Origin of the sequence: Bradyrhizobium denitrificans, assembly GCF_013179005.1 — a bacterium.
Lineage (GTDB): Bacteria > Pseudomonadota > Alphaproteobacteria > Rhizobiales > Xanthobacteraceae > Bradyrhizobium > Bradyrhizobium denitrificans.
The window spans coordinates 1-110,268 of record NZ_JABFDP010000030.1; the positions used below are offsets into that span (position 1 = coordinate 1).

The following is a 110,268-nucleotide window of genomic DNA, read 5'->3' on the forward strand; positions in this document are numbered from 1 at the left end:
CTCGCGCGCGCAGCGGGCGAGCGGGGTGGGGTGATCTCTCCACGGGCGCCGGTGCGAGTGGAGAGATCACCCCACCCCGCCTCACGGGTCGCTTCGCTCCTCGTGAGGCGACCCTCCCCCTCCAGGGGAGGGTCATCCCGGTGCTTGGCTGCGATCTCGGGCGCCAGACCGAAAAAAGCCGCGCAGGGCGCGGCTTTTGGACTTGTTGCGAGGACCGTCGGNCATCCCGGTGCTTGGCTGCGATCTCGGGCGCCAGACCGAAAAAAGCCGCGCAGGGCGCGGCTTTTGGACTTGTTGCGAGGACCGTCGGCGCCGCTTACGCCGCCGCAGGCCCGATGCTCACCTTCAGCGTGCCGACGCCGTCGACGCCGCATTCGATCTTGTCGCCGGCGACGAGCGCCGCGACGCCGGCGGGGGTGCCGGTCATGATGATGTCGCCGGCGGCGAGTTCGACCTGCTGGGAGAGCTTCCAGATGATCTCCGGCACGTTCCAGATCAACTCGGAGAGGTCGCCGGTCTGCTTCTCGGCGCCGTTGACCGACAGCCAGATCTTGCCCTTCGCCGGATGGCCGATCTTGGACGCCGGCTGGATCGCGGAGCAGGGCGCCGAATGGTCGAACGACTTTCCGACCTCCCAGGGGCGCTGCATCTTGCGGGAGGCGAGCTGCAGGTCGCGGCGGGTGAGGTCGATGCCGACGGCGTAGCCATAGACGTGGTCGAGCGCCTTGTCGGTCGGGATGTTCAGGCCGCCGCTCTTCAGCGCGACCACCAGCTCGACCTCGTGATGCAGGTCCTGAGTCAGCGGCGGGTAGGGGATCACGGCGCCCTCGGGCGCCAGCATGTCGGCGTGCTTGGCGAAGAAGAACGGCGGATCGCGCTCGTCATTGCCCATCTCGCGGATGTGTTCGAGATAGTTGCGGCCGACGCACCAGATGCGGCGGACCGGGAAGACACCGGCTTCGCCGACGACGGGAAGAGAAGGCTGCGGGAATGCCGGAATGACGGTGGAGGCGCTCATGAAATGGATCTCGGGTGCGGTGAAATAAGCGGGTCAGGAGGTCGCGGTCACGATGTCGCAGTCATGGGGATGACGTTCGGCCCCATGTCACGCTGTTGCAGGCGGAAGAACGAAGCATAGCGGCCGCCCCGGCGCAACAGATCGTCATGCCGGCCGCGCTCGACGATCTCGCCGGCCTCGACCACCAGGATGGCATCGGCGTTCATGATGGTGTGCAGGCGGTGCGCGATGACGAGGGTGGTGCGGTTCTGGCAGAGATGCTCGATCGCCTCCTGCACTTGGCGCTCGGATTCGGAGTCCAGTGCCGCGGTGGCTTCGTCGAGCAGGATGATCGGCGCGTTGCGGATCAGCGCGCGGGCGACCGCGATGCGCTGGCGCTGGCCGCCGGAGAGCTGGGTGCCGTGCTCGCCGACCGGCGTGTCATAGCCGAGCGGGAAGCTCATGATGAAATCATGCGCGCAGGCCGCCTTTGCGGCCTCGATGATCTCGGCCTCGGTCGCGCCCGGCTTGCCGAAGGCGATGTTGGCGCGGATCGAGTCGCGGAACAGATAGACGTCCTGGCCGACATAGGCCGTCTGCTCGCGCAAACTGCGGCGCGAGACCTGCGCGATCGACTGGCCGTCGATCAGAATGTCGCCCGCGGTCGCCTCGTAGAAGCGCAACAGCAGCGCCAGTACCGTCGACTTGCCGCCGCCGGACGGGCCGACCAGCGCGGTGACCTTGCCGGGCTCGGCGACAAAGCTCATGCGGTTGAGCACCGGCTCGTTGTCGCGATAGGCGAAGGAGACGTCGCGCAGCTCGATCTTCGCCTGCGTCAGCTTCAGCGCCGGCTTGTCGTCGTCGGGCTGCTCGCTCGCGGGGCTGTCGACCACTTCGAGGAGCATGCGGGCGCCGACCAGCTGGCTGTTGAGGTCGATGTTGAGGCGTGCGAGCCGCTTGGCCGGTTCGGTCGCCATCAGGAAGGCGGTCATGAAGGAGAAGAACTGGCCGGGCGTGGCGTTGAGCGCGACCACGGCATAGCCGCCATACATCAGGCAGCCCGCGACCGCGAAGCCGCCGAGCATCTCCATCAGCGGATTGGAGCGGTTGGAGACGCGGGCCATCTTGTTGGCGTTGCGCTCGACCACAGCGATGTTCTCGGCGATGCGCGCGCGCATCGCGTCCTCGAGCGTGAACGCCTTGACGGTGCGGATGCCCTGCAGCGATTCCTGCATCGTCTCGAGGATGTCGGCATTGCCGGTGAACTGGCTGTGCGCCAGGCCCTTGATGCGCTTGACCAGCTTGCGCAGCACCAGCATCGCCGGCGGCACGACGACGAGGCCGAGCAGCGACATCCAGGGGTCCTGCGCGACCATCACAGCGATCATGCTGATGAGCAGCAGGAGGTCGCGGCCGATCGCGTTGATCAGCATGGTCAGGACGTCGGTGATCGACTTGGCGCCGGCGGTGAGGCGGGCGAGGAACTCCGACGAATGGCGCTCGGAGAAGAAGCTGATGCTCTCGCTCATCAGCTTGGCGAACAGCTGGCGCTGATTATTGGCGAGGATCGCGTTCGAGATCTTCGACAGGATCACCGCATAGCCGTAGGTCGAGACGCCCTTGACGAACAGCAGCAGCACGGTGACGCCGGAGAGCATGGCGATGCCCGGAATGCTCTTGTCGACATAGGCCTTGTTGATGACCTGGCCGAGGATGTACGCCGCGCCGGCGCTGGCGCCGGCCGAGACCGCCATCAGCGCGAAGGCGGTGAGATAGCGGCGCCAGTAGACGATGCCCTGTTCCATCACCAGTCGGCGGATCAGGATCGCGGCGCCATAGGGATCGTCGGTGATCTTCTTCGGAAAGTCGGCCATTCTGGTCCCTGGCCGCCGGGACAAATCGCCGGGCGGCCAAGTGTGCTTGCCCGCTCGGGGCGGCTTTTTCAAGCCCCCCGGCGTCCGGCTAAGTCGTTGATTCTAAGCCGTGGCCCGCTGCAGCGCGCCGCTGTGGCGTTCCAGGAACAGTTTCTCCTCCCAGGCCAGCGCGTGGTCGGCGATTGTTTCCAGATTGTCATAGGCCGGGGTCCAGTCCAGCAGCGCCTTGAGACGCGTGGTATCGGCGACCATGGTCATGATGTCGCCCGGACGGCGCGGCGCGTATTGGGTGGGGATGGCGCGGCCGGAGACGCGGCGGACCGCCTCGATCGTTTCCAGCACGGAATAGCCGCGGCCATAGCCGCAATTCAGCGTGACCGAGGAGCCGCCGGTGCGCAAATAGGCAAGCGCCGCGCGATGCGCCTGGGCGAGGTCGCTGACATGGATGAAGTCGCGGATGCAGGTGCCGTCGGGGGTCGGATAGTCGGTGCCGTAGATGTCGATCTTGGCGCGCTGGCCGGTGGCGACCTCCATCGCGATCTTCATCAGATGGGTGGCGCCGACGGTGGCAAGCCCGACCCGGCCCTGCGGATCGGCGCCGGCGACGTTGAAATAGCGCAGCACGACGTAGTTGAGCTCATGCGCCGTGGCAACGTCATGCAGCATGATCTCGGCCATCAGCTTCGAGGTGCCGTAGGGCGAGGTCGGCCGCGTCGGTGCGGTTTCGGTGACCGGAACCTGCTCCGGATTGCCGTACACGGCCGCGGTCGAGGAGAAGATGAAGCGGCTGACGCCGCGCTTGACCGCGGCGTTGAGCAGGCTGCGGGTGGTCATGGTGTTGTTGCGGTAATACAGCAGCGGATCGCGCACCGATTCCGGCACCACGACCGAGCCCGCGAAATGGATGATGCTGTCGACGCCGTGCTGGCTGATGACGCCATCGACGAGATGTTCGTCGCCGGCATCGCCGATGAACAACGGCACATTCTCCGGCACGAAGGCGGAGAAGCCGGTCGAAAGATTGTCGATCACCACCACGTTTTCGCCAGCTTCCGCCAGCGCAAGCACCATGTGACTGCCGATATAGCCGGCGCCACCCGTCACGAGCACGGTCATTGTTTGACGCGATCCCTGGTTTGTTTTCCGGCACACTAGCGCCAGCGAGATGAAGGACGAGTTGAGCGGGATGCGAACTGGCGGGGGTGCCTAATCTTGCGTATAGGGAAACGTTACAATTGGAGTGAGTTGTGCCTGCCGAGCCGTTTTCCGCCGCCGATCTCGACGTGATCGTGCCGAACCTGCACCGGCGCTATTCCGGCGTGACGGCGACGAACCGCATGGTGGCGCCGAAGCTCGCGCGCCGGGTGCGTGCGGCATGGCTCGGCACCTACGCGCCGGACGGGATTGCGCGCATGCAGGCGAGCGATCTCGTCATGCTGTGGCGCCGCCGCCGTCCGCTGATCTGGCATGCGCGCCGCAACAACGAAATGATTGCCGGCGTGATCCTGCGCGCGCTCGGCTGGCCGCTGAAGCTGGTGTTCACCTCGGCGGCGCAGCGCCATCACAGCTGGATCACGCGCTGGCTGATCCGCCGCATGGACGCGATCATCGCCACCAGCGACATCTCGGCGTCCTATCTGAAGCGCGAGGCGACGGTGGTGACGCATGGCGTCGATACCGACATCTACGCGCCGCCTGCGGATCGCGCCGCCGCCTTCGCCGAGAGCGGCCTGCCGGGACGATACGCGATCGGCTGCTTCGGTCGCGTGCGTGCGCAGAAGGGCAGCGACGTGTTCGTTGCCGCGATGTGCCGGCTGTTGCCGCGCTATCCGGATTTTTCGGCCGTGCTGGTCGGCGCCGTCACGCCCGAGCAGCTGCCGTTCGCGGGCGAGTTGCGCAAGCAGATCGCCGCGGCGGGCCTGGAGCAGCGCATCGTCATCACCGGCGAGCTCGACATCGCCGAGGTGCAGCGCTGGTATCAGCGGCTGACGATCTACGCCTTCACCTCGCGCAATGAAGGCTTTGGCCTGACCTTGATCGAGGCGATGGCCGCCGGCGCGGCGCTGGTGGCGGCGCGCGCCGGTGCTGCAGAGATCGTGGTCGAGCAGGGCGTCACCGGCGTGCTGGTGCCGCCCGGCGATGTCGAGGCGCTGGTTGCGGCGCTCGAACCGCTGATGCGCGATCCAGCCGCGGCGCGCGCGATGGGAGAGCGGGCGCGGACACGCGTCATCGAGAGGTTCAGCCTCGAGGCCGAGGCCGACAAGATCGCCGCCGTCTACCGCCGGCTGGTCTGAGCGATGATGTCGGCGACGAACGCATCGAGGTCGCCGCCGGCGAACAGGAAACCGGGCAGGCCGGCGGCCTCGGCTGCGGCGATGTCGGAGCTGCGGTCGCCGATCACGAAGCTGCCCTCGCGCTGGACCGGCCAGTGCTGCATCAGATCGAGGATCATGCCCGGCGCCGGCTTGCGCCAGGGATGCTCGCGCAGATACCGTTCGACGGTGCCTTCGGTGTGATAGGGGCAGTAGCGGATGTCGTCGATCACGGCGCCCTGCGCCGTGAGCTCCGTGCGCATCCAGTCATGCAGGCTGAGGACATCGTCCTCCGTAAATAGCCCGCGGGCGACGCCGGACTGGTTGGTGAACAGGAAGACGTGATAGCCGGAGTCATTGAGCCGCCTGATCGCAGGGGCCACATTCGGCATCCAGCGGATCCGCTCAGGGCTGCCGATGTAGTTGTCGTCATGATTGATGACGCCATCGCGGTCCAGGAATGCCGCCGGCTTGAGCTGGGCTTTCGTCATGTCAGCTGAGATCCTGCATCAGCGCCGCCTCGATCGTCTCGCAGATGCCGTGCGCGGTCGCCAGGTGGATCTGCTGGATCAGCGGTGTGTCGTCGCTCGGCGCCACGAGCAATTCGTCGCACAGTTCGCCCATCGCGAGGCCGTTTGCGCCGGTGAATCCGATGGTGGTCAGGCCGCGCTCGCGCGCCTTGCGCAGCGCGTTGAGGATGCTCGGCGAGCGCCCGGAGGTCGAGATCGCCAGCAGCACGTCGCCGCTGGTGCCAAGTCCCTCGACCTGCCGGGCGAAGACGTGATCGAAGCCGTAATCATTGCCGATCGCGGTCAGCGCCGAGGTGTCGGTGGTGAGCGCGATCGCGGCAAAGGCCGGTCGCTCCTGCTTGTAGCGGCCGACGATTTCCGCGGCAATGTGCTGCGCATCCGCCGCGCTGCCGCCATTGCCGACGATCAGGAGCTTGCGGCCGCTGCGCAGGGCCGTAACGATTTTGGCGGCGATCCGCCCGGCGCTGGCCAGCAGCGCCGTATCCTGGGCGGCGCGCGCCATCGCCGCGTGAGAGCGGGCGAGATGGCTGGCAATGAGATCGTCGGCTGCGCGGTTCACGATGGCGGCTCGGGCTGCGGTGAGGCCGGTGTATTGGGCGGGCGGCCGCTTCGCAAGCTAATGCGCGACGCTCGCCGCCGCATCCGCCAGCACCTGCCGGGCAATGGCCGCGACATCGCCGGCGGGGATGTCGCGCATGCAGCGGTGGTCGTTCATCCGGCAGACCGGACGGTGGCACGGCTGGCAGGGGACCTGCGTCTTGGTCTGGACGGTCGCCGCTAGGCCGTTCAGCGGCGCCCAATGGTACGGGCTGGTGGGACCGAAGATGCCCATGGTTGGCGTGCCCAGCGCGGCGGCGATGTGCATCAGGCCCGAATCGTTGGAAATCGCTACACCGGCCGCGGCCATGGCGAGAATGCCGTTGCGCAGGTCGGTCCCGGTCAGATCACGGACGGCAGGTCCGCCGGAGGCGACGATCTCGGCGGCGAGCGGCTTCTCGCCGGGGCCGCCGACCACCCAGACGTCCAAGCCGGCGTCGCGCAGCAGCCGCGCAGCCTCGCCGTAGAACGGCCAGCGCTTGGCCGCGCCGACCGAACCGGGCGCCAGCGCCACCGCCGGCCGGCTGCCCAGCCCCTGGGCTTCGCGCCAGCGTGCGACCTGCTCCGGAGGTACCCGCAGCTGCGGGACCGGCCATTCGGGCGGCAGCCCCGCACCGTCAGGCAGGGCCAGCGCGGCGTTCTTGTCGATGAAGCGGGGCAGGGCCTTCTCGCCCCAGCGCCACTGGTTGAGCAGCCCGAACCGGGCCTCGCCGACGAAGCCCACCCGCTCAGGGATGCCGGCAAGCGCCGGCGCAAGTGCCGCCTTCCAGGTCCGCGGCATCACCAGGGCGGTCCGATAGTGGCGTTGGCGCAACAGGCTGGCGAGCTGCCACTGTTTAGCGAGCGCCAGCCGGCTGCGCGGCAGGTCCCAGACAATGCCGGAGCGGACGCCGGGCATGTAATCGACCAGCGGGGCGCAGAGCGAGGTCACCAGCAGGTCCACAGGACGGTTCGGCCAGCGCTCCTTGAGCACCCGCACCACGGTGTGGCCGCGCACGAAATCCCCGATCCACATATAGGGAATGATCAGGATCGGGCTGGTGTCCGTCTCGTCCACCTCGATTTTGGGCGAATTGGAATTCATTCTTTGATTGCCTAGCTTCGGGCCGCTGGTAGCCGCTCGGCCGCCGCAGGTAAAGTGGGCCCGGCGCGTCGTCACCAAAGCGCTTACACTTTGCCGCCGCATGCGCTACGCGAGGGCCGGGTTTTTCGGGATCAGGGACTGGTTACGGAATGTTGCTGGTGACCGGCGGCGCCGGCTTTATCGGATCGAATCTGGTTGCGGCGCTGAACGATGCCGGCCGCACCGACGTCGTCGTGTGCGACACGCTCGGCAGCGAAGGCAAGTGGCGCAATCTCGCCAAGCGTCAGCTGGCCGATGTGGTGCCGCCCACCGAGCTCGACGCCTGGCTGAAGGGCCGGCGGCTGGATGCGGTCCTGCACATGGGCGCGATCTCCGCCACCACGGTGACCGATGGGGACCTGGTGATGGAGCGCAATTTTCGGAGCTCGCTTCGCCTGCTCGACTGGTGCACCGCGAGTTCCACCCCGTTCATCTATGCGTCATCGGCCGCGACCTATGGCGACGGTCGCCAAGGCTTCCAGGACGATCCGTCGCTCGCTGCGCTCAAGGCGCTGCGGCCGATGAATCTCTACGGCTGGAGCAAGCAGCTGTTCGACACCGCGATCGCTGCGCGTGCCGAACGGGGCGAGGCGCTGCCGCCGCAATATGCCGGATTGAAATTCTTCAACGTGTTCGGTCCCAATGAGTACCACAAGGGATCGATGATGAGCGTGCTCACCCGTCGCTTCGACGACATCAAGGCCGGACACACGCTACAGCTGTTCAAGTCGCACCGCGAGGGCATCGCCGACGGCGACCAACGCCGCGACTTCATCTATGTCGACGACGTCGTGCGCGTCATGATGTGGCTGTTGGCCTCGCCGTCGGTGTCCGGCCTGTTCAACGTCGGCACGGGCCAAGCCCGCAGCTTCAAGGAGATGATGCTCGCGGCCTATGCCACGCTCGGAGCGACACCCCGGATCGAGTATATCGACATGCCCGAAGCGATTCGCGGCAGCTACCAATACTTCACCCAGGCCAAGATCGACCGTCTGCTGGCCGCCGGCTACAATGGCGGCTTCACGCCGCTCGAGGACGCGGTCGCCCACTATATCAGGGGCTATCTCGATTCCGCCGACCGCTTCCGATAGACGAGTCCCGATTGGTCCCACTTGCACCGAGACTGCCGCTGATGTTCGACTTTGACGATCTCTCGCAAGCGATCGCCCGCCAGACGGTGCTGTGCGTCGGAGACCTCATGCTGGATGAGTTCGTCTATGGCGAGGTGTCGCGGATCTCTCCCGAAGCGCCAGCGCCGGTGATTGCCGTTCAGCGCAGCGAGATCAATATCGGCGGTGCCGGCAACGTCGCACGCAACATCGCAGCGCTTGGCGCACGCTGCATCTTCGTCGGCCTCGTCGGCGATGACGCGGCGGCGGCCCAACTCGAGGCGGAACTGGCCAGGGAGCCGGGCATCGAGACCGTGCTGGTGCGCGATGCGTCGCGGCCGACGACGCGCAAGGTTCGCTTTGTGTCCGAGCATTTCTCCGCCCACATGCTGCGCGCCGATTGGGAGCGCGCCGCGCCGGCGTCCGGCGAGATCGAGCAGAGGCTGATCGATGCGATCGTGCCACGGCTGGCAAGGGCGGATATCGTGTTGTTGTCCGACTATGCCAAGGGCGTGCTGACGGCGCGCGTGCTGCGCAACGTGATCGATGCCGCGCGCCGGGCCGGCAAGCGTGTGATCGTCGATCCCAAGAGTGCGAATCTTGCGATCTACCGCGGAGCGAGTGTGTTGACGCCGAACCGCAAGGAGTTTTCCGAAGCAACCCGCAGCCGCGCCGAGACCGAGCAGGAGATCGCTGCGGCGGCGCAGGATGCGATCTATCTCGCCGATTGCGAGGCCATTCTGGTGACGCAGAGCGAGCGCGGCATGACCTTGGTGCCGCGCCAGGGCGATGCAATCCACGTCCCGGCCTATCCGGTGAAGGTGCGCGACGTCTCAGGGGCTGGCGACACTGTGGTTGCCGTCCTCGCCGCGACGCTCGCGGCCGGTGCGGGCTGGGAAGAGGCCTTACGCATGGCGAGCGCCGCAGCGGCCGTGGCGGTCAGCAAACAGGGAACTGCCAGCGTGACATCGGCCGAACTGCGCCGGAAGATTCTTCCTCACGCCTATCGCGCGGCCGAGGAAAAGATCATCGCGGGCGACGGCGAAATCCTGGCTCGGGTCGAGGGCTGGCGGAGCGAGGGACTGCGCGTCGGTTTCACCAATGGGTGCTTCGACATTCTGCATCCAGGCCATGTCAAGGTGCTCACGGCTGCCCGCGCCGCCTGCGACCGGCTGGTGGTCGGGCTGAACAGCGATGCGTCAGTCAAGCGGTTGAAGGGCGAGAGCCGTCCCGTTCAGGACGAGCGTGCCCGCGCCGAGGTGCTGGCTGCGCTCGAGGCGGTGGATCTCGTCGCCATCTTCACGGAGGATACGCCGCTTCGCCTGATCGAGCTGGTTCGCCCGAGCGTGTTGGTGAAGGGCGGTGATTACACGCGTGAGCAGGTGGTCGGACACGAGGTCGTGGAGGCGGGCGGCGGTGAGGTGATCCTGATTGACATCCTGAAGGGGCACAGCACGACGGCGCTGGTCGATCGGGCACGGAGCGACGGCCGATGAGCGCCTTGGCTGGTCATCCCGCTCCGACGCTGCTGGCGCGCCGTTGGCGCGATCCCGCGGCGTGGCGAACCACCGTCGATGTCGTTGCCATCCTGCTGGCGGCCTCTCTGCCATGGTCGACATCGCTGGTCTCGATCCTCGGCGTCGTGATGTTGATCACGATGCTGCCATTCCTCGACCTGGAACGTCTGCTGCAGATCCTGAAGCGTCCGATTTCGCTGGCACCGATCGCTCTGTTCCTGCTCGCCCTGGTCGGAACGCTGTGGTCGGATGCGGCGTGGGGAGCGAGGCTCTATGCCGTCGGGCCTGCAGCCAAACTTCTGGTGCTTCCCGGCTTGTTCTACCATTTCGAGCGGTCCGAACGCGGCCTCTGGGTGTTCACCGCATTTCTGGCCTCCTGCGTGCTGATGGTCGGGATGTCGACGGCCGTGGCGTTCAATCCGGCGCTGGCGCTCAAGGCCAACGCGGATCGCGGCATCTTCGTGAAGAACTATATCGACCAGGGCCAGGAATTCTCGCTCTGTGCGGTGGCGCTGGCCTATCCGATCGCGCAGCTGCTGCGCGCCCGCCGGTTCGCGCCGGCCGCCCTGCTGACCGCGATCATGATTGCCTTCCTGGCCAACATGATCTTCATCGTCGTCTCGCGCACCGCGTTGGTGACGATCCCGATCCTGCTTGCCGTGTTCGGCCTGATCCACCTGAAATGGCGGGCCAATCTGCTGATTGCGGTCAGCGCGCTCGCGCTTGGTCTGGCGGCGTGGTCGGTGTCGCCGCAACTGCAGGCCAAGGTCGCGACCTTCACGAGCCAATATCAGGACTACAGGAACGACCGCGGCGTCACCTCGATCGGCGAACGGCTGGAATTCTGGCGCAAATCTCTGCGCTTCTTCGCCGATGCCCCGCTGATCGGACACGGCTCAGGCTCGACCCGCCATCTGTTCGAGCTGGCGGCAAGCGAGCGCTCGGACCTCGCCGCCGGAACGGTGGTCGGCAATCCCCACAACCAGACGCTCAACGTCGCCGTCCAGTGGGGGACGCTTGGGGTCATCATCCTCTACGCCATGTGGGCGGTGCATCTGCTACAGTTCCGGGGCGATGGCCTCGTGCCCTGGATCGGGCTTCTCGTCGTCGTGCAGAACATCTTCACCTCGTTGTTTAACTCCCATATTTTCGATTTCCACGAGGGATGGATGTATGTGATCGGCGTCGGCGTCGCTGGCGGTATGCTGCTGCGATCGAAGCCAAAGCCCGATGAGACCCAGGGACCGGCCGTGACATGACGCGCCTGTCCCAACTAACCTCCCGCAACCTGCTGATCGCCGTCCACGACCTGCTCGTCAGCGTCGTCGCGCTGTTTGCCGCGTTCTATATCCGTTTCGAAGGCGCCAGCAGTTTCTGGGAGCGGGTCCCGCTGCTCCTGCAGCTCCTGCCTTATTTCATCGCCTTCAGCTTCGTGGTCTTCTATTTCTCCAACCTGCTGACCACGAAATGGCGCTTCATTTCGCTGCCGGACGCGCTCAACATCGTGCGCGTCGCGACGGTGCTGACGCTGGCCCTGCTGGTGCTGGACTACATCATCGTCGCTCCGAATGTCCGCGGCACCTTCTTCTTCGGCAAGCTCACGATCATCCTGTACTGGTTCCTGGAGATCTTCGCGCTGAGCACGCTAAGGTTTGCCTATCGGTATTTCCGCTACACGAGGGTGCGCCACCACGCGAGATCCGAGGATGCCGCGCCGGCGCTGCTGATCGGCCGCACGGCGGACGCCGAGGTGGTCTTGCGTGGCATCGAAAGCGGCGCGGTCAAGCGGATCTGGCCGATCGGAATCCTGTCGCCTTCGATGGCCGACCGTGGTCAGTTGATCCGCGGCGTGCCGGTGCTGGGCGGCATCGACGACATCGAGGACGTCGCCACGGACTTTGCCCGCAGGGGCAAGCCGATCGCGCGCGCGCTGATGATGCCGACCGCGTTCGAGCCGGACTGCCATCCGGAGACCTTCCTGATGCGCGCCCGACGGCTGCGCTTGATCATCAGCCGGCTGCCTTCGCTGGAGAGCGGCGATGCTCCGCGACTGGCGCCGGTGGCGGTCGAGGACTTGCTGCTGCGGCCGAGCGAGAAGATCGATTACGGACGGCTCGAGGCGCTGGTGAGAGGCAAGGCGGTCGTCGTGACCGGCGGCGGCGGCTCGATCGGCGCCGAGATCTGCCAGCGTGTGGTGGCGTTCGGCGCGGCGCGGCTGCTCATCCTGGAGAATTCCGAGCCGGCGCTCTATGCGATCACCGAGGTACTCGCGGCCGCCCCCGAGGCCAAGGTCGCCGTCGAGGGACGGATCGCCGACATTCGCGATCGCGACCGGGTGTTCGCGCTGATCGGCGAGTTCAAGCCGGATCTCGTGTTTCACGCGGCCGCCCTGAAACATGTGCCGATCCTCGAGCGTGATTGGAGCGAGGGCGTCAAGACCAACATCTTCGGCTCGATCAACGTCGCCGATGCCGCGGTGGCGTCGGGCGCGGAGGCGATGGTGATGATCTCGACGGACAAGGCAATCGAGCCGGTGTCGATGCTCGGACTCACCAAACGTTTCGCCGAGATGTATTGTCAGGCGCTCGACCGCCAGCTTGCGGAGCGCCCGATCGGCCGGCCGCCGATGCGGCTGATCTCCGTGCGCTTCGGCAATGTGCTGGCGTCGAACGGCTCGGTGGTGCCGAAGTTCAAGGCCCAGATCGAGGCGGGCGGCCCGGTCACGGTGACTCATCCGGACATGGTGCGCTACTTCATGACCATTCGCGAGGCCTGTGACCTCGTGATCACCGCGGCCTCGCATGCGCTGGCACCGGAGCGGCCGGGGGTCTCGGTGTACGTGCTGAACATGGGCCAGCCGGTCCGCATCGTCGAACTGGCGGAGCGCATGATCCGCCTCTCCGGACTGCAGCCGGGCTACGACATCGAGATCGTGTTCACCGGGATTCGTCCAGGCGAGCGCCTGAACGAGATCCTGTTCGCGAGCGAGGAGCCGCCGGTCGAGATCGGCGTCGCCGGCATCATGGCCGCCAAGCCGAACGAGCCGCCGATGCAGACTCTGAAGGGATGGATCGCGGCGCTGGACCAGGCCATTGCGCGGAACGATCCGGTGACGATCAAGGCGGTGCTGAAGGACGCGGTGCCTGAGTTCGGTTCAAGCGCCGCCTGACGGCCGGACGCGCGGCTGCGAGAACCGACGCAGCACGACGGCCACAGCGCCGAGGCCGAGGACGATCAGGATCACGTCAGCCGCAACCGAGCGCAGCACGACCGACGCGCCGGCCAGCACTGCGAGGCCGATGTTGAGCACGAACACGTCGCCGACGACACCGGCTACGGTGAAGCCGTTGTCGGTGGCTCGCTGATAGAAATGCGTGCGGTGCGCGGCCCAGAACGGCTCGCGCCGCGCCATCCGCCGCAGCAGGGTGAGAGTAGCATCGACCAGATAATACAGCGGCAGCAGCAGCGCCGCCGCGATGGATCCCTGCCAGGCCAGTTGCAGCAGCGACCAGCCGAGCAGCAGCCCGATCGGCAGGCTGCCGACATCACCGAGGAAGACCTTGGCCACGGGCCGGTTGAACGGGGCGAAGCCCAGCATGGCGCCGCCGAGCGCCGCAGCGATCGCCGTTACCGGCCATGGCAGCAGGCCGAAGATGCCGAACAGCACGAGCATCGCGGTGACCGGCACCGCTTCGGCCACGGTCATCAAATCGAGCCCGTCCATGAAGTTGACGAGGTTGACGAACCAGAGACCGGCGATCAGCAGCAATGTGCGCTCGATCGCCAACGGGATCGGCAGCAGCCTGAGATCATCCGGCGCGGTGAAGACGACCAGGCCGACGGCCAGCGCTTGCAGGACGAACCGCGGCAGCACCGGGATCGGCCGGATGTCGTCGACCAGGCCGACGAGTGCCAGCAGGGGCACCGCGACGAACAGGGATGTCAGCGGCGCAAACCCGTTGACCGACGCAAAAGCGCCGCCGACGACGAGGGTTGCGCCGATCACGGCAATCCCGGCGCCCTGGGGCGTTGGGATCTTGTGCGAGGAGCGGGCGTTCGGCCGCGCCAGCGCGTAGCGCTGCAGCACCGGCCGCAGCAGTACGATCAGCACCGCGCAGATTGCGGCCGCAAGCAGTGTGACGGCAACGGCGATGGCGGCGGGGTTGGCGATCATCGATGCGGACCCGATGCGGTCGCGAGGCCGTCATAGAGTGCGACCACGGAGCGCCCGATGATCGTCGCAGAGAGTTTGTCCTCGACGAGCTGCCGCGCGGCTTGGCCATAGCGGGCGCGCAAATCCGGCGAGGTCGCAAGCTGTCTCATCGCCTGCGCCAGCGCGGCCGCATCCTCGATCGGGACCGACAGGCCGGTCTGGCCGTCGATCGCGATCTCCCGGCAGCCGGGCGCGTCGGTTGAGATCAGAGGGCGGCCGCAGGCGGCCGCTTCCAGCAGGCTCACAGGAAGTCCTTCACGATGTGACGGCAGCACGGCGATATGGCTCCGTCGCCAGAGCTCGGCGATGTCCTTGACGTGGCCGAGCAGGGTGATGCCCGGCTCGTGCCGCCAAGCCTCGATCTCCTCGGGGGAAACCGAGGCCGGGTTGGCCGGGTCAGGGGAGCCTGCGATCAGCAGCTGATCGTCGCGGCCCTGCTGGCGCAGCATCCGGTGGGCGGCGACCAGGGCGCGGATGCCCTTGTCGGTCAGGAGCCGCCCGGCAAAGCCGAAGGTGATCGGTCCGCTCGGTTCGGGCAGTGGCCGGAAGCGGTCCGTGTCCACACCGGAGCCCGGGATCAGCGTGATCTTGTCGCCCCGGACGCCCATGGCCTTCAGGGCCTCGCGGTCATCCGGGTTCTGTACCAGCACACGGCTCGGTGCGCGGTTCATGAGCCAAGGCATCAGCCACAGCATGCCCTGCTTGAGAAGGCGCGAGCGCCAGCTGGCCGAGGTGAAGATATAGCCCAGGCCGGTCATGGCGTTGACGACCGGCGTGGCGCGCCCGAGCGCGGCCAGCGAGCCGAGCACGCTGGATTGCAGTCCGGAATGGTGCACCACGTCCGGACTGATGGCCGCCTCGACGGCGCGGATGGCGCGGATCGTGGGCAGCGCCGACGAGGGGGACAGGCCGCCGCGCTGGAATGGAATCGGGTGCAGGACGAAGCCCTCGGCCCTTATCGCAGCAGCGCCCGCATTCACATTGGTCGCCACATGCACCTCGTAGCCGGCGTCACGCGCGGCACGCGCCATCGGCAGGCGATGCATCAGGAAGGCGTAATCTTCGTTGGCCACGTAAAGCAGGCGTCGCGGCGAAGCGGAGCGGGGCGAGGGCATCAAACTCACGGTCTTGGACGGTCGGACCGCCGTATAGGCCAAGAGCGAGCGTTGCGCGAGCCGTTATCTGCCTGCCCCCGCGAAGCAGCAGCCGCGGCCCCTCGGGATGTTACCCTGCGGCTGCCGATCGTCTTCCTGAATGCCGCTTGCCCGGTCAGACCAGGTGGAAGCTCGACTGATGCGACAACAACTCGGCCGTGGACACATGCTGGACAGTGATGGTGTCCTGTGCCGCATCGGTGATGACGGCGTTGCCGGAGGCGTCGTCGTGGATCGCAGCCACGAGCGCAGACTGGTCGGCAAACAAGTTGTGGCTGATCATGATCGTGTCGGTTCCGGGAGTGAAGGCGGAGAGGCTCGCTTGTCCGAAATGGTCGGCGAAAACGAAGGCGTCATGCCCCTGCAGCACAACGGACTGCGGAGCCGTGCCGCTTCCCGAGGTCTGGATCCCTGCGCCGGAGATCAGGGTGCCCCCCTGTCTGTCTGCCGCGAAGTGGAAGCTATCCTGCGACAGCTGGCCGATGAAGTGCAGGGAGGTGCTGTGGGTGCCATCGGTCAAAGACAAGACCCCATCGGGGGCGCCGAACTGCGTCCGCAGGGAGGCAAAGGTCACGTCCTTCACGTCGATCTGGTCAGCCGTGCTCCCGAAGCCGATCAGCTCGCCGCTGAAGCCGGACGATATGACGAGCGTATTGCCGGAGGCCGCTGGCTGGGTGGCGGATTGCGCGGCAGCCGGGCTCGCCGAACTTGGCGATCCGATGACGCCGTCGCCGTTCAGATCTTGGTGAAAGATCGTCTCGAAGGATTTCACGCTCGCCGTCGACCCGTCGACGAGACCGGTCAAATTCCCGCTGTAGCTGCCGTTGGCATCGGTGGCCCAGAACGTGAACTGAGTGGTGCCTGGAATCTTCCAGGCAACGTCAAAACCGGTGGCTGTCTTGATTGCGCCGACCGGCGCGATCGATCCAAACTGCCCGACGGTCACCGCTGCTCCGCCATATTTGAGCTGCGGGCCGGTTCCGTTGACGTACATGTAGTAGTTGTCTGCAATATGGAGCAGATTCGTCGTATCGTTTGTCTGCACCAGCGACGCGGTTACGCCGATCGTGCCGTCGCCGTTGAAATCCTGACCGAAGGTCGTTTCCATCGATTCGGTCGCGAAGCTGCCGCCGGACACCAATCCCACGAGGTTGCCGGTGTAGTTGCCGTTCTTGTCGGTGGTCCAGAAGGTGAACTGGTTTGTCGCCGAGTCCTTCCAGGCGACGTCGAATGTGCTGCCGACCTGGATTGCTGCGATGGGCGAGATCGTCCCGAACTGGCCGACCGTGAACTGACCTCCGCCATACATCAATTGCGGGCCGGATCCGTTCACATACATGTAGTAGCCGTCAGCAATCTGCAGCAGACTGGTCGCGCCATTGGAATGCACGAGCGATGCGGTGACGCCCACCGTGCCGTCGTGATTGAAATCCTGGCCGAACGTGGTTTCCAGCAACTCCGAGGTCAGGCTGCTACCGGAGACGAGCCCGGAAATGTTGGATTTGAAGTTGCCGTTGCTGTCCGTCATCCAGAACGTGAACTGATTGGTGCCCGGGATCTGCCACGCGACGTCATATCCGGAGCCGGTCTTGATTGCTCCGATGGGTGCGATGCTGCCGAACTGCCCCGAGGCGACGGCCGTGCCGCCATACTTCAGCGTTGGTCCGGTGCCGCCGGAAACGCTGTTCAGATAATAGGAGCTTCCGACCAGCGTCAGGCTCGTATCACCATTCGTCTGGATCACCGTTCCCGTGGGGCCGGTCAGATGAAAGCCGAGCGCGACGAGTTGCTTGAGGTCGACGGATGTCAGCGTCTGGATCGTGCTGCCGGTGTAGAACTCGTTGAACGGGTCGTTGCCACCTTGAACGCCGCTGTTGAGGAAGTCGCTCGGGTCGGAGGATTGGCCGTAATCCCCGAGCTTGGTGTAGCCGCCATCGACCGAGAAATAGGCGGTCGATGCCGTCGCGCCGCCCGTCATCAGCCGGTTGCCTGCGCTCGAGAAGCGGAACAGATCGAAGATATCGGGCTGCGGCCCGTAGGGGACGCGGCCGAAGGCGTGGGTCAGCTCGTGCAGTGCGACGCCGACCAGCAGGTTCGGATTGATGTCTGTTGCAAAGGTTGCTGCGCCATCGTCGGTCGTCGCATCGTTGGCGCCGAGACCGCCCCACAGCTTCAGCTGCGAATTCCACACCGCAACGTAGGACTGGCCCTGGATGCTGGAGCCGGCCGGCAGCGCATTGAACGTCGTATCGCCAAGGGTGGCATTGTTGATCAGATTGCTCCGGACGGTGGAGTAGCTCATCCACTGTCCGCCGTCGGGACCGGCCGCGGCGCCGCCGCCCGTTCCGCTATAGTCGATCTTGAGGTTGACCGTGATCCGATCGGAGATCATCGAGGTGAGGATCGCGGCGGCCTGCTGGATGCCGGCCCGAAAGCTCGCGGGGGCATTCATCGCCGCCGTATCGAACAGCAGGTTGATCGTCAGTCCGCCGGAACTGACGGCGGTCACGGCGCCGATCCCGGCGAAATCGCCTTGCGCCAGCTGGGCTTCGACCGCTTCTTCGGGCAGCTCAACGGGGTCGGTCGGAGGCAGTTCTATTGGGGGCGAATACGCCACATCGGGCGGGGACACTTGCGAGTTGGTCGCCTGACTCATACCACAGCTCCAGCCATCCGCGCGAACGGTGCAGGGGGACCGGGTTCGACTGGCTGCCGAGCCGATTGCGACCGTACCGGCCTAGTTATGAGATCAGCTGTCTTGCCTGCCGGTTAATGAGTATCGCGGGTTCCAGAGGAACGACCGGCATTTGCCTGGTCCGGGCGCAGATCGAACCGGGACTCGGCGCTGCGTTCAGTGCAGCAGCTCGGGCAGCCGGTCGAGGAATGCCGGAACCGGTAGCGCGGCACCGAAATTGTAGGGATTGTCGGCGAGGGCGGTGCGGTAACGGTCGAGCAGGCTGCCGCCATTCCGCAACGGCTGGCAGGCCTCATCGAGGCAATCGAGCTTGTAGCGAACCGCTTCCGTGATGTCCTGCCGGGTGTTGGGATGAATCTCGAGCCCGTGACGGCCGAGCACCGCGGTGTCGATCAACAACGCCTGCAGCGGCTGGCGATAGGTTTCCCGCAGCGACAGATAGCGCCGGGCGCGGCGGTCATAGACCGGACGTACGGTGAAGTCGGTGCGCTCGTGCCAGAACTGGCAGTCGTTGGAGATGCAGTTGACCAGCAGCATCGGCGTTCCCAGCGCCTGCACCGCCGTTGTCAGCCCCGATGTCGTGCCGACGAAGAAGCGTGCGGCGGCACAAAGATAGAGGTCCATCTCCGCTGATTTGATGTCGCTGTGAGCGTAGTCGAATACGCCGGTGACGCCACCGAGCGGCGTCATGCTGCGATCGCCGAGGCGGACGACAACGCCGCCGCGCGCGGTAATGGCGGCGATCGCGTCCATGTAGTCGCCGACATTGGCTGAGCGGTGCTGGCGCGTCGTGCCTGGACCGTCACCATGATAGCCGCCCTCGCGGATGTGCATCGCGACAAACCAGTCAGCGGTGACGCCGGCCGCGCGCAGCCTTGCTGCGCCGGCCTCCATCAGGTTCGACGGAACCTTCACGATGGGGCCGCGCCTTTGTGCGGCCCAGGCGACTTGCGCGCGGGAGGCGGCGTGAGCCCACGGTTCGGCCAGGCCTTCCTTGCCCCGGACGGCGATGAACTGATCGCCGACCAGCCGCTGATAGGGCAGGAGATCGTCGACCAGAACGGGGTCCTCGACGATCGTCACATGCGGTGCGAACAGCCTGAGAAAAGGCTGGTTGACCACTTTGTCCGCCGGTGCGAGCAGGACGTAATTGGCGCGCGGCAGCATGCCCAGTGCGGCCATGCGCAGGTGGCAATCGATGAAGCCGATATGGCCGATCAGCGTGACCCATTCATAGCCGAGCAGCCGCACCGGCAGGTCAGCCTTGAAATGGCCGCTGACGGCGGCGATGCGCTGGATCAGCGCATCGGGGATCGACCATTTGTCCGCCAGCGCGTCCTGATGATCGAGCGCGGCTTGATAGCAGCGGAACGTATCCTCGTAGCGGCCCTGGTGATAGAAGTTCTCGCCGAGCTGGATCAGATTGTCGTAGATCAGGAGCTCGCCGGCATGCTCCAGCTCCCACGCACTCGGGCTGTACGTCGATGGATCGTAGCCGCCGGCATAGTTCTGGTGCGCCATCACCGAGCGCGGATCGCGGGCGACGGAAGCGTTGAAGCAGGCTGCGGCCTGCGCAAGCTCCCCCGCCAGGGCGTGGACCGCGCCGAGCTTGCGCAGCGCGTTGCTGTCGCCGGACGCCGATGCCACCTGCAGGAAATGCGCGGCAACGGGAAGGTTGCCGCGATACATGTGGGCAACACCGACCGCGAAATTGATCGCGAAGCTGCCGATCGACTCGGCCTGCGGAACGTCGCGGACGATGCGGTCATAGGCGCTGCAGAGAGCGAGGGTGGCGAAATAGGCCTGTGCACCCATCCCCGTCCGCGACTGCACGTCGCTGCGAAAGATCAGGTTCAGAATGCGGACTGCGCGCAACGCGCTCGGCTTGCGGCTGGCGGCGAGATGAAGCTGGGCTGACGCGGCAAGCGTCGTCAAGGTCAAACGCGCCAGCAGCCGGCCGAGCAGCGTTCCGCGCGCAAGCTGCCGGTCCATGAGACGGAGCAGTCTCGTGCCCGCAGGCGCGACGATGAGCGTGCGGTCGACCATGTTGGCGGCGCGCGTGGTGAGCGGCAGCAATTGGCGGCGCCGGGCGCTCAGAAAAGCATAGAGGCGGAACGCGGAGCCCGTCAGCCAGGCCTTCAGGGGCGACGTGCGGCGCGCGCCAGCCTGTGTCGGACCCGCGGTGGGGACGGCCGGACGGTCTGTGGCCGCAGTCTTCCGCGGCTTGCGCAGCCGATGCCGGAGAGAGCCGAAGGGAGCAGCGGGCGTCATGGTGCGCGGTAGCCCGGCGTTGCCGACACGATCGCGCGCCGCGCGCGCCGCTGCGCAACCAGGCGCGTCAGCGACATGGGCCGTGTCCGCAGGGTGACCCATGCCAGCGCGGCAAGCCGGCCGCCGGCGCCCAGACGCAGGAGCGACTGCAGCAGATGCCTGTCGAACGATGTGCCATCGAGCAGCGCTGCGGCGCGCTCGGCTTTGGCCGAGGGAGCTGTCTCGCTGCCTAGCACCATCCGCACCGCGCCGAAGCGGTTGCGCCGCGCGAACAAGGCGGCATAGTTGTCCGGGAATAGCCCGCTGTCGGTGATGAGCGCGCCGATCTCCTTGAGCTTGGCATCGAGCGATCTCGGGTCGGTCGCCGTGGCCGTCGAATAGTTCTGGCCGTGGATGCGCCAGTAGCCCAGGATTTCGGCGATGAAGTAGCAGCCAAAAGTCAGCGCGAGGCGTCGCGCGAGAAATGCGTCCGAGAACGAGCCGAGCTTGACGTCGAAGCCGCCGAGCGCCTGCAATGCGCCGCGCCGATAGAGCGACGTGGTGCCGGAGAAGTAGTTGTCGCCGACGCGCAGGATTCGTCCGACGTCCGCAGGCGTCAGCATGGTCGATAGGGCGGCGGGGAGCATCATCGGTCGCAACATCCGTCTTCCGGAAGCGCCGTTCGGTCCGATGATCTCGCAGCAGGCGACGATCAGCCCTGCATCGGGGTGATCCGCCGCGTGTGCCATGGCCCTTTCGAGATAGCGCGGGTGCAAGGCGTCGTCGGCACCGAGAAAGCCGATCCAATCGGTATCCGCGATCGCCAGCGCTTCGTTCTGGCCGCGCACGACGCCCTGGTTCTTCTCATGGCGGATCAGTTGCCAGCTCGGTCGGTCCGCGAGAAACCGGGAAATCACCTCGATGCTGTGATCGGTCGAGCAGTCATCGATGATGATGACGCGGTCCGGCGCCCGGGTCTGCCGGACGATGCTGCCGAGCGACTCTGGCAGGTAATGGGCATGATTGAAGTTCGGAACGACCAGGGTCGCGGTCGGCGAGGCGGCAGGGCTGGTCGTCATGGTCATGGCTCAGCGAACATCCTGCCGCAACATGGTCGGTTCGGCTGCTCAGGCCGGCGGCAGTTCCTTCAGAACATCGTCCAGCGCTCCGAACGCCCGCACGCGCCCGCCATCCAGATATAGGCCGAGATTGCAAGTTTCGCGGAGCAGCCCGAAATCGTGGGACGCCAGCACGACGATGCCCGAACGTTGCGTGATCTGCTGCAGCCGGTCGTGCGTCTTCTTGCGGAATTGTGCATCGCCGACCGCGATCCACTCGTCCATCAGGATGATGTCGCCGTGGATCGACGCTGCGATCGAGAACACCAGGCGCAGCAGCATGCCCGAGGAATAGGTTCGGATCGGCAGCTCCAGATAGTCACCGAGCTCGGCGAACTCGGCGATCTCCGGCACACGCTCCTCGATCTCTTCGGGACTGAGGCCGAGAATGAGGCCGCGGGTTCGGATGTTCTCGTAGCCCGACGCTTCCTCATCCATGCCGAGGCCGATGTCGAACATCGGGACGTTCCGGCCGACCACGCGCAATGAACCCCGTGTCGGCTCGTAGATGCCGGCCAGCACGCGGATCAGCGTGGTCTTTCCGGCGCCATTGTGGCCGACGAGGCCGAGCCGATCTCCCTGCTTCAGGCTGAAGCTGATCTCGTCGAGGGCCTGCACGAACTGGAACGAACCCTCGCCCTTCGAGACCCGGCCGCCGACGCGCGACGCGGCCTTGATCGCAAGATGCCGGAAGGAGCGCGCATTCGGTGGCGCGACAGGAAATTCGATGCCGATCTGCTTGGCTTCAATCAAAGGCATGAGAGGTGAATCCAGAGAACTTGGCCGCTCCGACGTGACGTCGTCCCGTTGCCGATCGGAAGTGCCGCAAAGCGTGCTGCGAAACAAAGACGGGGCAATGGATCAGGCCCAGTACACGACGCGCGAGCGATAGCGCGTGTAGATGTAGATCATCGCAGCCGTCAAGACGGCTACCGATCCGATGGCACCGGCCCAGGTCGCGAGGTTGGGGACGTCTCCCATCAGCGGGCCACGCGTGACCGCCAATAGATAGGCGATCGGATTGAGGGCGACAACCAACTCGCCTCCCTGGATCTTCGACGGCTCCCAGATGATCGGAGAGATGAAGAACAACAGCTGCAGCACGGCTGCCATCACCGGCGGCACGTCGCGATAGCGCACGCAGATCATCGATACGATCACCGACGCGCTGACGACGAAGACGTAGACGATCATCAAGCCGGCGATCGCGAGCACGGCACCGTATCCGACCGACCAGGGGTAGACGAGCCAGATGAAAGGAATGACGGCGATGTTGTGCAGAAAGATGATCAGATTGCGCTGAACCATGCGCATGACGTGGATCAGGATCGGCATATCCACCGCTTTGATCATGCCGCCCGCATTGATCATCGTGAAGCAGGATTCGCTGAGCGACGAGGAAATGAAGCTCCAGATCGTCATGCTGACCATGAAGTGCGGCAGATAGGTCTTCATGTCGGCGCCGAGGAACCGGCCGGCCACGGTGCCCATGATCAGCGCCGTGATCGCGTTCGTGGCCGTGATCCACCACGGGCCGAGCAGCGTGCGGCGGTATTTCGAACGGATATCGCCGGCGGCGAGTGCGCGCCAAGTGACGTGACGGGTGACGAACGGGGCGATGTCGTTGCGGCAGCGCGCCCAGGAAAAGCGGCGCTGCTCCGCAACCACGAGCCGCTCGACCTGTCCATCGGTCAGGGTGGTCATCCTGCTACCTCGCGAGTGCCGTAAGCGTCTGTTTCACCAGCCGAAAATCGTCCGCCCCCGGCATGCCGGCAGCCGATTATCAGGGTTTGCTGGACCATGTTATGGACAGGCTGTCAACCTGTCAGCTTGGCATGGGCCAGCCGCCGCCCGTTTGGCCTGCTCCGATCGCGCGTGTCCCCGAAGCGTCGACGATGCGCGGTTCCGGAAGCGGCACCAGGAAGCGGCCGCCGGCGTCGAGATAGGCCTGATTGCGCTTGAGGATCGGCTCCGCATAGATCCAGGCCAGGATCACCACGACGTCAGGTTTCCTGGCTGCAAGCTCGCTCGAGGGCAGCACCGGAATGTGCGCGCCGGGGCTGAAGCGGCCGTGCTTGAGCTGATTATCGTCGACGATGAACTTGACCCGATTCTCCAACTCGAAGTGGTAGAGCAGGGTGGTGGTCGTTGTCGATGCGCCATAGGCGGCGATCAGCTTGCCCTCGCTGGCGGCCTTTTCGAGATAAGCGAGCACCTTGTGCTTGCACTGTTCGATGGCGGCAAACCAGTCGCGGTAGATCTGTGGCTTGGTGACGCCGCGGCGTTCCTCCTCGGCGATCAGCTGCGACAGCTCCGCCGAGCGCGGGCGTTTGGCGGTCGATTTCGGCTGGGCGAAGGCCCGGATGGATCCGCCTTTTGTGCCGGTGCGCGCGACATGGAACAGCGTCATGTCGTGCCGGTTCAGGAAGGTCTCCAGCGGGATCAGCGCATGATGCGACACATGCTCGTGGTAGATGGTGTCGAACACCATGTTGTCGATCATGTCGACGATGTAGGACACTTCGAACACGAAGGCGCCGTCATCGGCGAGCAGCAGCCGGATGCCCTTCACCACATCCGACATGTTGTCGATATGGGCGAACACGTTGTTGGCGCAGAACAGCTTGGCTTCGCCCTGTTCCGATTTGATCTTGGCCGCCAGCGCGCTGGTGAAGAAGTCCGGGATGGTCGGAATGCCCTCGCTGGTGGCGGTTGCGGCGATGTCACGCGCCGGGTCGATGCCCTGCACGCGCATGCCTTCATTCTTGAAGGCCTTGAGCAGCGATCCGTCATTGCTGCCCATCTCGACGACGAGGCTGTCCTTTGGAATGGCGAGTGACGAGACGACGGATTGAGCGTAGCGCTTGAAGTGCTCGACGAGTCCGAGCGACACGGACGTCCGATAGGTGTAGTCACGGAACAGCACGTCGGGATCGACGACGTCGAGGTTCTGCAGGTGACCGCAGGTCAGGCACAGATAGCAATCGAGCGGATAGAGGTCCTGCTTCTCGCTCAGCCGGTCCGCCGTGACGAAGGCATCGCCGATTGCGGAGGCCCGGATCGGCAGGACATGCTCGAGCGAGGTCGAACCGCACAGGCGGCAGTCGGTCTTGTGCTTCACGTGCTGCATGAATAGGCGATCCTTGGTTGGCGATCCCTGCGGGGGGAAGGTGGCCGAAACGAGATTTGCGGCGCGTTTTACAGGCCCGCGAAGCTCTTGGCGACCTCTTCTTGCCAGACTGTGGACACGCCCCCATCCAGGAACAGGCTCTGCCCGTTGATGAAGGACGCGCGCTCACTGCACAGGAAATCGAGCGCGTCGGCGCATTCTTCCGCCGTTCCGAGCCGGCCAAGCGGGACCAGCCGGCGGTAGGTGTCCATCAGCCGCTCATTCTGCTCGTAGAAGACGCGCGATTCGCGCTTTAGATATGTCAGCGGCATGATCGCGTTGACGCGAATGCCCTGGCGGCCAAGGGTTGCCGCGTAATGACGCACCATGGCATTTAGGCCGCCCTTCACGACATGGTAGCCGACGGGCTGGGAGCTGCCGACGAATTCGGCATAGACGGAGCTGACGACGCCGATCGCGCGGTCACCGGACGGGGCAAAATGTCCGGAAAACCCCTCGATCAGGTCGCGAGAGGCGGTCAGGCCGACCTGGATCTCGCCCGCCCAGGGATCGCCCTGGCCACGGAAGCGCTGGCTCAGCACCAGATAGCGGATGGGGCCGCCAGCCTCTGCGATCCGGGTCCACAATCCGGCATAGCCTTCGCTGTGCTCCAGATCCGCCGGGAAATGGCGCAGGCCGGGCTGGTCGGGAAAGTCGGCCGGGCGCTGGCGCGAGACGACGCTGACCGCGCAGCCGCGGGCCAGCAGGCGCTCGACCACCGCGCGGCCAAGACCCCGGGTGCCCCCGATGACGACGGCATGCACGGTCATGCGCTGGCGCCTTGGAGAGCGGCGACACGCTGGACCAGCTCGGCCTGATAGGCTTCGGCCTTGTCGGCGTCGCGGTCCTCCGGCGCGAAATCCGCGAACACGGTGGCGGACGGGCGGAACGGGCCGTTGGTGATCTCGTGCACGATCAACAGATCGCTGCGGATGATCAGCGTGTGGAAAAAGGCATTCGACATCCGATAATAGAATGGACGGCGGCCGCCGGGCGGTCCCAGCTCCACGATCCGCTCGATCTCGCCGTCATCCTTGAACACGACGATATCGACCTCGCCCTCGACGATGTGGAAGGCCTCGCTCTTGCCGGGATGTTTGTGCGGCCGGATGTAGGAGCTGGCATCGATCGCGATGATCATCTCGTGCAGCGAATCATCGCCGTCGGGATGGGCATTGATGCGGGCGCGCCGCTTGGGGCTGGCCTCGACCGCAGCCTTGAGGGTCTCGATTTCGGCCGGCCCGACGGCTGCGATCGGTCCTTCGGCCAGGAACACCTCCGGAGATTTCTGGACGAGGCTCATGGGGCAGGGTCCTTCATGATGGAATTGTCGAGCGCTGCATAGATCGATCGGAATGCCACGCCGCGCGCCGTAAGAGCTGCGAGCTTGTCGCGCACCTTGCCCTCGATATGCGGCGCCACGGCGAACAGGCACAGCCTGATCCGCTCATCCGCTAGCAGCGCCTCCGATCCTACCACAGGGACGCGCCAGCCCGGCGGGAAAAAGCCGTTTTTGTCCGCGTCATCATCCACGGCGAGCGCGATCAGGTCCGAAAGGCCGAAGGCGTTGACGAACATGATGGCGTGGTGGCCGACGCCGAACAGCGCGATGCGGTCGAGATCTGGACCAGCCAAGGCTGTCAGCTTGCTGCGCACCCCGGCGCGGATGCCGGCAAATTCGTCACGATAGGTTTGGAACAGGCGCGAAGGTCCCTGGGGCGCGACCGGCGGCGGCGGTCCTTCCGCAGTGGTCAGGACTGCAACCAAAGCGTCTTCTAGGGCACCCGGATAGCGCAGCAGAGCCAGCACGCGACAGCCGCTGACCTCGGCCAGACGACGCAATGTGTCCTCGACAAAATAGCTGCTGTGTTCCTCCCACAGGAAACAGTAGTCGCGGGCAGCCAAGAACTTGCTGCTGTCGGGAACCTCGATCAGCAGCAGCCCGTCGGGCTTGACCAGAGGTTTCAGGGCCCGGAGCGCGCGCACCGGGTCCGGCCTATGCTCGATCAGGTAGCGGCACGAGACGATGTCGAACGGTCCATGCCGCGCCGCTGCCGCCGACAGCTGCGCCGCATCGAGCCTGGCCTGCCAGGTCTCGAGATAGGGATAGCGGCCGGGCGGGGAGGCGCCGTCGAGGGGCAGCACGTCGGTGGTGAAGTGACGCGTCTGCAACCGTGTCAGCAAGGGCTGTTCGAACGGGCCAGCGCCGAACGCCGTCGTTGCCTCGGGTCGTAATCGGATCAACTCGTCGACGAGCGCGTCGAGATGGCCCTCCGGTTCGCGGTAGCGAATCCAGGGCACCTCCGGCATCAGGCTTTCAGGGCTAGGCGCGGCAGCGAGCTGGATCAATCCGCAGCTCTCGCATTCGACGATGTCCAGGTCGACTTGCCGCTCGACGCGGCCGTCCTGGCCAAACGCGTTGCATACTGGAAGGCGGCCGAGAGCCAGGGCAGGGACCGTGGTGGAGGTGCTACACATGCGGCATCGGAAAGACATTGCAGCGCCCGTAGCTTCGACAGTCGGTGTCATCTCGCAGAGCTCAGCAAGAAGGTGCCGCCGTGGTGTCTTGTTTCCCTATCAATCCCCCATGCGGGAGGCAGGAAGGCTCTTTACGATGTCCTCGCCGGAAAGGCAATTCATCAGCTCCCTGCGCAATTTGGTACATTGTCTGACGCCCCGACCGGGATGGCTGTTGATCAGACTGCCGTGCCGAAGTAATCGTTTCGAATGAGTCTTGAGTGACGGCCATGTGGCGGAGTAGCGATTGTCGATACGATCCCAGACGGGGATCGCCGCTTTGGCTGCTTGCAGAGGCAACTCAGGAGCCGGGCAAAGCGGGGGTCTGCGGCTTGCCCGTATCGCCTACCGCGCCGTCGCCGATCATATCGTCGCAACCAACCGGTTGCAACTATCGGATGCTGAATGTGGATATTCTCTCATGCGGCGAGCTAACATGTTCATGAGAACGGTCTCAGGCTCTGTCTACGTCGCCAAGAGCTTTGTCATTCTGATGGCCATGGTTCACGCGCTGAGTTTTTTGGATGTCTGATTTTTTTGGGGGGCCGTTGTGGTCGAGCTACACCTGCTTCAACGCAGCAGGTACCCATTTCGAAGCGACATGATCGAATGTTCGGCTCGAACAGTTTGAAAACGCCTTCGAGCTGAGGCCTGCACACGCTTTCCGAGCTGATCTTGCGCGTTCGTCTCAGTGAGAGCTTCGACATAGATTGATGACCGGCTTCGCCTGCTGGTCTTCTGTTGCATGAATCTGCAGTGGCAAAAGGGGAGCAACTGCGTGAGAGAGACGGTTCTTGTCCTAAGGACAATTCTACGGATGATCTGCGTGAGCACGGCGTGCTTTTCCGTGTTCCTGGCGCTGGGGGGGGGATTCTTCAACTCCGCCCTGGCGGGGCTTACGACGTTCATCTTCATTTCAGTCGGACTCGGCCGGAGGGTGCTCGAGCGGCTGGTTCTATGGTCCACCATCCTGCTCATTGTTGACCGGGCAGGCCTCTTGCCGATTGCCGCGTGGTTGCATCGGATAGTTGCAATAGTTGATCGTACGTTGACTTGATGGCGCAATCGAGAGGGCGGCCACATTGCTCGTTGGCTGTTTTGAGGCGCCGCTTTCAATGCTGGCTTGGCTCTTGAACCCGCACAAACGCCTTGATGGCGTTCCAGTCCTGGTCCTCGACGGGGACTGACGAGTTTCTTGAGAGACAGGCCAAGTCGTCAACCGGAGACAGAGTTGGAGCATCCGATGCAGCTCTTAAGGGCGAGCTTCGAATTTATGAGCCCAAAGCGTACACACGGATTAGCTGAGCGGTCGCCCGCGATCATGGCCTTGTCGGCCGGACTTGCGCGTTCGAGAGAGTTGTACTCGCTGAAGTCACAGCAATGGGCACGCATGTTGAGCGCCTGGGCCGCCAGGATGCTCGGCCTTCTGCCGCCTCGTCTGGCCTTCCTGGTCCTCGTACTGCTCGAAATCGAGCAACTGCGGGGCCGGCATCTGCTCGAAAAGGCTTATCGGGTGCACGTCGCCGCGATGCTGGCGCAGGAGCCGGACCAGACCTTTTCGGGACTTGCGCGGCGATACTTCCCGGTCCAGTCGGCGGAGATCCTGTTGCGGCTCGGAGCCGATCGCGAGGCGTATGATCTCATCGTGCAGGATCAGCTCGCGGCTCGCTCGCTGGACTTGGCAAACACGATGATTCGTTCGCTGATCGAGCTCGCAGAGTTCGAAAAGGCGCATCAGGTTGCCTCACAGCTTCCTCTGCTCGCGGGGCCTGAGCTGGTGGCCCATCTGACTTTTCTCAAGGCCATGCTGGAAATCATAGCCGGCGACGAGACTTGCGCGATCGAAAGCATGACCAGCGCCTGTCAAAGCCTTCCCAGCTACATGCGTCCTCATCAGAACATGGCATCGCGGCCAGCGCGAAACTACCATCCCAATCCACTCGACTTTGCCTGCGGCTCTTTGGGCAGATTGTTCGATCTCTGCAACTTCGTAGGCCAGCGCGTCACTCATGTCGGCCGAGGCGAACTCGGTATCGACCTGTTTGCAAGGGCGCTTGCGGCGCAATCAGAGTTGCGCAGCAAGATCGTGCCGCCCTTGTCGGCGGAAACCAGCTATGTGTTGAGAAGGCTGTCCATTCCACTGGACGAATTGCGGGTCATTCCGGAGGAATGGACGACGCAAATCGGTCACCTCGGGATGCTCGACATCCTGTTCCGGATGCGTGACCTGGGATGGTGGTCGGGGAGGGCGCTGATCGTCGTGCGTTCGAACCTCGTTGCCAACAGGACGTTCTTTCGCCTGTTTGAAGGATTGGCCGACGTCGTGGTGATCGGAGAGACCGTCTCGCACGCGGTCGGTGAGGAGCTGCTGTCACTGCAACGATGGTACGGCATGAACTTCAATGTGTTTCGGCTGCCGAATGGCGAGGTCGTGCCGTGGCAGGAAGCCGGCGCTCTCGCCATCATGCAATGGGAGACGGAAGGGCGGGGCCACGTTTTGCGCGACGCATATGACCGGATTTTCGGGGCGACGCCGCAGGTCCAGGACGTGTTTCGACGGATGCGCAAAGCCTGGGGCATGAAGCCGGAAGATTGGTATGTGTGTCTGCATACCCGCGACGCGTCTCACTATGCCGAGGTCGATGGGACCGGTCAGACCCATCGCAACTCGCCGATCGAGACCTACCTTGATGCGATCCGCGCGGTCACCGACAAGGGAGGCTGGGTGATCAAGCTCGGTGGTCCGAATTCGCCCAGGCTGCCGTCCCTCGATCGCACAATTGACTATGCATTGAGCGACTTCCGCTCCGAATTGATGGACATCTGCCTGATCCGGAACGCCAGGGCGTTCATCGGCACGACCTCTGGATTGACGAATGTTGCGATCAGCTTCGGTATTCCGAGCGCCCTCGTCAACTGCATCACGACAGATCCGCAGTTATGGAACCGCGACGTTCGATTTGCGCTAAAGCCGGTGCGCCTGGCGGACGGCACAATGCTGACGCAGGCGCAGCTGACAACGGCCCCGTGGCGGTGGCGCCTGTTCGATGCCGGTGTTCTCGATCGTAATGGCGCGCATCCGCAGAACAACACCGCGGACGAAATTCGCGCTGTAGCCGAAGAGGTGGTCGATCTGGCCTCGGGGCGTCACGTGAATGGCGGCTCGCAACGTCTCTTGGCGCGCTGGCAGGAACAGCTGCCCACACCCCACTATTACGGCACCAGCAGAATCAGCGCCTATTATCTCAGCAAGTATGAAGCCGCCCTCCTGTAGCCGCCGCGGAGGGATCGATCTGCCCAGGGGTCTCTCAGCAGGTTTCGGGCGTGCTTCTCCAGGAAATATTTGCTCGGCCGCGAGCTGCCGAAGAAACCTGGCACCTGAACGTGGCGCTCCCAGCCGACGTCCACCTCGGGGGCAGGGCCTGTGCGCTGGGGATCCGAGATGTCGAGGACCTCGCGTACGGTCTCCAGGATCTCGTCCGAGCTGCTCTCGCTGACGACGAGTTCGGCGCGCGCTACGGACTCATATGTCGGGTAGGCCCAGCGATACTGCTCTGACGTCCACTCGCTGAGGGACAGCATGCGGCCGTCCGTCCTGTGCACCGGCTTGAGCGCGAAGCGGGTGTCCGTTGACCACAACAGGCCGATCGAGCTCAAGGCGTTCACCATGGCCGTCGGGATGCCGAAGCTCGTTGCCACATAGGCAAAGCCGGAGGTGGTTCCAATGAACATGCGGGCGCGGCGCATCAGATGGATGTCCATCGCCGGAAACTGGTCATCGCTGCGGGCATAGTCGATCACCCGCGCCATCTTCGGAAACGGGGGGACCTTGCGACCGCCCATCCGCACCACCCAGCCGCCGCATTCGGTGATGTGGCGGACCGCCTCGATATAGGTTGCGAGCGAGGCGTTGCGGATGGATTCGCCGACGCCCTCGGTATCGTTGCGCGTCTGGGCATCCCGCACATGGAGGCAGACGAACCAGTCGCCGTCAGCCATGCCCCATCGCCGTCGATAGTCCTGGTAGGTTTGCTCGATGCGAGAGTCGGCGAGCAAGCGGCGGTCGTAGATGTCGCGCAGCGGAAAAGTGCGTTGCCGGCTTTCCCACTGCTTGAGCGCCAGTGATCCCGCATCGTTCCAGTACACGGCGCGTCCGTCCTCGAAGCGGAAGGCCTGGTGCGAATCGCCGAGGAAGGGCGTCAGGCTGGCGAGCTCGTGCCAGACGCCCGGACTGGCGTTCTCGCCCAATGTGAGCGTCGGGCAGATGTCGGAGAACAGCGACAGGAACGGCTTGTTGGCGATCCGGTCCTTGTCGGCGAGCAGCAGGGGCTGACCTTGCCACCAGCCCATTTCCCGCATCATCAGGTGCACGTTGAGATGGCCATTGTGGCCGATGAGCGCGCTCCAGTCCGGAGAGAGCAGCTTGACGTCGGGCAGATCGGTCTCGAGCTTCTTGAGAAGGACCTTGAGCTCGGCGCTGGGAGCCGGCAAATGACGGCGCAGCCGCTGCTGGGTATCGGTCAGCTTGATATAAACCTGGGGGACATGAAAGCCCTCGCCGCTGTGATAGGTCGTCAGCAGCAGGTTGCGATAGGCGTAGAACAGGTTGATCTCCGCCAGGACCTCCCGCTGGGGATGGTCGGCAGGAAACCGCTCCCAGTACTGGCCGTGGTCCTCGCGTGCGACAAGGATGTCGTCGTGCCTGGGTAGGTCGAGCTGATGGACCAGCGTCTCGATCAATTCCTTGTCGCAGAAGTATTCCGGTACGTAGCGGTCCAGAGGGGCTTCGAACAGCTCGGGGTCGCCGTCTCGGCGGGCGTCGGCCTGTCGCCCCTCGAAACTCTTCTGCTCGAACCGGAAACTCCGGTGCTCGAGCATAACTTTGATCATCTCGGCAAAGCGGCGCAGGTGCTGCGGGCGGAGCGCAGTCCAATTGATCGTGTGGGCCTGCGCGAGCAGCTCCATGAAATAGCCCGACATCAGCTTCTTGATCAGCTGGCCGATCGACTCCATGAACTCATCGTCGACCCGCTCCCAGTCGATGTTGGGAAACAGCTCAAGAACGCGCTTTTCCTTCTCGCAGATCAGCAGGAACAGGATCAGCTCGTTGCAATACTGATCCGAGCGCGGCTTGGAGAGCACCCATTGCATTTCCTTTTCCAGATGGGGGCCGCAGAAATAGCGAAACTGCCGGTCGAACTCGTTACGATGCGCATGGCGGCGAAAGATCAGGGCGACCATGAAGGCCTGTCGGAACGTCAGCAGCGCAAAGATCAGGTCCTTGAACGGTTCGGCACGGTCTCCGGCTGCATTGAGGTACCAGCTGATCGCCTTCACGACACGTGCGGTCAGGCTCCCCTTCCATGATCGGATCACACCCGTCGGGCTTGGCGCGGGCTGGCCGGCCAGAATTGGAGGAGCGGACACGAAGGACATTTTGGAGCCCCACACATGAGCGCGACAGTTGTATAATTCATGACTATACTCGTTTTTGAATATAGAGCTATTCAGCTGACTGCAAGCCGCGGGGCAGCGAGGCTCGGCGCAGCGAAAGAGGTGGACGGCATGGAGATCAGTCTTGACTGTCGCCGTGGTGATGGCGGTTCCTTCGGTATTGTCATGCTTGTCAGGGAACCGGCCGACCGCTAGCTTTTGCCGGCGTTTCATGAGTTGTAGTCGGCGCCAGCCTTTGCGGAGGTCGCCTCGCAATCAGGAGGCTGCCGCTCTTGCGACGCCGGTTGGCCAAAGAGGGCGAGGGCATCCTGACGTATGCCTATGGATCCACAGACCGCCGGCCAAGCCTGTTGTTAGCAGCGCTGATTGCCACCAGGACGGTCGATGAGTTCCTGGAAAAGCGTGTGAATATCTCCGAACTTGTCAGCAGCCGGCGGCTGTCGCGCTGCGTCCTTTGGACGCAATCGATTGTTCTCCCGAAGTTGTCCTGGAGCGACCCGAACCGATGAACTTTGCTCAGCCGAACCTTGCCTTTGACAAGGCCCGCGCGACGCCGCTCGGCTATCGCAAGGATATTGACGGCCTGCGCGCGATCGCCGTGCTGCCGGTTCTCATTTACCACGCATTTCCCACCGCAGTCCCGGGTGGCTTCTACGGGGTCGATATCTTCTTCGTCATCTCCGGCTATCTGATCACCGGAATCATCCACAAGCAGATGCTGTCGAGCACGTTCAGCATCGCGGATTTCTATGTCCGCCGGGTCCGCCGCATCTTTCCGGCGTTGATCACGGTGGTGCTGGTCACGTTTCTGATCGCATGGTTCGTGCTGCCGCCGCGCGAGCTGAAATCGCTCGGCACCAACATCGCGGGCGGCGCCGTCTTCATCCAGAACTTCATTCTGCTCGGGCAGGTCGGCTATTTCGATCTCGCCGCCGAAAAGAAGCCGTTGCTGCATCTCTGGTCGCTCGCGATCGAGGAGCAATATTACATCGTCTGGCCGATCCTGTTGTTGTTGATCGGGAGCCGGCGCCGCAGAAGCCGGGCGATCACGCTTGCGCTGGCGGCGGCGTCGTTCATTGCCTGCCTGATCGTGCAGCCTCGTGCGCCCGATTACGCGTTCTATTTGCCGGTGACGCGGGCGTGGGAGCTGCTGGTCGGCTCCGGTCTGGCACTCTGGCTGGATGGACGCGATGCGGAGGCTCGCCCGCAGCGGCTGATCGACCACCGGCTCGTGCGCGAGCTCATCGCATGGGCCGCGTTGCTCGCGATCGTGGTCGCGTTCTGGCGCTACGGTCGCCCGACGCCGCATCCGGGCGTTCACACGCTGCTGCCGGTGCTCGGCGCCGCCGGCCTGATTGCGACCAGCGGCACACTGGTGCATCGCTACATTCTCTCCTCGATGCCCGCCGTCTTCGTCGGCCTGATCAGCTATCCGCTCTATCTCTGGCACTATCCGCTGATGGCCTATGCCCGCATCCAGTTTGTCGATGCGGTGCCGGCGTGGGTCATGATCGCCATCATCGCAGCCAGCCTGGCGTTGGCCTGGGCGACCTACCGCTTCATCGAGCGGCCGATCCGCTTCGGTCGCCAGCTGGTGCCGCTCAAGGTCGGCGGCCTGCTCGGAGCCATGGCGGCCCTGGGCATCGTCGGCGTCGTGGCTGACCAGACCAATGGTTTGCCGGTCCGGATTCCGGCCGAGCTCCGCGGCTTCATGCTCGACGGCAGCGAAACCGCGCGCTTCTGGCGGTCGGAAAAGTGCCTGCTGAAGCCGGATCAGAGCGCGTCCGAGTTTTCACCGGACTGCGCAGGCACCGGCCGGCATCCTCTCATCCTGGTGTGGGGGGATTCCTATGCGGCATCGCTCTATCCGGGACTGGCCCATTTCGGTGCAGAGCGCGGATTCGAGGTCGCGGAGTTCACGGCTTCCGCCTGCCCGCCGCTGCTCGGTTTCGTCCATCCGGAGCGGCGGTTCTGCAAGGGCGCGAACGACTTCGTCATCCAGAAGGTGGCGGAGCTCAAGCCGGATCTGGTGCTGTTCTATTCGACCTGGAGCTACAGCCCCGACGCCCTCCGCGACGGACTCGATAAGACGGTGTCGGCGTTGAAGGCGCTCAATGTCCCGCGGATCGCCCTGCTCGGACCGCCGGCAACCTGGCTCGGCGACAGCCTTCCGGCGAATATTCTCGACTATTATTTCCGGACGCACGCCGTGCTGCCGGCACGCACCAAGTTCCGCTCGAACGACAACTGGACGCGGGCGCTAGATGAATTTCTGGAGGCGCAAGCGCAGCGCGTGGGCATCCAATACATCTCGGCGCGCCGGATGATGTGCAACGACGACGGATGTCTCGCGCGGATCGGCGCGGATGGAGCCGACCTGACGGCCTATGATTCCGGCCATCTGACCAATCCAGGCTCGGTCTTCATAGCCAGGCAGACGCTGGAGGCGTTGCCTGGCTTCGATAAATAAGCCGTCGTCCGAGCGCCTGGGGCCGCGATGGATGATCCGATGGAGCTGACCGGTCGCGCCGGCGAGAAGGCCAGGGCCGGGGGCCTCGGTCCAGCTGGACGACGCTATCTCGGCTGCCTGCTCGGACTGACCGCGGCGATGCTGGGCGGTCTCGGCGTCTGGCTGGCGGCGCAGGGCGGCGACCATTTCGGCGCGATCAGCAGGGCGGCCGACCGGGCGTGGTATCGCAATTTCGGCGGCGACAGCGTCACCGAGATCCAGGACCAGGATCTGTTCTATCATCACATCGGCCGCTCGATCGACCATGTGCGCCAGGCCGACGTCATCATCCTCGGATCATCCCTGGTATCGTTCGCGGTCGACCAGGCCATCATGCGCGAACGCCTCGAACAGCGCTACGGACTGAAATTCTACAACATGGCGTTTGTCGGCATCGCCAGCGGCGAGTTCGTGCGGCAGATTGCGAACAAGCATCACATCCGTCCGCGGCTGTGGATCGTGAATGCCGATGACGGCGGAGGCGGCGGCAACTTCTTCCACCGGAACCTGATGCGGTCCTTCGGCGCCGACGCCCGCCAGATCCCGAGCATCAGGCTCAGCCGCTTCGGGGCGTATTATGAGGTGTTAAGGCGCAATCTGCGATGGCGGCTCGAAGACGCGACGCGGGATTGGCGCCATGCGCTCGCCGGTCAGCGTCCGGCGCCGCTGCCGCGCTTCGATCGCGACGATCGAACGGGCGCGGCCGACATGAGCACCTTTCCGCGCTTTCTGGCCGACGGCAATCCGACCGTGAAGATGACGCGCGATCCAGACTGTCATACCACGCCGGACGTGATTGCCAATGCGCGCGAGTTCGTGCAGTCGCTCGGAGCGCCCGTCGTGATGACCTTCGTGCCGAATTCCCACGGCTGCAGAACTCAGGTTCGCGACGTCGCCGACGCCATTGGCGTCGAGGTGGCGATGACCGCCCGCACCGACTATTCGAGCTGGGACGGCGGTGGCCATCTCGACCACAGGGGCGCCGCCGACTTCACCCTTGATCTCGTCAGCGCGCTGGAGAAGACGAGCGCGTTTCAGCGGATTCGCGAGAATGACGATCGCCAGCAGCGTTGAGCTCCGAGCCGCGGGCTCCGCCTCGTCGTCGCGCAGCACGGCGCAGGCGTTGACCTATCGGCCCGACATCGACGGGCTGCGCGCGGTCGCGGTGATCGCGGTGCTCATCTACCACGCCTTTCCGCAGCTGCTGCCGGGCGGCTTTGCCGGCGTGGACGTCTTCTTCGTGATCTCGGGCTATCTGATTACCGGGATCATCGATCGGCAATGCGCCGAGAAGAGCCTCAGCTTTGCAAGCTTCTACGCCCGCCGCATCCTGCGGATCTTTCCGGCTTTGATCGCCGTCGCGCTGGCGACATTCCTGATCGCGTGGTTCGTGCTGTCGGTGGCCGAGATGGAAGCGCTCGGGACCAACATCAAGGGCGCCGCAGCGTTCGTCGAGAACTTCATGCTGCACGAGCAGATCGTCGGCTATTTCGATCCTGGCGCCGAACGCCTTCCGCTGCTGCACCTGTGGTCGCTGGGCATTGAGGAGCAATACTACATCATCTGGCCGGCTGCCTTCGTGCTGATTGCCCGATGGCCGTCGCACAAGGTGGCCATCATTGCAGCCTTGGGGATCGGCTCCTTCGTGCTCTGTCTCGCGACACCGGCGCAAGATGCGGCCTGGGCGTTCTACTCCCCGACCACGCGGGGGTGGGAGCTGCTGGCGGGCTCGCTTGTGGCGGTCTGGAGGGCTCCGCGCCCGATTGTTCAAGCGGCCCCGTTGGCCGGCAACCTGCTCGCCGGCTTCGGCGCGGCCGGCATCCTGGCCGCATTCTTCCTCGTCAGCAGCAGCTCGCCCTGGCCCGGCGCCCGCACCATCGTCCCCGTGGCGGCGACCATGGCACTGATCGCGACCGGCGGCACATTCGTGCATCGCATGCTGGCTCAGCCTCCGCTGGTCTTCGTCGGCCTCATCAGCTACCCGCTCTATCTCTGGCATTATCCGCTGATCGCCTTCATGAAGCTTCACATCGGTGGAGCCGCCCCGGCTTGGATGCTGCTGATGATGCTCGGGCTGAGCGCCGTGCTGGCATGGCTCACCTACCGCTTCATCGAGCTGCCGATCAGGTTCGGCGCGGCGTCCATGTCCTGGCGGGTCTGGCCGTTGCTGGCCGCCATGACGGCCACGGGAGCGGTCGGAATCCTTGCGACGAGCACGCGCGGCCTGCCGGTCCGGTATGCCCCTGAGATCAGGGGCTTCTTGCTGTCCGGCAGCGAGACGTGGTCGCACTGGCGTCGCGGCCGCTGTCTGCTTGTTCTGCAGCCGGCTTCGGCCTTCGGCGCCGACTGCGCCGGGCAGGGCGGTCGGCCGCTGCTGCTGATCTGGGGCGATTCCTATGGCGCGGCGCTCTATCCAGGCTTGCTCCATTTCTCAGTGGAGCGCGGCTATGACGTCGCGCAGTACACCGCGTCCGCCTGTCCGCCGCTGATCGGCTACACGCTGGACGCTCGGCCGTTCTGCAAGAGCATCAACGACGACGTCGTGCTGCGGATCGGGCGCCTGAAGCCCGACGTCGTCATTCTCGACGCCACCTGGGGCTATGCCGAGGCGGTGCTGCGCGAGGATCTGCCGCGTACGGTCGCTGCGCTCAGGGCAAACGGCATTGCCAGGATCGTGCTGATGGGCCCGCCGCCGAGCTGGCTGGGCGGCGGCCTGTCCGCCAACGTGCTGGACTACTACCGGCAAACCGGACAGCTGCTGCCGGAGCGGACCCTGTTCCGCTCCAACGATGAATGGACGCGCGGCCGCGACGCCCTGTTCCGCGAGCTCACCCGTGAGCTCGGCATCGACTACATTTCGGTGCGCGACGTGTTCTGCAACGACGAGGGCTGTCTCAGCCGCATCGGTCCCGGCGCCTCGCAACTGACGGCATTCGATCCGGGGCACCTCACGGTGCCAGGTGCCATCTTCTTGGCGGGCCACACGATCGGCGACCTCTTAGGTTCCGCCCGGCGGCCGTCGCCGTAAGCCGGGTCAGATCGGATCGGCCGGAATGCCACGATAGGAATGGATCAGGAAGCGCGTGCCGCCGACCGAGTAGTCGCCACTGTTGGAGGCCTCGATCGCGAACATCTCGACCAGCTCCTTCCAGGCTTGCCGCTCGCCGGTGGTCGGGATCGCGCGATTGGCATTCCAATCGTCGAAGCAGATGACGGCGCCGATCGAGATCATGCCGCGCTCGAACAACGGGACCAGCGCATCCATGGTCGACTGATACAGGTCGCCGTCGAAATGGATCATCGCAAAGCGCGTCTCCGGCGGCAGCGTCTTCACGGTATCGGCGAACCAGCCCTCATAAAGTTCGAAACGGTGCGGCGGCAGGATCTTGCCGATGCGCTCGCGCAGCTCGGGCGCCGCCAGCACCTTGCAGCCGCCCTTGGCCCAGGCGCCGGAAATCACATGCGGCGCGACCTGATCGATCGGAGAGGTGATCTCGGGCAGTCCCTCGAAGCTGTCGAACAGCCGCAACACGCGAAACGGGTTTTCGCCCGAGGCGCTCTTGGCAAGCGGCTGACGCTGAAGATCAAACACCATCGACATCGCCAGCGTTGCCGCGCTGAAGCCGCCCATCGTGCCGAATTCCGCGACGTCGCCGTTCACATGCGCGCTGTTGATGTATTGAACGCTGAGCGTGAGCGCCTTGGCGATCTCCTTGGCGGGCAGGATCAGCACGTCCTCATAACCGTAATAAGACGCAGGCGAGGGGAGCTGCTTGGCCTTGTATTTCTCGAGCGCAATGTCCTGGATCACCCGCCCGTCGTCGCTGCCGTGAAAAGCGGGAGCTGCGATCGCGATGGCCGGTGTGATGGCGGACGCGCTCGCTTCATCCGGACCATATGGCCAGGGCAACGGCGGCTCGAACATGATGGCGCGCTTGACCGACCGCAACCAATAGAGCGCCGGCGGCGGCAGCACATTGGCAAGCCCATTCTTCAACGCGGTAAGCATTGACACATCTCCGATGCGGTCCAAGCCAATAGCCACGCGACCTTACAACAAGCGGCTGTTGCGCGAGCTGCGGCCTAGCCATCTCGCTTAACGGCCCCAGGAGGGCTCTGCAAGGGAAAGGTCAGTCGGCGGCCTAGCAGCTGCGGACCGCGGTCCGTTTCATTTCGCAGGAAAGGCAGTGCGTTGTCGCGCTCCTGGGGCGCATTCTCTCGACACGTCCGGGCATTGGACAAGTCTCCGGAGACCTGCGACAACAAGGTCGTCGACAGGCATGGCGACCGGGAGGGGCAATGGGACTGATCGCAGCCGGAAAAAATGCCACTAACCAGATGTTGCGCTCGTTTGGTTTGCAGTTGGTCCGAACCGAGACGATCGACCGGCTTGCAGCGGTCGCACGCGCCCCGGTGGTGCCAGAACCGCAGCCGCCGGCTGCAGCCGTGGTTACCCCTGCGGCGCCTGTCGTGGTGGACCCCGTTGCTCAACAGGTGGAGATAGCGTTTCAGAGCAGCGTCGAGGCCAACAAGTTCCGCATGACTCCCCGGGATGGCGAACCTGTAGAGACCGTCAGCCGGGCCTATCTCACGACGTTGCAGCGTGAGTCGGCTGCGCTCCGTGCACAGGGCGACGAACTGGTGCGCCTGCGCCGTACGGTCGAACTCTTGTCGGCCGGAGGAGCGTCCGCGCAGTCGCCATCTTCGCCCTCGGTCGAGGTCGAGCGTCCGGCGGGCGACGGCATATATGTTCCGGTCTACGATTTCGACGGGTTGCGCAACGATCCCTACATTGTTCACAACCACGACTTCATGCGGGATCCGCGCTTCGTTGCCGCCTACAAACGCGCCGTCCAGGCGACCGTCATCGATCATCGCTATTACTGGCGCGTCCATGTCGCGCTGTGGTGTGCGAGCCTGGCGCTGCGGCTGGACGGCGACTTCGTCGAATGCGGCGTGTGGAAGGGACTCCTGAGCACCGCCATTGCCTCCTATTACGATTGGAACAAGGTGGGCCGGAAGTTCTTCCTGTTCGACACGTTCCGGGGCGTCGACGAGACTCAATTGGCGGACGAGGAGCTGATCAACATTCCGCATTTCCGCATCGGCTATGGTGAGGACATCTATGACCACGTCGTCCGTAATTTTGCGGAATTCAAGGACGTCGTGATCACCCGCGGCAGCGTTCCGGAGACGCTGACCAGCGTCGACATCGGCAAGGTCGCCTACCTCTCGATCGACATGAACAATGCGGCCCCCGAGATCGCCGCCGCGACCTATTTCTGGGACAAGCTGTTGCCGGGCGCGCCGATCCTGCTCGATGACTACGGGTTCGTGCGCTACGAGGCCCAGAAGGAAGCGTTCGACAAGTTTGCAGCGGAGCGGGGCGTCGCCATCCTGGCGCTGCCGACCGGACAGGGCCTGATGATTAAACCCTATTCCTGATCCCAGACGAGCGGACGCCGCGTCAGTCCATCCGCGGCTTCATGCCGCGGTAGGAATGGATGATGAACTTCGTGCTCTGGATCGCGTAGTCGCCGGAGTGGCTGGCGACGATATTGAAACGACTGACCAGATCGGCCCAGGCCTTGCGCTCGCCGGCGTCCGGGTCGGCTTCGTTGCAGTTCCAGTCGTCAAAGCAGATCACGGCGCCCTTGGAAATGAAGCCGCGTTCGAAACACGGGACCAGCGCATCCATGGTCGACGAATACAGATCGCCGTCGAAATGGATCAGGGCGAGGCGCGTATCGTCAGGCAGCTGCTTGACGGTATCAGAGAACCAGCCTTCGTAGATCCGGACCCGGCTCGGTGGAATGATCGCCTCGACCATGGTCCGCAGTTCGTTTGCACTGAGGATCCGGCAACCGCCTTTTGACCAGGTTCCGGACTTCACGTGCTGCGACTCGAGGTCGACTTTGTCGGTGATCTCCGGCAGCCCCTCGAAACTGTCGAACAAACGCAAGGTGCGCAGCGGATGGTTCGGCTGGTAGCGCGGATCGAACACCATCGCGTTGGCCAGCGTTCGCGCGGTGAAGCCGCCCATGGTGCCGAATTCGGCGATGTCGCCCTTTACGTCGGCGCTGTTGATGTACATCACGCTCAGGGTCAGCGTGCGCGCGATCTCCTTGGCCGGCAGGATCAGCACGTCATCGACGTCGAAGAACAGATACGGCGCGCTGATCTTGTGGGCGTCGAGCCGTTCCAGCGCCTCGGTCTGTCTCGTCCGCGGTTCATGCGCAGCCGGTTGCACCTCATCAGTGGGCGCGGAGACGGCTTCGGATGCAGGCGCGGGCGCTTCGGCCGCTTGCGGGCGCTCCGGCGGCGGCTGCCCCATCAGGGCGCGCTTGATCGAGCGCAGCTTGAAGAGCGTTTGAGGTGGCAGTCCTTCAGCAATCGCAACCTTCAATGACTTCGTCATTGGCAGCCCCGTCCCGTGCTCTTGCCTCTGGAAGCACATTTATAGAGACATTCTGCAGAGATCGCAAAAGCGCCATCCCCCCCAGACGGTGTGGGTCTGCTTTCGCTCCGCCGACACCTGCCGCGGGGCCTTCACGAGGCGGACTATGCTCGATCGACCGGAATTCGCCGGGTCGTCAGCGCGATGAGCCCTGTGCCGCCCTCGCGCCCTCCCGGTGAGAGGGCGAGGGCCAGCTTGTCGGGCGACGGTGGAAGAGCCGGCCGCCGCCCGTCGTTCCGTCTCATTCGAAGAAAATGAATTCGTGGTCGCCGGTGTAGCCCGAGCGCTTGAACTCGAACGCCCATTCCTCGGGGGTGTGGAAGATGCGGCAGGTGAGCTGCCAGTACATCAGGTTCACCTTCTCGCGCTCGTTGCGGTAACCCTCGACGCAGAGATATTTGGCGCCGCGACTGACGCGCTCCATCTCGCGCAGCGCGGCATCGAGATCGTAGTTGTAGAGATTGTGCAGCGTGTTGATCGAGATGACGAGATCGAAATACTTGTCGGGGTAGGGCAGCTTGGCAGCGCTGCCGACCTGGCAGAACGGCTTCACGCTTTCCATCGTATGCTCGACTCCATAGGAGGAGATGTCGATGCCGGCGACCTCGAGATCCGGGATGGCCTCGCGGAAATCGTGCAGGATGAAGCCCTTGCCGGAGCCGACGTCGAGCACGCGCATGCCCGGCTTGATGCCGTAGGTCTCGATCATGGCGTCGGCGACCTTGCGCCAGCGGCCGTCATATTTATAGCCGCCATAGCCGGTCTCGCGGCTGCCGTCCCAATAGTCATAGTCGAACTTGATCGCCATCTCGGCGACATCGGCCTTGTCGCGCTGGGTGACGCGCGCGAGATAGTCGCGCTTGGTCGATTTGTGGACGAGACTGACGAACTCGCGATAGGCCATGAAGATCTCCGGGCGTTACGATATCGGTTAGTCGGATGTGGCGCCGATCAGGCCGAGCTGCGCTTCGGCCTTGGCGAGCTGCACGGCGCAGCGTTGCGCCCAGGCGCCGGTGTCGGCGAAGGCGCGTCTGACGGCGCCGAGCGGCAGGAAGTCGTTCAGGATGATGCAGGTCCACTTGACCTGGTAGGCGTCGAGCAGCAGGCGGCAGCGTGCGACGCTGGCCGCGTCGAGTCCGAGGCCGTCGGCCAGCTGGTCGATGAAATGCTCGTGCGCGGCGAGCGGCACCGGCACCTCGGGCTGGCAGAAGAAGTCCGACACCAGCTTGGCCGGGTCGTCGCGGCCGGCATATTCGAAATCCAGGAAGGTCAGCTTGCCCTGGTCGTCGATCAGCGCGTTGTGGAAGCCGAAGTCGGATGGGGACAGGCAGACCTGATCGGCCGGAATGGCTGCATCGAGGGCAAGGCCTTCGGCCGCGGCGCCGCGCAGAATGGTTGCCTTCACCTCTGCCCAGGCCGGCTGCAGCCGCGTTGCGACGAACTGCCTGGCCTCGGACACGTGCGGCACGTCGGCATCGAGCGTCGCAAGCCGGGCCACGCGGCGCTCGACGGTCGCGATGTGCTCGGCGAGCGAGAAGCAGGCTTCCGATCCCGGCGCCAGAGTGGGGCGCGGCGGGGCATTCACCGCGAGCACGAAGTCAATCGCGGCATCCACATGAGCCGGCGCCAGCTCGGCGGCGGTCAGCTTGCGTCCTTCGACGAAGCTGTAGAGCCCGGCCTGCACGGCGCGGTCGCAGGCCATCGGCTCGGGCACGACGCGAACACCGCGCGACCAGGCATGGCTGATGAAGCTCCACTCGGCGCCCAGCCGGTCGCGGCTGTCGCGGGCGTCGGTGAAGTAACGCTTGAGGACGAGGGGGCCAGCCTCGGTGTCGACGCGAAAGACCTGATTGTTGCGGCCGCCGGCCAGACGCGTCAACGCCGTGGGGGTGGCCTTGCCGGCCTGCGCAGCGAGGCGCTGCGCCAGCGCCAGCAGGGCGGCATCGGTGTCCGCGCCGGCCTCAGCCGCGGTCACGGACGACATCCGCCGCGATCTCGACCCAGGAGGCGCGACGCTCGTAAGGCACGGGCTTGGCTGCGAACTGGTTTTCCGGATCGAACAGCACCTTGCGCATCCCGTCCGGAAATCCGCTCATCGCCAGGATCTCCGGCAGATCGTCGACGAACAGCTCGCAGGCCAGCGCATGGGCGCGAGCCACCTTCTCGTCCTTGGTCAGTTCGAAGAACACCCTGTCGGGCGCGATCTGGCCGGACGCTTCGCCCATCAGGCCGCGGTCGGTCAGGAAGCCGCGCGCGGCGGCATGCATGTCGTGCTTCGGGCCCAGAATGGGGTGCTTGGTCTTATGGCTGACGATGAACAGGTCATGGCCGGCGGCCCGCGCCGCGGCGACGAACTCCGCGAAGCCGGGGTAGGGCGACACCAGGTCCATGCGGGCGCCGTAGACGTAGCCCTGCAGCTCGGTGAAGTCGTCCTTGCGGCCGCTGCCGTTGAGATGGTCGCGGACGCTGTTCTTGTCGCGGCCGAGATCGGCCGGGATCAGGCCGCGCTCGAGGGCTGCCGCATGAAACACGCCGTCATAGCAGGCGATCGTGTTGTCGAAGTCGATCCCGATCCGCATGGCCTGGACTTAACGCAGCGACATGTCGATCAGCGGACGGCCGACCTTGCCGGCGGCGAGATCCTGCAGCGCCTGATCGGCCTGGGCGAGGCTGTAGGGCTTTGACAGGAGGTCCCGCACCGGGAAACGGCCGGAGTTCAAGAGCCGCCCGTAGCGCCCGTAGTCGCGATCCGGCATGCTGTCGCCACCCCAGGTGCCGAGCAGGCTCTTGCCCTGGTTGAAGACGCCCGGATTGAGCGACAGCACGGCGCCGTGCTTGGCATTGCCGATGACCACCGCTCGGCCGCCCTGCTGGCGGGTGGCGTTGATGGCCTGCTCCATCACGGCCGGAATGCCGGAGGACTCAACCGCGAGATCAACGCCCTGCGGCACGATCTTCTTGATCTCGGCCAGCACGTCGCCGGAGGCGTCGATCACATGGGTCGCGCCGTAGATCTGGGCGAGCGCACGTCGCGTCGGGTTGGGGTCGATGCCGATCACCGGCATGGCGCCGGCGAGTGCGGCGGCCATCAGCGCGTTCAGACCGATGCCGCCGGTGCCGAACACGGCGACCGCATCGCCGGGCTGGACCTTCAGCACGTTGTAGACCGCGCCCATGCCAGTCGGAGCGGCGCAGCCGAGCAGCACGGCGACATCCATCGGCAGGTCCGGCGGCAGCAGGGTCAGGCGGTTTTCGCTGACCACGGCATGGCGCTGGAAGGTGGTGACGCCGCCGGCGTTGACCTTCTTGCCGTCCCAGTCATAGACGGCGCCGCCCGCCTCGATGCCCGTGCCCTTGATCCAGGACAGTACGACCTTGTCGCCGACCTTGACCTTGGTGACGGCGCTGCCGGCTTCGATCACCGTGCCGGTGCCTTCATGGCCCAGGCAATGCGGCACCCATTTGTCCTCGCCCTTGTCGCCGCGCCACTCCATCACCTGCGTGCCGCAGGCGCCGGAATAAGCGATCTCGACCAGGACCTGCCCCGGCTTCAGGGCCGGCGTCTCGATCTCGGCCAGGACGAGCGGCTGGCCGGTCTGGACCAGGAGGGCAGCTTGGGTCTTCATGTGATGTCTCAGCTCAACGCGTGGATGATCTTGTCCGCGATCTGGTGGCCGGTCAGTCCCAGCTCCTCGCGAGCATATTCCTGTTCGCCTGATTTCTTGAAGAAGGCGTCCGGCGTGCCGAAGCGCAGGAACTTCTGGTGCTTCGTCTCGGTATCGGCAAGCCATTCGGACACGGCCGAGCCGAAGCCGCCGATCAGCGAATGCTCCTCGATGGTCGCGACAAGCTTGAAGCGGCTGAAGGCCTGCTTGAGCTTGTCCTCATCCAGCGGCTTCACGGTGTGAAAGCTGACGACCTCGGCGGAGATGCCCTTCTCCTTCAACTTGTGTGCGGCCTCAATGACTTCCGGCAGCATGTTGCCGGTCGAGAGCAGGCACACATCGCTGCCTTCCTCGATCGTGATCGCCTTGCCGATCTTGAAATCCGCAATCGGGCCCTTGTGAACGACAGGCTCGCCCTTCTTGCCCATGCGGATGTAGACCGGCCGGTCCTGCTGCATCGCCGCGCGCAGCGCACCGCGCACCTCGAAAGCGTCGCCGGGGCAGATCACGACCATGTTCGGGATCGAGCGCAGGAACGAGATGTCCTCGCAGGCGTGGTGGGTCGGGCCGAGACCGGAATAAGCGAGGCCGGCGCCGACCGCGACGATCGTGACTGGCGCCTCGTGATAGCAGACGTCGGTGCGGATCTGCTCCAGGCAGCGCGTCGTCACGAAGGGGGTGATGGTGTAGGCGACCGGGCGCAGGCCGTTCATGGCCATGCCGGCGGCAACGCCCATCATGTTGGCTTCGGCGACGCCGCAGTTGAAGAAGCGGCTCGGATGCTTGTCCTTGAACTTGTCGAACAGCCGGTTGCCGATGTCACCCGACAGCATGACGACGCGGCTGTCCTCGTTGCCGAGCTTGGTCAGTTCGTCCGCGAATGCGTTTCTCATGACAGGCCGAGCTCCTTGAACGACTTGACGACTTCCTCAGCGGTGGGGGCGCGGTAATGCCAGTTGTTGTCGTCCTCCATGAACGACACGCCCTTGCCCTTGACCGTGTGGGCGATCAGCGCCACCGGCTTGCCCGACCCGTTCGGAATGTTCTGCATGGCCTCGGCGAGCGCGCCGACGTCATGGCCGTCGATCTCATGCGCGTCCCAGCCGAAGGCGGCCCATTTGTCGCGCAGCGGCGCCAGCATCAGGGTCTCGTTGGAGCGCGCGGTGGCCTGCCACTTGTTGTAGTCGACGACGACGCAGACATTCTCGAGTTTCTGGGCGGCGGCGAACATCGCGGCCTCCCAGACCGAGCCCTCATTGTTCTCGCCGTCCGACAGCAGAGCGAACACGCGGAAGCTCTCGCCCTTGATGCGGCCCGCCAGCGCCATGCCGCAGCCCAGCGGCAGGCCGTGGCCGAGCGAGCCGGTCGCGGCCTCGACGCCGGGCAGAAGGTTCGCCGGCGGATGTTCGGCGAGCCGGCCGCCGTCCTGGCAATAGGTATCGAGCTCCTCGATCGGGAAGTAGCCCTTCATCGCCAAGGTCGCGAACAGCGCCGCGGCGGCATGACCCTTGGACAGGATGAACCGGTCGCGCAGCGGATCGGTGGGGTTTTTCGGGTCGATGTTCAGCACGTGCCAATAAGCAGCAGTCATCGCATCGGCGCAGGACAGCGACGAGGCCAGATGCGCGGCCTGGGCCTTGTGCGACATCTCGATGATCTTGCCGCGCAGCCTGGCGGCCTGCGCCTTCAGGGCGGCGACGTCGGGCTTGGCCTCGGTGCTCCGGACTGCAACGTTCATCGTGCTCTCCAGTCGCGCTTCCCGTCAGGAAGCGCAGGGGTCGATCAGGGTGTCGATCAGGGTTTATGTTCGTACTTGGTCGGCAGCTTGGCCATGACATTCTCGAAGCGTCGCGCCCAGGCGATGACGTCGTCGATGCCCTGTTCCAGCGAGTAGGTGTCGCGCCAGCCGAGCTCGGTGCGCAGCTTGAAGCTGTCGAGCGTATAGGCGGTATCCTTGCCCGGCCGCTCCGGGCCGATCTCGACGCAGTCTTCGAACGACTTGCCGAGCCGGGCCAGGATCATCTCGACCAGCGTGCGGATCGAGACCAGCTCATAGCCGGAGATGTGGTAGGTCTCGCCGAGCTTGCCGCTGCGGCCGATCTTCACCGTCGCGTCCGACACGTCGGTCATGTGGATGAACACGCGCACCGACTTGCCGCCCCCGTCGAGCCGCAACTTCTGCCCGGTCATCGCGGCGACGATGGTCCGCGGCACGATCCGGTAGAGCTGCTGGCCCGGGCCGTAGACATTGGCGGCGCGGGTGAAGACCACGGGGAATTGGTAGTTGGCGAAATAGGTGCGCAGGCTCATGTCGCCAGCCGCGCGCGACACCGCGTAGGGCGTCGACGGGTTGAAGGCTGCGTCCTCACGGACCCAGCCCTCGGTCGAGCCGTAGACTTCCGGCGTCGTGACGTGGACGTAGCGGTCGAGGCCGTCATAGTTGCGCAGGATGTCGTGCAAGCGGACGGCCGAGACGACGTTGGTCATCATCCAGTGGTCCGGATACAGCCAGCTCTCGCCGACCATGCTTTGGGCTGCGAAGTTCACGACATGGGTCGGCCGCTCGGCCGCCAGCAGCGCCTTCAGCGCATCGAGATCGTGGTTGAGATCGACGCGCTTGAAGCGGACATTGCCGGGACGCTTCTGCCACTTGTAGGGCAGGAACGCCTCATGCGGCTCGTCCGAGCGGCTGGTCGCGATGACGTCGTGACCGGCCGCAGCCAGGAAATCGACGAAGGTTGCGCCCGAAAACGAGTTCGAGCCGAGTATCAGGTACTTTTCGTTCGCAGCCATCGTCCTTGCCCGTCAGACCTCGCGCGTCGTGATGATCTCGCCGCGCTGGGCGTACAGCCACTGCATGATCATGTGGCCGATCACCATCTGCGCATCCTCGGCGATCTGCATGTCGTTGACCGCGAAGTGGATCGGCACGTCGGCAAGCGCCTTGGCCTTGCCGCCGGAGAAGCCGAGCACGGCATAGCTGGTCATACCGACCGTCTTGGCCTCTTCGAGCGCCTTCAGGATGTTCGGCGAGTTACCGGAGCCGGAGAAGGTGATCAGCACGTCGCCCTTGCGCGCGAGCACCGCGAGCTGCAGCGAGAACACCTGGTCGTAGCCTTCGTCATTGGCGAGGCAGGTGATCACGGACGGGTTCGACGACAGCGAATGCACGCGCAGGCCCGAGCCCGGCGTCTTCGACAGCGCGTAGAGGAAGTCGTTGGCGAGGTGGTTGGCGTTGCCGCCGCTGCCGCCATTGCCGCAGAAGAACACCTGCCGGCCGGTCTGCCAGCAGTCGCGCAGATCATAGGCGAGCTTCTCGACGGGAGACCAGTCAAAGTCCTTCAGCACGGTGCTGAAGCGGCTGGTGTAGTCGGCGAACAGGCTGCCGGGGGTCTTGAAGGTGAGGGCGTTCATTTCACGACCTCTTTCTCCATCCATTTCAGATTGTACCAGCGGTCGTCATTCTTCAGCTGGCCCTGCGAATACATGCCGATGATTTCCTTGATCGCGTCCTCCACCGTCTTCTTCGGGCGGAAACCGGTCGCGAGCAGGCGATCGGAATTGACGCGGTAGCTGCGCGGATCGTTCGAGGGCGTCACGACGACCTCGGCCGGCACGTGCTTGGTGACGAGCTTGGCGATGTCGAGGATCGAGATGTTCTCGAAGCCGGCATTGTAGACGCCGGTGTGCTCAGGATGATCGAGCAGGAACAGATAAAGGTCGGTGATGTCGTCGATGTGAATGTTCGGCCGGGTCTGGTCGCCGCCGAACACAGTGATTCGGCCATTCATCAATGCCTGCATCGTCAGCATGTTCACCGACACGTCGAGGCGCTGGCGCGGAGAATAGCCGCACACGGTGGCAGGACGGACGATCTGCACCACCATGTCGTCCTTGTAGGACAGCACAATGCGCTCGCCGCACATCTTGGTCTTGTTGTATTCGGAGATCGGCAGCAGTTCGAGATCCTCAGTCACCTGCTCCTCTTCCTTGACGCCATAGACGCTGCCGGAGGAGGCGTAGATGAAGCGCTTGATCCCGTGCCGATAGGCGCGATCAGCGAGCTGCATCGTGGCGAGGCAGGAGATCTCCCAGGTGAGCTTCGGATCGAGATCGCCGCAAGGGTCGTTGGCGACGCTGGACAGATGAATGATCGCGTCGACGCCGGTCAGGTCGATCGCGTCCGGATTGCGGACGTCACCCTGGACGACCGTCAGGTCCGGATGTGGCTCCAGGAAATTGCCGAACCACATGATGTCGAACGCGACGACCTTGTGGCCGGCCTTCAAAAGCTTCGGCACCAGCACGCTGCCCTTGTAGCCGCACGCTCCGGTCACGAATATTTTCATCTACAGAATCCCCGTGGCTCGCCTGTCGTCTCGCCGGCTGGTGCGTCGTTCGCACCCTTATACAAATTGGCAGAGGTGGGCGACCAACCCAGCGGCCAAAGCCGCCCGTCAAGCGTCCTCGCCACGGCGCGGTCTGTGATTAAACTCCAAATGGGCCCGGCGCAAGCTTTCCGGGTTACCGATATCCCGATGATAACCGCTCGTTTCCACGCATAAAATGCGTCCCAGATAGTTGGGGATGACCTCGGTCGAGAGATCGACGACGCTCTTTCCGAGCGCCGCGATGTCGTCGATGACAGCATGCTCGAACACATAGACCGCGCCATTGGCGAGGTTCCCAGGCGGATTTTTGACCTTCTCGTGGAAGGCGAGCACCCTGTTCTGCTGATCCAGCTCGAGGATACCGCATGAACTCGGATCGTCAGTTCGGAATGCGAGCATCGTCATGATACAGCCGGACGGCCGGTTGCGATGCGCCGCGAGCAGCCCCTCGACGTCGAAATCCGTGAGATTGTCGGCATGGGCCACGAGAAATGGCTGGTCGGCGAACCAGGCCCGGTTGGCGAGCACGGTGCCACCCGTGCCGAGCAGTTCATCTTCGTGAACGAGGTCGATCCGGTCGCGCCACCGCGACTGGGCGACATGAGCTTGCACCTGCTCTGCGAGCCAGTGGGTGTTCAGGAGCGCCCGCTCGACGCCGCCCTCAAAAACGAGGTCGAGCCAATAGTCCAAAAGCGGCCGGTCGTGCACACGGACCAGGCATTTCGGCGTCGTGTTGGTCAGCGGGCGCAGCCGGCTTCCGATGCCGGCGGCGAGCAGAAGGGCACGCATGACGGCATCCTACTCGTGGCTGAAGCCGGTTTCGTCGATTTCCTTGACCAGTTCCGCGGTCGTCAGCGGCAGGTTGCCGACCCGGGAGACCTGGAGAGCTGCGGCCAGTGAGCCGAGATAGGAGGCTTCCCAGATATCGGCTCCCGCGCGCAGGCCCATCGAGCAGGCCATGAAGAAGCTGTCGCCCGCGCCGGACACGTCCTTCGGCGACGGATTGAACGCGGGCAGGCGGTCGGAGGTGAAGATACCCTCCGCCATGGTGTTGATCAGCGCGCCTTCGGCGCCCAGCGTAATCACCAGGTTCTTGGTACGGGCCCGTTCGACCAGCCGTTCGCTGATGACAGCCAGGCCCGAGATGAAGTCGTTCAACGCAACGCGTGCCTCGCGCTCGGTCGGGGTCAGCAGGGTCATGCCCTTGAAACGGGAGACGTCGCCGGTCTGCGACGACACCTGGCTGTCAGCCGCCATCATCACGCCCTTGGAGCGGGCGCGATCCGCCACCGCGTCGACCAGATCCTGCGGCAGGCAGCCGTAGTTGAAGCAGGAGAACAGCAGCAGATCACAGGTCTTCAGGGCGCGCTCGACCGAGGTCAGCATCTGCCGCTGCAGATCCGCGTCGGAGGCGTGCTGGCGCAGATGATTGACCCGCAGCAACGTCTTATTCAGCGCGCGAAAGCGCTGCTTTCGCGTGGTCGGGCGCGTCTGGTCCGTGAAAGCGTTGAAACTCACGCCATGCTGCTCAAGCGTGTGACGGGCAAAGCGCGCCGCCTCATCGTCACCGACCAGCGTGAAGAACTGCACGTCGGCGCCGAGACCATGTGCATGTGCTGCTACCGCGCCGGCGCCGCCGACAAAGGTGCGGGTCATCAGCGGCGTCACGACGATGGTCGGATCCTCCTGGGACATGCCGACGGCGTCGCAGGTGACGTACTCGTCCACGATCAGGTCGCCGATGACGGCCACCCGCATGCCGGCAAGCTTGCCGAGCAGATCCTTCAAGGCTCCGATCTCGAAACCGTGGCGCTTGGGGAATTCCTGCGGCTTGCGGACGGTTGAGATATCGACGTTTGCGTCCCGTTCCAAAAGGGACAGGGAGGCGAAACGCAACTCGCCGGATGAGAAGATCAGCCGGCCGCCATAGGAGTCGACTGCCTCCTGTTCGGGATTGGCGCGGTCCTCGAACTCCTTGCCCTTGACGACGACGGTCGGCTTCAGGTGCGAGATGAACTCGGACGCGGACGTTTCCAGCCGCACGGCATGGTGCACAAAGGCGATGGAGCGTACATTTTCCAGGCGCATGTCCTGCGCCAAAGTCACGCCCGGTGTGGAATCGGGGTTGACCCCGACGACGAGCACATCTGCCTGTTCAGCCGCGAATTTCAGCAGCCGCAGATGTCCGGGGTGCACGACGTTGAAATTGCCCGATACGAAGGCAATCGTCTGCCCAGGCTCACAGGACGTGCGAATAGTCTGACAGGCCAGATCCGTCTGGGTCATATCGATCACCTGATCCAAGATTCGTCTCCGGCTCAGCCGCGCTGCGACAACTGAGATGACATTGCAGGTCTCATGCGAGCAGGATGACCGAATCGCTGACGTGAAATGCATGACCGGCTTGGCGTCCCGGCGTCGGGACACGCCGTTCCATCAAGCACGTGGCTGCTCGCGGACGTTGATTTCATTGTAAAAAGTCGAAGCATTCTCATGATCTGAAGCAATGAACCGGCGGCATCCAGGTTTTTCGGCCCATCTCTTTAACAGGTGTGCGCAGCAGCACAAACCCCTCGGCACAACGGACTGAGATTCGGGCTGCCACTGCAACGGATGGTTGTTTCACCTGCTTACGCGAACATGACATTCGGCACGCTGCGGCATTCGCCAAGAAAAATGTGGTTTTGCTAAGGGATGATAGCGCCTCGAGGGAGCGGCCGCTGGTCCAGCTGATGCCGCGGCGGCGCCGCTGGTTGCATCCGCTGCGATCTCGCGCGAAAATCCCGTCCCGCCACCGGATCACCAGCTTTGCCGCGGGCTTGCCTGTAACGGATCGATCGAGGCCAAGCGCAGTGCTCACCCGCCACTGGTCCCGTGGCGACTGTACTCATGCTGGTTCCGCGGGACCAGACTTGGAGGTGGCGTCCTCGTCGCGGGCGGCGAATCAGCTGATTCGCGGTGTGAACGCGCCGGGGCAACTCAGTGGTAAAGGTCGAACTGCTCGTTCTGTCCGCGGTCGAGGTCTGCCGCCAAGCTGCTGCGGTCAATCCGCGGAAGGTATTTGGCGAAGTCGGGCTTTTCCAGCAAAGCGAGATACGTCTTCAACATGCCCCGTTCGGAGGGATGCGCAGGATCAAAGAAATTGTTGGGGTCCTGCGAGGTCTGTGTGCGACTCATATCGAAGAACGAAATTCCGAGCCTGGCGAATCTGTTTGCCGTCTGCTCACTCTTGAGGTCGCGCCAGATCCCTGAATAGGGCCAATAGGACTCGTTTGTATCGAGGAAGGCTGCGGCGCTTTCAAGAAACGGATATTGGATCGCGATGACCTGGAACTGGCGTTCATGCGCGAGGCGTGACAGACGCTCGATCTCGCCGAACTGCCGTTCGCTGAGCTGCGGGGCTCCAGGAAACGAGGACGTCACATATTGGGGGCCACGTGACAATGTCTCGTCCGCTATTCGCCGATAGGGGGGAGCAACCATCACCGAACCGTCCTGTCGGAAGCCGAACTTGCCGCGGATCGCCTCTGTTCCAACCAGCCTGTTGCCATCCACCGGTTCGGTCTGCGGCGCCGTGACAGCCGCCAGGATCGCATCGCGATCTCCGTTGTTCCGGATCACGAAGTCGGCGACGTCGTGCAGCTTACGCCGATGAGAGTCGAGGCCCTGGCTGAAATCCATCGTCCGCTCCTTCTGCCAGGCTTCGGCGAGAAAGTCGCCGAACAGGAAGTAATCCAGAGCGACAATGACGATTCGGGGCTTCGCGACCCGGGTTGCGCGGTCAATGAAATCGACGACATGCGTCAGTGGCCACGCCGTGAGGCAGGCGTTGTAGGCGACATAAGGACGGAACATCTGCGCGCGAGCCTGACCGCAGCGCGAGCTTCCGACCAGCAGCACCTCGGGCTGGACCCGCTTGATGCGTTCGAGCTTGTAGGGAGCATAATCCTTGAACGAGCCGAGCCAGACAACCCGTTCAGTTTGCGACTGCTCGGAGGCGATCGTCGACAGCGGGATCGTTGCGCCCAATCGCCAGCCCGCCCACTCCAAGACCACCAGCAGCGGAATGAACGCGGCGACGAAAAGCGCAATGACGATCGCAACATATCGCGCCACAACAAACGTCCAATTTGCCGGTATCGTTCGCTTCTAATTGCGGACAATTAGGCCCGCAATCCGTGTTTCTCCGGGCTTGATTGTGGCGGCAGTTACGAGGTCGGGAGCGCCGGCTCACGCAGATGGCTACCGAGCTGCGCGGCGTTCGATCAGGTCAGAATGCAACTCGATCCGGATCGATCCTGGGAAACAATGCTCGAAAATCCGGATTCTTCAGCAGATGAAGCATGACCCTGGCTGCACCGTCTTCGGCGAGATGGTAAGCGTCGACGAAGCTGGAGGGCTCGTCGGCCATCGTGAGTCGAGCCAGGTCGAACAGCGGAACTCCAAGGCTGCGTAGCCAGGCACGGGTTTCCTCAGTCGCGAATTCACGCCAGGCTCCGAAGCCGTTGGCTGCATTCTGCTCGCGATCCAGCAACGCGACCCCCGAACGGATGAATGGCAGCTGGACGCCGACGAGCCTCACCCCGCGCTCCCGCGCGATCTCGGCCATTCGAACGATCGGCTGCTTGAGCCAGGATGACAGGCCTGGTGCGCGCGGCAGGGTCTCCGCGAGCGTTTCGGCGTTCATATAGCGCGACCGGGCATCGGCGAGGTGGGCGGGCGAATAGACGTAAGAGCCGTCATTGCGGAACCCCTCCTGGTGAAGGATGGACTGGGTCCCGACGAAGGCGCTCGGCGCGGTCAGATAATCTCTGAACGTCCCGGGATGACGCGTCGCGGTGCGGGCGAAATCCAGCAGGCTTCCCCTCAGATAGGTGAGGGGATGATCGTATTGCATCTCTCGCTTGATCGCGAACCACTCTTCCCAACGGTCGGCAAACAAGAAATGGTCCAGCGAGAGAATCGCAGCCCGTGGTCGGTGCAGCCTGGTGGCGCGCTCGAACAGTTCGGCCGTCTGGCCCGTGGTCCATGCCGTGAAGGACAGGTTGTAGAAGCTGTACGGGGCAAACAGGTCCGCGCGAAATGTTCCTGCGCGCGAGGTGCTGATCCAGACGACCTCGGGGCGTTCCTGCGCCATCCTCGCCAGCTTGAATGCCGCGTTGTGGCGCAGATCGTAAGGCAGGACGATCTGCTCCGGATGATTTCGTTGCGAGTCCGCCAGGTCCTGCAAGCTGGCTGCTGCACCGAACGGATGTGCCGCCTGAAACAGGCAAGCCGGCGGCAGATAGCCCGCAACGGCCGAAGCGGCCAGAACACCCATGAGATATCGCCGTGTCACACCGGCAGCTGGCAGGGCATCTGTTGAGCCTGGCGGATCGATCATGCGGCGGTCACTTGCACCGTTGCTGGTCGTGATCGCGCCTTGGTTACGCGGTTTGCGACTGTTCGCGAATTAGAACTGAAAATACAGGAACTGGGACGTATCCCCCGCGATGATGTTCATGAGTACCGCGGCAACCAGCGCCACCGACGTTCCCACCGCCCACGGCAGGGATGGCCGCCAGTTCAGGCTCAGGATGCTCCAGGGCCGCGGATTGTGATAGGTCTCGAGCCCGACCTTCCAGCGTTCGAACATCCCGTTGACGTTGGGCAGTGCGAGGCATGCAACGTAGCCCAGCAGGATCGCGATCATCACCCGGCCATCGACCAGGTTCGTCATCGTGATCTTCTCGGGGTTCGACAGGCCGATCATGCCCTTGATCAGCCGGACGGCCGCATTCGGATTGTCGGCGCGGAAGAAAACCCAGGCCAGCACGACCATGATCTGGGTCAGAACCAGCGCCGCCGCGGCGTAAGAGAGGGTTCCTGACCAGCGGGCAAGCGCCGGCTGCCTCTCCACGAACTTGCTCCAGCGATGATTCACAATGAGGAAGAGGCCGTGCAGCGCTCCCCAGATGATGAAGGTGAAGCCGGCGCCGTGCCAAAGGCCGCCGAGCAGCATCGTCATGAACAGATTGACGTTGCGCCTGTGCTGGCCGTGGCGGTTGCCGCCGAGTGGAATGTACAGATAGTCTCGTAGGAAACGCGATAGCGAGATGTGCCACCGACGCCAGAATTCCACGATGCTTTGCGACTTGTAGGGCGAATCGAAATTGAAAGGCAGCTTGATGCCGAACATGATCGAGATGCCGATCGCCATGTCCGAGTATCCGGAAAAGTCGAAATAGATCTGAAGCGAGTAGGCGAGCGCGCCGCCCCAGGCGTCCATAAGATGGAGATGGCTTGAATTGGCGGCCTGGAAGACCGGATTCGCGACCAGCCCGAATCCGTCGGCGATGAATGACTTCTTGAACAGGCCGATCGTCAGGATCGTGAGGCCGATTGCCACGTTCTCGATGGAGATCTTTCTGCTGTCCTCTGAGCCGAACTGCGGCATCATCTCGCGATGATGGAGGATCGGTCCCGCAACCAGATGCGGAAAATAGGTGACGAAAAGACCGTATTTGACGAAGCTCCGCTCGCTGGCGTAGCCGCCATAAACGTCGGCAAGGTAGGCGATCTGGGTAAAGGTGAAGAACGAGATACCCAAGGGCAGCACGATGGCAAGCGAAGGGTACTTCGATGCCGTGAGCGCATTGAGGATCTGAATGCCGAAATTCGTGTATTTGTAGAAAGCGAGCGCTCCCAGGTTGAGCGCGATCGCAGCCGCAAACAGTCCGTTGCGCGCCTTGCCGCTCTGTCCCGCGATCAACAGGCCCATTGTGTAATTGAACACGATGGAGACCAGGATGATCGGGACAAAATGGATGTCCCAGTAGCCGTAGAAGGTCAGCGACGCCGCGGCGAGCCAGCTCAGCCGCGCGACCGGCGACACGAAAAAGCGCGCAAGCAGGAAGTATCCGGCGAAGGTCACCGGAAGGAACAGGAACAGAAACTCAAACTGCGTGAAGAGCATAACAAGTTTCTTGATGTTGCGGCGCGTCGCGTTGCTTTACCAATGATTACCGACGCTGCCAAGTTGCTCCTGGGATCAAGCCAGGAAAGTCTGTGGGATTGTGTCATCGCCGCAGACTGTTGTGCCCCGCTAAAAAGACGCTGAGGTCGCATTTGGCCGCTTTTCGGCTCAACATGCGAAGCTGCCCCCCCCTGGATTGCGGGCAAATGGATTTGCCGTTCGGGGTCATGCACCCAGGCGTGTTGCTCCGGATGGGGCGGTGCTTCTTCCTATCCGGTACGATGCCTTGGCAGGACTTTTCCGCGCTGTCCTTCTCGTTTCAGTGACGCACCCACAGGCATCTGGAGCCTTGGCTTGAGTTGACTGGGCTGCCGCTGTATTCGAGGCCGTGGAAAGTGTTCCCTTGTGGGTCCAAAGTCAGTCTAAGCGAGATCTTGCGATGTCGACAGTCACCGGGGCGGGCCTGAAGGCAACGTCGGGAACGCTCGCGGCCGGGCGCTATCTTGCCGTCGTCGGTGTTTGCGGACTTGCTCTGCTCTTCATCTTCTCCGCCAGCCTGTCGTTGCTCTCGCATGACGGCTGGATGTTCGGCGACTACTTTTCGCAGATTCCTCGCGATGGCAACGCGGAGTGGTATCGCAACTTCGGGGGGCGCAGCGTCCCGCAAATCCAGGATCAGGACATATTCTACAGCAATGTCGGGTCCTCGGTGGCCGCGGCCAAGAGTGCAGACATCATCTTCCTGGGTCCGTCCTTCGTCAGTTATGCGCTCGACAGGCGAACTCTCGAAGCCGCTCCTCAGTTCGACCAGCTGAAGATCTACAATATGGCGTTCGTCGGTCTGCGGGGCGGCGAGTTTTCGCGCCGGGTGATCAACCGCTGGAAGATTCATCCGCCGCTTTGGGTGATCAATGCAGATGATCAGTTCGTCCATTTCTTCAGCAATGATCTGAATGTGACCCTTGGCCCGCAGAAAATGCCGATCGTTGCGGTCGAGCGCAGTCGGCTGCGCGGTTACTTGACCGTGGTTGGGCGCAATCTGCACTGGCGGATCGAAGATCTGGTGGCCGCATTCAAGAGCGGGCAGTTCACGCAGACCGGACTGTACCGCAACATCGCTAACGGTGACATGGGGCTGGATGCCAACCCATCCTACGTCGCCCAGGGCAACAAGCCGATGTTGTCCGCGCGCGATCCCAACTGTCACACCACTCAAGCCATTATCGATTACGCAAGGACACTCTTGAAGGAGATCGGCGGCCGCGTCGTGCTCACCCTGGTTCCGCATAGCCAATCCTGCGTGCAGCAGGCGGACGAGCTGGCCAAGGCCCTGAACCTGGAGTTGGTTGCGCCGCCGTTTGATGGAATGACCACGGTTGATGGTGGTGGCCATCTCGACCGGAATGGCGCGGAACGGTACACCAGCTTTCTCGTCCGTGAGATCGTCAAGACCGAGGCGTTCAAGCAGGCGTTCCCAAATCGGTTCAGCGCGACCAAGTGACTTCCTGAGGAGCCAGGGCGCGCTTATCCGGTACGCCCCTACGGACAGGGCGCTTAAGGCTATCAGCGCGGCGATCCCGACCGGCAGCGATCCGGCTGAATCAGGCTGGCAGTCTAGGGGGAACCGATCCGCAAAGCCGGTCGGCTTTCTGAGGTGACTTCTCGAACATGCTGCTCGGTCCTGACCGAGTCGATGTCCGGAAAGATCGCGCGAAATCCAGGAAGGTCGAGCAGTCGTTGGATGACGCGCAGCGCTCCGAGCTCGCTGACATGATAGGAGTCGACGAAATTCGCCTTATCATCGTTGATCGGCGAGCGTGCCAGGTCGAAAAACCGAATGCCGAGTGTCTCGAGCCGGTTGCGATTTCGATCACTTTCGAACTCGCGCCACACGCCCGCGTAGTCCCGGTAGGATTCGTTGTGATCAAGATAATCGATTCCGGCGCGAATGAATGGCAACTGCACGCCGACGAGCGTGATGCCGCGCTGCTTCGCCATCTCGGCGATCCGGCCGATTGCCGCCATCTGGCGCTCCGACATTTCAGTGCCCCCGGGGATCGCCTGTACCAGCGTTTCCGCGGTCTGATGGCGTTGGCGTGCATCGTCGATATGGGACGCGGAGAACTGATACGAGCCGTCCCGGCGAAACCCTTCTTCCTGCAGAAGCGCCTGCGTGCCGACAAACGGCCCCGCCTCAAACAACGCCTTCTGCAGAATTCGCGGGTGCTTGAGTGCAGTTTGGAGGAAATCCGCGATGCTCGAGCGCAGATAGGTCCATGTCTGTCCGTAGATCATTGTCCTGGAGCCGGCATTTGCCTGCTCCCAGGCGTCGGTAAAGAGAAAATAGTCGAGAGAGAGGATCACGACGCGAGGCTTGGTGTCCCGGGTCGCGCGTTCGAAGACGTCCGCGATCTGGTCGGTCGTCCACGCAGTGAACGACATGTTGTAGAAGCTGTACGGCTGGAACGCATTCGAACGGAAGGTGGCGGCGCGCGAAGACCCGATCCAAAGGATATCCAGGCCGTGCGACGGCAGGCTGTGCAGCTTGTAAGCACCATTGTATCGGAGATCGAACGGCAGAAAGATCGCATCGGAACTGGTCGAGCCGAACGGTCTTGCGGCGAAAAACAGAACTGCTCCTGCGATTGAAGTAAGCGCCAGTATAACCACCAGGTAGCAATTCGCGCGGCGCATGTAGGCTTCTCGTCTCGATCAACGCCACGCAATTTAGGCGGCGGAAGGTGGCATTGCCGATATCGGCATCTGTCGCGTCGTTGTCGACGTCAAGAATGAGGTCAACAAGCGTTGGATAGATTCAGGGGAGCGATCCTAAGTCGATTGCGGCTTCGGAACAAGCGATTCGGGCTTGCGTCGGATCTGCTTGAGAGGCTAGCTCCGGCGTGATGAAGCCCGTATGCCGAGCTAATATCGTCGACAATGGTGTTCCCATGGGGGTCTGTCCAGGATGGCCGTTAGCAGAATGCAGGGAAGGGGCCGCCTTGAGGGAGTCGGCAAATGCCTTGGGCGGGCAGTGGCCCAGATGAATGATGCTTCAGAATTCGACTGGTGAGGGCGAACCGATCCTCAGGCATGTTGTCGTCAAGGGGGGAGGCGAAGACCATTGGCTGAAACCGTCAAGCGCGTCCTCGGCCGTCCAGGATCTCCGTTCCCATCTCGCTCAGGGGGCCGTGCCTTGTGTTGTCAACAGCGGTCCAGGACGGTCGCTCGATCGGGACCGCGGGAATGGCGGTCATGGATTGTGCAGCATACAAAACGGATTGGTTCTGATCCGTAGGTCCGGCTTGGCTTGGCAGGACCCGCTCTGCTATAGTTCTGCTGGCACGATCGATGCAGCTCTTGATCACCCCCCGCCAAGCCGACCATCTCGGCAAAGACGCTTTCGCCTGGACTATGCGCGTTCATTATCTCAACATCGATAGTGATTTCGAGCAGGGCCTTGCTCCGCAACGCGCTGGGTAGGTCTTCCAATCTCGGTCTCGCTTCGGACGCTAGAGAATGAAGAGCCTTGGCTCTGTTGGGACTTTGTTGGATGAAATCGCTTCAGATATTCAAGCGCGCTCGCTATCGCCGGTTCGTCTATCTTGTATTCGTGATGTTCGGCACGACGCTCAATCTGCTGCCGAGGCGTGCCGTATTTCTTGGTCTTGTCATCGCTGAAGTCGTGAGAGTTCCGCTTCGCGAGCGCATGTATCAAGCCTATTTTCCCTATGCCACCTCTCATCTGGCAGACGAGCCGGGTTTTCGCTTTTCGACGGCTTTGAGCCGTCGCTTCTATTTTGCATGCGTTCATGTTCTGCATAGGGTTGGCGCCTATCGGGAGGTCGTCGACGTGGTCCGCCGCGAGACGCTGCCGCGGGATGAAACGAGCGTCCGCTATGCACTCGTCCGGTCGCTGTTCGAGCTCGGTGAGTTCGAGGCCGCGCGGGACGCCGCGTCCGGCGCGACGAATGATGAGCTGTGCTCGATGACCGATCTCGCCTACCATAAGGCGATGGTCGACATGATCTGCGGAGACGAGCAAAGCGCGTTGGACGCGATGTTCTGGGCGTGCAGGAGCAGCTTGCACTTTTTCCGCCCGCATCAGAACATCGCCGCGCGAGGTTCGATGCTCTACCGTCCCAACAGCTTCGATGTGCTGTGCGGGTCGGAGGGCCGCTTGTTCGATTTGTGCAATTTCACGGGACAGCGGGTGACCCATGTCGGTCGCGGAGAGCTCGGAATCCGGCTGTTCGAACGTGCTCTGGAGGCGCAGCAGCGTCTCCGCAAATCGCCTCCGCCGCTGTCGGCGGAGTTGACGCAGCTGTTCGAGCGGCTTGATGTCAGCTTCGACGAATTGCGGCTGGTTCCCGAGGAATGGGCCACCCAGATCGGCCATCTCGGGATGCTCGACATTCTGTTCCGGATGCGTGAGCTCGGCTGGTGGTCGGGCAAGGCGGTGATCGTCGTACGTCCGGGATTGATCGCCAACGCCGCGTTCTTCGAGCTGTTCAAAGGGTTCGGCCGGGTCCTCGTCATCGGTGAGACGATCTCCGAGCGTGTGGCTGAGGAGTTGTTGTCGCTTCAGCGCTGGTGCGGTCTGAGCTTCAATGCTTTCCGGCTACCGGACGGCCGAGCCGTGCCTTGGCAGGATGCGGGCGCGATCGCGCTCGAACAATGGGAGCGGGAAGGACGATCGCATCCGCTGCGCGACGCCTACGATGCATCCATTTCGGATGTTGCCGCCGAGCGGTTTGTTCAGCTCTGCTCCAGGTACGGCATGAAGGCCGACGACTGGTATGTTTGTCTTCACACGCGCGACGCTGCCCATTATTTCGAGTTCATTGGAACCGGGCAGACGCATCGTAATGCGCCGATCGAAGCATCCCTCGACGCGATTCGCCTGATCACCTCACGCGGGGGATGGGTCATCAAGCTCGGAGGTCCGAACTCTCCCAAGCTGCCGCCGCTGGCGCGGACCATCGATTATGCTCTGAGCGAATTCCGCTCCGAGCGGATGGACATTCACCTGATCCGACATGCCCGCGCCTTCATCGGCACCACGTCGGGCTTGACGAATGTGGCAGTTAGCTTCGGCATTCCCTGTGCCATCGTCAATGCGATCACCACCGACGCTCAGTTGTGGAACGCGAATGTTCGCTTCGCGCTCAAGCCAGTCAAATTGGCTGACGGAACCATGCTTACGCAACGGCAGCTGACAATGGAGCCGTGGCGATGGCGGGTGTTCGATGCCGCAGTGCTGGGCCGCAGCGCCGCTCACCCTGAGAACAACTCGGCTGAAGAGATCTGTCAGGCCGTAGAGGAAGTCCTGGCGCTGGCGGAGGGGCGGTCTGCGGCATTCGAGACCGGTTATGATACCGAGCGGCTTCTGGCGCGTTGGAAGCGGGCGCTTGCGCTGCCCTATTTCTATGGCCCGAGCCGCCCCAGCCTTGCGTTCCTCGCCAGGCACGAAAAACACTTCCTTCCCGAAGTGGCCGAGGGCGGGTGAGCGATGCCACTGAGCGACGGCGCATCTGAGGGCGCGTCATGTGCGGCATAGCCGGCCTGTTCAGACCGGGAGGGGCGGACGACAGCGCGCTGGCCGGGATTGTCGGGCGGATGACAGCCGCGCTGGCGCATCGCGGTCCCGATGCGTCCGGCAGCTGGGTCAGCGGCCGGCAGGGCATTGCGTTGGGACAGCGGCGCCTTGCGATTCTCGATCTGTCGGAGGCCGGCGCGCAGCCGATGCACAGTGCTTGTGGCCGCTATACGATCACCTTCAACGGCGAAATCTACAATCATCTCGATCTGCGTGCCGAGCTCGAGGACGCCGCCGCCGCGCCGAACTGGCGTGGCCATTCCGACACCGAAACGCTGCTCGCCGCCGTCAGACAATGGGGTCTCGTCCCGGCGCTGCAGCGCCTGATCGGAATGTTTGCCTTCGCGTTGTGGGACGCTGAAACGAGGCAGCTGATCCTGGCGCGGGATCGGTTCGGCGAGAAGCCGCTGTTCTATGGCTGGAGCGGCGCCGACCTGGTGTTCGGCTCCGAGCTCAAGGCGCTCGCGGCCCTTCCCGGATGGGCACCGTCGCTAGATCGGGCCGCGCTCACCGATTTCATGCGCTATTCTTACGTGCCGGCGCCGGCTACCATCTGGCGCGACGTGCGCAAATTGCCACCCGCTTCTTTCGTTGCCTTCGTCGCCGACGCTGGACCTGGGACGTCGCCCACCGCGCAATCCTATTGGTCGCTGCGTGATACCGTCGTCGCCGCCCAAGGTGATCGGATCAGCGGCGAAAGCGAGGCGATCGCGCGGCTGGAGCAGCTGTTGTCGACGGCGGTGAAGCGGCAGTGCCTGTCGGATGTGCCGCTCGGCGCCTTCCTGTCCGGCGGCGTCGACTCCTCGACCATCGTGGCGCTGATGCAGGCGCAGGCGAGCCAGCCCGTTCGCACCTTCAGCATCGGCTTTGCCGAGGGCGGTTACAACGAGGCCGAGGACGCGCGCAAAGTCGCGCAGCATCTCGGCACCGATCATACCGAGCTCTATGTTGATGCGCGGACCGCGATGGAGGTGGTGCCGAAGCTGCCGCGGATTTACGACGAGCCGTTCGCCGATTCCTCGCAGATCCCGACCCATCTTGTGGCGCAGCTGGCGCGCCGGCACGTCACCGTCGCGCTGTCGGGCGATGCGGGTGACGAGCTGTTCGGCGGCTACAACAGGCATGTCTGGGGTAGCGCGCTGCAGGCGCGTCTCGGTCGCGTGCCGATGCCGTTGCGGCGGGCGATCGGAGCCGCGCTCGGCGCCATCGCTCCGGAGCCGGCCGATACGCTGCTCAATATGTTGCAGCCGGTGTTGCCCGCCCGGCTCAGGGTCCGGCATGCTGGTGATCAGGTCGCCAAGCTCGCCCGCATCGTCGCCGCCGACGGCTTCGATGGCCTGTATCGGACGCTGTGCTCGATCGACCAGGATCCGCGCGCGACGGTCGTCGCGGGCGCGGAGCGGGCGAGCTGGGCTGCGAGCGAGATGAAACAGCTGAGGGGGCAGATAAGCCTGCTCGATCGCATGACGCTGGCGGATTCCCTGAGCTATCTGAGCGATGACATCCTGCAGAAGGTGGATCGTGCCGCGATGGCCGTGGCATTGGAGACGCGCGTGCCCTTCCTCGACAGGGATGTCGTCGAATTCTCGACCCGGGTGCCTGCGAGCATGAAGGTCCGCGACGGTCGTGGCAAATGGCTCGTCCGACAGGTCCTGTATCGCCATGTTCCTGCTGACATGATCGACCGGCCGAAGACCGGTTTCAGCATTCCGCTCGATGCCTGGCTGCGCGGGCCGCTGAAATCATGGGCCGGCGATTTGCTGTCACCCGCACGACTGAAGCGGCAGGGCCTGTTCGCTCCCACGCGCGTGACGCGCATGTTCGAAGAGCATCTCAGCCGCCGTCACAATCATGCGTACTGGCTCTGGAACGTGCTGATGGCCGAGGCCTGGTACGACGAATGGGGCCGCGCCGGATAGCCTTACTCTTCGACGGTCGCCGGAACGGTCAGGCTGCCCGCGCCTTTTTCGGCGCTGAGAATCCACACCAGGCCGCCCATTCCGCCGACGATGAAATAGACCGCGCCGAACAGGATCGAGACCACCGTGCCGTCGGCCGGCGCCAGGCCGGCATAGCCGAAGGCCACCATCATGGTCGCCTCGCGTACGCCCCAGCCGGCGATCGAGATCGGCAGCATGGTGATCAGCATGATCGGTGGCGTCAGCAGGAATAGTTGTTCGAAGGCAGCCGGGGCTGCGATCGAGCGCACGGCGCACCATGCGATCACGACGGCGAGCACATGGATCGAGAGCGACAGGACTGCGATCTTGGCGGCCGTCGTCCTGCCCAGGATCACCTTCCTTGCGATCACCGAGCAGGCATAGACGTGCCGGGTCGGCCACCACGCCTTCATCCACGCGGCTGGCAGATAGCCGATCGTGAGAAAGCCGACGCCGGCAGCCAGCGCGGCCGCATCGACCAGCACCAGGGCCAACCGTCCCTTGTCGTCGGCGATCATGCCATAGCTCCACGGCAGGCTCGCCACGATGATGAGGGCCAGGGCGATGAAGCCGACTGCGCGATCGGTCAGGATCGAGTAGCTGGCGGCACGCCAGCCGGCACCGGTCCGGCCGATCAGCCACAGGCGCACGGCATCGCCGCCGATGGAGGAGGGCAGGGTCTGATTGAAGAATGCCCCGATCATGTTGTAGCGGAATGCCTGCAAATCCGTCAGCGGCGCGCCGCACAGCGCTGAAATCTCCCGCCATCGCAGCGCGCCGATGAAGATCTGGAACAGCGTGATGCCGACCGCCAGCACGATCCAGCCGATGTTGATCTGGCTGAGCCGCTCGCCGATTGCCGCGAAGTTGATCCCGCGCAGCGCGAGATAGAGCAGGGCGAGCGACACCACGATCCGGAGGAGGAGAATGAGAATCGCACGCATGCCGGCTCGGCTTCGCTGTCTGGTTTGAAAACGGCCCAAGCCGAGTGCGAGACGCGCAACTCCCCGTCCTGGCAAGGTGACCGGACCTCGGTGGGGAACCGAGCCGTGATGGCGGCGCCCCCTTGCGGCCCATGAGCCCCGGTGGCTAAACAGTCGCAGGGGTGGCGTCAATGGCCTCCGAAACGACCGGAATATCAATTTATGTCTCATGGCCGGAAGATCGCGGTGATAGGCCTTGGTTACGTCGGCCTGCCGGTTGCCGCAGCGTTTGCACGCGCAGGCGGCCCCGTCCTTGGGTTTGACATCGATGCCAAGCGGGTCGCCGAACTGAGGGATGGGCAGGACCGGACCTGTGAGGTCGATGCCGCCGATCTCCGCCATCCCGGGCTGCGCTTCACCAGCGACCCGGCAGATCTCGGCTCTGCCGATTTTTTCATCGTCACGGTTCCGACCCCGATCGACAGCGCGCGGCGGCCGGATCTCGGCGCCATGCTCGCCGCCACCCGAAGCGTGGCCGCCGTGTTGAAGCGGGGCGACATCGTGGTCTATGAATCGACCGTCTATCCAGGTGCCGTCGAGGAAGACTGCGTGCCGCTGCTGGAAAGCGGCTCGGCGCTCAAGGCCGGGACCGATTTCAATGTCGGCTATTCGCCGGAGCGCATCAATCCTGGTGACAAGACCCATCGCTTCGAGACGATCACCAAGGTGGTGTCGGCGCAGAACCCGCACACCCTGCAGATTGTCGCGGAGGTCTACGGATCGGTCGTCACCGCCGGGATTCATCGCGCCCCCTCGATCAAGGTGGCGGAGGCGGCCAAGGTCATCGAGAACACGCAGCGCGATCTCAACATCGCCTTCATGAACGAACTGTCGCTGATCTTCCAGGCATTGGAGATCGATACCGGCGACGTCCTCGCGGCGGCCGGCACCAAATGGAACTTCTTGCCGTTCTCGCCCGGACTGGTGGGCGGGCACTGCATCGGCGTCGATCCCTATTACCTGACGTATCGCGCCGAAAAGGCCGGGTATCATCCCGAAGTCATCCTCGCCGGACGTCGCATCAACGATGAGATGGGCCGTCGCATCGCGCGGGAATGTATCCGTGGGCTGCTGAAGCGCAGAGGGCGAAGCGGCGTCGTCACCATTCTCGGCATGACGTTCAAGGAGAACGTGCCGGACATCCGCAATTCGCGTGTGATCGACATTGTCCGCGAACTGCAGTCGTTCGGTGTCGAGGTGCAGGTCGCCGACCCTCTCGCCGATGCAGCGGCGGTGCATGAGGAATACGGCATCGACCTCACCGCGTTCGCGGCGCTGCGCCCGGCCGATGCGGTCGTGCTCGCGGTGTCCCATGATCAGTTTCTGGCTGGCGGCTGGTCGTTGGTTCAGTCTCTCCTGCGCGAAGGCCAAGGCCTTGTGCTTGACGTCAAGATGAAGCTCGACCGCGCGAGCAAACCCGGCGCCATCGAGCTGTGGCGGCCCTGAGAGAGCGATATGGCAGACGATCCCATCCTTGTGACCGGCGCGGCCGGCTTCATCGGCTTCCACCTCGCGCAGCGGCTGCTCGCCGAGGGGCGGCAGGTGATCGGCATCGATAACATCAACGCCTATTACGACCCGAAGCTGAAGCAGGCGCGCCTCGATCGTCTGGCCGCCCAGCCCGACTTCATTTTCCACAAGCTCGATCTGGTCGATCGTGCCGGCGTCAAGGCGCTGTTCGCAGCCCACCATTTTCCTGCGGTTGTGCATCTCGCCGCCCAGGCGGGCGTGCGCTACTCGCTGGACAATCCGCACGCTTATGTCGATGCCAATCTCGAAGGCTTCATCAACATCCTTGAGGGCTGCCGGCATCACGGCTGCGCGCACCTGCTGTTCGCCTCGTCCTCATCGGTCTATGGCGCCAACACCAAGCTACCGTTCTCGGTGAAGGACAATGTCGACCATCCGATCAGCCTCTATGCGGCGAGCAAGAAGGCCAACGAGTTGATGGCGCATTCCTACAGTCATCTGTATCGGCTGCCGGCGACGGGCCTGCGCTTCTTCACCGTCTACGGGCCCTGGGGGCGGCCGGACATGGCGATGTTCATCTTCGCCAAGGCCATCCTGGCGGGCCAGCCGGTCAGACTGTTCAATCATGGCCAGATGCGGCGGGATTTTACCTATATCGACGACATTGTGCAGGCGATTCATCGCCTGATCGGCCGCCCTCCGCAGGGCAATCCGGACTGGGACGGAACCCGGCCCGACCCCTCCAGCAGCCGGGCGCCCTGGCGAATTTACAATATCGGCAACAATCACCCCGAACAGCTGATGGACGTGATAACGCTGCTGGAGAAGGAGTTTGGGCGGCCGGCGATCAAGGAGATGCTGCCGATGCAGCCGGGGGACGTCGAAGCGACCTATGCGGACGTGAGCGATCTCGAGCGCGATATCGGCTTCCGGCCGGCAACCCCGATTGCCGACGGCATCGCGCGGTTCGCGCGTTGGTATCGCGAGTATCATCAGATTTGAGGGCATCATTTCATGACCAGACGCATCATTCCTCTCATCATGTGCGGCGGCGCCGGAACCCGGCTTTGGCCGGCCTCGCGGGAAGTGCGGCCCAAGCAGTTCCTGCCGCTGTTCGGCACCCGGTCGACCTTCCAGGATACGCTGCTGCGTGTGTCGGATGCGGATCTGTTTGCCCGCCCGATCATCATCACCAATGCGGCCTATCGTTTCATGGTGCTGGAGCAACTGGCCGAGATCGGAATCGAAGCCGACGTGCTGCTGGAGCCGATGCGCCGCGACTCCGGACCCGCCATCGTCGCCGGAGCCGCCTTCGCGCAGACGCGTGATCAGGACGCGGTGGTGCTGGCGCTGGCGGCCGACCACGTCGTCCGCGACAGCGCGGCCTTCCTCGCAGCCTGCCGCGCCGGGCTGGCTGCGGCCGAGACCGGCCTCATCGTGACCTTCGGCATCAATCCCGAACGCGCCGCCACCGAATACGGCTATATCAGTCCCGGCGCGCCGGTCTCGGGAGACGTGCGGGCGGTCGCAAAGTTCGTCGAGAAGCCGGATCAGCCGACCGCCGAGCGCTACATCCGCGAGGGGTATCTCTGGAACAGCGGCAACTTCATGTTCCGGGCCGGCGTCCTGCTCGATGAGTACCGAAAATCCGATGCGGGCAGCGTGCAGACGGTCACCGATTCCGTGACCAAAGCCGGCCGCGATCTCAGCTTCATCATCCTGGAGTCCGATGCCTTTGCCGCGGCCAAGCCGATCTCGATCGACTACGCCGTGATGGAGAAGACCGAACGGGCGGCCGTGGCGCCGGTCTCGTGCGGCTGGTCGGACGTCGGCTCCTGGCATGCGGTGTGGGAGCTGTCCGACAAGGACGAGCAGGGCAATGCCGCGCGGGGGACCGCCGTGTTCGAGGATTCCCGCAACTGCAACGTGGTCACCGACAAGGCGCTGGTCGCGCTCGAAGGCGTGGACGATCTCGTCGTGGTGGCGGCGCAGGACGCGGTCCTGGTCTCGCGCCAGCGCGATGCCAACGGGCTGAAGCGGCTCGTCGCGAAGCTGAAGACGGTAGCGCCGGAGGTGACCGAGGCGCACATCAAGGTGCACCGCCCCTGGGGCAGCTATCAGTCGGTCGACAATGGCGAGCGCCACCAGGTGAAGCGTATCGTCGTCAAGCCCGGCCAGCGCCTGTCGCTGCAGAGGCACTATCACCGCTCGGAGCACTGGATCGTGGTGCGTGGAGCTGCCCGGGTCACGGTCAACGAGACGGTCAAGACCGTTCACGAGAACGAATCGATCTACATCCCGATGGGCGCGGTGCACCGCCTGGAAAATCCCGGTAAGATCCTGCTGGAGCTGATCGAGGTCCAGACCGGCTCCTATCTCGGCGAGGACGACATCATCCGCCTCGAGGACGATTACCGTCGCGAATAGGGCGCAGATCGCCTCGAATCACGCGAGCCGTGCTAGATAGCTCCCCGACGTCGTCCGCCGGAGAGCTTCCTTGCAAAGCACGATCGGATCGCGCGCGTTCCAGAACGCGCGCATGCAGAAGAAGAACCGTAAGCAGGCCGACGGCCTGCTGACGCAGGCGGTCGCAGCCTACCGCGCCGGCCGGCATGCGGACGCGCAGGCGGTCTGCGGGCAGATCCTGGCCCTTGTGCCGGATCATTTCGACGCCCTGCATCTCCTCGGCGCTTCGGCGCTCGACAATGGTCGGCTGGATCTGGCTGAGCAGGCTCTGACCCGGGCCGTCGCCGTCGAGCCGCGCAATGCCGAGGCCCAGGCGAATCTCGGCCTCGTACTCTCCAGCCTGAAACGTTACGAGGAGGCGCGCGCCGCCCAGGAGCGCGCCATCGCGCTCAAGCCGAATTTCGCCACCGCGCTGACCGGCCTCGGCAACACCCTGATGAACATGCGGCTGTTCGCGCAGGCGATCGAGGCCCACGACCGCGCCATCGCGCTCAAGCCCGATTTTGCCGATGCCTATTGCAATCGCGGCATGGCGCAACTTCTGCTCCTCCGAAACGAGGAAGCCCGCCAGAGCTTCGAGCGCGCTTTGGCGCTGGCGCCGCGGCATATGCAGGCGACTTTCGGAAAGGGGCTCGTCAGCGTCAACCTGCGGCATTTCGATCAGGCGCTCGTGGCGTTCAACGCGGCGCTTGCGCTGAAGCCGGGGGCCGCGGCCGTCATCGCCCAGCGAGGGCGCCTCTACGTCCAGATGGGGCGGTTCAAGGAGGCCGAAACCGATTTCGACACGGCCCTGACCGCCGAGCCGATGCTGGAAGCCGCGCTGCTCGGCAAGGCCCATGTGTGCGTGCTCACCGACCGGATCGCGCCGGCCATGGCGGCGTGCAAACGGGTGCTGGAGCATAATCCGGCCTCGGAGATCGCGCTGGCCTGGCTCGGCGCCTGCTTTGCCAGGCAGGGCGATACGGCCGCGGCCATTCAGCATTTCGACCGCGCGCTGGAGATCAAGCCGGATTTCGAGGACGCGATCCTCAAGAAGATCTTCGCGCTCGATTTCTATCCCGAGGCCGATGTCGCCATCCACCAGGCCGCCAGGCGCGAATGGTGGGAGCGTATCGGCGCGCCTATTCCGCGACGTCAGCTCGCGGCTGTCGACCGCGATGCCGATCGTCGCGTCACGGTCGGTTACGTGTCGTCGGATTTTCGCAGCCATTCGGCCGCGCTGACCTTCCTGCCGGTGCTCCGGCATCACGATCACACAGCCTTCCGGGTCATCTGCTATTCCTGCTCGCCGCTGGTGGATTCCGTGACGGAGCAGTGCAAGGCCGCGGCTGATGGTTGGGTCGATGCTTGGCAGCTGTCGGATGATGAGCTCGCCGATCGGATCCAGGCGGATCAGGTCGATATTCTGGTCGACCTCTCCGGGCATTCGGCCGGCAACCGCCTCGCCGTGTTCGCGCGCAAGCCGGCGCCGATCCAGGTCACGGCCTGGGGGAACGCGACGGGGACCGGTCTGCCGACCATGGACTACTTCTTCGCCGATCCGGTCACCGTGCCCCCAGCCGTTCGGCCGCTGTTCGCCGAAGAGGTCTATGACCTGCCGGCGCTGATCACGACCGATCCGCTGCCCGGCGCTGAACCGACGCCGCTGCCGATGCTTCGCAACGGCCATGTCACCTTCGGCGTCTTCAACCGGATCGACAAGATTTCGGCCCAGGTCCTCAAGGTCTGGGCAACGCTGCTGCAGGCGCTCCCGTCGGCTCGTGTCGTGATCAAGAACGGTGCGCTCGACGACGCCTTCCTGCGTGACGGCCTGATCGCGCGCTTCGTGGCGCATGGCATCGACGAGAGCCGGCTGACGTGTCTCGGCTCGTCGATGCGGCAGGAGCACATTGCGGCCTTTGCCGACATCGACATGTCGCTGGACCCGTTCCCGCAGAATGGCGGTGTGAGCACCTGGGAGTCGCTGCAGGCCGGGGTGCCCGTAGTGGCCAAGCTGGGCAACAGCTCGGCCTCCCGCGCCGGCGGCGCGATCATCAAGGCGATCGGGCTCGATGAGTGGGTCGCCGAGGACGATGATGGCTATGTCGCGATTGCCATCAAATATGCCGGCCAGCCTGCTGAACTGGCCAGGCTGCGTGCCGAGCTGCCGGCGCGGGTCGCGAACTCTCCGGCCGGCGACGTCAAGACCTACACGCGCAAGGTCGAGGAGGGCTACCGTCAGTTCTGGCGTCGGTATTGCGCCGCCGGCTAGCGCGGTTTCGGGCGGCATCAGGCGATCCGCAAATGCACTAATCTGCTGCGTAGATCTATGCGTCACCTTGGGAGACCGCCTTTGGCAAGCGACGTCGGTTCACGCGCGTTCCAGAATGCGAGGCTGCAGAAGAAGCACCGCAAGCAGGCCGATGCGCTCATGCCGCAGGCTGTCGCCGCCTATCGCAGCGGTCGCCGCGCCGAGGCCCAGGCGATCTGCGGACAAATTCTCGCATTGCTTCCTGATCATGTCGATGCGCTGCATCTCCTCGGCGTCACGGCTCTCGATGGCGGCCAACTGGATCTGGCCGAGCAGGCGCTGGCGAAGGCGGTGGAGGTCGATCCGCGTCACGCCGAGGCGCTGTCCAATCTCGGCCTCGCCCTGTTCAGCCGCAAGCGCTTCGAGGAGGCGCGGAAGTGCCAGGAGCGGGCGGTCACGCTGAAACCCAACCTTGTGGTCGCGCAGACCGGCCTCGGCAATACGCTGATGCGCCTCGGCCGTCCCGACGAAGCCGTCGCGGCGCACGACCGCGCGATTGCGCTGAAGCCGGACTACGCGGACGCCTATTGCAATCGCGGCATGGCGCTGCTCACGCTCAACCGCAATGCCGAGGCCAATCAGAGCTTCGACCGCGCGCTGTCGCTCAATCCGCGCCATATGGAGGCGATGTTCGGCAAGGGCCTCGCCAGCGTCAATCTGCGCCACTTTGCCGACGCGCTCGCGGCGTTCGATGCCGCCCTGGCCTTGAAGCCCAATGCCGCGCAGGTGCTGGCGCAGCGCGGCCGGCTGCATCAGACCGCCGGACGTTTCGACCAGGCGCGGGCGGATTTCGCGGCTGCGCTGGCCCATGATCCGATGCTGGAAATGGCGCTGCTCGGCTCGGCGCAGCTCGGCCATTTCAGCAATGTCGCGCAGTCGATCGATGCCTGCCGCAGGGTGCTGGAGCAGAACCCGTTGTCCGAGGATGCCTGGCTGTGGCTCGGCGTCTGCTGCGGCAAGCAGGGCGAGGTCGCTGCCGCCGTCGCGCATTTCGATCGCGCGCTCGAGATCCGGCCCGATTTCGCCGAGGCGATGACCGCCAAGATCTTCACGCTCGAATTCATGCCCGATGCCGATTTCGAACTGCATCAGGCCGTCAGGCGCGAGTGGTGGCAGCGGATCGGCAGCCGCATCCCGCGGCGGGGCTTGCCGCCGCGCGACCTCGATCCGGAGCGGCGTCTTACCATCGGCTATGTCTCGTCGGATTTCCGCAATCATTCCGCGGCGCTGACCTTCCTGCCGGTGCTGAAGCATGCCAACCGCCAGGATGTCCGGATCTGCTGCTACGCCTGCTCGCCGGTGCAGGACGCGGTGACGGCGCAGTTCCGCGCCTGCGCCGATGTCTGGGTGGATGCCTCGCAGATGTCCGACGACGAGCTCGCCGATCGGATCGAGGCGGATGCGGTCGATATCCTCGTCGATCTCTCCGGCCATTCCGCGGGCAACCGGCTGCCGTTGTTTGCGCGCAAGCCCGCTCCGGTTCAGGTCACCGCCTGGGGCAGCGGCACTGGCACCGGCCTGCCGACGATCGACTATTTCTTCGCCGATCCGGTCACGGTGCCGATGGCTGCGCGGCCCTTGTTCGCGGAGCAGGTCCACGACCTGCCTGCCGTGATCACCACCGAGGCGCTGCCTTGCATCGCGCCGACGCCGCTGCCGATGCTGCAGAACGGGCATGTGACCTTCGGCGTCTTCAATCGCCTGGACAAGATCTCCGATCCGGTGCTCCTGGTCTGGACCCGCCTGATGCGGCAGCTGCCGGACTCCCGGATCGTGATCAAGAGCGGTTCGCTCGACGATCCGCTGTTGCGCGATCGGTTGCTGGCGCGCTTCGCCGCTCAAGGCGTCAGCCAGGACCGCATCACCTGTCTCGGCTGGTCGACGCGCGAGCTGCAGATCGCGCAATTCGCCCAGGTCGACATTTCGCTCGATCCGTTCCCGCAGAACGGCGGCGTCAGCACCTGGGAATCCTTGCAGGCCGGCGTGCCGGTGATCGCCTTGCTCGGGCGCAGCGCCGCCTCGCGCGCCGCCGCAGCGATCGTCACGGCGGTCGGGCTTGAGGACTGGGTTGCGGAGGACGACGACGGCTACATCGCGATGGCCATCAAGCATGCGAGCCGGCCCGATGTGCTGGCGAGGCTGCGTGCCGAGCTGCCGGGGATGGTTGCCAATTCGGCGGCCGGCAATGTCGAGACCTATGCGCGCAAGGTCGAAGAGGGCTATCGCCTGTTCTGGCGCCGGTTCTGCGTGGCCGCAGGATGAAGGTGGCCTGTCCGGCACGGTGCGATGCCGGGGACAAGTTGGTTCGCGTATCCAGTTCTTGACGTCACGCCGGGAGGTCATCATTTGGCCAGCAATGTCGGGTCTCGCGCGTTTCAGAATGCGCGGCTGCAGAAGAAGCATCGCAAGCAGGTCGACGAGCTGCTGCCGCGGGCCGTCGCGGCCTATCGCGCCGGCCGCCCAGCCGAGGCGCAGGCGATCTGCGGACAGATCCTGGCGCTCTTGCCCGAGCATTTCGATGCGTTGCATCTGCTCGGCGTCGTCGCCCTCGACAGCGGCCAGCTTGATATGGCCGAGCAGGCTCTGACCAAGGCGGTCGAGGCTGAGCCGCGCCATGCCGAGGCGCTTTCCAATCTCGGCCTCGCGCTGTTCAACCGCAAGCGCTACGAGGAGGCGCGCAAATGCCAGGAACTGGCGGTCGCGCTGAAGCCCAATCTCGTGGTCGCGCTCACCGGCCTCGGCAACACGCTGATGCGCCTGGGACGGCCGGAGGAGGCTATCGTTGCCCATGATCGGGCGATCGCCCTGAAGCCGGACTATGCCGACGCCTATTGCAATCGCGGCATGGCGCTGCTTCCGCTCAATCGCAATGCCGAGGCCAATCAGAATTTCGATCGCGCGCTGTCGCTCAATCCGCGCCACATGGAGGCGATGTTCGGCAAGGGGCTGGCCAGCATCATTCTGCGTCACTTCGACGATGCGCTGGCGGCGTTCGATGCCGCGTTGGCGATCAGGCCCAGAGCCGCGCAGGTGCTGGCGCAGCGCGGCCGGCTGCACCAGCAGGCCGGGCGGTTCGATCCGGCGATGGCGGATTTCCAGGCGGCGCTGTCGATCGATCCCCGCCAGGAGGTGGCGCTGCTCGGCTTTGCCCAGCTCAGCGTGATCAGGGACAATGTCGCGCCGGCGATGGACGCTTGCCGCAAGGTGCTGGAGCAGAATCCGGCCTCCGAAGTCGCCTGGACCTGGCTCGGCGAATGCTTTGCCAAGCAGGGCGACCTCACGACGGCCTTGCAGCACTTCGAGCGCGCGCTCGAGCTCAAGCCCGATTTTGGCGATGCGATCACCGCCAAGATTTTCCTGCTCGACTTCATGCCGGAGACCGATTTCGTCCAGCATCAGGCCGTGAGGCGGGAATGGTGGAGCCGGATCGGTGCCCAGATCGCGCGCCGGCCGCCGCCGCTGCGCGACCGTGATCCCGAACGGCGGCTGACCATCGGCTATGTCTCGGCGGATTTCAGGACGCATTCGGCCGCCTTGGTGTTCCTGCCGGTGCTGCGCCATCATGACCACCAGGCCTTCAAGGTCGCCTGCTATTCCTGCTCGCCGCTGCAGGACGTGATGACGGCGCAATGCCGCGCAGCCGCCGATCTGTGGGTCGATGCCTGGCAGATGTCCGACGAGGAGCTGGCTGACCGCATCGAAGCAGACGGCGTCGACATCCTCGTCGACCTCTCCGGCCATTCCGCCGGCAACCGCCTGCCGGTGTTCGCGCGCAAGCCGGCGCCGGTCCAGGTCACGGCCTGGGGCAGCGGCACCGGCACCGGCCTGCCGACCATGGACTATTTCTTCGCCGATCCGGTGACGGTGCCCGAGGCGGTACGCCCACTGTTTGCCGAGCATGTCTACGATCTGCCGGCCGTCATCACCACCGATCCGCTGCAGGGATGGCAGCCGACATCGCTGCCGATGCTGCGCAACGGCTACGTCACCTTCGGTGTCTTCAATCGCATCGACAAGATCTCGGAGCCCGCGCTCGCGCTCTGGTCGCGGCTGATGGCTGCGCTGCCGGACGCGCGGATCGTCATCAAGAACGGAGCGCTGCAGGACCCGTTGCTGCGCGATGGCCTGGTCGCCCGCTTCGTGGCGCATGGCATCGCGCAGGATCGCATCACCTGCCTCGGCCTGTCGACGCGCGATCAGCACATCGCGCAGTTCGCCGCGATCGATATGTCGCTCGATCCGTTTCCGCAGAATGGCGGCGTCAGCACCTGGGAATCGCTGCAGGCCGGCGTGCCCGTGGTCGCCAAGCTCGGCCGCGGTGCGGCGGGGCGGGCGGCTGCCGGCATCATCAAGGCAGTGGGGCTGCATGATTGGGTGGCCGAGGATGATGACGGCTACATCGCGATCGCCTTGGCGCATGCGGGCCGGCCGGCCGACTTGGCGAAGCTGCGCACGGAGCTCCCGTCGATGGTCGCGAGCTCCGCCGCCGGCAATGTCGAAACCTACACCCGCCGCGTCGAGGAGGGCTATCGCCTGTTCTGGCGCCGCTACTGCGCCTCTGGCTGAACAGGCCGGCGTCCATCACAGCCGCGCGGCCCCGACGATGCGTCCGTCTGCGGTTTCGAGAAGCACGGCCGCATCCTCGCCCTCCGGCAGCGGCGCGACGAGACGCAGCGCGGTGCCGGTCCACTCGCCGAGGGCGCGGACCGAGCGGACCACGTTCAGCTCCTCGAGCGTGCGGCCGTCATTCTCTCCGCGCCGGATCGCCGTCTCATGCCGGTGATCGAATCCGACCAGCACGACGCGTCCGCGTCCTTCTCCGCCGCCGACCTCCACCGTGAGCGTCTCGCCGCTGCGCGCGAGCTTGACGATGGCCGCGGAGGACGCTTGGCCGCGTGCGCGGTCGATCGCCGGTCCGATCTCGGCCCTGTTGGTGCCGACATGGCTGCTGAGGCCGTCGACGACGATCTCCGGCGTGTAGGAGCCGTCGCCGAAACGGCTGCCATAGCGGGCCTGGCGATCGGTGGCGGCTGCAAGCGAGAATGGATCCTTCCAGCCGAGCCGATCCCAATAAGTGACGTGAAAGGCGAGCGGCAGCACGTCGCGTCGCTGCCGCACCATCTCGTTGAGATAGGCATTCGCCGGCGGGCAGGAGGAGCAGCCTTGCGAGGTGAAGAGTTCGATCACCACGGGCCGGTCCACGGCTGCGGCCGAGGGCGCCCAAGGGGCAAAAGCCGCCAGCATCACGGCGAGGTGAGCGATGTGGCGGAACGAGACGAGGCTTCGGACCATGGGCGTTCTCCAGCGATTGGGTCTCAGCTCCTTCGCTCGCCGCGCCACCGTGTTACCTCCTCACGCGAGCTACACGCAGCTGTGACAACAGCTCACGCGTTGCAGCGGCTCCCTGCATCGCGGCGTGAGGAGCGGCCTGCCGTACGCGAAGTCCGCCCCGCAGCTCGTTCAAAACACACCGTTTTTTCCCGGTGTCGAATGTAACTTTCTGAATCAAATCGTGTCCTGAAAGAGGTTTCCGCATTCGCCTCGCTTGAGGCGACATGCTAGGAGAACTGCGTCCGGCTGATTTGCAGTTCGTTAACTGTTATGGCCAGTCCGTGGCATCGCAATTCCGGAATACCGATGGGGTCGTCGATATGAGTTCCAAGGGGGCAGGCCACAAGGCCGATCTGAGGCAGGCGCTGCGGGTCGGCGTCATCGGAGCCGGCGTGATGGGCAGCAATCATGCCCGCGTGCTTGCCGGGTTGCCCGATGTGCATCTCGTCGGCGTCGTCGATCCGCTTCCTGCCCATCGCAGCCGTGTCACCGAGCTCGCGAACTGTCCCACATTCGAGACCCTCGACCAGCTCGCCGCCGAGGGAGTCGACGCGGTCACCGTGGCGGCTCCGACCCATCTGCATCACGAACTCGCGCTCGCTTGCATTGCGCGTAAGGTGCATCTGATGGTTGAGAAGCCGATCGCCTCCACCGTGGAGGAGGGCAAGGAGATCGTCACGGCCGCGCATCGCGCCGGCGTCACCTTGATGATCGGCCATGTCGAGCGCTTCAATCCGGCGGTCGCCGCGATCAAGAAGGCGATCGCGGGCGAAGACCTCCTGTCCATCGCGATCACCCGCGTCGGCCCGTTCCCGCCGCGCATGTCGAATGTCGGCGTCGTCATCGATCTCGCCGTGCACGACATCGACCTGATCCGCTGGTTCACCGAATCCGACATTGTCGAGGTGCAGCCGCAGCTGTCGAGCGCGGTGGCCGAACGCGAGGACATCGCGCTGCTGCAGTTCCGCACCGCCTCCGGCGTGCTCGCCCACATCAACACCAACTGGCTGACGCCGTTCAAGGCGCGCAACGTCACGGTGGCGACGCGCGGCAAATATATCATGGGCGATCTCCTGACCCGTCAGGTCACCGAGTGCTTCGGCTTCAAGCCGGACGGCAGCTACTCGATGCGGCATCTGCCGGTCGGGCATGACGAGCCGCTGCGCGCCGAACTGATCGCGTTCCTGCACGCGGTGCGCTCGGGCACCTCTCCGGCCGTCACCGGCGACGAGGGCGTCGCGAGCCTCGCCATCGCCACGCAGTGCCTGGAGACGTCCAGCCATCGGCCGGCCGAGGCCGCCGCCACCAAGCGTCGCGCCGCCGGCTGATCGACCCGGCTGCCGCTTCACCCATTTTTTCTTTTGCGAAACTTTGTCAGACCTCATGAACCAGCACCTGCGTCATCAGCCCATTCCGTTCATCGACACCGCCGCGCAGCGCCAGCGGCTCGGCAAATCCCTCGATGAGGCCGTCGCCCGTGTCCTGGCGCATTGCCAGTTTCTCGGTGGCCCCGAGATCATCCAGTTCGAAGCCGAACTGGCGGCCTATTGTGGCGCCAAATATGCCGTGAGCTGCTCCAGCGGCACTGACGCGCTGCTGATGGTGCTGATGGCCCAGGGCATCGGCCCGGGCGACGCGGTGCTGTGCCCGTCCTTCACCTTCTGCGCGACCGGCGAAGCGGTCGCGCTCACGGGCGCCACGCCTGTCTTCGTCGACGTGCTGGAAGAGACCTTCAACATCGATCCGGCCTCGCTGCGGCGTGGCATCGTCACCGCGAAGCGGCTCGGCCTGAAGCCCAAGGCCGTGATCCCGGTTGATCTGTTCGGTCAAAGCGCGGACCACGACTCGGTCGCCGCAATCGCCGAGGCGGAAGGGCTGTTCGTGCTCGACGATGCCGCGCAGGGCTTTGGCGCCAGCTACAAGGGGCGCCGCATCGGCACCTTCGGGCTGGCGACCGCGACCAGCTTCTATCCGGCCAAGCCGCTCGGCTGCTTCGGCGACGGCGGCGCCATCCTCACCGACGATGCCGGCCTCTTGGAGCGCCTGCGCAGCGTCCGCGCCCATGGCGGCGGCAGCGACAAATACGACAATGTCCGTCTCGGCCTGACCGCACGGCTCGACACCATCCAGGCCGCGGTCCTGATCGAGAAGCTCAAGATTTTCGAGGACGAGATCGTCGCGCGCAACGTGGTGGCCGAGCGCTACACGGCCGCGCTGGCGGATGTCGTGAAGGTGCCGCGCCTCGCCGAAGGCTGCACCTCGGTCTGGGCGCAATACACCATCCGCCTGCCCAAGGGCGTCGACCGCGATACCTTCGCAGGTGCGCTCAAGGCGCAGGGCATTCCGACCGCGATCTATTATCCGAAGTCGATGCATCAGCAGACCGCCTACCGCATCTTCCCGAGCGCCGATGGCGGCCTGCCGGTCAGCGAGCAGCTGTCCGCCGACGTCATCAGCCTGCCGATGCACGCCTATCTCGACGAGCCCACGCAAGCCCGCATCATCGACGTCGTTCGCGGCGCATTGGCGGGTTGAAGCCTCACGCATCACTCACCTCACCCCTACGCTGCGCAGGCGGCAACGCGGTGCAGGTGATCTGCCCCGCGGCAGCCCCAATGATCATATCGTCCCTGCGAATGCAGGGACCTTTGCGCGTGATGTCTGAAAGGGGCAGGCGGCCCGATCCGCGCGCCCCATCGACTGCACGCGGGATCCCGGATCGGCGTCCGCCGACGCGTTGTGCCAGCAGGGTTGTTCCGGGTGACAGCGTCGTGTGGGAGCCGCTCTCGTGTGCCTCGTCGGCGAGGACGATCGGCATCAACTGAGCGCCCATTTCAAAATGCACAGTTGCGTCGGATTTGCAGCCGCATGGTGACTATGTAGCCATGGGATCACGCGTAAGTTGTGCGGCAACTAAAAGAAACAAGCGTACACAATAGCTTACTTCGGAATCCAATTCCCTAGTGCAACCAAGAGTCATCATTTACAAAAATTGCTCCATTCATAATAGTCCTGGCCGGCAGAAGCCCAGAGGTTAGGCGCACGAATGAATCTCGTCCTCAATTATGAAAGTTCCGCTCTTGCGGCTCCGCAGAGCTTCAGGGACGCGATGCAGACTGCGGCCAACATTCTGGACGTAGAAATCCTCGACAACATCACAGTTACAATTCTTGTCGGGTACGGCGATTGGAACAACGGCGCGTTCACAACCAAAAAGGGACAAGCGCTCGGCGGATCTTTGGACGACCTTTTCGTTAATTATTCGGATCTGAGGTCCGCGCTCGCAGCCCACGAGACCTCGGTGCTCGATCAGTCGGTCGTGAACTCATTGCCGAACACGTCGACCATCGATAACCACTATGCTTTTGGCGTAAGCTCTGCGGTTGCGAAAGCTTTGGGTCTGATGTCGCCAACGGCCTCCGTCATAGATGGAGCCGTCGGCTTTGATCCCTCGATTCCGACCAATCTGCTGGTCGGCGCCGCTCTGCACGAGTTGACCCATGCGATGGGACGGGAGCCCAGTTCTGGCGTATCTGGTTCCGGCGCCGCAATTGCCGCAGGTACTTTTGATTTTGTACGTTACACGAGTGCGGGCAACCACCTTTATTCGACAGACGGCACGGCGGTCCCCGCCTATTTCTCGATCGATGGCGGGAACACGAAGCTGGCCGATTTCGGTCAGACCTCGGATTCGAGCGATTTTCTGAATAGCGGCGTGCAGGGACCGAACGATCCCTTCAACGAGTTTGGCAATTCGAAAACAATCCAGTCGCTCACTGCGGTGGATAGGGAAGTGCTCGATGCGATCGGCTTCAACACGACGCCTGCTATTCTTCAGACCGATGGATCAACGAGCCTTGCTCAAGGTGGGAACCACTACCTGCTGATTAGTGGCAGCACCGAATCCGGGCTCATGTACGGTGGCGCGCCAGTCACCGCGGGCCAGTTCGGCAGCATCAGTCCGATCGGTGCGGTTCAGACCGCGAACGGCTACGACATCGCCTGGAAGGTTCCCGGCACCAATGAGTTCACGTTCTGGTCGACAGATATCAACGGCAACTACACCTCGAACCTTTCAGGCTTGGTGTCGGGCAACAGTTTCGCAGTCGAGCAGTTTGAGACCGTCTTCGGTCAGGACCTGAACGGCGATGGTACAGTCGGCGTTACGTCATCGCTGATCCAGACCGCCGGGTCGACCAGCCTGCTGGCGATCGCGGACAATTACTATATCTACACCCATGGTTCGGGGCCTGAACTGAACTACGGCGGTGCCCCGGTGGTCGCCGGCGAGTTCGGCAATATCAATCCTATTGGAGCGATCGCGACCTCCAACGGCTATGAGATCGTCTGGCAGATTCCCGGCACCACAGAGTTCACTTTCTGGACGGTCGACACGAACGGCAACTACGTCGGAAACATCACTGGCTTGGTGCACGGGACCGCCTTCCTGGTCGAGTCGGCGGAAGCTGCCTTCGGCCGGGACCTGAATGGCGACGGCAGCACTGGTGTCACGTCATCGGTGATTCAGACCGATGTAGCGACCAGCCTGCTGGCGATCGCCGACAACTATTACATGTACATCAACGGATCGGGGCCCGAGTTGAAATATTCCGGCGCTCCCGTGGTTGTCGGCGAGTTCGGCAGTATTGCTCCCGTTGGAGCGATTCAGACCGCGAACGGCTACGACATCGCCTGGAAGATCCCAGGCACCAACGAGTTCACGTTCTGGTCGACGGATAGTAACGGCAACTATACCGGCAATTTGACGGACCTCGTATCCGGGACGAGCGCCGTCGCCGAACAATTCGAGACGATCTTCCACCAGGACCTCAACGGCGACGGCGTGATTGGCGTGCCGAGCAGTTCCAGCGTCGCAAGCTCGGCTACCTTCACGCCTGTTTCAGGGTCATCAGCGGACGTGACGCTCAAAGGAACGAACCCTCCGGTTACGCCGTCTGCGTTGAGCGCTGTTATCGTCGGAAACGGCTCCGCGGGGGCCGATCAGATCGAGCTTCGCGGCCTCGACTTTAGTAAGGCTCACTCCACCTTCGACAATTCCTCCGGTACACTTTCCGTGACCGACGGCTTGACCACGGCGTCTCTCCATGTCCTCGGCCTGTATTCGCAGGACAGCTTCCATTTCGCGAGTGACGGCAACGGCGGAACGCTGATCGCTGTCGCGCCATCTTCTGGGCCGACCGGAGCCGCAAGCCAGGTCGCCGACTCGACCGCGCACGACACGTTCGTGTTCGCACCGAATTTCGGTCAGGTCATCCTTGCGAACTTTGCGCCCGCAACGGATACTCTTCAATTCAGCAAAACCGTATTTTCGGACGTCACCGCACTGCTGGCAGCAACACATGATGATGCACTCGGCAACGCCGTGATGACAGACGCCGCGCACGATACGATCACGCTGCAGCATGTCACGACCGCGCAATTGTTCGCGCATCAGAGCGACTTTTATTTTGCATAGAAGATCGCTGGCTCGGTCCGAATTGGCGGGTCCCGGTTCTCCGGTCTCTCGGGCGCGGTCGAGCGCGGCCACGGACAGTCGTCGTCGGCCGCGAGCGCGCCAGGGATTGCTTTCGCCTTGGCCCTGCGGGTTGAGGAAGCCCGTCAGCAGCCTTTCCCCGCTCGGTTTGAGGGCTCATTGGGAACGAGCGGCGCCGCAAACATCAGTCGGTCGAGCTCGATATTGCGTTCCCCGAAGCTGACATAGGCGCGGGCCATGCTCCAAATGGGGTGGCCTCTTCAGCCAAGGCCGCCCGCGGGAGCCGCGGGCTCGTTGCCACACTCTCGCCGCAAGCCGGACCAGCCCACGTTCTCTGCTTCAAACTCCCCGCCCAATGCTCTAGAAGCCCCCCATGCTTGGACGGATCTTCACGGTTGGTGGCTATACGCTGCTGTCGCGGCTCACCGGCTTTGCCCGCGACATCATGCTGGCGGCGATACTTGGCGCCGGGCCGGTGGCGGACGCGTTTTTCATTGCGTTCCGGCTGCCGAACCATTTTCGGGCGATCTTTGCCGAGGGCGCGTTCAACGCCGCTTTCGTGCCGGCCTATGCGCATGTCCATGGCGAGAAGGGGCCGGCACAGGCCGGCCTGTTTGCCGACCGCATCTTCACTTTGCTGCTGGCCTCGCAAATCGTGCTGCTGATCCTGGCCTGGGCCTTCATGCCGCAGGCCATGACGGTCCTGGCGCCTGGCTTCACCGACGATCCGGCACAGCGCGAGCTTGCCATCACGCTCACCCGCATCACCTTTCCCTATCTGCTCTTGATCACGCTGGTGACGCTGTATGGCGGCATGCTCAACGTGATGCAGCGCTTCGCCAGCGCCGCGGCGGCCTCGATCTTCCTCAACCTCGCGATGATGGCGACCCTGGCGCTGGCAGCGTTCTTCCCCGGCGTGGGCCATGCCGCGGCCTGGGGCGTGCTGATCTCGGGCTTCCTGCAGTATTTTCTGCTCGCCGGCGATCTCGCCCGCCATGGCGGTCTGCCGCGCTTTGCGTCGCTCAAGCTCGACGACGACATCCGCGCCTTCTTCCGCGCGCTGGGACCGGCCACGTTGGGCTCGATGGGCACGCAGGTCGCGATGTTCGCCGACACCATCATCGCGACGTTCCTCCCCGCCGGCGCGATCTCGGCGTTGTATTATGCCGACCGTCTCAACCAGCTGCCGATCGGCGTGATCGGCATTGCCATCGGCACCGTGCTGCTGCCGGAAATGTCGCGGCGGCTGACGGCCAATGACCACGAAGGCGCCATGGAGCAGCAGCGCCGCGCCTTCGAGTTCACGCTGTTGTTCTCGGTGCCGTTCGTGGCCGCCTTCCTCGCCGTGCCCGATGTCATCACCCGCGCGATGTTCGCGCGCGGCGCCTTCACCAAGGGCGATGCCGCGGCGGCCGGCGCAACGCTGGCCGCCTATGCCGTCGGCCTCATTCCCTTCGTGATGATCCGCAGCGCGGTCTCGACCTTCTATGCCCGCAAGGACACCGCGACGCCGGTCAAGGCGTCGCTGACCGGCCTCACCGTCAACGTGCTGCTCAAAGTGCTGCTGATGGGGACCTTGGCCCAGGTCGGGCTGGCCCTGGCGACGGCGGTCGGCGCCTGGATCAATCTGCTGTTGGTGCTCGGATTCGCGGTGCACAAGGGCTATCTGCGGTTCGACCGGCGGCTCACCTCGTCGCTGCTGAAATTCGCCGCGACCGGCCTCGTGCTCGCCGCGGCCCTGTGGTCGACGGCCTTCTTCGCGGCGCCTCATCTCGCATTTCTGGGCCGCCTGCAGGACGAGGCCGTGCTCGGCCTGCTGATCGCGGCCGGCGCCGTCATCTATGCCGGAGCGATCCTCGCATTGTTCGGTCCGCGCTGGCTCAAGGCGCTGGTGCGGCGCTGATCAGACGGCGTCGTGTGGCGCCGATGGTGGCAGCCGCGCGAACTCATCAGATACCACGCGCGTCGTTGTTGCCGGCTTGCGCGTGCGCAGCGCGCCGAATATGGTCCCCGGTGGGGAGATCGGTGTGAGACGACGGCGACACAATGTAGCGTGGGCGAGGAGGGCGGTCAGCATCATGGCCGCCTATCTGATCGCGCTGCAGATGGTGCTCGCCGGCGCGATGTCGGCGCAAATGGCCGCGGCGGCCTCCAGCGATCTCGGCGTCATCTGTACGGATGCGCAAGGCGGCACGACGCATGATCCAAGCGCGCCGGCCTCAGCCGTTCTCCACAAGGATTTCTGCGCCGTTTGTGCCTTTGCCGCCCATGCCGCGCCTGTACCGACAGCGGCCGCGGAAACGCTGGCGCGCAGCGCCGCGGAATTGCGGCTCGCCACCTTCGTGGCCTGGGCCGCGCGCGACTCCCGCCTCCGTGAACCGCGACTGTCGCAAGGACCTCCCGCGAACGCCTGATTGAATTTTCCATCAGGTTTCGTTCGTCCAGAGGTTCATCATGTCCCGTTCCGTAACCGCGCTGTGCGCGGCGACGTGCTTTGTCACGTTGTCTTCTCCATGTTTCGCCCAGGCCCAGCAGGCCCCGACGCTTCCGACGGTCACCGTCGACCCGGTCAAGCGCACCGCCGCGCGCCCCGCCAGACCCGCCACCGATCGACCCGCGCCGGGCCCGCGGGTGCCGCGGGGGGGGGCCGCGCCGCAGACCGCGGCCGCTGGTCCTGCTGGCCCCGCGGGTTCGGCGCCGAGCCTGACCGCGCCGACCACGCAAACCGCGACGCAGCGCATCCAGCAGACGCCGGGCGCGGTCGCCGTCGTGCCCGACACCGCGTTCAGGAATGCTCCGGCTCAGACCATCAAAGATGTGCTCGACTACGTGCCCGGCGTGTTCGCGCAGCCGAAATGGGGCGACGACACACGGCTGTCGATTCGCGGCTCCGGCCTGTCGCGCAATTTCCATCTGCGCGGCACCCAGCTCTATCTCGACGGCATTCCGATCAACACCGCCGACGGCTATGGCGACTTCCAGGAGATCGACCCGACCGCCTACCGCTATGTCGAGGTCTATAAGGGCGCCAATGCGCTGCGCTACGGCGCCAATTCGCTCGGCGGCGCGGTCAATTTCGTGACGCCGACGGGGCGCGACGCGTCCGCGTTCGACAGCCGGCTCGACGGCGGCGCCTTCGGCTATCTGCGCGGGCAGGCCTCGACTGGTGGCGTCAGCGGCCCGCTCGATTACTTCGTCACCGGCTCGGCCTCGCGCACGGATGGCTATCGCGATCATAGCTGGGGCACGGCCGAGCGCGGCAGCGCCAATGTCGGCTATCAGGTCTCGCCGGATTTCGAGACCCGCTTCTATCTGAATGCCAACTCGGTGCGGCAGCGCATCCCGGGCGAGGTGACCAAGACCAGCGCGCTCAACTCGCCGCAGACCGCTGCGGCCAACAACGTCCTCAACGACTGGCAGCGCAACATCGACACGGTCCGGGTCGCCAACAAATCGACCCTCCGGCTCGACAACACCGACATCGAGTTCGGCGTGTTCGCGGTCGACCGGCATTTGATGCATCCGATCTTCCAATGGCTCGACTACCGCTATCACGACTATGGCGGCTTCGTGCGCGCCGTCGACGACCGGGAGATCGGCGGCCATCGCAACCGCTTCACGGTCGGGCTCAACATCCAGAACGGCACGACGGACGCGAATCAGTACGTCAACATCGGCGCCAACAAGGGCGCGCAGACGCTCGCGGCCGTGCAGCGTCCCGAGAACTACACCCTCTATGCAGAGAATGCATGGTACGTCACGCCCGCGGTGTCGCTGATCGCGGGGGCGCAATATCTGCATGCCGTGCGCGAGCAGCAGGTCGACTTCACGACCAATCCGGCGACGAAGTCCGGCACCAGCACCTTCGACCTGTTCAGCCCGAAGATCGGCCTGCTGTGGGATGTCGATCCGGGCTGGCAGGTGTTCGCCAACGTCTCGCGCAGCGGCGAGGCGCCGAGCTTCGGCGAGGGCAACGGCACGGCCGTTCCATTCTACAACATCAAGGCGCAGACGGCGACGACCTACGAGATCGGCACGCGCGGCCGGCGTCCCGACGTCACCTGGGACCTCGCGCTCTATCACGCCGATATCAAGAACGAGCTGCAGTGCTTCTTCTCGACGTTCGGCACCTGCAACGTCACCAATGCCGACAAGACCATGCATCAGGGCGTCGAGGCCGGGCTCGGCATCAGCCTGTTCAAGGGATTGGCCGTCAACAGCGATACGCCCGACCGGGTCTGGCTCAATCTGGCCTATACGTACAGCGACTTCCGCTACAGCAATGATGCGACCTGGGGCAACAACCGCCTGCCTGGCGCGCCGCCGCACTTCCTGCGCGCGGAGCTGCTCTACAAGCATCCCGCCGGCTTCGCCGTCGGCCCGAATGTCGAATGGGTGCCGGAGTCCTATTTCGTGGACAGCGCCAACACGCTGAAGACAGAGCCCTATCTGTTGTGGGGCCTGAAGGCGACCTACGACGATGGCAAGCATTTTTCGGCCTATCTCGAGGGCCGCAACCTCGCCAACAAGGCCTACATCGCCACCACGAGCATCATTGATCGCGCGACGGCGACGTCCACTCTGTTCAATCCCGGCAACGGCCGCGGCGTCTATGCCGGCATCCGCTACAAACTGTGAGGGGCGCGCGATGCGCAATGACGAATCTCATCTGACAACTGAAAGGACATCCGTCGTGAAAGCGATGCTGGTTGGTCTCATGGCCTTGTCGGCTGCCGTGTGCGGAGCCGCGGCGCATGCCCATGTCGTGCTCGACAAATCGGAGGCGCGGATCGGCAAGTCGTTCAAGGCGGTTCTGGCCGTCCCTCATGGCTGTGACGGGTCCGCGTCGGTGCGGCTGACCGTGCAGGTGCCGGAGGGCATGATTGCGGTGAAGCCGATGCCGAAGCCGGGCTGGTCCATCGACATCAAGAAGGGCGCGTATGCGCGCGCCTACAATTTCATGCATGGCGCGCAGCTCGGCGAAGGCGTCAAGGAGATCAGCTGGAGCGGCCGCCTGGAGGATGGCTTCTATGACGAGTTCACCTTCACCGGCTATATCGCCGATGCGTTCAAGCCCGGCGATACGATGGCCTTTCCCGTGGTCCAGGAGTGCGAGACAGGCGTGGCCAAATGGGTCGAGACGGCTGCCGCCGGACAGGACCCGCATACGCTCAAATATCCGGCGCCGTTGCTGCGTCTCACTGCGGCCGATGCGCCGCGCGGCGTGTCAAAGGGCGACATCACCGTGTCCTCGGGCTGGAGCCGCGCCACGCCGGCGGGCGCCAAGGTCGGCGCCGGCTATTTCGCCATGACGAATACCGGGCGTGAGCCGGACCGCCTGGTTGCGGCCAGCAGCGATTTGGCCGAGACGGTCGAGATCCACGAGATGTCGACGCGCGACGGCGTCATGGTGATGCGGCCGCTCGATCAGGGGCTGACGATATCAGCGGGACAGACTGTCGCGTTGACGTCGGGCGGCATGCATCTGATGCTCACCGGCCTCAAGACGCCGCTCGTCGAGGGCAAAACGGTGGCCGTGACGTTGCAATTCGAGCGGGCCGGCAAAATGGCCGTGCTGCTCGACGTGCTCGCGGTCGGCGCGCAGGGACCGGGTGGTCAGCAGGGCATGGCCGGCAAGGCGGAACACGCGCAGCATTGAGTGCTGATGGCGGGGGCTCCGGGCCATGTCGAATCGGCCCGGAGCTCCGACCGCAGCGCAACATGCCGCGCGTGGCGCTGGCCGAGAGTTGACCGCGCCGCGGCGAATGACGTTTGCGCAGGCTCGCAATCCGCTGCAAGATGGCGTCAATATCGCCAAAACGAAGCGGGACGTGAAACCAGATGGCAGCTCCAATCAAGTTCGGTGTCGGACAAAGCGTTCTCCGGAAAGAGGATGACGCGCTCATCCGCGGCAAGGGCCGCTACACCGACGATCTTGCGCCGTCTGCCGCGTTGCATGCGCTGGTGCTGCGCTCGCCGCATGCGCATGCCACGTTCACCATCGATGTCGCCGCGGCGCGGCTGCTGCCCGGCGTGGCGTTGATCCTGACCGCCGAGGACACCGCTGAACTCGGCGGATTGCCGTGCCTGTTCAACCTCGAAACCGATCCGTTCACCGCGCCGCCTTATCCGATCCTGGCCAAGGAAGAGGTGCGTCACGTCGGCGATGCCATCGCCTTCGTCGTCGCCGATTCGCTCGACCATGCGCGCGACGCCATCGAGGCGATCAAGGTCGAGTGGACGACCTTGCCGGCCGTCACCGGCGTCGTCAACGCGATCAAGCCGGATGCGCCGCAGGTGTGGGCCGAGCACAAGGGCAATGTGCTGTTCGACGTCTCGATCGGCGACAAGGCGGCGGTGGACGCGGCCTTCGCCAAGGCGCACGCCGTCGCCGAGATTCGCATCGTCAATCCGCGCGTCGTGGCGAGCTTCATGGAGACCCGCGCTGCGGTCTGCGAGTACGACACCAAGCGCGACCATCTGACCCTGACGGCCGGCAGCCAGGGCAGCCATCGGCTGCGCGACATTCTCTGCCAGAACGTGCTGAAGATGCCGACCGAGAAGATGCGGGTGATCTGCCCGGATGTCGGCGGCGGCTTCGGCACGAAGCTGTTTCCCTACCGGGAATACGCGCTGCTCGCGGTGGCCGCGCGCCGCCTGCGCAAATCGGTGCGCTGGGCCGCCGATCGCTCCGAGCATTTCATGGGTGATGCGCAGGGCCGCGACAATGTCACCATCGCCCGGATGGCGCTCGCCGAGGATGGCAAGTTCCTGGCGATGGACGTCGATCTGATGGGCGACATGGGCGCCTATCTCTCGACCTTCGCGCCCTACATCCCGCATGGTGGCGCCGGCATGCTGCCGGGCCTTTACGACATCCGGGCCTTCCACTGCCGTGTACGCACGATCTTCACGCATACCGTGCCGGTCGATGCCTATCGCGGCGCCGGCCGCCCCGAGGCGGCCTATGTGATCGAGCGCCTGGTCGACGCCTGCGCGCGCAAGCTCGACATGACGGTCGATGCCGTCCGGCGCAAGAACTTCATTCCGCCGCGCGCGCTGCCCTACAAGACCGCGACCGGCAAGGTCTACGATTCCGGCGATTTCAGCGCGCATCTCAAGCGCGCGATGGAGATCGCCGAGTGGAAGGAATTTCCGAAGCGCGCCAAAGCGGCCAAGAAGCACGGGCTGATCCGCGGCATCGGGCTTGCGAGCTATGTCGAGGTCTGCGGCACCATGGGCGAGGAGACCGCCAATGTCCGGCTCGACCCGAATGGCGACGTGACCATCCTGATCGGCACGCAGTCGAGCGGGCAGGGCCATCAGACCGCCTACGCCCAGATCGTCGCCGAGCAGTTCGGCCTGCCGCCGGAGCGCATTCACATCCATCAGGGCGACACCGAGGAGATCGCGACCGGCCTCGGCACCGGCGGCTCGGCCTCGATCCCGTCGGGCGGCGTCAGCGTGCAGCGCGCCACCCATGAGCTGGGCGACAAGCTGAAGCAGATCGCCGCCGAGGCGCTTGAGGCCGGGCTCGGCGATCTCGAGATCGCCGACGGCGTGATCCGTGTCGCCGGCACCGACCGCGCGATCTCGTTCGCCGATCTGGCCAAGCGTGCTGGCGCTGATCCCGCCAAGCTCAATGGCAGCGCCACCTTCGCCAGCGCCGACGGCACCTATCCGAACGGTACCCATGTGGCGGAAGTCGAGATCGATCCCGCCACCGGCATCATCAGAATCGTCAACTACGTCATCGTCGACGATTTCGGCGTCACGCTGAATCCGCTTCTCCTGGCTGGCCAGGTGCATGGTGGCGCGGTGCAGGGGATCGGCCAGGCGCTGATGGAGCAGGTGGTCTACAGCAACTCCGACGCCCAGCTGGTCACCGGCAGCTTCATGGACTATGCGCTGCCGCGCGCCGCGGATGCGCCGTCCTTTACCTTCGAGACCCATAACGTGCCCTGCAAGACCAACCCGATGGGCGTCAAGGGCGCGGGCGAAGCGGGCGCCATCGGCTCATGTCCGGCGGTGGTCAATGCCATCGTCGAAGGGCTCTGGCGCGAGTACAAGATCGATCACATCGACATGCCGGCGACCCCCGAGCGGGTCTGGATCGCGATCCGGGAGCAGCATCGCCGTCACAGTCTCTGAGTACCCTTCCTCCGTAGCCTCTCCGATATCCGCCTCAATTCCGGAATAACCCGCGGGTTGAGGGGTTGACCGAACCGAACGATCCGTTCAGGTGGGCTGGATGGATTGTGACAACAAAGGAGCGAATTGATGAAGCGGACTGTCGTGGCAGCAGCAGCGTTGCTGCTCGGGGCCGGCGCCGTGATGGCACAGCAGGATCTGGTCAAGCAGAGCCAGGACACCATGAAGGCGAACGCCAAGAATCTCGGCGGGGTCCTGATCGCCATGGTGAAGGGCGAGAAGCCCTACGACCAGGCCGCCGTCAATGCCGCTCTGGCGCAGCTCGACGAGACCGCCAAGAAGCTGCCGACGATGTATCCGGCCAGCCTGAAGGCCGCGAAGTTCGAGGGCGATTACGGCCCGTCGCCGAAGATCTGGGAAGACCAGGCCGGCTTCAAGGCCAAGATCGAGAGCTTCGCCAAGGTCGTGACCGAGGCCAAGGCCAAGATCAAGGATCTCGACAGCCTCAAGGCGACGGCGCCGGCGATCGGCAAGGAATGTGGCGGCTGCCACGAGACCTTCCGCGTCAAGAACAGCTGATCCGACATAATATCGACCGGGGCGGACGCGGTGGCGCGTTCGCCCCGTTTGTTTGGGTGTCTCGGGCATCCTATGCTCATGGCTGCCGCATGATCCGGACGTGAAAGCCGGTCTTCCGAACAGATCGTGATCCAAGGTCCGGGACGATGCACGATTGCGCTGACGACGTCCTTTCGCCGTGACGGAGCCCCCATGCGACGACGCCTCCTGCTTGCCTTCTGTGTGCTCGGTGCCGCAGGACTTGCGACGTTCTGGTGGCTGACCCGGCCGACGACCGTCGCGCTCGCGGCGGCGACGCGTGCGCCGGATCTCGTCAACGGGCAGGAGATCTTCAACATCGGCGGCTGCGCGTCCTGCCACGCGGTGCCGAACCAGCAGGACCGTCTGAAGCTGGGGGGCGGGCTGCCGCTGGCCTCGCCGTTCGGCACATTCTATGCGCCCAACATCTCGCCGGATCCCAAAGACGGGATCGGGCGCTGGAGCGAAGCCGATTTCGTCAATGCGGTGCTGAAGGGCGTCTCGCCCGGCGGCAGTCATTATTATCCCGCGTTTCCCTATACCTCCTATGCCGGCGCCAAGGTCGATGATGTCCGCGATCTCTTCGCCTATATGAAGACGCTGCCGCCGGTCGCCGGCCCGTCACGCCCGCACGATCTGCCGTTCCCGTTCAACATCCGCCGCACCGTCGGCGTCTGGAAGCTGTTGTTCTTCGCCGACAAGCCGTTTGTGGCGGACAGTGCGCGCTCGGCGGAATGGAATCGCGGCGCCTATCTGGTGAATACGTTCGGCCATTGCGCCGAATGCCACAGTCCGCGCAATCCGCTCGGCGGCATCGTCACCGCGCAGCGCTTTGCCGGCGGCCCCGACCCGGAGGGGCAGGGCTTCGTGCCGAACATCACCCAGAAGGGCCTGTTCGACTGGAGCGAAAGCGACATCAGCTATTTCCTGGAGACCGGCCAGCTGCCTGACGGCGACAGCGCCGGCGGATCGATGGCGCGCGTCATCCGCAATACGTCCCAGTTGACGCCCGACGATCGCAAGGCGATGGCGGTCTATCTGAAATCACTGCCGCCGGTCGAAGGTCCGCCGAAGCCGAAGAAGCCGGCGAACTAATCGAGCCAGTGCGGGCTTTCCGATCTTCTTCGACCAGGCCTAGCTAGATCGGCTTGAAACTGCCGTCGCTCTGGATCACCGTCAGCGTGACCTGCGGCGGATTGTCTTTGCGCGCGCTGCCGAAGTTGACGACCAGGCCGCCAATATCGAACTGCCCGACCTCGTTGATGATCCGGAGCAGATCGGCGCGGGTCGGGTTGGGTCCGGTCATCGCCAGCGCTCGCGCGACCAGACGGCCGGTGATGTAGCCCTCCAGCCCGATGAAGTCGGGCGTCTGGCTCGGATCCAGGGATTTCATCGCGGCCTGATAATCTGAGACGACGCGGCGGTCGGTGTCCCACGGGAACGGAACGACCTCGGACACGATGACGCCGCGGCCCTCGGCGCCGAGCTCTTTCGCCAGTGCATTGGCGCCGACGAAGGAGACCGCCGTGAAGGTCGGATTGAAGCCACTGCGATGCGACATCTTGATGAACTCGGCGCACGGCCCGTAGGTGCCGACGAGGATCACCGCCTCAGGCTCTGCGCGACGGATCACCTTCAAGGCCGCGCCGACGGCGCGCGTGTTTCGCTCGAAGGTGCCTTCGGCCGCAAGCTCCAGGCCCCGGCGGTCGAGATGGGTCTTCACGCCCGCCAGCACGTCGCGCCCGAACGCGTCATCCTGATAGAAGATCGCGATCCGCGTCAGGCGGAGCTCTTCCGTGAGATGCTTGATCGAGGCTTCGGCCTCCGCGGCGTAGCTGGCGCGGATGTTCACGATGTTCTGGAAGTCCGGTGTCCGCAGGAACTCCGCGCCGGAGACCGGGCCGATGAAGGGCACGTCGTTGGAAGCGGCGATCGGCGCTGTCGCGATCGAGGTCGGTGTGCCCACGGCGCCGATCAGCGCGAACACCTTGTCCTCGTAGATCAACTTGATGGTCTCCACCACCGATCGATCGGGATCGTAGCCGTCGTTGCGGCTGGCCAGCTTGAGTCGTCTGCCATAGACGCCGCCTTTTGCGTTGAGCTCGTTGAAGGCGGCCAGCAGGCCCTGCCGCGCCGCCTGACCTAACGCGGCCGACGGCCCCTCCAGCGCGGCCACCTGTCCGAACAGGATGGAGTCGCTGGTGACGCCGAGCTCGTCGGCACGTGCGGCGCCGACATGCAGCGCGCCAGCCACCAATAGCACGAGGGTGAGAGAACTACGGAGTTCCGAAAGCCACTTCATAGCGATGTTCAACACGCACGGGACAGACTGACCATGCCGCAACCTAACCGCTTTCAATGAAGACCTCGCTAAAGACGCATTGCGGCCTTGATCGCGTTTTCGGCGGCACTCAACAGTGAGGTGTTAACCAAGCCGCGGCGTCCGATCCCGAACGCGTGATCTTCTTTGACCGTCCTTAACTTCGAAGATGTCTCATCCGCTGGATCGGAATGAGGGGCAGCCGTTTGGCGGGGGCCATATTGCAGGTTGAAGAGTACAGCGCATCAACCCTGACTGAGAGGAGCGAGACTCGCGTCGGCAGCGGCCGCGAGAAGTTGCTTTCGTCCTTATCACGCTACCGCCTCTATCGTCCTGCGGTCATCGCCGCATGTGTCGGCGTGGTGCTGTCGGTGGTCGGAACGGTCGCGGTCGGACGCTGGGAGAACCGGCTCGCGCGCGCCGATTTCGAAGCTGTGGCCGAAGCCCAGGCGATCCTGGTTCAGAACGGCGTCAATGAGTATGTCAGCCGGCTGACCGCGCTGCGCACGCGGTTCGAGTCGGCCAATGACGACATCACGCGCAGCGAGTATCAGACCTTCAGCGCGCGGCTGTTCGAGGCGCATCGCGGCATGCTGCGCCTGGCATGGCTGCCGCGGATCAAGCGCAAGGAACGCGGCGAATACGAAGCGGCGGCGATCACCGACGGCGTTCCGGCCTTCCGCATCAAATCCTTCCCCGATGGCACGGTCGCACCGGAGAGCGACGAATATTATCCGGTCTACTTTTCGACAGAAGCAAAGACCTCCCCGGTCTATGGTCTGGACTATTGGAGCATCCCGGACCACCGGGCCGTGCTCGAGCAGTCGCGTGACTACGACATGATCGGCGCGTTGCGGACGCGGCAAAATCTCACCAATCAGAACGAACGTCCCAACGCCGTGATGATCGGTATCCCGGTCTACGCCAAGGGCACCTCGCGCACCACGGTCGCCGATCGACGCCGCAACCTCACCGGTTTCATTATCGGCGTGTTCGATCTGCCGATGCTGCTGCAAGCCGTGCGGACCAACAATCCCAACAGCTCGGCGCTGGCGATCAACCTGCTTCCGCCCGAGCGCGTCATCAACGCCTCCGGCGTGGACCCGCAGCGCTGGCCGGCTGATCCCAATATCTGGTCGACGACTTTGCGGATCGGCGACGCCGATTGGGTGTTTCAGGCCGCACCTGCCGGCGGCGCGCTGATGACCACGCATAATCGGGCGCTTGCCTTCTATGCCGCGGGCATCGCGACAACGCTTTTCTTCGCCGTCTATCTTGTGCTCTCCAGCCGTAACGCGCGGCAGCTGGCACTCGCCAATCGCCGCGTGCTCGAACTGGCGCAGACCGATGCGCTGACGGGGCTTGCGAACCGCGCCTTCTTCCTGGAGGAGATGGAGCGCATCAACGACGAGAAGGGCGGCCGCTTCACCGTCTTCCTGCTCGACCTCGATCGCTTCAAGAACGTCAACGACTCGCTCGGGCATGGGGCGGGAGACGAACTGCTGGTGCAGGTCGCCCAGCGCCTGAGATCGCAGCTGCGCGAGGAGGATGTGCTGGCCCGTCTCGGGGGCGACGAATTCGCGTTGATCCAGGCCGGGTTCTCGGATCAGCGAGCGTCCGCGACCGAACTGGCGCAGCGGATCACGCGGCTGATCGCCGAACCGTTCCAGATCAGCGGTCAGCGCGTCGAGATCGGCACCAGCATCGGCATCTCGCTCGCGCCGCAGCATGGCCGCGACCAGGAGCATCTGCTCAAGAAAGCCGATCTTGCGCTGTATCGCTCGAAATCCGCGGGGCGCAGCTGCTATACGATGTATGACGACGTCATGTCGGCGGAGCTCGAGGCGCGCAACACGCTCGAGGGCGATCTGCGTGACGCCATCGCGCAGTGTCAGTTCGAGGTTCACTACCAGCCCTTCTACGACGCCGAGACGCGCCAGCGCCGCGGCGTCGAGGCGCTGGTGCGCTGGCGCCACCCGGTCAAGGGGCTGGTGCCGCCCGACAAGTTCATTCCGCTGGCGGAAGCCACCGGCCTGATCGTGCCGCTCGGCGAATGGATCATCGGCCGGGCCTGTGACGACGCGACGTCATGGCCCGACGACATCAAGGTGGCGGTCAATCTGTCGCCCGTTCAGTTCAAGCAGGCGGAACTGTTCGACGTCATTCAATCGGCGCTGGCGCGCTCCGGGCTCGATCCGAAGCGGCTGGAGATCGAGATCACCGAGTCGGTGCTGCTGGAGCGGGCGGCCGAGAACGAGAGCTTCATCGACAAGCTCAAGGGGATCGGCATTTCGCTGGCGCTCGACGATTTCGGCACCGGCTATTCGTCGCTGCGCTCGCTGACTGCATTCCCGTTCAACAAGATCAAGATCGACAAATCCTTCATCGCCAATCTGAGCGTGCGCGAAGAAAGCGCGGCCGTGATCTCCTCCGTGGTGACGCTGGCGCGCGGGCTCGGAATTCAGATCACGGCTGAAGGCGTCGAGACCGAGGAGCAGCTTCGGCACCTCTGCACGCTGGGGGTCAACTTCGCGCAAGGCTATCTGCTGGGGCGGCCAATGCCTGTGGAGCAGCTCGAGCAGCATCTGGAGATCACGCGCGCCGCGCCCGAAACCGACGAGCTGATCGGTGAAGCGTCGGAGGAGGCGGATCCGCGCTCTGCCGAAGTCGTCGCGCTCATTCCCCGGTCCGGGGCGCCGCTATCCTTCGCATCCAACGGCTGATCGGCGAGGCGACGTCGTCCTGCCCGCGGACGGGCGGATGCCGCAGTCCGAGCGTCGCCGCCTCGCGTGCGGCCCGCGGCGTGATGCCATAGGCGGTCTTGAACAGCCGGGTGAAATGCGCGTCGGTGCCGAGCTGCCACCGCCGTGCCACTTCGCTGATGCGCACAGTGCGGGATCCGGTCGCGGCGAGATCGAAAAACGCACGGTGCAGCCGACGGCTGCGGATATAATCGGCGATGCCGCCGAGCGGCGCGAACAGCCGATAGAGCGAGGCCCGCGATAGGCCGAAATGCGAGGCCACGGTATCGGCGCTGAGCTCGGGGCTGGCCAGCTGCGCCTCGATATATTGGCGGATGCGCAGCAGCGAGGCATCAGCGGTGACGCTGCGATCGGCGGCGCGGCGTTCGAGCTCGCCGCGCAAACAGGCCGCGATCAGTGCGATCGTGCCGTCGATGGCGGCTTGGCATTCGTCCACGCTCATGCGGGGGGCAAATTCGAACAAGGCGCTCAAGTGCCGCGCCAGCAACGGCGCGAGCGCGCCGTCGTGCGGCAGCACCAGGCCATGCAGATCCTCCACCTGCGGCAGGCGCGCGTCGAACATCGGTCGCGGGACGACCAGCGTGATGGCTTCGAACGGCGTGGCGCGGGTTTCCAGTGTCTGCGCCAGATCGAGCACGCAGAGATCGCCAGCTTCGACCTGGATCGGATGAGGCCCTGCGACGCCGTGATAGCCGCCCGTCACATAGAGCTGCAGAATGATGTGATCGACGCCGCTGCGTGCGATCGTCTCGGCCGTCCGTCGGAAACGCTGGCCGCTGGCACGCGCCGAGCCGAGCAGGACCGGGCCGAGCGCATAGGACAAGACGTCGGCGTGAAAGGGCGCGACCTCGCCTCCGGCGAGTTCGTCGACGTCGAAGAACGTCGAGGTGGCCTCGCGCCATGCCGCGATATTGGCCTCGGGGTCCATCTGGCTGGCCGAGAAGCCGTAGCTCGGCAACAAAGATGAAATGGGTTGAATGTCGCTGTTCACGCTGCGCGCCGCCGGCTCGTCTTGAGCTTTCGTCTCAACTTCTTGACCGATCGTCTCGATCGGCTCACCCGCATTGACCCGGTGCGCCAGCACCGTCAATAGAGCCGTATCGCCAAGTTGCTGAAAAAGAAAGCCGGCCGCTTCGACGGTCCCCTATGCCCCTCACTCGCGAAGGGGCCGGCTTTCCCAGCGCATCAGCTGCGCCACGGAGACGTGGCGGGGGATATTCAGAGACGGTCCGACATCGAACGATCGGCCGCAGCAATCGGGACGCCCGGCGTGGGTTTTCGATCAGCTATCGCCCTTTTATGACGAAACCATGCTTGTCTGATTTCAAAAACCTCGGCGCCCGTCGGCAACGACGGGCGCTTTTATCTGCCTGGGCGTGCCATTTCGGCCTGCGCTCTGCGGCTAGACCGCGCCGAACGCCTTGAAGGTGATGATGGTGTGGGTGTCCTGGATGCCGGGGAGCACCTGGACCTTCTCGTTCACGAAGTGCCCGATATCGGTATCCTTGTCGACGTAGAACTTGACCAGCAGGTCGTAATTCCCGGCGGTGGAGTAGATCTCGGACGCGATCTCGGCCTCTGCCAGCGCATTGGCCACGACGTAGGACTGGCCGAGCTTGCACTTGATCTGGACGAAGAAGGGAACCATTGCCGATTGTCTCCGGACGACGTTTCGGGCCTCAATATAACCTTTTCCGCCGAAGTCGATACGCTTTCTCGACGGCCGGACGGCTTGTCGGGAACGACCGGCGCGCGCTAGGAAGGCGGCATGAGCACGCCCGTAGCCCTCACCATCGCAGGGTCCGACTCCTCGGCAGGAGCCGGCATCCAGGCCGATCTGAAGACCTTTGCAGCCTTGTCGGTCTACGGCGCCTCGGTGCTGACCGCGCTGACGGCGCAAAACACCAAGGGGGTGACCGGGGTGCACCTGGTGCCACCGGATTTCGTCAGCGCTCAGATCGACGCCGTGTTCGACGATCTCGCCGTCGGCGCGGTCAAAATCGGCATGGTGGCGCAGGCACCGATCGCCGAGGCGATCCATGCCAGCCTGGCACGCTGGCGGCCGGCGCATGTGGTGCTCGATCCGGTGATGGTCGCGACATCGGGCGCCCGGCTGCTGCCCGAGGAGGCGATCGAGGCGCTCCGCAGCCGGCTGATCCCGCAGGCGTCGCTGATCACGCCGAATCTGCCGGAGGCGGCTGCGCTGCTCGGCGAACCCATCGCGACCTCAGAGCAGGCCATCGCGGAGCAGGGCCGCCGGCTGCTCGCGCTCGGCTGTCCGGCCGTCTTGATCAAGGGCGGGCACGGGCAGGGCGCGGAGAGCATTGATTACCTGATCACCTCAGGAACCAGCATCGCGCTGCCAGCGCCGCGCGTCGCGACCAAGAACACCCATGGCACCGGCTGCTCGCTGTCGTCAGCGGTGGCCGCGGGGCTGGCAAAGGGCGAGAGCCTGGAGACGGCGATCCGCCATGCGAAGGATTTCATCTCGGGCGCCATCGCCGCCGCTGATCGCTTCACCGTCGGACACGGCCATGGGCCGGTGCATCACCTCTACCGGTTCTATTGATCGCATGGCCGACTTGGCGGGCCATGCTGCGGTTTCCGTTACTCAGCAAAGGATCTGACACGATGCGACAACTTCTGATCGCGATGACGCTGGCGGCTGTGGCAGCGATGTCTGCGCCGGCCATGGCCCAACGCGCCTACACCCCCGAAGAAGAGCGTAACAAGGCGATCGTGCTCGACTTCTACGACCAGGGCCTCAACCGCAAAGACTTTGCGGCCGCCTCGAAATATCTCGGCACTTACATCCAGCACAATCCGAATGCCGAGGACGGCCCTGAAGGCTTTCGCAAATTCATCGAGTTTCTGAAGGCGAAGTATCCTCAATCTCACAGCGAGATCACGAAGGTGCTGGTCGACGGCGATTTCGTCATCCTGCGCGTGCATGCCATCCGTGAGCCTGGCACCCGCGGCAACGCCATCGTCGACATCTTCCGTCTCAAGGACGGCAAGATCGAAGAGCATTGGGATTCGGTGCAGCCGATTCCGGAGCAGTCGGCCAATTCCAACGGCATGTTCTGAAGCCAGCCTGCTGATACGTCCCGCGGACGCAAGCTAGGCCCCGCGCGCGAGCGCTTTGTCCTGGCGGTGGCCGTTCATCACGCGCGTGCGGTATTCGCCCGGCGACTCGCCGAACCATCGGTTGGAGGCCCGGAAGAACGTGCTCTGGTCGGAATAGCCGAGCAGATAGCCGATGTCGGTCAGCGTCAGGCGCGGGTCGGCGAGATGACGCTGCGCGAGTTCGCGCCGCGTGCCGTCGACGAGATCGCTGAATGACAGGCCCTCGTCGGCAAGGCGGCGCTGAAACGTGCGATCGCTCAGGCCGAGCGCGGCCGCAATCGCCGAGCGCAGCGGGCTGCCATCGGGCAGCAGCCGCGCGATTGCGGCCCGCGCGCGGTAGGCCGTATCGGTCTTGACCAGCCGCTCCAGCGCTTCGTCGGCGATGCGATCATGGATCGCGGTCAGCTCGGGGGCTGATGTCGTGAGCCTGCAGGCGAGATCCTGCTCCGATACCAGAAAGCCGTTGAACGGCGCATCGAATTCCAGTGGTGACTGGAAGGCGTTGTTGTAGGCGGCAATCGAGAGCGGCACCGCGTGCGAGAAGCGGGTGGCGAGCGGCGTCAGCGGACGGTCCAGCATCCACCGGCAGAGATTGAGCAGATTGACGACGCCGTAGTCGTAGCGCTGTCGCGGGATCGGACATTCGCCGCCGAACACGTCGGTCCGTACCCAGCGCCCGCCGTGGCCGTGCTCGAGCGTAATGGTCACGGCGTCGCTCACCAGGCACATATAGCGGATCAGGCGCGTCAGCCCGGTCAGCAGGTCGGGGCTCGACATCATGGCGTAGCCCGCGACGCCATAATGATCCGGCCGCGGCGCGTCGACATTCGCCAGCCCGATATCGGGATTGCCTGACCGTTCCGCCGCCAGCACCCACAAGCGGCTCAGCGCCTCGGTCGGCCAGCGCCGATCGCAATCGTCGAGATCCTCGATCGACAGGCCGACTTCCGCAAACAGCATGGCCGCATCGAGACCTTGCTCCTTCAGCGTGGTCGCAACGCCACGCATCCAGGACGACGATGTGGTTCGGATCTGCTGCGCCATCCCTTGGCCTTCTGAAGCCAGTCCTTTGGCACCCTCGGATCATTGTGCAGGTGCATATGAGACTGCATAGCACCTGGGATTGGCGATCGCGATACGAAATTTGTCGAAGTGGTCGCGCGGCTGGCGCTCGGGAGAAGATCATGCCTGTTCTGAAAACCAATGACGGCACGGAGATTTACTACAAGGATTGGGGCTCCGGTCAGCCGATCGTGTTCAGCCATGGCTGGCCGCTGTCATCGGACGATTGGGATGCGCAGATGCTGTTCTTCCTCAATCACGGTTTTCGCGTCATCGCCCATGACCGCCGCGGCCATGGCCGCTCCAGCCAGGTGTCCGACGGCCATGACATGGACCATTATGCCGACGATCTCGCGGCGCTCACGGCGCATCTCGATCTGAAGGGCGCGGTTCACGTCGGTCACTCGACCGGCGGCGGCGAGGTCGTGCACTATCTCGCGCGTCATGGCGAGAGCAGGGCGGCCAAGGCCGCGATCATCGCCGCGGTGCCGCCTCTGATGGTGCAGACAGCCGCCAATCCGGGCGGCCTGCCGAAATCGGTGTTCGATGACTTCCAGGCCCAGGTCGCCACCCGCCGCGCGGAATTCTATCGCGATGTCGCGGCCGGCCCGTTCTACGGCTACAACAAGCCCGGCGCCAAGCCGTCGGAAGCCGTGATCCAGAACTGGTGGCGGCAGGGCATGATGGGCAGCGCGAAAGCGCATTATGACGGCGTCGTCGCCTTCTCGCAGACCGACTTCACCGAGGATCTGAAGAAGATCTCGTTGCCGGTGCTGGTCATGCACAGCGAGGACGATCAGATCGTGCCTTACGCCGATTCCGCGCCGCTGTCGGCCAAGCTGCTCAAGAACGGCACCTTGAAGACCTACAAGGGTTTTCCGCACGGCATGCCGACCACGGAAGCCGCGACCATCAACGCCGACCTGCTGGCCTTCATCAAGGGCTGACGCCCGCATCCCATCGCTGTCACGGAGATCCCATGTCGAAGCTCGAAATGCTCACGCCGCAGAACTGTGCGGTCGCTCTGATCGACTATCAGCCGGCCATGTATCAAGGCGTCCAGTCGCACGACCGTCTGGGCGTGTTCAACAACATCCAGATCGTCGCCAAGGCGGCCAAGCTGTTCAAGATTCCGACCGTGCTCACCACCGTCGCCAAGGACTCGTTCTCCGGCCCGTTCATGCCGGAGGTGACCGAGCTGTTTCCCGATCACGACATCGTCGATCGCACGGCGATGAACTCGTGGCTCGATGCCGGCTTCCGCAAGCAGGTCGCGGCGACCGGCCGCAAGAAGTTCATCATCGCGGGACTCTGGACCGAGGCCTGCGTGCTGTTCCCGACGCTGGACATGCTGCGCGAGGGCTACGAGATCTACATCCCGGCCGATGCATGCGGTGATCTCTCGCTCGAGGCGCATAACCGCGCGATGGATCGCGCGGTGCAGGCCGGCGCAGTCCCGATCACCTCATGTCAGTTCGCCTTCGAGCTGCAGCAGGATTGGGCGCGCGCCGAGACCTATGACGGCATGATGGAGATCCTGAAGGCGCATTCGCCCTACGGGATCCAGATCCGCTTCTCAAAATGGGCGCTCGGCGAGCACGCTTCCGAGGGCGGCGCCAAGGTGGCCTGAGGCACGTCATGAAGATCTATCTGTTCTCGCTCGGGGCAGGGCTGCTGGTCGGCGTGATCTACAGCCTGCTTCAGGTCCGCTCGCCGGCGCCGCCGCTGGTGGCGCTGGTCGGCCTGCTCGGCATCCTCGTGGGAGAGCAGGTGATCCCGGTCGGCCGGCAGCTGCTGACCGGCACGAGCCTCGCGGCGGCCTGGCAGAAGGCCGCCTGCGCCACGCACATCTTCGGCCTGCTGCCCGGCCATCACGGCCGGGCAGCGACGACCGACTCTCCTGCACAAGACAAGAAGGCCTCATGAGCGATCATCCCGATCTCATCCTGCATCGCGGCCTGTTCACGACGCTCGACCGTTCCAACCCGCAGGCCAACGCTGTCGCGATCAAGGACGGCGTGTTCACAGCCGTCGGCCACGAGCAGGACGTGATGAAGCTCGCCGGTTCCTCGACGAAGCTGATCGACCTGAAGGGGCGGCGGGTTCTGCCCGGGCTGATCGACAATCACCTGCATATCATCCGGGGCGGGCTCAATTTCAACATGGAGCTGCGTTGGGACGGCGTGCGCTCGCTCGCCGACGCGATGGCGATGCTGAAGGCGCAGGTCGCGATCACCCCGCCGCCGCAATGGGTGCGCGTGGTCGGCGGCTTCACCGAGCATCAGTTTGCCGAGAAGCGGCTGCCGACCATCGACGAACTGAACGCCGCAGCGCCTGATACTCCGGTGTTCCTGCTGCATCTGTATGACCGCGCCATCCTCAATGGCGCCGCCTTGCGCGCCGTCGGTTATGACAAGGATACGCCGCAGCCGCCGGGCGGTGAGATCGTGCGCGATGCGAACGGCAATCCCACCGGGTTGCTGCTCGCCAAGCCCAACGCCGCCATCCTCTATGCGACGCTCGCCAAGGGCCCGAAGCTGCCGTTCGACTATCAGCTCAATTCGACGCGGCACTTCATGCGCGAGCTGAACCGGCTCGGCGTCACCGGCGCGATCGATGCTGGCGGCGGCTTCCAGAACTATCCGGACGACTATGCCGTCATCCAGAAGCTCGCCGATGACGGCCAGCTCACCATCCGCCTCGCCTATAATCTGTTCACGCAGAAGCCGAAGGGCGAGAAGGACGATTTCCTGCGCTGGACGCAGAGCTCGTCCTACAAACAGGGCAATGACTATTTCCGCCACAACGGCGCCGGCGAGATGCTGGTGTTCTCGGCCGCCGACTTCGAGGATTTCCGCGTGCCGCGGCCGGACATGCCCGCCGAGATGGAAGGCGAGCTCGAGGAGGTCGTGCGCATCCTGGTGCAGAACAAGTGGCCGTGGCGGCTGCATGCGACCTATGACGAGACCATTTCGCGCGCCCTCGACGTGTTCGAGAAGGTCAATCAGGATACGCCGCTCGACGGACTGCATTGGTTCTTCGACCATGCCGAGACCATCTCTGACCATTCGATCGACCGGATCGCCGCGCTCGGCGGCGGCATCGCCGTGCAGCACCGCATGGCCTATCAGGGCGAATATTTCGTCGAGCGCTACGGCTTTGGCGCAGCAGAGGCGACGCCGCCGGTGAAGACGATCCTGGAGAAGGGCGTCAAGGTCTCCGCCGGTACCGATGCGACCCGCGTCGCCTCCTACAATCCCTGGGTCTCGCTGTCCTGGCTGGTCACCGGCCGCACCGTCGGCGGCCTGCGGCTGTACCCGCAGCGCAATTGCCTCGACCGCGAGACGGCGTTGCGGATGTGGACGGAGAACGTCACCTGGTTCTCCAACGAGGAGGGCCGGAAGGGCCGCATCGAAGTCGGGCAGTTCGCCGACCTGATCGTGCCGGATCGCGACTACTTCGCCTGCGCCGAGGCTGAGATCGCCGACATCAGCAGCGATCTCACCATGGTCGGCGGCCGCATCGTCTACGCCGCGTCCGACTTCAAGTCGCTCGACGCCGCCGCGCCGCCGCCGGCGATGCCGGATTGGTCGCCGGTGCGCCGCTTCGGCGGCTACGGCGCGTGGCTCGCGAAGGGCGATGATGGCGCCGTCCGCGCCCAGGCGATGCAGATGTGCGGCTGCGCCAATGCGTGCGGGGTGCACGGTCACGACCACGCACGCTCATGGTCGAGCAGGCTGCCGGTCTCCGATCTCAAGAGCTTCTGGGGCGCGCTGGGCTGCGCCTGCTGGGCGGTCTGACATGACGGCAACATCCGACACGCCGCGGTCAATCGCTGCGGTGCTGGATTGGCGGTGGCTGTGGCCGCTGGCCCGGCTCGCGCTGGTCTCGGCCTATCTGATCGGCGGGGTCCAGAAGCTTGCCGACTTTTCCGGAGCGATCGCCGAGCAGGCTCATTTCGGCCTGCAGCCGGCCTGGCTGTGGGCCGTGATGGCGATCGTCGTCGAACTGATCGGCGCGGGGCTCGTGGTGGTGAATCGGTTTGTCTGGCTCGGCGCCGGCGCGCTGGGCGTGCTGACATCGGTCGCGATGCTCACTGCCAACGACTTCTGGCACATGGACGGCCACGACCGCTTCATGGCGCTCAACGCCTTCTTCGAGCATCTCGGCCTGATCGCCGGGCTGGTGCTCGTTTCCATCCTCTCCTGGCGCGCGCGCCGCGCCTGATCCGTTTTATCTGACCGAGGTCGTCATGATCAATTCCCGCCATCTGCTCGGCGCCGTCGTCGCCACCACGCTGCTCGCCGCGCCCGCGCTCGCCAAGGATGCTGCGTCGCTGATCGGGGTCGGCGCGCAATACGACACGACGCATGTCTACGTCGCGCCCGATGATGTCGACAAGTTCGTCGCCAGCTTCCTTGCGACGTTCGGTGGCCAGAGCACGAAACAAGTGATCGCGACGGTGACGCCTGCGCCGAGCAGCACGACCTCGCAACTCGTGCAGACGCCGGTCGGCACGGTGTCGCTGTTCGGCTTCAAGACGCCGATTCCCTATCCATTCGGCGCGGAGCGTACCGGCTATCTCGTCAACGACATGGATGCAGCGATCAAGGCGGCCAAGGCCGCCGGCGCTGACGTCGTGGTCGCGCCGTTCCCCGATCCGATCGGCCGGGACGCGGTCATCCAATGGCCCGGCGGCGTCAACATGCAGCTGTATTGGCACACGACCAAGCCGTCCTACGCGGCGTTTCAGACCGTTCCCGAGAACCGGGTCTATGTTTCGCCCGATCGCGCCGAGGCCTTCACGCGCGCGTTCCTGCGCTTTGCCAAGGGCAAGGTCGTCTCCGACGAGGCCAAGGCGCCGGGCGTCGAGATCGGCCGGCCCAACGGTCACTACCGCCGCATTCGCATCGAATCGGTGTTCGGCCGCATGACGGTGCTCGTCACCGACGGCCATCTGCCATATCCGTTCGGCCGTGAGATGACCGGCTATGAGGTCGCAGATCTCAAGACGACGCTCGACAAGGCCAAGGGCACGGGTGTGACGGTGCTGGTCGAACCGTTCACCTCCGACAGGCGTGAACAGGCATTGGTGCAGTTTCCAGGTGGCTATGTCGCGGAAATCCACGCGCTGTTAAAGTAGGCCGATCGGCGGATGGCGGTGCGCGTGCGGATGGGGCAGGCATTGACGAGGACGGTAGCCGCGGCGGCGCTGCTGGCGGCGCTCGGGCCCGCCGGTGCGGCTCTCGCCGAGGACGCCGCCACACGTCCCGCGATCCGCACCAATCGCTGGCAGGAGGATTGGTCCGCCCTGGCCAATCCGGCGCTGCGGACCGCGGCATTCGATCCGATCAAGTACATCCCGCTGCGGCCGGGCGCGCCGCAGAGCTACGTCTCGTTCGGCATGACGCTGCGCGAGCGCTTCGAGAGCCTCGATGCGGCGAGCTTCGGCATCGGTGGGACAAGGCCGGATTCGCATCTCCTGCAGCGGCTGCAGATCCATGCCGACGCGCATCTCGACGCGCATTGGCAGCTGTTCGTGCAGTTCGAGGACGACCGCGCTTTCGGCAAGGCCGCTATCACAGCGGTCGACCAGGATCCGCTCGATCTCCGGCTTGCCTTCCTGGCCTACGTCAACGCGACGGAGCAGGGGACCTTCAAGGCGCGTGTCGGCCGGCAGGATTTCGACTTCGACCTGCAGCGCTTCGTGTCGTCGCGCGACGGCCCGAATGTGCGCCAATCCTTCGATGCGATCTGGGGCGATTGGGAGACGGGGCCCTGGCGCTTCATCGGCTTCGTCAGCCAGCCGGTGCAATACAATCTGTTGCATCCGTTCGACGACATGTCGAACGGGCGCGTCCTGTTCCACACCTTCCGCGTCGAGCGCCAGGTGCTCGGCAGCAACGAGCTGTCATCTTATTATTCCTATTATCAGCGCGACAATGCGCGCTTCCTCGATGCAGGGGGCACCGAGCAACGCCACGTGCTCGACATCCGTTTCGCCGGCAAGCTCGCGGGCTTCGACTGGGATCTCGAAGCGATGGGGCAGGCGGGTTCGGTCGGGTCGAAGCAGATTCGCGCCTGGGGTGCCGGCGCGCGTGCTGGCTATACCTTTGCGGATGTCGCCGGGCAGCCGCGCATCGGCCTGCAGGTCGACGGTGCCTCCGGCGATCGCCACCCCGGCGATGGCCGGATCGAGACGTTCAATCCGCTGTTCCCCAACGGCTATTACTTCACGCTCGCCGGCTTCACCGGGTACACCAACCTGGTCCATGTCAAGCCGTCCCTGACGGTGAAGCCGATGGCCGATCTGTCGGTCATGGCGGCGATGGGCCTGCAATGGCGGGCGACGACGGCGGACGCGATCTATGTCCAGCCCAATGTCGCGGTCGCCGGCACGGCCGGGCAGGGCAGCCCCTGGTCCGGCGTCTACGCGCAATTGCGCGCCGATTATCGCTTCAACGCCAATCTGACCGGCGCGTTCGAAGCGGTTCACTACCAGATCGGCGATACGCTGCGCCGCGCCGGCGGCCACGACAGCGACTACATCGGCATCGAACTGAAATACGCGCTGTGAACAAGGAGGCATTCCATGGCTGCGACTGAGTCCCGCATCGTGCCGCTGCTGCTCAGCGTCAATGCCGGCTATGTCGATACCGCGGGTTTCCTGGCGCTGCAGGGCCTGTTCACGGCGCATGTCACCGGCAATTTCGTCACGCTCGGCGCGGCGCTCGCCTTGGGCACGTCCGGCGCGGTGGCCAAGCTGCTGGCGCTGCCGGTCTTCTGCGCGGTGGTGATCGCGACCCGCCTGACCGGTACGCTGCTGTCGCGCAGATGGCCGCGGGCTTTCGAGATCCTGCTGGGGGTGAAGCTGGTGCTGCTGGTGCTCGGCGCCGCGCTCGCGATCCATTTCGGCCCGTTCCATGAAGGCGACAGCCGCGAGGCGATCATCACCGGCATGGTGCTGGTGGCGGCGATGGCGATCCAGAACGCGGTGCACCGGATTCACCTGCCGAGCGCGCCGCCTTCAACCTTGATGACCGGAACCACGACCCAGGTGATGATCGATCTCGCCGACCGGATCTATGTCGGTGACAAGGGCCCGGCGGCGCCGCCAGCGCGGCTCGTGCAGATGGCGGTGAATGTGCTGGCCTTCGCCCTCGGCTGCGGCGCGGCCGCGCTGTTGTTCGTCCGTCTCGGCAGCTGGTGCTTCGTCGTCCCGCCCGTTGTCGCTGCGCTGGCCCTCGTTGTCCGCATGGCCGGTCCGCAGCCCGCGCGCTGAGTTCCCCCGACCGGCATCGTCGGCGTCATCTCATCGTTGCCCAAGATGAGATGACGGAAATTTTAGGTAGGGATCACAAAAGTTATCGATCCTGAAGCCGGACTGAGGGCTTGCCTGTCCAGAACCATCCCCCATTTAAGAACGAAACAGTATCGTTCTGTTCGGAGCGCCGTATCGCTATGCAGTCGTCGTCCACCACCGAGTCCACGCCACCGTCCAGACCAACCGATCAGGCCGTCCCGGCGCGCGAGCGCGCGCTGAAGCAGTGGCGTGGCGATGCCGCGACGGAGTTTCGTCGCGAAGCCGACAAGGAGGCGCGCCAGCCGGATAGGCCGGCGCACGCGCCGGATGGACAGAGCGGGCCGGACGGCCAACCCCGGCGGGGTCTGCTGCGGCGCCATCCCATGAGCGCGGCGCTCGGGCTCGTTCTGCTACTGGCCGCGGCGGCTGGAGGTTATGTCTATTACGACGCGGCTCGCCGTTTCGAGAGCACCGATGACGCCTTCATCGCGGCCCGCCAGTTCTCGATCGCCCCGAAGGTGTCCGGCTACATCACCTCCGTTCCGGTCACCGACAACCAGCACGTCAGGGCTGGCGACGTGATCGCGCGCATCGATGAGCGAGACTACCGAACCGCGCTGGCTCAGGCGGAGGCGCAGGTGAGGTCGGCGGAGGCGGCGATCCACAACATCGACGCCCAGATCGCGGTTCAGCAGGCGCAGATCAGGGCGGGTCAGGCCCAGGTGGAGCAGGCCCAGGCCGGGCTGACCTTCGCCGAGCAGCAGGCCAAGCGTTATCAGGACCTCGCCCGCACCGGCTCCGGCACGGTGCAGAGCGAGCAGCAATATACGTCGCAGCTCGAGCAGCAGAAGGCGGCGCTGACCTCTGCGCAGGCCAATCTGCAGGTTGCGCAGCGGCAGCTCGAGTCTCTGAATGCTCAGCGCGAGAGCGCCGACGCCAATCTCGCGCAGGTGCAGGCGCAGCGCGAGCAGGCGCAGCTCAATTTGTCCTACACCACCGTCACCGCCGCGCAGCCGGGCCGAATCGCCAATCTCAGCGCCGCCGACGGCCAGTTCGCCGCCCAAGGCACGGCGCTCTCGATGTTCGTGCCCGACGACGTCTGGGTCACCGCCAATTTCAAGGAGACACAGCTTGACCAGATGCGTCCCGGTCAGCCGGTGACGTTGCAGATTGACGCCTATCCGGAGCGCGAGATCCGCGGCCATGTCGCCAGCGTGCAGTCCGGCTCGGGCCCCGCGTTCTCGCTGCTGCCGCCGCAGAACGCGACCGGCAATTACGTCAAGATCGTCCAGCGCGTCCCGGTCAAGATCGAGATGGACGATCCGCCGGCGGACGTCGCGCTTGGGCCGGGCATGTCGGTCGTTCCCACCGTGCGCGTCAATCCCAAGCCGTCGCTGTATGAGCGGCTGAGGGCCTCGCTATGAGCGAGACTGCTGCCCTGTCTCAGCCGCGATCCGCTACCAATCCGTGGCTGATCGCGGTGCTCGTCGCGCTGGCGACCTTCATGGAGGTGCTCGACACCACCATTGCCAATGTCGCGCTGCCCTACATCGCCGGTGGCATGGGTGTGAGCCAGGACGAATCCTCCTGGGTGGTGACGACCTATCTCGTCTCGAATGCCATCAGCCTCACGGCATCCAGCTATCTGGCGAAACGCTTCGGCCGGAAGTCCTTCTTCCTGATCTGCCTCGGCCTGTTCACGACGAGTTCGGTGCTGTGCGGCTTCGCCTGGAATCTGAACACGCTGCTGGTCTTCCGCATCCTGCAGGGCCTCGGCGGTGGCGGCATGGTGCCCGTTGCGCAATCGATCCTCGCGAGCTCGTTCCCGCCAGCCAAGCGTGGCCAAGCCTTTGCACTGTTCGGAGTCGCCGTCGTCGTGGCGCCGGTGGTCGGTCCGACCCTTGGCGGCTATCTCTCCGACAACGCGTCCTGGCACTGGTGCTTCCTGATCAACGGTCCGGTCGGCGTCGCCGCGATGCTGCTGATCGGATTGATCCTGGAGGAGCCCGCAAGTGAGCCTGGCAAGCAGCAGAATGAGGGGTTCGATGTCATCGGCTTCGTGCTGGTGGCGACCTTCCTCGGCGCGCTGGAACTGATGCTCGATCGCGGCCTGGAGGACGACTGGTTCGATTCGCGCTTCATCATCGCCACAGCGGCGGTCTGCGCCGCTGCCTTCGTTGCGATGATCCCGTGGGAGATGAATCACAGGAATCCCACGGTGGACGTGCGCATGCTGGCGTCGCGCCAGTTCGGCGCGAGCTTCCTGGTGATGCTGGCGACCGGCGCCATCCTGCTCGGTACCACCCAGATGCTGCCGCAGATGGTGCAGCAGGATTTCGGCTATACCGCGACCTGGGCCGGTCTCGTGCTGTCGCCGGGCGGCCTCGTCACCATGGTGATGATGTTCGTCGTCGGGCGCCTGTCGGGCAAGGTGCAGCCGAAATACATGATCATGGCCGGCGCCACGATTGTCGCGCTGGCCATGTATGATCTCACTCGCGTCTATGCCGATGTCGGTTTCTGGTTCTTCGCCGATTCGCGCATGCTGATCGGAATCGGGCTGCCGCTGATCTTTCTCTCGATCACCACGGCGTCCTACAATGGCATCCCGCCCGAGAAGACCGACCAGGCGTCGGCGCTGATCAATGCCGCGCGCAACACCGGCGGCTCGATCGGCGTCTCGCTCGCCGCCAACATCCTGTCGCATCGGGCCCAATTCCACCAGAACCGGCTAGGTTCTGTACTCATAAATGGATTCCGTTAGCTGACGA

The 110,268-nt window shown here is 64.4% G+C and carries 83 protein-coding genes; 42 read left to right on the top strand and 41 right to left on the bottom strand.

Annotated features, from left to right (window positions below):
• Positions 1-316: 316 nt before the first annotated feature.
• The 3 genes from HL671_RS29250 to galE all read right to left on the bottom strand — a co-directional run bounded on the left by HL671_RS29250 (position 317) and on the right by galE (position 3,987).
• Entirely contained in the window at positions 317-1,018 is a 702-nt protein-coding gene (locus HL671_RS29250; protein ID WP_172241064.1) for a fumarylacetoacetate hydrolase family protein, read from the bottom strand.
• Positions 1,019-1,065: 47 nt separating this feature from the next.
• The gene (locus HL671_RS29255; RefSeq protein WP_172241067.1) at positions 1,066-2,871 is read right to left on the bottom strand and encodes an ABC transporter ATP-binding protein; all 1,806 of its coding nucleotides are present in this window, start codon (positions 2,869-2,871) and stop codon (positions 1,066-1,068) included.
• 102 nt (positions 2,872-2,973) lie between these two features.
• Entirely contained in the window at positions 2,974-3,987 is a 1,014-nt protein-coding gene (gene galE / locus HL671_RS29260) for a UDP-glucose 4-epimerase GalE (protein WP_012045588.1), read from the bottom strand.
• 131 nt (positions 3,988-4,118) lie between these two features.
• Here galE and HL671_RS29265 point away from each other — a divergent pair, with 131 nt between their 5' ends.
• A complete protein-coding gene (locus HL671_RS29265) occupies positions 4,119-5,165 on the top strand; it encodes a glycosyltransferase family 4 protein (RefSeq protein WP_172241070.1) in 1,047 nt (348 codons plus the stop codon).
• Here HL671_RS29265 and HL671_RS29270 read toward each other — a convergent pair.
• The 3 genes from HL671_RS29270 to waaF form a co-directional block, all read right to left on the bottom strand.
• Positions 5,147-5,674, bottom strand: coding sequence for a D-glycero-alpha-D-manno-heptose-1,7-bisphosphate 7-phosphatase (locus tag HL671_RS29270; protein ID WP_172241073.1), 528 nt, complete (start codon positions 5,672-5,674; stop codon positions 5,147-5,149). The genes HL671_RS29265 and HL671_RS29270 overlap by 19 nt on opposite strands.
• A gap of 1 nt (position 5,675) precedes the next feature.
• A complete protein-coding gene (locus HL671_RS29275; RefSeq protein WP_049795403.1) occupies positions 5,676-6,215 on the bottom strand; it encodes a D-sedoheptulose 7-phosphate isomerase in 540 nt (179 codons plus the stop codon).
• Between the two features lie 114 nt (positions 6,216-6,329).
• The gene (gene waaF / locus HL671_RS29280; RefSeq protein ID WP_012045584.1) at positions 6,330-7,394 is read right to left on the bottom strand and encodes a lipopolysaccharide heptosyltransferase II; all 1,065 of its coding nucleotides are present in this window, start codon (positions 7,392-7,394) and stop codon (positions 6,330-6,332) included.
• Positions 7,395-7,543: 149 nt separating this feature from the next.
• On the opposite strand from waaF, the gene rfaD reads away from it, so the two are divergent.
• Genes rfaD through HL671_RS29300 form a run of 4 tightly spaced genes read left to right on the top strand, consistent with a single transcriptional unit; the run spans position 7,544 to position 13,228 of the window.
• The gene (rfaD, locus tag HL671_RS29285; protein ID WP_012045583.1) at positions 7,544-8,524 is read left to right on the top strand and encodes an ADP-glyceromanno-heptose 6-epimerase; all 981 of its coding nucleotides are present in this window, start codon (positions 7,544-7,546) and stop codon (positions 8,522-8,524) included.
• A gap of 41 nt (positions 8,525-8,565) precedes the next feature.
• Positions 8,566-10,038, top strand: coding sequence for a D-glycero-beta-D-manno-heptose-7-phosphate kinase (rfaE1, locus tag HL671_RS29290; protein ID WP_012045582.1), 1,473 nt, complete (start codon positions 8,566-8,568; stop codon positions 10,036-10,038).
• Entirely contained in the window at positions 10,035-11,318 is a 1,284-nt protein-coding gene (locus HL671_RS29295; protein ID WP_172241076.1) for an O-antigen ligase family protein, read from the top strand. Before rfaE1 ends, HL671_RS29295 begins: the two co-directional genes overlap by 4 nt.
• The gene (locus HL671_RS29300) at positions 11,315-13,228 is read left to right on the top strand and encodes a polysaccharide biosynthesis protein (RefSeq protein WP_172241079.1); all 1,914 of its coding nucleotides are present in this window, start codon (positions 11,315-11,317) and stop codon (positions 13,226-13,228) included. Before HL671_RS29295 ends, HL671_RS29300 begins: the two co-directional genes overlap by 4 nt.
• Here HL671_RS29300 and HL671_RS29305 read toward each other — a convergent pair.
• From HL671_RS29305 to HL671_RS29355, 11 genes are all read right to left on the bottom strand, one after another.
• Positions 13,214-14,233, bottom strand: coding sequence for an MraY family glycosyltransferase (locus tag HL671_RS29305; RefSeq protein WP_172241082.1), 1,020 nt, complete (start codon positions 14,231-14,233; stop codon positions 13,214-13,216). The genes HL671_RS29300 and HL671_RS29305 overlap by 15 nt on opposite strands.
• Entirely contained in the window at positions 14,230-15,387 is a 1,158-nt protein-coding gene (locus HL671_RS29310; protein WP_172241085.1) for a glycosyltransferase family 4 protein, read from the bottom strand. The genes HL671_RS29305 and HL671_RS29310 overlap by 4 nt, the downstream gene beginning before the upstream one ends.
• Positions 15,388-15,541: 154 nt before the next feature.
• Complete coding sequence (locus tag HL671_RS29315; RefSeq protein WP_172241088.1) at positions 15,542-18,082, bottom strand: NF038122 family metalloprotease; 2,541 nt, start codon at positions 18,080-18,082, stop codon at positions 15,542-15,544.
• A 195-nt stretch (positions 18,083-18,277) separates the two neighbouring features.
• Entirely contained in the window at positions 18,278-20,392 is a 2,115-nt protein-coding gene (locus tag HL671_RS29320; protein WP_172241091.1) for a TIGR04372 family glycosyltransferase, read from the bottom strand.
• On the bottom strand, positions 20,389-21,456 hold the full coding sequence (locus HL671_RS29325; RefSeq protein WP_172241094.1) for a glycosyltransferase family 2 protein: 1,068 nt from the start codon (positions 21,454-21,456) through the stop codon (positions 20,389-20,391). The genes HL671_RS29320 and HL671_RS29325 overlap by 4 nt, the downstream gene beginning before the upstream one ends.
• Positions 21,457-21,498: 42 nt before the next feature.
• On the bottom strand, positions 21,499-22,248 hold the full coding sequence (locus HL671_RS29330) for an ABC transporter ATP-binding protein (protein ID WP_012045574.1): 750 nt from the start codon (positions 22,246-22,248) through the stop codon (positions 21,499-21,501).
• A gap of 102 nt (positions 22,249-22,350) precedes the next feature.
• On the bottom strand, positions 22,351-23,193 hold the full coding sequence (locus HL671_RS29335) for an ABC transporter permease (protein ID WP_012045573.1): 843 nt from the start codon (positions 23,191-23,193) through the stop codon (positions 22,351-22,353).
• Positions 23,194-23,314: 121 nt separating this feature from the next.
• The gene (locus HL671_RS29340; protein ID WP_172241097.1) at positions 23,315-24,619 is read right to left on the bottom strand and encodes a class I SAM-dependent methyltransferase; all 1,305 of its coding nucleotides are present in this window, start codon (positions 24,617-24,619) and stop codon (positions 23,315-23,317) included.
• A gap of 68 nt (positions 24,620-24,687) precedes the next feature.
• On the bottom strand, positions 24,688-25,428 hold the full coding sequence (locus HL671_RS29345; RefSeq protein WP_012045571.1) for an SDR family NAD(P)-dependent oxidoreductase: 741 nt from the start codon (positions 25,426-25,428) through the stop codon (positions 24,688-24,690).
• On the bottom strand, positions 25,425-25,961 hold the full coding sequence (locus HL671_RS29350; RefSeq protein WP_041750903.1) for a WbuC family cupin fold metalloprotein: 537 nt from the start codon (positions 25,959-25,961) through the stop codon (positions 25,425-25,427). Before HL671_RS29350 ends, HL671_RS29345 begins: the two co-directional genes overlap by 4 nt.
• Entirely contained in the window at positions 25,958-27,187 is a 1,230-nt protein-coding gene (locus HL671_RS29355; RefSeq protein ID WP_246579528.1) for a class I SAM-dependent methyltransferase, read from the bottom strand. Before HL671_RS29355 ends, HL671_RS29350 begins: the two co-directional genes overlap by 4 nt.
• A 1,219-nt stretch (positions 27,188-28,406) precedes the next feature.
• On the opposite strand from HL671_RS29355, the gene HL671_RS29360 reads away from it, so the two are divergent.
• Complete coding sequence (locus HL671_RS29360) at positions 28,407-30,449, top strand: TIGR04372 family glycosyltransferase (RefSeq protein WP_246579527.1); 2,043 nt, start codon at positions 28,407-28,409, stop codon at positions 30,447-30,449.
• Here HL671_RS29360 and HL671_RS29365 read toward each other — a convergent pair.
• The gene (locus HL671_RS29365; RefSeq protein ID WP_246579526.1) at positions 30,416-32,842 is read right to left on the bottom strand and encodes a TIGR04372 family glycosyltransferase; all 2,427 of its coding nucleotides are present in this window, start codon (positions 32,840-32,842) and stop codon (positions 30,416-30,418) included. The two genes, HL671_RS29360 and HL671_RS29365, sit on opposite strands and share 34 nt — an antisense overlap.
• 292 nt (positions 32,843-33,134) lie before the next feature.
• Between HL671_RS29365 and HL671_RS29370 the strand changes: the two genes are divergently transcribed.
• From HL671_RS29370 to HL671_RS29380, 3 genes are read left to right on the top strand one after another with little or no spacing between them, the layout of a single operon-like run.
• Complete coding sequence (locus HL671_RS29370) at positions 33,135-35,099, top strand: acyltransferase family protein (RefSeq protein WP_172241100.1); 1,965 nt, start codon at positions 33,135-33,137, stop codon at positions 35,097-35,099.
• Positions 35,100-35,138: 39 nt separating this feature from the next.
• A complete protein-coding gene (locus tag HL671_RS29375) occupies positions 35,139-36,212 on the top strand; it encodes a hypothetical protein (RefSeq protein ID WP_172241103.1) in 1,074 nt (357 codons plus the stop codon).
• Complete coding sequence (locus tag HL671_RS29380; protein WP_172241106.1) at positions 36,190-38,166, top strand: acyltransferase family protein; 1,977 nt, start codon at positions 36,190-36,192, stop codon at positions 38,164-38,166. The genes HL671_RS29375 and HL671_RS29380 overlap by 23 nt, the downstream gene beginning before the upstream one ends.
• Positions 38,167-38,172: 6 nt before the next feature.
• Here HL671_RS29380 and HL671_RS29385 read toward each other — a convergent pair whose 3' ends face one another.
• Positions 38,173-39,147: a TylF/MycF/NovP-related O-methyltransferase gene (locus HL671_RS29385; RefSeq protein ID WP_012045562.1), complete on the bottom strand. Its 975-nt coding sequence runs from the start codon at positions 39,145-39,147 to the stop codon at positions 38,173-38,175.
• A gap of 290 nt (positions 39,148-39,437) precedes the next feature.
• On the opposite strand from HL671_RS29385, the gene HL671_RS29390 reads away from it, so the two are divergent.
• Positions 39,438-40,583: a TylF/MycF/NovP-related O-methyltransferase gene (locus tag HL671_RS29390; RefSeq protein ID WP_041750901.1), complete on the top strand. Its 1,146-nt coding sequence runs from the start codon at positions 39,438-39,440 to the stop codon at positions 40,581-40,583.
• A 22-nt stretch (positions 40,584-40,605) separates the two neighbouring features.
• Here HL671_RS29390 and HL671_RS29395 read toward each other — a convergent pair whose 3' ends face one another.
• From HL671_RS29395 to HL671_RS29465, 15 genes are all read right to left on the bottom strand, one after another.
• Positions 40,606-41,556 carry a TylF/MycF/NovP-related O-methyltransferase gene (locus HL671_RS29395; RefSeq protein WP_012045560.1) on the bottom strand — a complete coding sequence of 317 codons (951 nt, stop codon included), beginning with the start codon at positions 41,554-41,556 and terminating at the stop codon, positions 40,606-40,608.
• 280 nt (positions 41,557-41,836) lie between these two features.
• On the bottom strand, positions 41,837-42,499 hold the full coding sequence (locus tag HL671_RS29400; RefSeq protein ID WP_012045559.1) for a class I SAM-dependent methyltransferase: 663 nt from the start codon (positions 42,497-42,499) through the stop codon (positions 41,837-41,839).
• Between the two features lie 27 nt (positions 42,500-42,526).
• Positions 42,527-43,570, bottom strand: coding sequence for an aminoglycoside phosphotransferase family protein (locus HL671_RS29405; RefSeq protein ID WP_172241109.1), 1,044 nt, complete (start codon positions 43,568-43,570; stop codon positions 42,527-42,529).
• The gene (locus HL671_RS29410; protein ID WP_012045557.1) at positions 43,557-44,174 is read right to left on the bottom strand and encodes a hypothetical protein; all 618 of its coding nucleotides are present in this window, start codon (positions 44,172-44,174) and stop codon (positions 43,557-43,559) included. Before HL671_RS29410 ends, HL671_RS29405 begins: the two co-directional genes overlap by 14 nt.
• Positions 44,175-44,183: 9 nt before the next feature.
• The gene (locus HL671_RS29415) at positions 44,184-45,221 is read right to left on the bottom strand and encodes a zinc-binding dehydrogenase (RefSeq protein ID WP_012045556.1); all 1,038 of its coding nucleotides are present in this window, start codon (positions 45,219-45,221) and stop codon (positions 44,184-44,186) included.
• Between the two features lie 8 nt (positions 45,222-45,229).
• Positions 45,230-46,153 carry a transketolase family protein gene (locus HL671_RS29420; RefSeq protein WP_172241112.1) on the bottom strand — a complete coding sequence of 308 codons (924 nt, stop codon included), beginning with the start codon at positions 46,151-46,153 and terminating at the stop codon, positions 45,230-45,232.
• On the bottom strand, positions 46,150-46,998 hold the full coding sequence (locus tag HL671_RS29425) for a transketolase (protein ID WP_172241115.1): 849 nt from the start codon (positions 46,996-46,998) through the stop codon (positions 46,150-46,152). Before HL671_RS29425 ends, HL671_RS29420 begins: the two co-directional genes overlap by 4 nt.
• A 56-nt stretch (positions 46,999-47,054) precedes the next feature.
• The gene (locus tag HL671_RS29430) at positions 47,055-48,053 is read right to left on the bottom strand and encodes an NAD-dependent epimerase/dehydratase family protein (RefSeq protein WP_012045553.1); all 999 of its coding nucleotides are present in this window, start codon (positions 48,051-48,053) and stop codon (positions 47,055-47,057) included.
• A gap of 12 nt (positions 48,054-48,065) precedes the next feature.
• The gene (locus HL671_RS29435; protein WP_246579525.1) at positions 48,066-48,674 is read right to left on the bottom strand and encodes an SIS domain-containing protein; all 609 of its coding nucleotides are present in this window, start codon (positions 48,672-48,674) and stop codon (positions 48,066-48,068) included.
• The gene (locus HL671_RS29440) at positions 48,671-49,609 is read right to left on the bottom strand and encodes an NAD-dependent epimerase/dehydratase family protein (RefSeq protein ID WP_012045551.1); all 939 of its coding nucleotides are present in this window, start codon (positions 49,607-49,609) and stop codon (positions 48,671-48,673) included. Before HL671_RS29440 ends, HL671_RS29435 begins: the two co-directional genes overlap by 4 nt.
• Before the next feature lie 108 nt (positions 49,610-49,717).
• Positions 49,718-50,440, bottom strand: a complete 723-nt coding sequence (locus tag HL671_RS29445) for a nucleotidyltransferase family protein (RefSeq protein ID WP_172241121.1) — start codon at positions 50,438-50,440, stop codon at positions 49,718-49,720.
• 9 nt (positions 50,441-50,449) lie between these two features.
• Positions 50,450-51,937 (bottom strand): PfkB family carbohydrate kinase, encoded by a 1,488-nt coding sequence (locus HL671_RS29450; protein WP_371260213.1) that lies wholly within the window; start codon positions 51,935-51,937, stop codon positions 50,450-50,452.
• Between the two features lie 693 nt (positions 51,938-52,630).
• Entirely contained in the window at positions 52,631-53,767 is a 1,137-nt protein-coding gene (locus HL671_RS29455) for a hypothetical protein (RefSeq protein WP_172241124.1), read from the bottom strand.
• 154 nt (positions 53,768-53,921) lie between these two features.
• Entirely contained in the window at positions 53,922-54,971 is a 1,050-nt protein-coding gene (locus HL671_RS29460; RefSeq protein WP_246706009.1) for a hydrolase, read from the bottom strand.
• 132 nt (positions 54,972-55,103) lie between these two features.
• Positions 55,104-56,606 (bottom strand): MBOAT family O-acyltransferase, encoded by a 1,503-nt coding sequence (locus tag HL671_RS29465; RefSeq protein ID WP_012045546.1) that lies wholly within the window; start codon positions 56,604-56,606, stop codon positions 55,104-55,106.
• A 439-nt stretch (positions 56,607-57,045) separates the two neighbouring features.
• Between HL671_RS29465 and HL671_RS29470 the strand changes: the two genes are divergently transcribed.
• Positions 57,046-58,107, top strand: coding sequence for a hypothetical protein (locus HL671_RS29470; RefSeq protein WP_172241130.1), 1,062 nt, complete (start codon positions 57,046-57,048; stop codon positions 58,105-58,107).
• A gap of 113 nt (positions 58,108-58,220) precedes the next feature.
• Here HL671_RS29470 and HL671_RS29475 read toward each other — a convergent pair whose 3' ends face one another.
• Positions 58,221-59,300 (bottom strand): hydrolase, encoded by a 1,080-nt coding sequence (locus HL671_RS29475; RefSeq protein WP_172241133.1) that lies wholly within the window; start codon positions 59,298-59,300, stop codon positions 58,221-58,223.
• A gap of 856 nt (positions 59,301-60,156) precedes the next feature.
• On the opposite strand from HL671_RS29475, the gene HL671_RS29480 reads away from it, so the two are divergent.
• Positions 60,157-62,112 carry a TIGR04372 family glycosyltransferase gene (locus HL671_RS29480; protein WP_148221505.1) on the top strand — a complete coding sequence of 652 codons (1,956 nt, stop codon included), beginning with the start codon at positions 60,157-60,159 and terminating at the stop codon, positions 62,110-62,112.
• A 38-nt stretch (positions 62,113-62,150) separates the two neighbouring features.
• Complete coding sequence (gene asnB / locus HL671_RS29485; RefSeq protein ID WP_172241138.1) at positions 62,151-64,121, top strand: asparagine synthase (glutamine-hydrolyzing); 1,971 nt, start codon at positions 62,151-62,153, stop codon at positions 64,119-64,121.
• 2 nt (positions 64,122-64,123) lie between these two features.
• On the opposite strand, the gene HL671_RS29490 is transcribed toward asnB, so the two are convergent.
• On the bottom strand, positions 64,124-65,086 hold the full coding sequence (locus tag HL671_RS29490) for a lysylphosphatidylglycerol synthase transmembrane domain-containing protein (RefSeq protein WP_012045541.1): 963 nt from the start codon (positions 65,084-65,086) through the stop codon (positions 64,124-64,126).
• 201 nt (positions 65,087-65,287) lie between these two features.
• On the opposite strand from HL671_RS29490, the gene HL671_RS29495 reads away from it, so the two are divergent.
• From HL671_RS29495 to HL671_RS29520, 6 genes are all read left to right on the top strand, one after another.
• Positions 65,288-66,571, top strand: coding sequence for a nucleotide sugar dehydrogenase (locus HL671_RS29495; protein ID WP_172241141.1), 1,284 nt, complete (start codon positions 65,288-65,290; stop codon positions 66,569-66,571).
• Between the two features lie 9 nt (positions 66,572-66,580).
• The gene (locus tag HL671_RS29500) at positions 66,581-67,597 is read left to right on the top strand and encodes an NAD-dependent epimerase (RefSeq protein WP_172241144.1); all 1,017 of its coding nucleotides are present in this window, start codon (positions 66,581-66,583) and stop codon (positions 67,595-67,597) included.
• Between the two features lie 12 nt (positions 67,598-67,609).
• Positions 67,610-69,022, top strand: coding sequence for a mannose-1-phosphate guanylyltransferase/mannose-6-phosphate isomerase (locus HL671_RS29505; protein WP_012045538.1), 1,413 nt, complete (start codon positions 67,610-67,612; stop codon positions 69,020-69,022).
• Positions 69,023-69,092: 70 nt separating this feature from the next.
• Complete coding sequence (locus HL671_RS29510; RefSeq protein ID WP_172241147.1) at positions 69,093-71,312, top strand: tetratricopeptide repeat protein; 2,220 nt, start codon at positions 69,093-69,095, stop codon at positions 71,310-71,312.
• An 81-nt stretch (positions 71,313-71,393) separates the two neighbouring features.
• Entirely contained in the window at positions 71,394-73,613 is a 2,220-nt protein-coding gene (locus HL671_RS29515; RefSeq protein WP_172241150.1) for an O-linked N-acetylglucosamine transferase, SPINDLY family protein, read from the top strand.
• A gap of 84 nt (positions 73,614-73,697) precedes the next feature.
• A complete protein-coding gene (locus tag HL671_RS29520; protein ID WP_172241153.1) occupies positions 73,698-75,917 on the top strand; it encodes a tetratricopeptide repeat protein in 2,220 nt (739 codons plus the stop codon).
• Positions 75,918-75,932: 15 nt separating this feature from the next.
• Here the strand turns inward: HL671_RS29520 and HL671_RS29525 are convergent, their stop codons facing one another.
• Positions 75,933-76,643, bottom strand: coding sequence for a DUF1223 domain-containing protein (locus HL671_RS29525; RefSeq protein ID WP_172241156.1), 711 nt, complete (start codon positions 76,641-76,643; stop codon positions 75,933-75,935).
• A gap of 359 nt (positions 76,644-77,002) precedes the next feature.
• Here HL671_RS29525 and HL671_RS29530 point away from each other — a divergent pair, with 359 nt between their 5' ends.
• From HL671_RS29530 to HL671_RS29575, 10 genes are all read left to right on the top strand, one after another.
• Positions 77,003-78,010 (top strand): Gfo/Idh/MocA family protein, encoded by a 1,008-nt coding sequence (locus HL671_RS29530; protein ID WP_172241159.1) that lies wholly within the window; start codon positions 77,003-77,005, stop codon positions 78,008-78,010.
• A gap of 55 nt (positions 78,011-78,065) precedes the next feature.
• The gene (locus HL671_RS29535) at positions 78,066-79,217 is read left to right on the top strand and encodes a DegT/DnrJ/EryC1/StrS family aminotransferase (RefSeq protein ID WP_172241162.1); all 1,152 of its coding nucleotides are present in this window, start codon (positions 78,066-78,068) and stop codon (positions 79,215-79,217) included.
• A gap of 511 nt (positions 79,218-79,728) precedes the next feature.
• Positions 79,729-82,158, top strand: coding sequence for an NF038122 family metalloprotease (locus HL671_RS29540; RefSeq protein WP_172241166.1), 2,430 nt, complete (start codon positions 79,729-79,731; stop codon positions 82,156-82,158).
• Between the two features lie 391 nt (positions 82,159-82,549).
• Positions 82,550-84,079 (top strand): murein biosynthesis integral membrane protein MurJ, encoded by a 1,530-nt coding sequence (murJ, locus tag HL671_RS29545; RefSeq protein ID WP_172241169.1) that lies wholly within the window; start codon positions 82,550-82,552, stop codon positions 84,077-84,079.
• Positions 84,080-84,254: 175 nt separating this feature from the next.
• Entirely contained in the window at positions 84,255-84,590 is a 336-nt protein-coding gene (locus HL671_RS29550; protein WP_148221504.1) for a DUF2946 family protein, read from the top strand.
• A gap of 40 nt (positions 84,591-84,630) precedes the next feature.
• Entirely contained in the window at positions 84,631-86,814 is a 2,184-nt protein-coding gene (locus tag HL671_RS29555; protein ID WP_172241175.1) for a TonB-dependent receptor family protein, read from the top strand.
• A gap of 55 nt (positions 86,815-86,869) precedes the next feature.
• On the top strand, positions 86,870-87,835 hold the full coding sequence (locus HL671_RS29560; protein WP_012045527.1) for a DUF1775 domain-containing protein: 966 nt from the start codon (positions 86,870-86,872) through the stop codon (positions 87,833-87,835).
• A gap of 182 nt (positions 87,836-88,017) precedes the next feature.
• Complete coding sequence (locus HL671_RS29565; protein ID WP_012045526.1) at positions 88,018-90,327, top strand: xanthine dehydrogenase family protein molybdopterin-binding subunit; 2,310 nt, start codon at positions 88,018-88,020, stop codon at positions 90,325-90,327.
• 129 nt (positions 90,328-90,456) lie between these two features.
• On the top strand, positions 90,457-90,906 hold the full coding sequence (locus HL671_RS29570; RefSeq protein WP_012045525.1) for a c-type cytochrome: 450 nt from the start codon (positions 90,457-90,459) through the stop codon (positions 90,904-90,906).
• Positions 90,907-91,098: 192 nt separating this feature from the next.
• On the top strand, positions 91,099-92,019 hold the full coding sequence (locus tag HL671_RS29575) for a cytochrome c (protein WP_172241178.1): 921 nt from the start codon (positions 91,099-91,101) through the stop codon (positions 92,017-92,019).
• Positions 92,020-92,062: 43 nt separating this feature from the next.
• Here the strand turns inward: HL671_RS29575 and HL671_RS29580 are convergent, their stop codons facing one another.
• On the bottom strand, positions 92,063-93,226 hold the full coding sequence (locus HL671_RS29580; protein WP_172241181.1) for an ABC transporter substrate-binding protein: 1,164 nt from the start codon (positions 93,224-93,226) through the stop codon (positions 92,063-92,065).
• Positions 93,227-93,465: 239 nt separating this feature from the next.
• On the opposite strand from HL671_RS29580, the gene HL671_RS29585 reads away from it, so the two are divergent.
• Positions 93,466-95,967, top strand: coding sequence for a bifunctional diguanylate cyclase/phosphodiesterase (locus HL671_RS29585; RefSeq protein ID WP_172241184.1), 2,502 nt, complete (start codon positions 93,466-93,468; stop codon positions 95,965-95,967).
• Here HL671_RS29585 and HL671_RS29590 read toward each other — a convergent pair.
• Together HL671_RS29590 and HL671_RS29595 are read right to left on the bottom strand one after the other, a co-directional pair.
• Positions 95,921-96,985 (bottom strand): helix-turn-helix domain-containing protein, encoded by a 1,065-nt coding sequence (locus HL671_RS29590; RefSeq protein WP_041751623.1) that lies wholly within the window; start codon positions 96,983-96,985, stop codon positions 95,921-95,923. The genes HL671_RS29585 and HL671_RS29590 overlap by 47 nt on opposite strands.
• A 423-nt stretch (positions 96,986-97,408) precedes the next feature.
• Positions 97,409-97,654, bottom strand: coding sequence for an Lrp/AsnC ligand binding domain-containing protein (locus HL671_RS29595; protein WP_012045520.1), 246 nt, complete (start codon positions 97,652-97,654; stop codon positions 97,409-97,411).
• A 120-nt stretch (positions 97,655-97,774) separates the two neighbouring features.
• On the opposite strand from HL671_RS29595, the gene thiD reads away from it, so the two are divergent.
• Both thiD and HL671_RS29605 read left to right on the top strand, forming a co-directional pair.
• Positions 97,775-98,575 (top strand): bifunctional hydroxymethylpyrimidine kinase/phosphomethylpyrimidine kinase, encoded by an 801-nt coding sequence (thiD, locus tag HL671_RS29600; protein WP_012045519.1) that lies wholly within the window; start codon positions 97,775-97,777, stop codon positions 98,573-98,575.
• Positions 98,576-98,637: 62 nt separating this feature from the next.
• Positions 98,638-99,093 (top strand): nuclear transport factor 2 family protein, encoded by a 456-nt coding sequence (locus HL671_RS29605; RefSeq protein ID WP_172241187.1) that lies wholly within the window; start codon positions 98,638-98,640, stop codon positions 99,091-99,093.
• A 33-nt stretch (positions 99,094-99,126) separates the two neighbouring features.
• Here HL671_RS29605 and HL671_RS29610 read toward each other — a convergent pair whose 3' ends face one another.
• Complete coding sequence (locus HL671_RS29610) at positions 99,127-100,176, bottom strand: AraC family transcriptional regulator (protein WP_172241190.1); 1,050 nt, start codon at positions 100,174-100,176, stop codon at positions 99,127-99,129.
• 140 nt (positions 100,177-100,316) lie between these two features.
• Here HL671_RS29610 and HL671_RS29615 point away from each other — a divergent pair, with 140 nt between their 5' ends.
• From HL671_RS29615 to HL671_RS29660, 10 genes are all read left to right on the top strand, one after another.
• Positions 100,317-101,141 (top strand): alpha/beta fold hydrolase, encoded by an 825-nt coding sequence (locus tag HL671_RS29615; RefSeq protein WP_012045516.1) that lies wholly within the window; start codon positions 100,317-100,319, stop codon positions 101,139-101,141.
• 32 nt (positions 101,142-101,173) lie between these two features.
• Positions 101,174-101,824 (top strand): hydrolase, encoded by a 651-nt coding sequence (locus HL671_RS29620; protein ID WP_012045515.1) that lies wholly within the window; start codon positions 101,174-101,176, stop codon positions 101,822-101,824.
• Positions 101,825-101,832: 8 nt separating this feature from the next.
• The gene (locus HL671_RS29625) at positions 101,833-102,120 is read left to right on the top strand and encodes a XapX domain-containing protein (RefSeq protein WP_012045514.1); all 288 of its coding nucleotides are present in this window, start codon (positions 101,833-101,835) and stop codon (positions 102,118-102,120) included.
• Complete coding sequence (locus tag HL671_RS29630) at positions 102,117-103,994, top strand: amidohydrolase (RefSeq protein WP_172241193.1); 1,878 nt, start codon at positions 102,117-102,119, stop codon at positions 103,992-103,994. The genes HL671_RS29625 and HL671_RS29630 overlap by 4 nt, the downstream gene beginning before the upstream one ends.
• A 1-nt stretch (position 103,995) precedes the next feature.
• On the top strand, positions 103,996-104,421 hold the full coding sequence (locus tag HL671_RS29635; protein WP_172241196.1) for a DoxX family protein: 426 nt from the start codon (positions 103,996-103,998) through the stop codon (positions 104,419-104,421).
• Between the two features lie 25 nt (positions 104,422-104,446).
• Entirely contained in the window at positions 104,447-105,337 is an 891-nt protein-coding gene (locus HL671_RS29640) for a hypothetical protein (RefSeq protein WP_012045511.1), read from the top strand.
• A 12-nt stretch (positions 105,338-105,349) separates the two neighbouring features.
• On the top strand, positions 105,350-106,771 hold the full coding sequence (locus tag HL671_RS29645) for an alginate export family protein (protein WP_172241199.1): 1,422 nt from the start codon (positions 105,350-105,352) through the stop codon (positions 106,769-106,771).
• Positions 106,772-106,786: 15 nt separating this feature from the next.
• The gene (locus tag HL671_RS29650) at positions 106,787-107,476 is read left to right on the top strand and encodes a YoaK family protein (protein WP_172241202.1); all 690 of its coding nucleotides are present in this window, start codon (positions 106,787-106,789) and stop codon (positions 107,474-107,476) included.
• Positions 107,477-107,649: 173 nt separating this feature from the next.
• The gene (locus HL671_RS29655; protein ID WP_172241214.1) at positions 107,650-108,921 is read left to right on the top strand and encodes an HlyD family secretion protein; all 1,272 of its coding nucleotides are present in this window, start codon (positions 107,650-107,652) and stop codon (positions 108,919-108,921) included.
• Positions 108,918-110,261 carry a DHA2 family efflux MFS transporter permease subunit gene (locus HL671_RS29660; RefSeq protein WP_246579767.1) on the top strand — a complete coding sequence of 448 codons (1,344 nt, stop codon included), beginning with the start codon at positions 108,918-108,920 and terminating at the stop codon, positions 110,259-110,261. The genes HL671_RS29655 and HL671_RS29660 overlap by 4 nt, the downstream gene beginning before the upstream one ends.
• The last annotated feature ends 7 nt before the right edge of the window (positions 110,262-110,268 follow it).

What these genes read in the sequence shown, in the direction of transcription:
- HL671_RS29490 (WP_012045541.1), bottom strand. Translation starts at nt 65,086, where the DNA reads ATGCGTGCGATTCTCATTCTCCTCCTCCGGATCGTGGTGTCGCTCGCC.
- HL671_RS29570 (WP_012045525.1), top strand. Translation starts at nt 90,457, where the DNA reads ATGAAGCGGACTGTCGTGGCAGCAGCAGCGTTGCTGCTCGGGGCCGGC.
- HL671_RS29480 (WP_148221505.1), top strand. Translation starts at nt 60,157, where the DNA reads ATGAAATCGCTTCAGATATTCAAGCGCGCTCGCTATCGCCGGTTCGTC.
- HL671_RS29495 (WP_172241141.1), top strand. Translation starts at nt 65,288, where the DNA reads ATGTCTCATGGCCGGAAGATCGCGGTGATAGGCCTTGGTTACGTCGGC.
- HL671_RS29555 (WP_172241175.1), top strand. Translation starts at nt 84,631, where the DNA reads ATGTCCCGTTCCGTAACCGCGCTGTGCGCGGCGACGTGCTTTGTCACG.
- HL671_RS29525 (WP_172241156.1), bottom strand. Translation starts at nt 76,643, where the DNA reads ATGGTCCGAAGCCTCGTCTCGTTCCGCCACATCGCTCACCTCGCCGTG.
- HL671_RS29340 (WP_172241097.1), bottom strand. Translation starts at nt 24,619, where the DNA reads ATGCAGCACGTGAAGCACAAGACCGACTGCCGCCTGTGCGGTTCGACC.
- HL671_RS29430 (WP_012045553.1), bottom strand. Translation starts at nt 48,053, where the DNA reads ATGGCTGCGAACGAAAAGTACCTGATACTCGGCTCGAACTCGTTTTCG.
- HL671_RS29535 (WP_172241162.1), top strand. Translation starts at nt 78,066, where the DNA reads ATGAACCAGCACCTGCGTCATCAGCCCATTCCGTTCATCGACACCGCC.
- HL671_RS29415 (WP_012045556.1), bottom strand. Translation starts at nt 45,221, where the DNA reads ATGAAGACCCAAGCTGCCCTCCTGGTCCAGACCGGCCAGCCGCTCGTC.
- HL671_RS29305 (WP_172241082.1), bottom strand. Translation starts at nt 14,233, where the DNA reads ATGATCGCCAACCCCGCCGCCATCGCCGTTGCCGTCACACTGCTTGCG.
- HL671_RS29595 (WP_012045520.1), bottom strand. Translation starts at nt 97,654, where the DNA reads ATGGTTCCCTTCTTCGTCCAGATCAAGTGCAAGCTCGGCCAGTCCTAC.
- HL671_RS29350 (WP_041750903.1), bottom strand. Translation starts at nt 25,961, where the DNA reads ATGAGCCTCGTCCAGAAATCTCCGGAGGTGTTCCTGGCCGAAGGACCG.
- HL671_RS29505 (WP_012045538.1), top strand. Translation starts at nt 67,610, where the DNA reads ATGACCAGACGCATCATTCCTCTCATCATGTGCGGCGGCGCCGGAACC.
- thiD (WP_012045519.1), top strand. Translation starts at nt 97,775, where the DNA reads ATGAGCACGCCCGTAGCCCTCACCATCGCAGGGTCCGACTCCTCGGCA.
- HL671_RS29365 (WP_246579526.1), bottom strand. Translation starts at nt 32,842, where the DNA reads ATGAAACGCCGGCAAAAGCTAGCGGTCGGCCGGTTCCCTGACAAGCAT.
- HL671_RS29420 (WP_172241112.1), bottom strand. Translation starts at nt 46,153, where the DNA reads ATGAGAAACGCATTCGCGGACGAACTGACCAAGCTCGGCAACGAGGAC.
- HL671_RS29425 (WP_172241115.1), bottom strand. Translation starts at nt 46,998, where the DNA reads ATGAACGTTGCAGTCCGGAGCACCGAGGCCAAGCCCGACGTCGCCGCC.
- galE (WP_012045588.1), bottom strand. Translation starts at nt 3,987, where the DNA reads ATGACCGTGCTCGTGACGGGTGGCGCCGGCTATATCGGCAGTCACATG.
- HL671_RS29650 (WP_172241202.1), top strand. Translation starts at nt 106,787, where the DNA reads ATGGCTGCGACTGAGTCCCGCATCGTGCCGCTGCTGCTCAGCGTCAAT.
- HL671_RS29580 (WP_172241181.1), bottom strand. Translation starts at nt 93,226, where the DNA reads ATGAAGTGGCTTTCGGAACTCCGTAGTTCTCTCACCCTCGTGCTATTG.
- waaF (WP_012045584.1), bottom strand. Translation starts at nt 7,394, where the DNA reads ATGAATTCCAATTCGCCCAAAATCGAGGTGGACGAGACGGACACCAGC.
- HL671_RS29375 (WP_172241103.1), top strand. Translation starts at nt 35,139, where the DNA reads ATGGAGCTGACCGGTCGCGCCGGCGAGAAGGCCAGGGCCGGGGGCCTC.
- HL671_RS29250 (WP_172241064.1), bottom strand. Translation starts at nt 1,018, where the DNA reads ATGAGCGCCTCCACCGTCATTCCGGCATTCCCGCAGCCTTCTCTTCCC.
- HL671_RS29390 (WP_041750901.1), top strand. Translation starts at nt 39,438, where the DNA reads ATGGGACTGATCGCAGCCGGAAAAAATGCCACTAACCAGATGTTGCGC.
- HL671_RS29550 (WP_148221504.1), top strand. Translation starts at nt 84,255, where the DNA reads ATGGCCGCCTATCTGATCGCGCTGCAGATGGTGCTCGCCGGCGCGATG.
- HL671_RS29640 (WP_012045511.1), top strand. Translation starts at nt 104,447, where the DNA reads ATGATCAATTCCCGCCATCTGCTCGGCGCCGTCGTCGCCACCACGCTG.
- HL671_RS29400 (WP_012045559.1), bottom strand. Translation starts at nt 42,499, where the DNA reads ATGGCCTATCGCGAGTTCGTCAGTCTCGTCCACAAATCGACCAAGCGC.
- HL671_RS29645 (WP_172241199.1), top strand. Translation starts at nt 105,350, where the DNA reads ATGGCGGTGCGCGTGCGGATGGGGCAGGCATTGACGAGGACGGTAGCC.
- HL671_RS29610 (WP_172241190.1), bottom strand. Translation starts at nt 100,176, where the DNA reads ATGGCGCAGCAGATCCGAACCACATCGTCGTCCTGGATGCGTGGCGTT.
- HL671_RS29460 (WP_246706009.1), bottom strand. Translation starts at nt 54,971, where the DNA reads ATGGGTGTTCTGGCCGCTTCGGCCGTTGCGGGCTATCTGCCGCCGGCT.
- HL671_RS29630 (WP_172241193.1), top strand. Translation starts at nt 102,117, where the DNA reads ATGAGCGATCATCCCGATCTCATCCTGCATCGCGGCCTGTTCACGACG.
- HL671_RS29440 (WP_012045551.1), bottom strand. Translation starts at nt 49,609, where the DNA reads ATGAAAATATTCGTGACCGGAGCGTGCGGCTACAAGGGCAGCGTGCTG.
- HL671_RS29270 (WP_172241073.1), bottom strand. Translation starts at nt 5,674, where the DNA reads ATGACGAAAGCCCAGCTCAAGCCGGCGGCATTCCTGGACCGCGATGGC.
- HL671_RS29325 (WP_172241094.1), bottom strand. Translation starts at nt 21,456, where the DNA reads ATGACCATGACGACCAGCCCTGCCGCCTCGCCGACCGCGACCCTGGTC.
- murJ (WP_172241169.1), top strand. Translation starts at nt 82,550, where the DNA reads ATGCTTGGACGGATCTTCACGGTTGGTGGCTATACGCTGCTGTCGCGG.
- HL671_RS29540 (WP_172241166.1), top strand. Translation starts at nt 79,729, where the DNA reads ATGAATCTCGTCCTCAATTATGAAAGTTCCGCTCTTGCGGCTCCGCAG.
- HL671_RS29530 (WP_172241159.1), top strand. Translation starts at nt 77,003, where the DNA reads ATGAGTTCCAAGGGGGCAGGCCACAAGGCCGATCTGAGGCAGGCGCTG.
- HL671_RS29335 (WP_012045573.1), bottom strand. Translation starts at nt 23,193, where the DNA reads ATGACCACCCTGACCGATGGACAGGTCGAGCGGCTCGTGGTTGCGGAG.
- HL671_RS29465 (WP_012045546.1), bottom strand. Translation starts at nt 56,606, where the DNA reads ATGCTCTTCACGCAGTTTGAGTTTCTGTTCCTGTTCCTTCCGGTGACC.
- HL671_RS29345 (WP_012045571.1), bottom strand. Translation starts at nt 25,428, where the DNA reads ATGACCGTGCATGCCGTCGTCATCGGGGGCACCCGGGGTCTTGGCCGC.
- HL671_RS29395 (WP_012045560.1), bottom strand. Translation starts at nt 41,556, where the DNA reads ATGACGAAGTCATTGAAGGTTGCGATTGCTGAAGGACTGCCACCTCAA.
- HL671_RS29370 (WP_172241100.1), top strand. Translation starts at nt 33,135, where the DNA reads ATGAACTTTGCTCAGCCGAACCTTGCCTTTGACAAGGCCCGCGCGACG.
- asnB (WP_172241138.1), top strand. Translation starts at nt 62,151, where the DNA reads ATGTGCGGCATAGCCGGCCTGTTCAGACCGGGAGGGGCGGACGACAGC.
- HL671_RS29300 (WP_172241079.1), top strand. Translation starts at nt 11,315, where the DNA reads ATGACGCGCCTGTCCCAACTAACCTCCCGCAACCTGCTGATCGCCGTC.
- HL671_RS29605 (WP_172241187.1), top strand. Translation starts at nt 98,638, where the DNA reads ATGCGACAACTTCTGATCGCGATGACGCTGGCGGCTGTGGCAGCGATG.
- HL671_RS29450 (WP_371260213.1), bottom strand. Translation starts at nt 51,937, where the DNA reads ATGACCCAGACGGATCTGGCCTGTCAGACTATTCGCACGTCCTGTGAG.
- HL671_RS29275 (WP_049795403.1), bottom strand. Translation starts at nt 6,215, where the DNA reads ATGGCGCGCGCCGCCCAGGATACGGCGCTGCTGGCCAGCGCCGGGCGG.
- HL671_RS29470 (WP_172241130.1), top strand. Translation starts at nt 57,046, where the DNA reads ATGTCGACAGTCACCGGGGCGGGCCTGAAGGCAACGTCGGGAACGCTC.
- HL671_RS29295 (WP_172241076.1), top strand. Translation starts at nt 10,035, where the DNA reads ATGAGCGCCTTGGCTGGTCATCCCGCTCCGACGCTGCTGGCGCGCCGT.
- HL671_RS29330 (WP_012045574.1), bottom strand. Translation starts at nt 22,248, where the DNA reads ATGCCTTTGATTGAAGCCAAGCAGATCGGCATCGAATTTCCTGTCGCG.
- HL671_RS29380 (WP_172241106.1), top strand. Translation starts at nt 36,190, where the DNA reads ATGACGATCGCCAGCAGCGTTGAGCTCCGAGCCGCGGGCTCCGCCTCG.
- HL671_RS29475 (WP_172241133.1), bottom strand. Translation starts at nt 59,300, where the DNA reads ATGCGCCGCGCGAATTGCTACCTGGTGGTTATACTGGCGCTTACTTCA.
- HL671_RS29255 (WP_172241067.1), bottom strand. Translation starts at nt 2,871, where the DNA reads ATGGCCGACTTTCCGAAGAAGATCACCGACGATCCCTATGGCGCCGCG.
- HL671_RS29625 (WP_012045514.1), top strand. Translation starts at nt 101,833, where the DNA reads ATGAAGATCTATCTGTTCTCGCTCGGGGCAGGGCTGCTGGTCGGCGTG.
- HL671_RS29355 (WP_246579528.1), bottom strand. Translation starts at nt 27,187, where the DNA reads ATGACACCGACTGTCGAAGCTACGGGCGCTGCAATGTCTTTCCGATGC.
- HL671_RS29620 (WP_012045515.1), top strand. Translation starts at nt 101,174, where the DNA reads ATGTCGAAGCTCGAAATGCTCACGCCGCAGAACTGTGCGGTCGCTCTG.
- HL671_RS29315 (WP_172241088.1), bottom strand. Translation starts at nt 18,082, where the DNA reads ATGAGTCAGGCGACCAACTCGCAAGTGTCCCCGCCCGATGTGGCGTAT.
- HL671_RS29385 (WP_012045562.1), bottom strand. Translation starts at nt 39,147, where the DNA reads ATGCTTACCGCGTTGAAGAATGGGCTTGCCAATGTGCTGCCGCCGCCG.
- HL671_RS29615 (WP_012045516.1), top strand. Translation starts at nt 100,317, where the DNA reads ATGCCTGTTCTGAAAACCAATGACGGCACGGAGATTTACTACAAGGAT.
- HL671_RS29320 (WP_172241091.1), bottom strand. Translation starts at nt 20,392, where the DNA reads ATGACGCCCGCTGCTCCCTTCGGCTCTCTCCGGCATCGGCTGCGCAAG.
- rfaD (WP_012045583.1), top strand. Translation starts at nt 7,544, where the DNA reads ATGTTGCTGGTGACCGGCGGCGCCGGCTTTATCGGATCGAATCTGGTT.
- HL671_RS29445 (WP_172241121.1), bottom strand. Translation starts at nt 50,440, where the DNA reads ATGCGTGCCCTTCTGCTCGCCGCCGGCATCGGAAGCCGGCTGCGCCCG.
- HL671_RS29435 (WP_246579525.1), bottom strand. Translation starts at nt 48,674, where the DNA reads ATGAACGCCCTCACCTTCAAGACCCCCGGCAGCCTGTTCGCCGACTAC.
- rfaE1 (WP_012045582.1), top strand. Translation starts at nt 8,566, where the DNA reads ATGTTCGACTTTGACGATCTCTCGCAAGCGATCGCCCGCCAGACGGTG.
- HL671_RS29310 (WP_172241085.1), bottom strand. Translation starts at nt 15,387, where the DNA reads ATGCCCTCGCCCCGCTCCGCTTCGCCGCGACGCCTGCTTTACGTGGCC.
- HL671_RS29575 (WP_172241178.1), top strand. Translation starts at nt 91,099, where the DNA reads ATGCGACGACGCCTCCTGCTTGCCTTCTGTGTGCTCGGTGCCGCAGGA.
- HL671_RS29500 (WP_172241144.1), top strand. Translation starts at nt 66,581, where the DNA reads ATGGCAGACGATCCCATCCTTGTGACCGGCGCGGCCGGCTTCATCGGC.
- HL671_RS29660 (WP_246579767.1), top strand. Translation starts at nt 108,918, where the DNA reads ATGAGCGAGACTGCTGCCCTGTCTCAGCCGCGATCCGCTACCAATCCG.
- HL671_RS29635 (WP_172241196.1), top strand. Translation starts at nt 103,996, where the DNA reads ATGACGGCAACATCCGACACGCCGCGGTCAATCGCTGCGGTGCTGGAT.
- HL671_RS29565 (WP_012045526.1), top strand. Translation starts at nt 88,018, where the DNA reads ATGGCAGCTCCAATCAAGTTCGGTGTCGGACAAAGCGTTCTCCGGAAA.
- HL671_RS29410 (WP_012045557.1), bottom strand. Translation starts at nt 44,174, where the DNA reads ATGCGGATCGGGATCGACTTCGACAACACGATCGCCTGCTATGACGGC.